Genomic DNA, 89,507 nt, shown 5'->3' with positions numbered 1-89,507 from the left:
CCCGAACCCGCAAGCTGAAAGTGCAAAACGCAGACCCTTTGCACTTTGCACTTTCGCACTTTCACAAGAATTTGCGTCAATAACTCAAAAAAGCACTTGACAAAACGCTTCATGGGGCAACGCCGAAGATATAAAGCCCTACATCGACCCGGATTTTCAGAACAACATCATTTTGACGCAGACCGAACGCCTTACCATGAACAGCCGCCCGAAGCAGCCGAAATATGCGAGAAATAAAAACGTCGTGGTGATCGGCGGCAGCGGCAGCGGCAAGACAAGGTTTTTCGTAAAGCCTAATTTAATGCAGCTTCATTCTTCCTACGTCTTGACCGACCCAAAAGGCACCGTCTTAATCGAGTGCGGAAAGCTCTTGCAGCGCGGCGGCTACAAGATAAAAGTGCTGAATACGATAAACTTCAAGAAATCCATGCGATATAACCCCTTTGTGTATATCCGCAGCGAAAAGGACGTGTTAAAGGTTGTCAATACCCTTATTGTCAATACCAAAGGCGAGGGAGAAAAAAGCGCGGAAGATTTTTGGGTGAAAGCCGAGAGATTATTATATTGCGCGTTGATCGGCTACATTTGGTATGAAGCCCCCGCCGAGGAAATGAACTTTACAACGCTGCTTGAACTTATCAATGCAAGCGAAGCACGCGAGGACGACGAGGAATACCAAAGCCCCGTTGATCTGCTCTTTGCCGATTTAGAAGAACGCAGCCCCGACCATTTCGCGGTGAAGCAATATAAAAAATACAAATTGGCGGCGGGCAAAACGGCAAAGTCAATCCTTATTTCTTGCGGTGCGCGTCTTGCCCCTTTTGATATAGAGGAACTCCGGGAACTCATGTCCTATGATGAATTGGAACTTGATACATTGGGCGACAGGAAAACCGCGCTTTTCCTCATAATGAGCGATACCGACGACACCTTTAATTTTGTTATCGCTATTCTGCAATCGCAGCTTTTCAATTTGCTTTGTGATAAAGCGGACGACGAATACAACGGCAAATTGCCTATTCATGTCCGGTTTTTGCTTGATGAATTTGCCAACATCGGGCAGATACCCCGCTTTGATAAGTTAATTGCGACCATTCGCAGCAGGGAAATGTCCGCTTCTATCATTCTGCAATCGCAGAGCCAACTAAAAGCCATTTACAAGGACGCGGCAGAAATCATACTTGATAATGCCGACAGCACCTTGTTTTTGGGAGGACGTGGGAAAAATGCAAAGGATATTTCGGATAACTTGGGACGGGAAACAATCGACAGTTTCAATACTTCCGAAAATCGCGGCACGCAGGTTTCTCATGGACTTACTTATCAAAAATTAGGAAAGGAGCTGATGACACAGGACGAAATAGCAGTTATGGACGGTGGGAAATGTATTTTGCAGCTACGCGGTGTGCGTCCCTTTTTAAGCGACAAATACGACATCACGAAACACCCGAACTACAAATACCTTTCCGACTTCGACAAAAGAAACGCTTTTGACGTGGAACGGTATATGTCTACCCGTCCGGCAATCGTAAAGCCCGATGAAGCCTTTGACATATACGAAATAGATTTGTCCGACGAGGACGCAGCCGCCGAGGAATAACGGCGGCATTTTCATTTTCAACAACTTTTTTTGAGCCGCACAGCGGCAGAAAGCGAGGTTTATATGGAGTTTTTCAACAGCGCAGTTGGTGTATTGCAGACTTTGGTTATCGCGCTTGGCGCAGGTCTTGGCATTTGGGGTGCCATTAACCTCATGGAGGGTTACGGCAACGACAATCCGGGCGCAAATGCTCATGTGCCATAAAGTAACACATAAGTTTGACAGACAGCAATCCTTGCTATTCCGTATGGCAGAGGGAACACCAATAGAAAATTTCATATCCGAATGATATAATAAGTCTTAATGAAGTGGCCAACCATAGCAAAAATTGGGATTTAGCTGTAAATAACATGTATGCAACCCAAAGTTGACAATGTGCATTTCAAAAAAGATAGAAAGTTACAATACGATTTGATAAGATTAAACCACAAAATTAAGGAGGCAGAACATATGACTTTTGGAGAAAAGCTATTTAAGTTAAGAAAGGAAAAAGGACTCTCACAGGAAGCACTTGCTGAACAAGTGGGAACAACCAGACAAGCAATTAGCAAGTGGGAAAACAATCAAGGATTTCCTGAAACAGAGAAATTGTTGCAACTATCTAATATTTTTGAAATATCTACAGATTATCTTTTGAAAGATGAAAAATCTTCCAGCAATGCAGATGAGCGAGGATATTATGTAAGCAAGGAAATGGCAACAGGATATATTGCAAATCAGAAAAAAGTAAGCAGATATATTGGTGTGGGATTTATGTCTTGGGCATTCGCAGGAATACCTTTTATTATGTTTATATCTAATTCAACATGGCGTTTTCTTGGAGTGGCAATTTTTGTTATTATAGGTATCGTTTCTTTTGTTTTAGGTGCATTTTCAGAACAAGAACAATATAAAGTCTTGAAAGAAGAACCGTTGATATTCGATTATGGGTATTTGAAAGAATTATCTAATGAATATCGCGCAAAAAAGAAAATTTATGCGGTAATTTACATTCCGAGCATTATTTTGTTTATAGTTGGAATTATAGCTGTTTCTTTAACAATAAAGGGGCAATTCGCTTGGTCTGAATATCACTCATTTGTATTTTTCGGATTTGCGATAGGACTTATGGGATTTTGCTATTGTGCCGGAGTAATCGACGCTTATGAACTGTTAATTAAAAATGAACAGTATTCTGCACGCTTACTATTTAAGATAAAACGAAAAATAAAAGATAAAATTGATAAGTTGTAATTACTGATTTTGATTTCAATTAAATAGCAAAGCCAGCCGAGCCAGTCAACGGTAAGATGAACGGACTGAACTGCGCCCGCCGTTGACAGCCCCGACTGTCCTTGCTGGTAGGCAATCAAGGGGCGACAGCAAGGAGTGCTGCCGCCCCGCACTATTATCAGAGAGGGGGAATTTCCATGACCGAAGATGAAGCCTACAAAGTGCATATCCAGTACACCTTTAACGCCTTTTGCAAGGTTGTCATTCGTCACGCCGCCATAGATAAGATTTTGAAGCTGCGCCGGAGGTGGGAACGGGAAGTTTCCCTTGACTATCTGATGAATGAGAAGTTTGTCCAGTTTGCCGAGCAGGAGCAGCTTGAAGAATATCTTTTTACCGCCTGCGGCCAGACCGCCGTTCTGTACCATGCGGAACTTGCCGCCGCCCTTGCCCTTTTGCCGGAGCAGGCACAGGAAGAAATTTTCCGTTATTATTTCCTGCGCCAGCCGCAGCGCGTGATCGGCGTACATATCGGACGGACACGCAGCACAGCGGGGCGGCATATTCAGCTTGCCTTGAAGCGGCTCCGGCGGCTTATGGAGGGAGGGAAAAGACTATGAGTAAACTTCTCCCCTATGAAACAATCGTCAAGGCGCATGAGGGCGACCCGGACGCAATCGACACTGTTCTTTCCCACTACGCCGGATATATCCGATACTGTTCCAAAGTACACGGGAAAGTCAATGCGGAGGTTGAGGAATATGTGAAGCAGAAGCTAATTGCCGCGCTGTTCAAGTTTCGTTTCGACCGTTGAGCTATATCCCATATCAAGCAAGAAAAATTCAAGCTGCTTTTCAAACCGTCTCATTGCATGGAATGGTTTGCTCCACTATAATTAAGGCAGGAGGTGTTGAGAGATGGCGAACGAAGATAAAAAGGATTTTAATGCTATGCTACACGATAGCAAGGATATGCCTAAATTTCAGACCATTACCGACCAGAAAAGCATTGAAAAATATGGTGGAAGCAGAATGTACTTTGCCCCACCAATCGACTATGACAAGGTGATGAAACTAATTCCTTATGGCAAAGTAATCACTGTCGGAAAAATCCGTGAATATTTTGCTGAACTGAATGGGGCGGATTTCACAGAGCCTATCACAGCCGGAATTTTTGTATCTATTGCAGCATGGGCGAGTTATCAGCGTTCCGAAGATAAAACCCCGTATTGGCGAACCTTAAAGGCAAACGGGGAATTGAACGCAAAATATCCCGGTGGTGTAGAAGCACAGAAGGAAAAGCTGGAAGCAGAAGGCCATACAATTATTCAGAAAGGCCGTACAAACATAAAGTATTTCGTAAAGGACTACGAAAGTGTTCTTTTTGATTTGAGATAGAAGTTTGTATTTACTAAATGAATTATTATTAAACCGGCCAGCCCTAAATATTCAAAACTGAATACCAGCCGTCACCGGCGGCCAGCGAAAGCAGTAAGTCTGAAAAAGATTTGCTGCTTTTTTTGTTGCCCGGCTCCGTTCCCGGCCATTTTGCCCTGTTCGGATTGTAGTAGTAAGTGAAAGGGAAATTTTTTTGCCCCGGCGTTTGGCATTTTTGATTTTTGTCCGTAGTAGAGAACAAAGCGAAAAATTCCAGTTTTCCCGTCCAACTGGGATATGCCGGTGTTGTAGGGAGTGAAAGGAAAAATTCTCTGCCCGCCGGTTGCCAAAATCCTGTTGCCCGGATTACTAAGGCAAAAGAAATTTTGAAAAATCCCCGTCCAGCGGGTAGCTGGCGGCCTTTGAAATGTATCTTTAGCGGAAAGGAAAAAAGACCGCCCACAGCGGGCCGCAAGTCCTGTTCTGTCCGTTCTATATACGGAAAAACCAGACAGGGGCAGTTTGCGGCTTACTAAGAGCAAGTTTCTACCACGGTGCCAAAATCCGCAATTCTGCGGTTTTGCCCCTCGCGGGAAACTTGTTGGGGAGTGCCTTCCCCAAACCCTGCTATGGCGGCTTACGCCGCAAAAATATTTCCGACCGGCGAAAAGTTTTTTCTCACTTTCGCCCCGGAAATGGCTAACAGATAAGAGAATTTTTTGTGATAAGTGAAAGGAGGTTTACAGCCCATGCCGAAGCAATACAACACACCCCACCGCAGCCGCGTTGTGAAAACCCGGCTGTCCGAAGATGAATACGCCGACTTCACAGCGCGGCTTGCGCCCTATGGTATCAGCCAGTCCGAATTTCTCCGGCAGGCGATACGGCGCACGACCATACGCCCCATTATCCATGTGTCGGCGGTCAATGACGAACTGCTCTCCGCTGTCGGGAAGCTGGCCGCCGAGTACGGCAGGATTGGCGGCAACCTCAACCAGATAGCCCGGTATCTGAACGAGTACGGCGCACCCTACAATGCACTGTCCGGCGAGGTACGCGCCGCCATAGCCGACCTTGCCGCCCTCAAGTATGAAGTCTTACAGAAAGTAGGTGACGCGGTTGGCAACACTCAAGCATATCAACTCTAAAAATGCCGACTACGGAGCCGCCGAACAATACCTGCTTTTTGAGCATGACGAGTTTACCATGAAGCCCGTCCTTGATGAAACCGGCAGGCTTATCCCCCGCGAGGACTACCGGCTGTCCACGCTGAACTGCGGCGGCGAGGATTTTGCCGTTGCCTGTATGCGGGCAAATCTCCGCTATGGGAAGAACCAGCGGCGGGAAGATGTGAAAAGCCACCACTATATCATTAGCTTTGACCCACGGGACGGCCCGGACAACGGTTTGACCGTAGACCGGGCGCAGGAGTTGGGCGAGAAGTTTTGCGCCGAGCATTTCCCCGGCCACCAAGCCCTTGTATGCACCCACCCGGACGGGCATAACCACAGCGGCAATATCCATGTGCATATCGTCATTAACAGCCTGCGGATAGAGGAAGTGCCGTTCCTGCCCTACATGGACAGGCCAGCCGACATAAAGGCCGGCTGCAAGCACCGCTGTACCGACGCGGCCTTACGCTACTTCAAGTCCGAAGTCATGGAGATGTGCCACCGGGAGGGGCTTTACCAAATCGACCTCTTGAACGGCAGCAAGAACCGCGTGACCGACCGGGAGTATTGGGCGCAGAAAAAGGGACAGGCTGCGCTGGACAAGCAGAACGCCCCCATGATTGCGGAGGGTATCACACCCCGGCAGACCAAGTTTGAAACGAACAAGGAGAAGTTGCGGCAGACCATACGCGCCGCGCTGTCTGCGGCGACCTCATTCGAGGACTTTTCCTCTCTGCTGCTGCAGGAGGGCGTGGCCGTCAAAGAGAGCCGGGGGCGGCTTTCCTACCTCACGCCGGACAGGACAAAGCCCATTACCGCCCGCAAGCTGGGCGACGATTTTAACCGCGCCGCTGTCCTTGCCGTTTTGGAGCAGAACGCCGCCAGAGCCGCAGAAAAGGCCGCAGCCATACCCGAATACCAGCGGCATGGGAAAACCGGCATACAGCCCACAAAAGCCCCTCAAACCGCTCCGAATGTGCAGCGGCTTGTGGACATTGAGCAGAAGAAAGCCGAGGGCAAAGTCCGGGGCTATGAGCGTTGGGCGACCATGCACAACCTCAAACAAATGGCCGCGACGCTGAATGTGTATCAGGAATACGGCTTCACTTCCCCGGAGCAGTTGGAAGCCGCCGTTGATACCGCCTATCAGGAAATGCGCCAGACCAGCGGAGAACTGAAAACGCTGGAAACGAAGCTGCAAGGGAAAAAGGAGTTGCAGCGGCAGGTGCTGGCCTACGCCAAGACCAAACCCGCCCGCGACGGGCTGAAAGCGCAGAAATCCGAGAAAGCCCGCGCCGCATACCGGCAGGCGCATGAGAGCGACTTTATCATAGCCGACGCAGCCGCCCGGTATTTCCGGGAGCATGGCATTACCAAGCTGCCCGCCCGGAAAGCGTTGCAGGACGAGATCGAGCAGCTTGTTTCCAAGAAATCCGGCCTGTATAACACCTACCACGAACAGAAACAGCGGTTCAAGGAGTTGCAGACCGTCAAGCGGAATATCGACCAGATTTTGCGCCGGAGCGAGCCACAGCGCAGAAAGGAGCAGAGCCATGAGCGATAAGCTGCCCCGCATGGACTACCGCCAGCACCGGCGGGCGCGGCGGCTGGTACATGAGTGCTGTAACTACGACGGGGGGAACTGCCTGCTGTTAGACGACGGGGAGCCTTGCGTGTGCGTCCAGAGCATTTCCCTTTCCCTCATGTGCCGCTGGTTCCGTGTGGCTGTCCTGCCTCTTGACGGGGAACTGGCCGCCGCCCTCTTGTACCGGGGGAGCCGGAAACGGTGCGTCGTCTGCGGCGCGGCCTTTGTCCCCAAGTCAAACCGGGGAAAATACTGCCCCGGCTGCGCCGGACGCATGAAGAAAATCAAAGCCGCCGAGAGAAAGCGGAAACAAAGGCAGAGATGTCACGCTTTAGAGCCTTTCAAACCCGCATAAATCAAGGCTTTTTTCGTGGGTGTCAAAGGGTGCTTGATACATTTATCCTTTTCCCCCGGAAACAGCGTTCTAAATGCGTACAAACGCCCCAAATCCACCCAAAGGAGGAACCATGTCAGACAACCGAAAATACTACTACCTCAAGCTGAAAGAGAATTACTTTGACGAGGACGCTATCGTGCTGCTGGAAAGTATGCAGGACGGTATCCTCTATTCCAACATTCTCTTGAAACTGTACCTGAAATCGCTGAAAAACGGCGGGAAGTTACAGCTTGATGAAAATATCCCCTACACCGCGCAGATGATTGCCACCATTACCCGCCAGCAAGTCGGCACCGTAGAGCGGGCTTTGCAGATTTTTATGAAGCTGGGGCTTGTGGAGCCGTTACAGAACGGCGCGCTGTATATGAGCAACATTGAACTGCTTATCGGCCAATCCTCTACCGAGGGGGAGCGGAAACGGCGGGCAAGGCTGGCTTTACAGGAGCAGAAAGCCTTGCCAAAGGCCGGGGCGGACAAATGTCCACCATATCAAGCGGACATTTGTCCACCAGAGATAGAGATAGAGATAGAGATAGAGATAGAAAAAGAGAGAGAGCGAGAGTTAGATACGGGACAGCCCGCCCGCGCCGCCTATGGCCGGTATGAAAATGTCTTTCTTTCGCAATCAGAACTGGACGGGCTGAAAGCAGACCTGCCTGACAAATGGAACTACTACATTGACCGGCTATCCTGCCATATCGCGTCCAGCGGCAAGCGATACCGCAGCCATGCCGCCACAATCTACAAATGGGCGCAGGAGGACGCAGCCAAGAAAGCCCCGAAAAAGGGCATACCAGACTACTCATGCAAGGAGGGTGAGAGTTTATGAAGAACGAAATCAACGCTGTTTTGGAGAATATGACCGCCACCACCCCGGAGCCGGAGGACTACACCGGCGAGGACGGTTTACTGTACTGCGGTAAGTGCCGCAAGCCGAAAGAAGCCTATTTTGCGCCGGATAAGGCCGCTATCTTTGGCCGTGACCGACACCCGGCAGAGTGCGACTGCCAGAGAGCCGCCCGCGAGGAACGGGAGGCCGCCGAGAAGCGGCGCAGGCACCTTGACACCGTGGAGGAACTGAAACGCCGGGGCTTTACCGACCCCACCATGCGGGACTGGACTTTTGAGAACGACAACGGCAGGAACCCACAGACCGGGATTGCCCGCCGGTATGTGGAGCATTGGGAGGATATGCGAGCCGACAATATCGGCTGCCTGTTCTGGGGCGGCGTGGGAACCGGGAAAAGCTACCTTGCGGGCTGTATCGCAAACGCCCTCATGGAGAAAGAAATCCCCGTCCTCATGACAAACTTTGCCCTTATCCTCAACGACCTTGCCGCCAGCTTCGAGGGCAGGAACGAATACATTTCCCGCCTTTGCCGCTATCCGCTGCTTATCCTTGACGACTTCGGCATGGAGCGCGGCACCGAGTACGGATTGGAACAGGTTTTCAATGTGATTGACAGCCGTTACCGCAGCGGCAAGCCGCTGATCGTCACGACCAACCTCACGCTGGACGACCTGCACAACCCGGAGGACACCGCCCATTCCCGGATTTATGACCGCCTGCTTTCCATGTGCGTCCCGGTACGCTTTACCGGCGACAACTTCCGGCAGGAAACCGCACAGCGGAAAATGGAGAGCATGAAGAAGCTGATTACCGACTGAAAGGAGTATTGCCTATGGCAGATAACAAGCAGCACGACACCCGCACCACCCGCCGCCCCGACTGCGTGACGGAAATCCGCATGGGCAATTCCGTCCTTGTCGTGTCCGGCTATTTCAAGAAAGACACCACGACCACCGCCGCCGACAAAATGGCGCGGGTACTGGAAGCGGAAGCCGCTGCTACACAAAAACCGGCGATTTGACAAGCTGTAAAGAAGCAGATTTGACACTTTTGCCGCTATACAACCAGCCCTGTTCCGTGGTACAATGAAACCACGGAATAGTGGGGCTGGCTGTCGGAAACGGAGGATTTTATGTTAAGACAAGCCACCCAAAACCTCATTACCGCCCTTTATCCGAGATTGTCCCATGAGGACGAATTGCAAGGCGAGAGTAATTCCATATCGAACCAAAAACGGATACTCGAAACCTTTGCAAAACAAAATGGCTTTACCAACCTGCGCTGGTACACCGACGACGGCTATTCCGGCGCGAACTTTCAAAGGCCCGGTTTTCAAGCCATGCTTGCAGACATTGAAGCCGGGAAAGTGGGTACGGTCATTGTCAAGGACATGAGCCGGTTAGGGCGAAACTACTTGCAGGTGGGATTTTACACGGAAATGCTGTTCCCCCAAAAGGGCGTGCGTTTTATCGCTGTCAACGACAATGTGGACAGCGCAAACGGCGGCATGGACAACGATTTTACCCCTCTGCGAAATCTGTTCAACGAATGGCTGGTGAGAGACACGAGCAAGAAAATCAAGGCAGTAAAACGAGCAAAAGGCATGAGCGGCAAGCCCGTTACCAGCAAGCCGGTGTATGGCTACCTCATGGACGAGGACGAGAACTATATCGTTGACGAGGAAACTGCGCCGGTAGTCAAGCAGATATACCAGCTTTGCCTTGCCGGGAATGGCCCGACCAAGATTGCCCGTATGCTTACGGAGCAGCAAATCCCCACGCCGGGGACGCTGGAATACCGCAGGACGGGCAGCACCCGCCGCTACCACCCCGGCTATGAGTGCAAATGGGCGACAAACACCGTTGTCCACCTGCTGGAAAACCGGGAGTACACCGGCTGTCTGGTGAACTTCAAGACGGAGAAGCCCTCTTACAAGACCAAGCACAGCGTAGAGAACCCCATCGAGAAGCAGGCCATTTTCCCGAACCACCATGAGCCGATTATCGACACGGAAACATGGGAGCGCGTGCAGGAGTTACGCAAGCAGCGCAAGCGCCCGAACCGCTATGACGAAGTGGGGCTGTTCTCCGGTATGCTGTTCTGCGCCGACTGCGGCCATGTGATGTACCAGCAGCGGTATCAGAACAAAAACCGCAAGCAGGACTGTTACATCTGCGGCAGCTACAAAAAGCGTACCCGTGACTGTACGGCGCACTTTATCCGTACCGACCTGTTGACTGCCGGTGTCCTTTCCAATCTCCGGCAAGTGACCGAGTATGCCGCCAAGCATGAAAGCCGCTTTGTGAAGCTGCTTATCCAGCAGAATGAGATCGGCGGCAAGAGAAAGACCGCCGCAGCCACCAAGCAGCTTGAACAGGCGCAGGAGCGCATTTCCGAAGTGAGCCGCATTATCAAGCGGCTGTATGAGGACAATGTGAACGGCAAAATCAGCGACGAGCGTTTCATGGAACTGTCGGCAGACTATGAGCAGGAGCAGCGGGAACTGAAAGACCACGCTGCCGCTTTGCAAGCCGAACTGGACAAGTCGCAGGCCGCTACCGTCAACGCGGAAAAGTTTATGGGTATCGTCCGAAAGCACCTTGCCTTTGAGGAATTGACCCCCACCCTCTTGCGGGAAATGATTGAGAAAATCGTCGTGCATGAGTGCAGCTATGACGAGAACGGCACCCGCAGGCAGGACATTGAGATTTATTACAGCTTTGTCGGCAAGATTGACTTGCCCGAAGCCTAACGCCCGACCTATCCGACACAATGGCCAAGTGCCGGATAGGAACGGCAAAATTTTTTACACTTCTATTACTTCTTTATCACACATAAGTAAAGAGCCAGGGCATGAAGCAGCTCATGGCTAACTAGATGTAATCAAGAGAAGAAAGGAAAAGCACAATCCAGACGGAACCGGCGGTTGTATCAAGAAATATTTGTGGAATAGCAAGAACTTTGATATAATGGGAACAGGAACCCCGGAACCGGGAGAAAGGCAGGAGGATAAATGCACATAAGCTATAAACCCCTCTGGCACACGCTGGTTGAGCGCAATATGAGGAAAGAGGACTTGCGGATTGCCGCCGGTCTTACCACAAATATGATTGCCAACATGGGTAAGGGCAAAAATATCAGCATGGAAACGCTGGTTCGTATTTGCGAAGCCCTGAATTGTGGCATTTTGGATGTAATAGAATTGGAGAAGGAAGACCATTCTGTTGATAAAGCAGAGTGATAAATTTGAACGTGGAGTATTTACAAAAATGCACCAAGGGGAGAAGAATACATGGCAAAACAAAATATTTATGATAATGATAGCTTTTTTGAAAATTTCAAGAATCTTCGCAACAACAAGATTAATTTCAATGATTGCATAGAAACCCCGATTCTACTTGCGATGATTCCAGAAGTAGATGGAAAAAGGGTACTGGACATAGGTTGTGGCATGGGACAACACGCAAAGCAGTATTCTGATATGGGGGCTGAATCTGTATTGGGTATTGATATTTCTGAGAAAATGCTTGAGTATGCAAAGGAACATTTCCATGCAAAAAATATTACTTACCGACAAATGGCATTGGAAGATATATGTCAAATTGATGAGCAGTTCGATTTGATTACAAGTTCCTTAGCATTTGATTATGCCGAAGATTTAGACAAACTAATGAAAAATATATATGGTCTATTAAAATATGGTGCCCATTTTGTATTTAGTATGTCTCATCCAATGGCAACCGCATGGGATGGTCAATATGATAGATATACCCGGACAGAATCGGGCGAAAGACTTTATGCGAATATCAGCAACTATATGGTTGAGGGAAAAAGGACAGTCAAATGGGTTGTCGAGGACTATGAAGTTTATCATCGAACATTTTCCAGTATTGTTAATACTATAGTAAATGCTGGATTTTTGATTGAAGAATGCGAGGAATCTCATGTATCCGATGAAATGAGAAAGCAGTATCCAGCCCAGTTTGGTGGAACACTTCACCGACCAGATTTTATATTTTTTAGATGTAAAAAACAATCGTAAAATGATGAATCCAGATTGAAATACTGAAGTAAAAATTCAATTCATTACACAAAGCTGCCGTTGCAGGAACACTCATTCCCACAACGGCAGTTTTCATTTTCTCTTGCGCCGGAAGTTGAAGGGGCTGTTCTTGATGTTCGGCGCTTTTGACAGTATCCTTTTCAATATCTTCTGTTCATCCGGCGGCAGCTTGTAAAAGTCAAGGCCGAGCGTATTGAAAATGACCGCCCACACCTTTCCGAGATAATCCCCGGAGGATTGAATGGCTTTCCGAATATCCATCGCCACTTTCTTTGCGGCAGAGTAATCCGGCGTGCTGTCAATGTCATGTTCATGGGCTTTCCGTATGTCATGGAGAATGGCGTCCCATGTTTTGTGCGTCACATGGCAGAAGAAATCTTCTTCCTTTACCTCTGCGGCAAGGATGGTCTTTGAATAGAAATCATTTTCCGCCTGCTTGTATTTCCGGATGATGGTCTGCCGCTGTTCTTCCAAAGTCTCATACAGGGTGCGGAAAGTGGAGGTTGCATGACCGTCTATGTATATCTCCGTGTCGGTCATAAGCTGCTCAAATTTATCGTTGGTAGCAATCTCACACAGGAGCCGGTTGTTGATACGGCCACTCTTTAGCAGCGCCACCATTTCATCATTCAGGTGCAGTTCCATCAGGGGCGTGTTTATCTGCTCCCGGTTTTCTGTCCGGCAGAACAGGTAATCAAGAGATACCTCATAGAAATCCGCCAGCGTGATAAGATTGCCGTGGTTGATTTCCTTATTGTCGTTGGCTTCATAGCTGGCGAGGGCTGATTTTGAAATGCCGGTTTGCTGCGCCAGTTCTTCCAGATTTAAGCCTTTATCTTTGCGTAACTCCCAAAGGCGTTCCTGTATGGTAGTTGCCCTCAGCATAGGGCGCTCACTCCTTTCCGGCGGCTGTTTTCCTGCCGCTAACTGGATTATACCATACTTTCCATAATCGTGGAAATTTCCGTTTTTCGCCCCGAAATCCTACTTTGTGGATATACGGCACAGGGAACAAAAATGGTCTATGATACAGGTAGTTCATCGATGGATTATTCCAATCGAATGACCGGCCTGTATGGGATATGCTCCCCGGCGATGTAGCGCAACGACTTGCGGCAGGGAAATGGAGGAACCCTGACCGCAACGAGCGTACCAAAGGGAGCGAAACGCCGTTGTGAGAGCCAGGGGCAGGAACGACATCAGGGAGAACCGGCGAAAATGAACACCGAATTGATACCAAAACACAACAATCTGATAGGGCATAGTCTACCCTATCCGTAATACTACGGGGGATTTCCGGACGGTTCTATGGCCGCTTTTTCCTTGAAAATCGCCCCGAAACACGACACTAAAATCTGCTATCCGTCTATTGCGGCTGTTACGGCTGAAATGGGCGGATTTTCGTTTAAGGAGGCACCATGCCGAGAATGCCGAAAAAGAGGAAGCTGGAACTATCCTTCTTCCTCAATGAACGGGGGCGGGTAACGTACAACGACCTTTGCCGGAAATGCCAGCGCACTTGTAAGCAGAGTTTCCGAGCGGTCATTGTGGACTGCCCCCATTATCTTTCCAAACGCTCAAAACGAAAAGTAAAGGAGGACACTGATTGAATGGAAGTTGAATTTATGACCACAGATACCACCCTGCCGCCCTGTATGCCGCTGCCAAGAGCCATGCTGCGGCTCCCGATCAGCAGCACCGCCAAGGTCATGTACGCCCGGATGTTGGATATTATTTTCCTGTCCGGCATAGAGGACGCCAACGGGATTTTATTTATCCATTTCCCCATCGTGGAACTGGCGGCGGCACTTGCCCGCAGCACCATGACCGTGAAGCGTTCCCTGAATGAATTGGAGGACGCCGGACTGATACTGCGGGTGCGTCAGGGCTTCGGGGAACCCAACAAGATATATGTACTCATTCCCAAGAAGGAGGACAGCCGCTTATGAATGAAAAGCTGGAAGCACTCAATCAGGAGATAGAGAAAACGGAAAAGAAGCTGCGCTGGGCGCAACAGGAGGAAAAGCGTCTGACCCATCAGGCCAAGGCGCTGACCCGGAAGGAACGGACGCACCGGCTTTGCACCAGAGCCGCCATGCTGGAAAGCTACCTTCCCCACCCGGAAGCCATCACGGATGAACAGGTCAGTCTATTCTTGAAGCTGCTGTTCCACAAAGACAGCACCCGTCAGCTTATGGAAAAAGTGTTTGCCGGAAACGGCACAGAGAAGGAGGGCGCAGAATGAAGATGAATTTTTCTAAAGACGAGTTGGCTATGGTCTATCAGTACGCCGCCGGTACAAAAGAGGACACCCTTGCGGGGCTGAAAGAAATCGTGCCGGTTATCCGTGACCGGCAGACAAGGGATATTGTGGAGAATACCATCCGAAAGCTGGACGCCATCCCGGAGCCGGAGTGCCGCCGCTTTATCGCTGATACGAAGCAGCGGTTTATCCAGAATCGGGACAATTCCATCCGGCGCAGGCTTGCCGAAGCCAAGGCACAGGCGAGGACGAAAAAGCCACATCCCAAGAGAAAAGAGCCAGACCGGGAACGGTCATAATCGCTTTCAGAGCCGCAACCCGTGGACTGCCCCTCTGAAAGAGGGCGCAACTATACACCACCTGAAAGGTAGTGTGTTGCGTCCTGCCGGAAGCCCCTTGCAGGGAGCAGATGATTTCCGCAGATTTCCAATCCGCTCCAATCATCACAGGGGAAGCTACACTTCCCCTGCGCTGGCTGCCGCCAGCTACCCCTTAGTGGACTTGCCGCCTGAAAACACCTTGCTTTGCAAGCTGCTTCCAGTCAACAAGTTTTCAGAAAAGCTATTCCCTTTTGGAAGTTGGTACAGTATAATGAAGTCAACGACAAATCGGAAGTTGTGGAGGTAATTATCAATGAGAAATATTTACGATAATAGTGAATTTTTTGCCGCATATGCGGAAATGGGAAGAAGCAAAGATGGTCTGAAAGCTGCTGGAGAGTGGCATCAGTTGCAACCGTTATTCCCTAAATTACAGGGAAAAAAAGTTTTGGATTTAGGATGTGGTTACGGTTGGCATTGCAAATATGCCGCACAAATGGGAGCTGCTGAAATTCTTGGTATTGATAGTAGTCAAAAAATGATTGCAAAAGCAGTAGCTGATAACTCTGATGACAAAATCAAGTATAAAGTTTGCGGTGTTGAAGAATACATTTATCCTGAAAATACTTATGACCTAGTTGTTTCTAACCTGGTACTGCACTATATCGAAAATTTAGCTAATGTTTATCAAAAGGTGTATTGCACATTAAAAGTAGGTGGGTATTTCCTATTCAATATTGAACATCCGACTTTCACCGCAGGTGTTAATGAGGATTGGATTTATGATGAAAATGGGAAACCGAAATATTGGCCAATCGACAATTACTATTACACAGGCGAAAGAGAAACCAATTTTCTTGGTCACCGAGTAATTAAACAGCACCACACATCAGGCTTTAAATTAAGTGTAGGCAAGAACTATAAGTTTATTGAAAGGTATATATCCGAGGATTTGTGGGAGAAACTTTTGTCCACCTACCGGATGGATTCCTATGAAAACATATGGGAAGCATTATTTCTATGCCATCAATTGTTCAGGGCGGTATCCGGTGAGGTGGCGGAAAGGCTTCATTATGCCTATCCGGAGTATGATAGGAATATAACAAAATATACCAGGGACATGTATAAAAAATACACTGGTAAAACCGGCTGCCTGGATAGCACATATGCCGCTGATATAGAAGAGAGGCGGGAACAGTGATTACAGAAATGAAAGCAGGGCACCTGAAAGATATCGATAAACCCAGCGAACCATTTGAGGTGATAGGTAAGATTATACCGAGGTATGAAAACGAGAATTGGACCTTTACAGAATTACTCTATGAAGCGCCATATTTAAAAAGCTACCAAGACGAAGAGGATGAAGAGGATGAGGAGGCAGATTGCCTTGAATATATTGACAATACTGATAAGATAATATATCTTTACTACCAAGACGATAAATGCGTCGGAAAAGTTAAACTGCGAAAAAATTGGAACCGGTACGCTTATATAGAAGATATCGCCGTATGTAAGGATTTCAGGGGGCAAGGCATAGGCAGCGCGCTTATCAATATATCTATAGAATGGGCAAAGCATAAAAACTTGCATGGACTAATGCTTGAAACCCAGGACAATAACCTTATAGCTTGTAAATTCTATCATAATTGTGGTTTCAAAATCGGCTCCGTCGATACTATGTTATACGCCAACTTTGAAAACAACTTTGAAAAAGCTGTTTTCTGGTATTTAAGGTTTTAGAATGCAAGGAACAGTGAATTGGAGTTCGTCTTGTTATAATTAGCTTCTTGGGGTATCTTTAAATACTGTAGAAAAGAGGAAGGAAATAATAAATGGCTAAAATGAGAATATCACCGGAATTGAAAAAACTGATCGAAAAATACCGCTGCGTAAAAGATACGGAAGGAATGTCTCCTGCTAAGGTATATAAGCTGGTGGGAGAAAATGAAAACCTATATTTAAAAATGACGGACAGCCGGTATAAAGGGACCACCTATGATGTGGAACGGGAAAAGGACATGATGCTATGGCTGGAAGGAAAGCTGCCTGTTCCAAAGGTCCTGCACTTTGAACGGCATGATGGCTGGAGCAATCTGCTCATGAGTGAGGCCGATGGCGTCCTTTGCTCGGAAGAGTATGAAGATGAACAAAGCCCTGAAAAGATTATCGAGCTGTATGCGGAGTGCATCAGGCTCTTTCACTCCATCGACATATCGGATTGTCCCTATACGAATAGCTTAGACAGCCGCTTAGCCGAATTGGATTACTTACTGAATAACGATCTGGCCGATGTGGATTGCGAAAACTGGGAAGAAGACACTCCATTTAAAGATCCGCGCGAGCTGTATGATTTTTTAAAGACGGAAAAGCCCGAAGAGGAACTTGTCTTTTCCCACGGCGACCTGGGAGACAGCAACATCTTTGTGAAAGATGGCAAAGTAAGTGGCTTTATTGATCTTGGGAGAAGCGGCAGGGCGGACAAGTGGTATGACATTGCCTTCTGCGTCCGGTCGATCAGGGAGGATATCGGGGAAGAACAGTATGTCGAGCTATTTTTTGACTTACTGGGGATCAAGCCTGATTGGGAGAAAATAAAATATTATATTTTACTGGATGAATTGTTTTAGTACCTAGATTTAGATGTCTAAAAAGCTTTAACTACAAGCTTTTTAGACATCTAATCTTTTCTGAAGTACATCCGCAACTGTCCATACTCTGATGTTTTATATCTTTTCTAAAAGTTCGCTAGATAGAGTTCTATATTAGAGATGTAAAGAGTTTTGGTGAAGAGGTTTGTGAGTATGGCTTTTATAACCAGGGTGCAATGAGAAGCACTAACAGCAGCTAGCTTAAGAACGCATAGGATATACTTTTTATGGAAGTCACAGAGGAGGAATAAAATTTGAACAGGATTAACAGAGTAACCTCTATTCTTATTCAGCTGCAATCAAAAAAAATAATTCCTGCCAAAGAAATTGCACAGCGATTTAATATAAGCTTAAGGACAGTTTACAGAGATATCCGGACACTTGAAGAAGCCGGAATACCAATTGGATCTGAGGCCGGAAAAGGATATTTTCTTGTAGAGGGCTTCCTACTTCTATGATGGGTATGCCGGGAATGTGTAATGAAATGCGTAGACCTATGATGTTGTTGGTTAAGGTTAAAAAGGTTTAATAAACAACTTCCCGTTTATTGGGAAGTCGCAGAGAACGAAAAATCGGAATTTGAAAACCATAAAATTATGAGTGATTATTGCTCTCCATAGGTTATCAATAAAATCCTCCAAAAGCCTTGAAAATAAAGGATTTATCGCAATGTGTTCACCTTATCCCTTTATATGATTTCACACAAGTTTACTCTTTCCCTGACTGCTTATAAGGGCAAATTCAAGGGCAAGAAAATCTGATAACAAGATATAACAGAGTGTGGCAATAGGAGAACTGTGACATATGTGCGAATATATTATAACGGAGGATTTTTTAATGGACAAGTATATTTATGATGAAAGCAACGGTCTTTGGTATGAACTGCAAGGAGATTATTATATCCCTTGCCTTACTTTACCAACCGAAAAAGAACACAAGTCTATCGGCTTATGGGGGCAGCGACACAAACGCTATTTACAGGAACATAACAGGACATTTTACACTACGCTGCTTACAAGTGGCAAGTTAAATGAATATCTTGCCGATGTCGATAAACAGGCGAAGGAATGCTTTGAAAGGCTTGTGGAACAGATGAAGCAGTCACAAGACATAACAGAACAGTTAAAGTCAGAAAACGCCTTAGAATGGGTACAAAAAATGAATAGCATACGGGCGTGTGCGATAGAGGTTGTAAATAACGAGATAATCTACGCATAACTATTTTGGAGGCAGGGCTTTATTTCCTGCCTCTTTTATTATCTATTGACACTATTATAGGGATTTGATATAATAGCAATATTACTAATAGTAATATATAGGAGAAGCGTATGGATAATATAATACTCGGTCTTTTACTGTTGAGCAGCAGAACAATTTATCAGTTGCGTGAAAGAATAGATAAAGGGCTTAATATGATGTATAGCAGCAGTATGGGAAGTATACAAGCTGCTATAAAGAAATTGCTTAATTGTGGATATATTCAGTATGAAGAAGCTGTTGAAAATGGGAAATATAAAAAAATTTATTCAATAACGGATAGTGGGAAACAGAATTTTATTGAGTGGGTATCCACACCAATGGAAATACAGAGTAGCAAAAATCCTGAATTGGCTAAATTATATTTTATGGGTTTTTCAACAAAAGAAAAGCGTGAGGCAGGATTACAAGAGTATATTTCAAAGTTAAAAGAACAGTATGATGTGTTGAATGCCATTTGTAAGGAAGCAGAAAATGTCAAGGTTCCTGATGAAGATAAGGACATTCTCCATTATCAGCTTACCGCAGCTCGATATGGCAAAGATTTTATGAAATTCAATATCGAGTGGTATCAAAAACTTCTTGATGAAATGAGAGTAACAAAGATATGAAATCAATAAAGTTAGCTAATTCGCCAATTACATATTTTATCAGTGGAACAGATCGTACTGAATGGGTACTTTTTATTCACGCCGCTTTTGTTAATCATAATATGTTCAAATCACAGTTTGAGTATTTTCATAACAAATATAATATTTTGACTATTGATATTATTGGTCATGGGCAGTCAAGGGATACCAAAAAAGGAGATGGCATAGATAAGATGTCAGAATGGATATTCGACATCTTAAAGGTAGAAAATATCGAAAAAGTACACATTGTCGGCGTTTCGTTAGGAGCAGTACTGGCACAGGATTTTGCTAATCATCATCCAAACTCAGTAAGCTCATTGGCATGCTTTGGAGGATATGACATCAATAATTTTGATATTAAAATGCAAAAGAAAAATGGTGTGAAACAGATGGCAATGATGTTGAAAGCCCTCTTTTCGGTCAAGTGGTTTGCAAAAGAAAACAAGAAAATTTCTGCGCATACTTTAGAGGCGCAAAATGAGTTTTTTGATATGAACATACTTTTTCCAAAAAAGTCATTTATGTTTCTGGCAACGCTCAATAGTATGATAAATAAGTATAAAACTGGAAAACGAAATTACCCTTTGTTGATTGGATGTGGAAGCTTTGATATTCCAATGGAATTAGAGGCAGTAAAACAATGGAAAATAAGTGAGCCAAATTGTAGGGTAGTTATTTTTGAAAATGCAGGGCACTGTGTCAATATGGATGTGCCACGGGAGTTTAATGAAACTATGGAGGATTTTTGGACAAGTGCAGAATAAAGAGACTGATTGTAAATTTGTATTATGCCCTGTCTGCGGCAATAAAACCCGAACAAAGATACAAGAAGATACCGAGATGAAAAACTTTCCTCTCTACTGTCCGAAGTGCAAGAAAGAAACACTTATCAATGTTCAAGATATGAAAATCACGCTTGCAGTCAGTAAATAACTATGTATGCCGCCGCTATGGGTAAACCATAACGGCGGTTTTTCAATGCCTATCGGCTATCTCTGTCAATGGATTTCTTACGCTGTTTTTGCGGTGGCTTCTGCTTGTTGCGTTCCTGTATCTCACGCAGATGTTTTAACACGCTTTGCTTTTCGGGCGGTCTGTGCTGTTCTTTAGCGGTGGCTGTCGGTTTCCTGCTGACTTGATATTTCCACTCGGCAAGGTCACGGTTGTACTGTTCTACAACGCTTTCCATTTCTCGGAAAGTCCTCATAAAAACTTGTACATCGGGATAACCGTCCTCTTTGAGTGTATCAGGGATTTTATCCAACCTGTCGGCAATTTCCGCTTCGGTTTCTTTGATTTTTACCTCCAATGCTTTTCGTTCTTTACCTTTGAAAAGCCCCTTTGTATCGGCAAGCTGCTGTTTCAACTGCGGCAGAACTTTATCCTGCAAGTTTTTGATTTTTACCGCCTTATCCTGTACCTTTATCATCAGGTTTCTCATATGGCGGAACTCTGCCATATCAATATCAAGTGTAGGCTTAGGTGGCATATCCTTTTCACGGATAAGGTTTTGCAGAAAATCTTTTGCTTTTGCCACAATCCCACGGAACAGATTGGGCAGCCAGCCTTTGCTTTTGATAGATTGGCTTGCTTTTTCGTGTATCTCGGTCTGCTTGACTTCTAAAATTTTTGCTTCGGAAATACCCGATATGAGTGCCATATCCGCTGTCCTGTTCCATTCCTGCCTTGCGGAGTTATCCGCTTCAATCTCGGCGGCTTTGGGATTGTTCTTACCGATTTTCTTTGTAGGGAGATAAACGCTGTTCTTATCAAATACCTTTAACTGCTGTTCGGGATCGGAGATATGCCGATTGATAAGGTCGGTGTAAATCTCTTTTACCTCCCGAAGAAAAGGCTCGCTTTTGAATTTATCATCTTTCACGGTAAAGAGGTGGCTTTCATAAATTTCTCCCTTTTTTATGACGGTGCAGCCTTTTCGTATCTGTCCGTCCTCCCCTGTGATTTCTTTCTTGGTGCGTACCCTTTTTCCCGTTTCATCATAGAACACGCTGCGTGTGGCTATCTTGATGTCAGGTTCAGGAAGCAGTTTCCTTTCGCTGAAGATAAGGTGGATATGATAGTTTGTCTTGCGTTTGTTGTGGTGGAGGGCTGACACGCACTCCACGCCATACCGCCTGCGGAACTCCTCCGTAAAATCTTCAAGAACTTCCTGCGGCTCATATCTTGTATAAATTTCGGGCAGTGCAATAATCAATTCCCTTGCTTCGATACATTTGCCCTCTGTGCCGCTTCGCTTAAATTCCTGCTGGCTTTCCCTTGCAAGGTTACTCCAAAATTCATTGTCGGCGGTGCGGTAGGTGGCATAGAGATTTTCCTGTCTTGCGTGGCTTGTGATATAGGATATTCTTCCCTTGACATTGTGTAGCTTCGACATCTGTATAAATGAATGTCTTGCCATATACTCCTTCCTCCCGTGACGGGCATACTCTTTTTGCAACCGAGAAATCGGTTGCCGCTGTTTCGGCGGCGTAAGCAGACGGACAGCGAAGAAAACAGCGGGCTGTTTTCTTCTGTATCATAGCGGCGGTGCTTTGTCCGAAGCTGTGATACAGTGCCCCCTGCAAGGGCGAAATACCCAGAGTACAAATCGAAGATTTGTGCGATGGGTGTATTTCGCTCTCAAACGCCGAGCGCTTAGAGAATGGTTATTCTACTTTGCGGACATCGTTTTCATTCAGCAGGTTTCTTCCCTGATTGACGCTCATAAATCGCTCTAAAGTATCCCTGCGGATAATCGCTTTTCTGCCGACTTTGAGGACGGGAAGTTTGCCCCAGTCTACCAACTTACGCATTGTATTTCTTCCGATACCCGTACATTCTGCGGCTTCTTCTATGGTTAAACCCATTTTGATGTTGCTCATTTTATCGACCTCCTTTCAAAATACGCATTTTGCAACTATGTATCTGTAATTATACTTATTTTGCTATCCCTTGTCAACTCGTTTTGCAACTTATTAAGAAATATTTTTGCCTATTATTAAATTTATGGTTGCAAAATAGGTTTTGTTGTGCTATACTATTAGCAATAGGAGGTGAAAACCTTGAAAAAAGAAATTACATTCACCGCAAAACAGGTCGGTGAACGAGTGAAAGAACGCCGAACAGAATTAAACTTAACAATGCCCGAACTTGGTAAGCGTGTCGGGGTAAACAAATCTACCATTCAGAGATATGAAGCGGACGGAGTAGACCCGAAGCGTACAATGATTATCAACGGGCTGGCAGAAGCACTCCTGACCACTCCCGAATGGCTGACAGGTCTTTCCGAAGATAAGGAATACGACAGCCGCACTTTATGTGCAAGGGATATGGAGGAACATATCAAAAAATATCTTGATACGGTTTCTTCTGTGGTAAAGGGAGAACCGCACCAACAGCTGCTCACGACATTCCTCGGAAAAATGATTGACCTCTATACGGTTATGACTTATCACTTTGCAGACGCTATGGCTGAGGGTGACCGTATAGCGGAGGACGAGGGCTTAAAGCAGTCCTTACGCCGCTATGCGATTGAGTCAGGGGCGATTATGGAAAGGGTTTACCGTAAAGAAATGGAACTTCCTATCGAGGATATGAAGCAGTTTTTAGATGGGATTTTACATATCTACGATGAGGGACGCACCGCTGTAAAGATGGGCGACCTGTTCGGGATAGTGACAGCAGCCGAAGAAAGGGTTGCTGAAAAAGAAAAATTCCGTGGCTCTTTGACAAGTGAAAACGATGGCTGACACTCATCGGCATAAGTAACATTATTACTTTACGCACACCATATGTCACAGTCCCGATTGCCACGGATAGAAAGGGGAAATTTATCTATGGCAAAAGGTTCTGTAAGAAAAAAAGGTAAAAAGTGGTACGCACGCTTCTATATCGAAGATGAAAGCGGCAGAAAAGTACAGAAAGAGTTTGTGGGAACAGAAAGCAAGTCTGAAACAGAAGCCCTGCTCAGAAAAGCAATCGCTGACTATGAGGAAAAGAAATTCGTTGCGAAGTCTGAAAACATCACAGTTGGTATGCTGCTCGATCTGTGGGTGGAGGAAGAACTGAAACCCGGCAATCTCAGCAATGGAACGGTAATGTCCTATCAGGGAACGGTCAACCGTATCAAACAGCACCCGATAGGAAACCGAAAGCTGAAAACCGTAACCGCCGACCATTTACAGGCATATATAGACTTTCTCAGCTTTGGCGGTACAAATCCTGACGGTACAACCGCAAAGGCACTCAGCAAAGGGTATCTCCGATTGTTTTCGGCTGTTTTACAAGGGGCGTTCCGTTTTGCAGTATTCCCGAAAAGGCTGATAACCTTTAACCCGATGCAGTATGTGGTATGGCGAGGAAAGAAAGAAGAATACGAACTGTTCTCGGACGAGGACGGAGAAACTGCTTCCACACCAACGCTCAGCTACGAACAGTATCAGAGATTAGAGGACTTCCTAAAAAAGAAAAATAATCCTGCACTTCTTCCTATACAGATAGCCTATTACACAGGCTTGCGTATTGGAGAGGTCTGCGGTCTGACTTGGCAGGACATCAATCTTGAAGAACAATATTTGACAGTACGCCGCAGTATGCGTTACAACGGGGCAAGGCACAAAACAGAAATAGGGGCAACAAAGCGTAAAAAAATCCGCACCGTGGACTTTTGCGATACGCTTGCCGCAATCCTGAAATCTGCGAAAACAGAACAGCACAAAAACCGTTTCCGATACGGGGAACTGTACAGCCTTAATTACTATTTGGAGGTCAAAGAAAAAGACCGCACCTACTATGAGGTTTACAGTCTGCCGAGGTCGGAGGAAGTCCCAGAGGGGTACAAGGAATTATCCTTTGTCTGCCTTAGACCTGACGGGGCATTTGAAGCACCGAGTACAGTGGGGATTATGTGCAGGACAGCAAGAAAAAAGGTGGAGGGATTGGAGGATTTCCACTTCCATATGCTCAGACACACTTATACAAGCAATCTGCTCTCAAACGGTGCAGCCCCTAAAGATGTGCAGGAACTTCTCGGACACGCTGATGTCAGTACCACAATGAACATTTACGCTCACGCTACAAGGGAAGCGAAGCGTACTTCCGCAAGACTGCTGGATAAGGTAATCGGCGGAGAATAAAAAATTTCCCTTGTTTCGGCTCATAAGGGCAAAAACAAGGGAAAATACATAAGGTTTGAACATTTAATAGGCGGTATGCCTTGAAAATACAGGGTTTATAGAGGATTGAATAGATAAATTGGAATTGGAGAGGCAAAAATGCAAGAATATACTTATGTTACTTTAAGACAAAAACCCGAATTAAAAGAAGAAGCAGCCACATGGTTTCATGATAAATGGGAAGTGCCACAAGAAGCTTATCTTGAATGTATGGAATCCTATCTTAATAATGAAACAGAATATGGCTGGTATCTTTGTTTAGACAACGGACGCATTGTAGGTGGTCTTGGCGTGATTGAAAATGATTTTCATGACAGAAAGGACCTTACGCCAAATGTATGTGCGGTATATACGGACAAGGAATATCGTTGTCAAGGAATTGCAGGACAATTACTTGATATTGTTGTGAAAGATATGAAGTCCAAAGGAATTACTCCTATCTATTTGATTACAGACCATACAAGTTTTTACGAAAGATATGGATGGGAATTTTTGTGTATGGTTCAAGGAGATAATGAGCCTCATATGACAAGAATGTATATCCATAGATAAATTCTTATTTATTGAGCCGGCAAGGAGGGAGCGCATGGAACTATCCATACAAGAACGATTGAAAGACCTGCGTGTGGAACGCGGTCTGACGCTGGAACAGCTTGCGGAGAAAACCCACCTCTCCAAGTCCGCTTTAGGGAGTTATGAGGGGGATAATCTCAAGGACATCAGCCATTACGCCCTTATTGAGTTGGCAAAGTTTTATGAAGTGACCGTTGATTATCTGCTGGGCCGCTCTCAAACAAAAAATCACCCAAACGCCGATCTTGCAGACCTGCGTTTGAGTGATGATATGATTGAACTATTGAAAAGCGGGCTGGTGGACAATTCCCTTTTGTGTGAACTGGCGACACACCCGGATTTTCCTCGGCTCATGGCTGACCTTGAAATCTATGTGAACGGCGTGGCGGTGAAGCAGGTGCAGACTGCAAACGCCATAGTGGACACCATGAGCGCAACCATTATGAAGCGGTACAATCCCGGCTTGACCGACCCGCAGTTAAAACAGCTTGTCGCCGCCCATATTGACGATGACAGCTTTTGCCGCTATGTGATACAGCAGGACATAAACAAGATAGCCTTTGACCTGCGGGAAGCGCATAAGAACGATTTTTTCAGCGTTCCGGAGGATAGCCCACTGGAAGATTTTTTGCAGGCAGCCGAGGAAACCGCCAGAGAGGACAGCGACCCGGAGCAAGCGGCTTTGGCGTTTATCTGTAAGCGGCTTAAACTGAATTACAAGAAGCTGTCTGAGGAAGAAAAGAAGTGGCTGAAAAAGATTGCACAGAAGTCGGACTTGCTGAAAAATCCAAACCCACAGCGGGGGAGAAAATAAGTGGGCGACAAAAACAAATTTTACAAAACGGAGGATACCATGAAGAAAGACGATAGAGAAAGATGTTCGTGGGCAACCACAGAACTCTATAAAGAATACCATGATGAGGAATGGGGAAAGCCCGTTCATGATGATAGAAAACTATTTGAAATGTTGGTTCTTGAAGGTATGCAAGCCGGATTATCATGGCTGACGATATTAAATAAAAGAGCTGCATTTAAGGAAGCCTTCAACGAGTTTGATTATCAAAAAATTGCTCTCTATGACGAAACTAAAATTGATGAGTTAATGCAAAATCCCAATATTGTTCGCAATAGATTAAAAATTAAGTCGACAATCACAAACGCACAGCAATTTATCAAAATCCAAGAAGAATACGGAAGTTTTGATAAGTTTATTTGGTCTTATGTTAAGAATAGAGCGATTCATAATCATTTCAAATCGGAAGCGGACATTCCTGCAACAACGCCACTTTCAGATAGAATCAGTAAAGACTTAAAAAAACGAGGCTTTAAGTTTGTAGGCAGCACGATTATATATGCGTATATGCAGGCAATCGGAATTGTAAATGACCATGTGAAAGGTTGCTATTTGTATGTACCAGAATAATTCAATATTTCGGTACAATTTATCGAGAGATAGCAAAGCCAGCCGAGCCAGTCAACGGTCAAGATGAACGGCGCATTTCATGCGCCGCCGTTGACAGTCCCGCCCGTCTTTGCTAAAGGGTAATCAAGGCGGGAAAGCCCTAAAATGGCTTCACACCTATTTCAATAATTGGAGGAGATAAAAATGAGATCAGAAAAGGAAGTTTATGATATTGTTTTGAATTTTGCAAAAACAGACAAACGCATTCGCATGGTTACTTTGGAAGGATCTAGAACAAATACAAATATTCCGCCTGATGATTTTCAGGATTTTGATATTACTTTTTTTGTTACGGATATGGACAGCTTCACAAGTGATGATAAATGGCTAGATATATTTGGTGAAAGGTTGATTCTGCAAAAGCCGGAAGATATGGAATTATTTCCAGCTGTAGAAAAGGGATTTTCATATTTAATGCTGTTTACTGATGATGTTAAGATAGATTTAACTTTGCTGCCGCTGGAACTGATAGACGAGTATTTTACATGGGATAAACTGGTAAAGTTACTGTTGGATAAAGACAACCGTATCGTAAAGCCGCCAATACCAACGGATATAGACTACCACTTGCAGAAGCCTACTCAAAGAATGTTTGACGATTGCTGTAATGAATTTTGGAATACTACAACATATGTAGTAAAGGGCTTATGCCGCAAAGAAATTCTTTTTGCTATTGACCATATGAATGATATAGTACGAAAAGAATTGCTTCGCATGATTTCCTGGCTGATTGGTATCAAACAGGGATTTCATTTCAGTTTGGGAAAAAACTATAAATTTATGAAGCAATATGTCCCAGAGGAATTGTGGGAACGACTTATGTCCACTTATAATATGGATTCCTATCCCCATATGTGGGAATCCTTTGAACAATGTATGGCATTGTTCCGGGAGGTTTCGTCAGAAGTGGCATGCCAGTTGGATTACCAGTATCCACTATATGATGAAAAAATCAGTAATTATGTGATTCGGCAAAAGAAAAAATATGGCATTGAAGATGATAACAAATAAAATTTTTTCAATCGAAAAAATTTATTTTGATTATTCAATTTTGAAAAACTGAATACCTCAAAATCAGAAAGAGCGCGGACAAGCACTTTGAGGGATTGGCCTCCTTGTCCACCCATTCAGTGGGACGGCGGGTGACGGTCAAGGTCGGGTGCAAACCCGTTCATTTCAGCCTTGACGGTTGCCCGCTGTCCTGCTACTTTTCCGGGAGTGTGGCCACAACTTCGGGACACTTTGTCCACAAGTCGGAGCGTAGGACGAGGGACGGGGGCTTTCATATACGCCCAGTCTGCTGTTGAAACCAGACCTGTGCTTACGGCTCTACGCCACGCAAGCACAGCCCTGTTTTCCTGCCGCTTCTAATGCCCTTGCCCTCCCCGGCGGCAATGGCATTTTCACGGCAACGCCGACAGAGCGTATAACACACTACACTTTGCTTCGCAAAGTCGTGTGCCAAATGGGGGCGTTGCCCCCTTTGGAAACCCCCACAAGAAAAGGCGGTACGCTACCCCTCCACGGGGCGCATACCGCCTTTTCTTGTTATCCAGCCCTCCGGCTGTATCGGTTGAGCAAAAGTCAGCGTGGGATTGATGTGGTATCTTTATCTAAGTGAACCCCCGGTTTCCCATTTGGAAACAGCTCCTTTTGAAACGCCGATATGGGCGGCCAGCTCATCCTGTGTGATTCCTCTTTTGTGGCGATTCTCAATCAGGATGCGGCCAAGATTCATTTCCTTCATAGTATTCACCTCATGTTGCAATTATAAGGGAAGACGACAGTAGATTCAATGGAGGCGTGTTTCACTTTTGTTGGAAAAGTCAACCGTCAGGAAACTTCTTGAAATGAAAAAGCTCCCTGCCTCAAAGCAGAGAGCCTTTGTGTTTAAAAAGGGAATCTCTTATCAAGTTTATAATCAGTCCGGCTCGGATTTTTCTCGGTACGGTAGATTTGATGCTCTTTTAGATCGTACAGGACGGACCAAACAGTATCTTTTCCGGTGGCTCTGTCATACTGACAAAGAAATCCGTGTTCTCCGCGCAGCAATTGTTTGGATTCTTCCAGAGTCATTTCTTTTGTGTGAGCTTCCAGGAAATTGACCAAAGTTTGGTATCGTGTTTCCGCTTGCCAGTCATCAATTCCTTGAGTGTTTACTAAAGAAAGTTCATCAGAATGAAATCGGTTTGTGGCACAGACATAAGGCTTTTCCTTGATTGGGCGCAGTACGGCCACCTTGTCACAATAGCATTCAAGGACGGCTAAGTTTCCAGAAGCGTCTGCAACCGTAAATGTTTGTGCAGAGCTGATGGGGAACTTATTCAGATAAAAAATCACTTCATCAACGCTCCTGCACTTTTCTAAAAAGAAACGGAGCAGAAGTCCGGCATTCATGCCGGGACGAATAGATGGAGGGTACACGGAGGTCAAACCAACAGCCAGCCCCTTTTCATTCACTCCATCTTCCATTTGAACAAAAGCGGTTGTATTCCCAGTAAAGGAAAAAGAGTCCGAGGGAAACCGGTAAATTACATTCAAGTTGTTTTTTTCAATGGCAGTCAGAAAATCGCTGTTGCGGCCAAAGAAAATGGAGTTTTCATTGGAAACCGCAAAACAGGAGCATTGACAGGCAGGTGGCATAGCATAGATACTGAATAAAAGGCCCTGAAGGAGTTTTACATCGCAGGATTGTCCGTCTGCAATCCCCTGTATTTCATCCAGGATTTCCGGGAAGTATTCCTGATAGATAGGAAGACATTCTTCCGCAAAGCCGATGCGTTCCTCGGTGATCGGAAATGGAATATTGTTCAAAATATAATTTGCGTGTTTTGCCAGCCGGGACCCCCATTGAAATCCAATTTCATAGTGATTCCCATAAAATCTTGCGTGATACATAATTTTGCTCTCCTTTATAAAAAATAGAGAGCTGCCGGCAACTCTGATTATAAGGGTAACTGAATAAAAATTTTATGTCAATAGGTATTTATAAAAGAGAACTTGTGAAGGGCAGGCTTAAAGGGAACTTCATTTATCGGGTTATCCTTCCGCTATCATTACATTTTAGAAAATCCTGTCACGAAAAAAGGGCTATATGAGATTTTACAGCAACAGCTTTCCAACGCAGATATAGAGAAATTCCCATGCTTTCAGACTATACGCCTGACTGATACTTTCCGGGGGGATGTGGAATTGGATGTGGAGTGCAACGAACCGTTTTTCTGGGCTTGCAAAGATACGGCAGCAAAGTTTGTTTACACGTTCCCAGATGGCCGGGAGGAAACATTAGTGATTGAATATTGAGAAAGCGCCGGACACGGAGCCTGCTGGCTCTGTGCCCGGCATTTCTCAACCGGGCCACACCCAGCTACCACAACAAAATTAAAATCTGAAAGCACAGGTGGAAACGCCTTTTCCATATCTTTTATGCTATGTCATCTCTTTTCCAGCCTGTGTTTTGCGTACTTCCGCAACGGCCTTGCGTGTATTACACGGAATTGCTTTTGGAATTTGTAGGACGCTCATTAACCAAAATGGCGCAGAACGGTGACATATTTTTTCTTGCAATGTCCTTAACTTATTGACATTGGTGGTTTTATGTCGGATATCTTTCCGCAGAGGACAACAAAACCTATCTCCCCAATATCGTCACATCCACACTGAAAAGTATTGTGGCAGAGAGCGATTACCGGCAGAACCGGATGATCTTCAAGCTGGCCGTGGAGCTGGCGGCCATGATGAACGTGGTTGTAGCGAATATCAACATCGATCCGGTGTCACTGGAACGCCTACGGGGAGAGTGCGTCAAAGAGGTAAAGCGTCTGAATGGTGCATTTTCCTTTGATGATGCGGTGAGCTGGCAGAAAGGCTGGGAAGAAAATGAGTGAAATAGATAAAGTAGATTACAATTAAATGTACAGTGTGATATAATAATTTTTATATCAAAGTAGTCAAGAAAAGAGAATGAGCATGATTGTTTGGTTAGATGGTACATTTGGAGTTGGCAAATCGACAGTTGCTAGTAAGATTGTGGAAAAACTTTCAGATAGGCAAGTAAAATATCTTGACTCAGATTTTTACTGGAGCGAGTTTTTGAAAAAACTTTTTGCAAAAACTACAAAATTTTATTTTCCCAAAATTGAAGGACTTGATCCACAAAATAATAAACAGTTTATTAACCGATTTAGATATCTGATAAAAGAAGAAGCAAAAGACACTGATAAACTTATAATTATTGCGATGGCGTTAACTCAGAAGGAATGCAAAGAAGGTCTTTTAGATTGTTTGACACAACAAGGAATGCATGTTCTGCATATTATTCTTTTAGCTGATATAAAAACCATCCAATTGCATGTTGCACATGATAGTGATGCAAGAAAGAGAAAAGCATTAGAAGATTTTGCAAGTAATATTTCTTTTTTTCAAAATAATTTTGAAAAAGCGTTACGTTTTCAAGTTGACAATAAAACAGCAGACGAGATTGCGGACAACATTATTGAAATGATAAATACAAGATAATATAGTTAGAAGGAGATGTGTATGGATAATAGAATTATTCTTTCCGATGAAGCAGAAAGTGTGTTGAAAGAGATAGTAGATCATGAAGAAACATCGTATTATTGGAAAAATAGATTTGAAAATTTAAGTAATCGAGATGATACGATTCTTAGAGGATGTTTTAAGGAATTAAGAGAGTCTGGTTTGATACATGTTCAATGGGGAGATAACTATCCTTATCATATACAAATTCTTAAAGATGGTTATTTGTATGAGGAAAAGAAAGAGCAAGAAAGAAGATTAGTTATGTCGCAGTTTGAAAAGGAACTACATGATTTATTAAAAAGAACAGAGAGTATTCAGCCTCCAGCTAATACAGTATCAGAAGATTTTGATTTACATAAGTATAATCAGCCAAGTGAAGATTGGATAAATGATGTTGAAATTTTTTACAACAAATATTTGAAAGAACATGCTCTTGGTTCAAGAATTAAATCTATTTTATTTCACCGTAGTTTAGGCGCATATAGGCAACTTGTATCGTGCCTTAAAAGTATTAGTAAGGATCAGGAATTTATTGATAAAATGAATGGTATCGAAAAAACAACGGTTCCAGTATACCAAGCCAATATGCTTCCAGAATATGATGTTTTTCTTTCCCATGCTAACAAAGACAAAGCTGATCTTGTAGATGAGTTGAACACTTCTCTTGAAAAACTTGGTGTGAAAATATTTTATGATAAAAAATCTCTTGAATGGGGCGATAAATGGAAAGAACGTATTTTAGAAGGAACGAAAAAAGCTGAATTTGCTATCATTGTAATCTCAGAAAATTTCTTTGATCGTGAATGGACAGAAAAGGAACTAAATGAATTCTTGAATAGGCAAAATAGAAATGGACAGAAATTGATATTACCGATTGTACATAATATTACTAACGAAGATTTACAAAAAAAGTATCCGTACGTTGCAGATATTCAAGCTATAGATTCTAAAGCATATTCTTGTGACGAAATCGCATTACTTTTTGCTCGACAACTGATTAGACGTTTGAAGGCGCAGCAGTAATATCAGACTATTTTTATAATGGAAGATAGTATCCCGGCAGGAAATCTCTTACGAGGTCTCCTGTTTTTTCTTTACTCTAAAACGAAAGGAGGTTTCTCATGGCTCGTTTGGTCACAAAGTTCAAATACCTGAAGCCGGATCAGGATTTTACGAAAGCATCTATGTGTGGCCGAGTTCACGCTTACCTTTGGGATACAAGCATTTTGGCTGGTGCAATCCGGTCAAAATCGCAAAACATGTGTATGTTTGCATTGCTTGCCAATCTGTATGGAGTTCAAAGAGGTTCTAAAATATAGACCAAACAATTGCTTTTTCAAATCCACAAGATTATAATAGAAGTGGTAAACTAACGGAGGTCATAAGGATAGAAATGAAGGTCTGTTATAATAAACTTTGGAAATTATTGATAGATAAGGAAATGAAAAAGAGTCAGTTACGAGTGGCTATTGGTGCAAGCAAAAGCACCTTTGCCAAACTCGGTAAAAACGAGAATGTCACCCTTCCAATATTGCTGGATATATGTGAATACCTTCAATGCGATTTTGGAGATATTATGGAAGCAGTACCTGAGCAGAAGGAGCAATAAAGATGAATGAGAAAATTCTTGTTGTAGATGATGAAAAAGAAATTGCTGATCTCCTGGAGATCTATTTGACGAATGACAATTATGCTGTCTACAAATTTTATAATGGCACCGATGCCCTTCGGTGTATTGAAAAAAACGATATAGATTTGGCTATACTGGATGTTATGCTGCCGGACACAGACGGCTTCCGGTTATGTCAAAAAATCAGAGAGAACTTCTATTTCCCTGTGATTATGCTTACCGCAAAAATTGAGGACAATGATAAGATTATGGGATTAACCATTGGAGCAGATGACTATATTACCAAACCATTCAATCCATTAGAGGTGGTTGCACGAGTGAAAACGCAGTTACGGCGTTGCTCAAAATACAACACATCAATTTCGTCAAAAGAATCTGTCTCTAAAACAGAATATAACATTAGGGGGCTCGTCATCAACAAAGATAGCCATAAGTGTTTTTTGTTCGGAAAGGAATTATCCTTAACTCCTATCGAATTTGAGATCCTTTGGTATCTATGTGAACATCAGGGAAAAGTCATTCCATCGGAAGAACTGTTTGAAGCTGTATGGAAGGAAAAGTACCTGAATAATAACAGTACGGTAATGGCTCACATTGGACGACTTCGAGAAAAATTGAATGAACCAGCAAAAAAGCCAAGATTTATCAAGACGGTTTGGGGTGTGGGTTATGAAATTGAATAAAGGAATAAAAAACAATCTGCTGACTGCTCTTTTTAGAAGTTATATTTTTCAGTGTGGGATTATATCTGTAATCATCATCGTTGCTTCTAATTTGCTGGGGATGTTGCTGCAGTGGTTGCTTAGTAAATATGTGCCAGACTATTATTTGTTTTACAGATCGCTCTATTTGGGTGTTGCGGCTGTCGTAATATGGGCCTTGTGCATAATCTTTCTTACATATCGGCTGCTTAAAAAAGTTGTCGCTTATGTAGATGAGTTGCAGGAGGCCACAGGTAAACTATTTGATTCAAATGTAGATTATATTGAATTGTCTCCAGAGCTAAGTGAAATAGCGGCCAAGATAAATCGACTAAAGCAAGAATCTGAGGCTAATGCAAGACTGGCAAAAGAAAATGAACAGCGAAAAAATGATTTGATCATGTACCTTGCGCACGATCTAAAGACGCCACTTTCTTCTGTAATGGGATATTTAATGTTGCTGCGTGATGAACCTCAGATTTCTGAAGAACTTCGAGAGAAATATCTTTCGATTTCTTTTAGTAAAGCAGAACGTCTTGAAGATTTAATCAATGAATTTTTTGAAATTACAAGGTTCAATTTATCGAATATTACATTACAGTATAAAGAGATTGACTTAACACGTTTGTTGGAACAGCTTATTTATGAATTTGCACCTATGCTTCGTGAAAAAGGACTGCAATGTGATCTCAACGCTCCCGAAACCCTTATGTTCCGTTGTGACGCAGATAAAATTCAACGGGTATTTGATAATCTTTTGCGTAATGCTGTTATTTATAGTTTCAATAATACAACGATTACCATTGCAGCAGAGCCACATGAAAAAGATGTAACGATTATATTCGAGAACTGTGGAAACACAATTCCGAGGGAAAAACTATCGCAGATATTTGAGCAGTTTTATCGCCTTGATGCGGCACGAAGCACAAGTAGCGGTGGAGCTGGTTTGGGCCTTGCCATAGCAAAACAAATTGTAGAACTTCATAAAGGAACGATTACCGCAGAAAGTACGGATGAAAAAATTCGGTTTACAGTTACGCTCCCTCTTTCGTAGGAAAATCGTTAGAATTTCCGAAGAAAAAAAGAGGATAGCTTTTCGGATAATCAAAGAAATATAAGCTCCTATTCTGATACAATATTATGTGTCAGAGCAGGAGCCTTTTTATTGCTGATTTTTCAAAAATATTAGGGGGGATACCGTTGAACAGATACAAAAAAGGAATTGCTTCACTATTGGTTATATGTGCCTTCGCTTTAACAGCGTGTTCATCCAATAATCAACCTCAACGAAATGATGTGAGTAACATTACTCAAAGTGTAGAAACTGTGATAGCCCAGCGTGGATCACTTACGCCAACGCTATCAATGCAGACTACTGTTATTCAGGCTTCACCCTTTGCCCTATCTTCCCCTATAAATGGAGCTTTTGAAACTCAACTGGATGTAGGTGATAAACTTATTGCTGGGGATGTAATTGGTAATATTGACGGTAATGAGATAAAAGTGCCGGTTGATGGGATAATTCTTTCCCTTACTCCTTCTGGCGAAAACGTGCCAAAAAATTATCCTGTTGCTATTGTGAGCTATACAGGCTTTGCTCTGAATGTAGAAGCGGAAAATTATTTGAAAACATTGCCTGAAAGTGTAGCATTACATGCAAAATTTCAAATCTCAAATGGCATTGGCCCAACGGAGTCTATTGCTGTTGTAACCCCTGTAACAGAAAACAGTGAAGATATGGTGCTGCAATCTTTCGTGCCGCAAACTACAACACTTCAATGTCTAATCGGGCAGGATGTTGATGTAAAACCGGGGCAAAGTGCAACTGTGGTCATATCTGCGGAAACGAGGAAGGATGTCCTTATACTTCCGCTTTCTGTTATTGCTGGAAAGCAGGATAAAGGTATGGTAACGGTCATAAAAGATGGAGAAGAAGTTCAGACAGAGGTGGTATTGGGAGCGTCTGATGGGGCTTATATAGAAATCCTATCAGGGATAGAAGAAGGAGATGTTATTTCTTCTCTGCCCCCAAACCTTGATCCAAGGAGAAATTCATAAATGGATGGAGTTATAGACGAAAGTTTAATTAAAATCAGAGCTCTAACAGCAACGGTAAAATTGAATAATGGCGAGATTTTAACCACTGTGAGTAATGCACATTTGGAATTAAAAAGAGGTCACAGCTATGCGATTGTCGGAAAATCTGGTTCGGGGAAAACAAGTTTAATATCCATTATAGGATTGCTAAATCGCTGCTACCAAGGTGAATATATTTATAACGGCACCCCTGTTTCTACTTTGTCAGACCGAAAACTATCCATGTTGCGGGCAAACAATATTGGCTTCGTTTTTCAGAATTATTCTCTGATAAAACATTTAAGGGTTTGGGAAAATATTGAGCTGCCATTGCTGTATGCAAAAAAGTCATTAGGCAAAAGACAACGGCAAGATCATATTCATAAGCTCTTAAAAAGCGTGGGGCTGGAGGGAAAAGAAAATGATTATCCAACCAATCTGTCCGGTGGTGAACAACAGCGAGTAGCGATTGCCCGCGCTCTGGTAGTATCACCAGAGGCTATTTTATGTGACGAACCCACGGGAGCTTTGGATAAAAAGACCGGCCAACAGATTATGAGTTTGTTACTTCGGGTTGTAAAAGAGAATAAAATTATGCTTTTATTAGTAACTCATGACCCGGATATTGCTCATACCTGCGACACAATTTTTAGAATGGACGAAGGGAGGATTTGCTATGTTGAAAATGATTCTTAAAGACTTGCGAATTTCACCTGTACGAAGTGTCTTGACAAGTATATCCATGTTGGTTGGGATCATAGCAATGATCGCCTCCTTTTTAGTTGGTACACTAGGCAGCGGATATTTAGTTGCTGTTAATGCACAGATATATGGATGGGCTCCGACCTACTCCTTTTCTGTTGCGGGCTCATGTTTTGAGGATTACAGCAAACTTGAAGATTTATTTTTATCTCTTGAAAGAGTTGAAGATCATACGGCTATTACATTTTCTATGCGGGAGGATGTGAGGTTTGCACCGGTTACGTCTATTTCTTCTCTACAAAATTCGAATATGGCTGTATATAAAGAACTTCTCCCTGTAGATGTTGTTTTTACGACCTCTCCTTACAACCAGATATATAATCTTCCAATGTCCTCTGGCGAATGGTTAAACGGCTCTGGTTCAAATTACTCTCTTGAAATTGTCATAAACAAGGAGGCCGAAAGCTATTTTAATACTCCTTATGCGGTTGGAAATGTAGGAAGCAGCCTTGCTTTGACGCCATTCCATATTATTGGCATTGTCAATGATGGACGAGATGTGGCGACGGTTTATATAGACGCTTATTCGGTAGCACAATATGTTCCTGCTATGTGGCAAGTCCAAAATGCAACTATTTATTGGAACTCAACGCATGGGCTAACAACAGAGCAGATTTATTCTGCTTTAAGTGATTGTATAGCAGATACAGTAGGTGGAGAACTGGAATATTCAGGAAGAAGTGATGTGGGAAATACGTATGACTCTGTTTTATCCATGCTTCAAATAGGGCTTCTTGTGACATCATTTTTATTGCTGTTTGTTTCAATATTAGGGCAGATCAATATTGGTTTATCCTCTTTGGAACAGCGGACGCATGAGCTTCTTATTCGTCGGGCAATCGGAGCTTCCCGTTCCAACATTGTTCTTTTAGTTTTAGGTTCGCAACTGATCCTTTCAGCCTTTGTATGTGTGGTGTCCATTTTGATTTCTATTCTTCTGGTTCAGGGTATAGGAATGTATCTTCCGGCTGACTCCCCTGTGCCTTCACCTGATTATCCAATCCTTGTAGCCATAATTGCGGTTGTTGCTTCTGTGGCAACGGCACTACTCGGCGGATTATTACCAGCTTTGAAAGCTGCTAAATTAGAGCCAGCGTTAGCACTTCGATAAGGAAAAATTAGGAGGATAATAAATATGAGAAAAATGAATCTGAAAACAAATATTACAAAACATATTTCCATGTGTGCTTCACTGCTTCTTTGTTTATTGATAGCAGGCTGTTCCAATTCTGACTCAGGTGAAAGAGGTTTTACGGATTTTGAACACATTGAGGCTGAATATTTGGAAACTATCGCTAATTTGAATTGGCCGGAGGGAGTTACTTTGCCCGAAAGTCTGGAAGGTGAAGATACTGGCGCATCGTTTCAAGTTGGCTATGGAGACACAAGAGCTTCCAATCTGTGGGAATATTGCTGGATGAAAGAATGGCTGGACACTTATAATACCGATCCAGAACGTGCCCAAAAAGCGTTGGATGAATTAGAAACAGCTTTCGATATGCCATATATGGGGGAAGATCGCTGCGATGATGCGACCCGCAATTATCTACGTGAGAATATTGACAAAGCAAAGCTGGGCGATCCCTCTGGATTTATGGAATGTATAGAAGTCAATTATGCTAATTAAATCACATGCCATATTCTGATTAGCGTACTGCCGGAGGTGTAATTTATGTCAAGACGATGCAAGAAAAGGAGGTTTCATTTCGGAATATTTTTTATTTTCCTAACCTTTGTAGTGATCGCAGGCGTATTTTTTATTCCATGGGTAATGAAACCTGAAAACTTTAGAAGTGAAAAAAATGCAATTTACTCGTTTTTATATGGAGAGTTTCAACAGGATTCCTACAATGCAAAATCATTGCTCTTGGTAGATCGCTCAAATAATGATATTTTCATTTCCAAAAAAGAAAATGAGCAACAACTTCCTGCCAGTTTAGCAAAACTGTTTGTTATTGAATACACTGCAACAATCGCAGACTTGGATAGTATCGTTCCAGCCAGCTATGAAGCAATTTCATTGACAAAGGCTGGTTCATCTGTTGCAGGTATAGAGGCAAAAGATTATTTCCTGCATAACTTATTTGCTGCAATGTTAGTCCCTTCAGGAAATGATGCAGCCTATGTGGTTGCTGATTATTGCGGTGGTATTCTTTCTCCGCAAGCCGCAACTGTGCAAGAGCGAATCAATATTTTTATGGACAGTTTGAATACTCATTTACAAGAAAAAGGATATACAAATACTGTTTTGTATGACCCCAGTGGCTATGATATGGATGCGCTCACCACGGTTTTAGACCTTAATTCAGTTGTTAATCAGCTTTTAGAATTTCAATGGTTTCGAGATATTATATCTCAAAGCTCTTATACTGCCACTTTACCGGATGGCAGCACCCAATCGTGGAAAAACACGAATACCTTTCTTGACCCAACATCCGATTATTACAACGAGAATGTGATTGGCGTTAAGACGGGTTCATTGTCTGATGATTATAATTTAGTTGTTCTTTATCAAAAATATGGAAAGGAATTTCTGATATGTAGCCTGGGCTCTCAATCCGATTCATCCAGATACGATGATGTAAGCAACATTATCAAAACAATAGATGAGTCTGACTACCTAACAAAATGATACCCATATAGTTAGCAAAATGCTAATTTTCTTTATTGTTACATTGGGAAATCTAAAAATATAATAGAAATTTGACCTTCTTGCTTTGCTTATGCAGAATCCAAAGCGGGTGTTCACCTATGAAATGCTGCTGGATCTGGTATGACATGAGGACTATACCTACCATTCCCAAAAGGCAATCAATAATCATGTAAGCAATCTGCGAAAGAAGATCAAGCTTGCCCCGAATCTACCGGACTATGTAAAAAGCGTTTATGGCGTAGGATATAAATTCGATATATGAAAAGGAAAGCTGCGGAGCAATTACCAACCCTGTAGCTTTCCTTTTGAAGATTTTTTTAGCGTCCGTAGGACGCATGGCCGTCACCGAGGGTGGTGATCTTGGGGGCTTGGGGGTTATCCCTCAACAAGCATTTTGGCTGGTGCAATCCGGTCAAAATCACAAAACATGTATATGTTTGCATTACTTGCCAGCCTGTATTATCTAAAATAAACAAAATAAAATCAAAAAACTTTCTGCTGTAACATTTCACGGACATTTGCATGTTATAATACATACAAAACCAGAAAGGAAGTTGTGAGATGAAGCACATATTGGTTGTTGAGGACGACAGCTTTTTGAATAAAATGCTATGCTATAATCTTGCAGCAGATGGTTACGGAATAACATCTGCTTTGAACGCAAGAACCGCTATCGAGGCTTTACGAACACGGGAGTTTGACTTAGTGTTACTTGACATTAATCTGCCGGACGGGAACGGTTTTGAACTGTGTAAGCTGATAAAGCCGGATCACCCTGATACCATTGTTATTTTTCTGACTGCTAACGATCAGGAGAGCGACCAAATACGCGGTTACGAAGTAGGCGCGGTAGATTATATCACCAAGCCTTTTGTCATAGGAGCCTTGCAGCGGAAAATTAAAGCCATGTTCTCTATGCTGGAACATCATAAACCTGCAAAAGATATTTACGATGACGGCAGGCTGTTTCTTGACTTTTCGGAGCAGACAGCTTCTTTAAATGGGAAAACGTTGACGCTCTCCCCGATGGAGTACAAGATGTTAAACCTGTTCCGTAAAAATTCCAAACAGGTACTTACCCGCCAGCAACTTTTAGAAAAGCTATGGGATGTAGAGGAAAAATTTGTTGACGAGCATACGCTGACAACGACAGTAAGCCGTATTCGCAGCAAAATTGAAGCAGATGGCGGCACGCCCTATATCAAGACGATTTATGGCATGGGTTATCAATGGATGGGAGGCGACGCAAAATGAAAAACCGCCATCTCTCTGTTCAACGACTGTTCCTATGGATTTGCATTGGGCTGCTGCTTTCCATGACAGCGATCACATTTATCTTATTTTCTTTAACGCTTGAAGTTGCGGTATTGATAGCGGGAGCTGCACTTATCGTTTGCGCCCTTGTATGGGTTTTGGTATTGACGCAGGTTTTCGGGAAACGACTTTCCCGATTTACTTCTGATCTATGTAAAACCCTTGACAATATGATGAATGGCGATGAAGAACCGGAACCGGCAGACAATAGCGAAACCCTTTTTGCCCGTATCAATCACCGTTTAACCCGTCTTTATCAAATTATGCGGGAAAACCGCCATAGAGTAGAGGAAGAACGACAAGAATTACAAGCACTCGTGTCGGATATTTCTCATCAGGTAAAAACGCCGGTTAGTAATTTGAAAATGGTAACAGATACTTTGCTAACAAGGCCGGTAACGGAAACCGAGCGAATTGATTTTATTCAGGGAGTCCGCAGCCAGACGGACAAGCTGGATTTTCTTTTTCAGGCTCTTGTGAAAACTTCCCGACTGGAAACAGGCGTGATACGTTTGGAAAAGAAACCGGGTCGTATTTATGATACTGTCGCCCAAGCCATGAGTGGGATTGTGTATGCTGCGGACAATAAGCAAATTGGCGTTTCCGTAGATTGCCCCGAAAATTTGACGGTTGCCCATGACAGCAAATGGACAGCCGAAGCCCTCTTTAACCTGCTGGACAATGCAGTAAAATACACGCCAGCGGGCGGTAAAATCACTGTAACCGTCGAAAAATGGGAAATGTATGCAGAGATTAAAGTTGCCGATACCGGCAAAGGAATTTCCGAGAGCAACCAAGCGGCGATCTTCCGTCGCTTCTATCGTGAAGAAGAAGTCCACGAACAGCCGGGGGTTGGTATCGGCTTATATTTGGCGCGTAAGATCGTTACAAAGCAAGGCGGCTACATTAAAGTGGTATCGGAATTGGGAAGCGGCTCTGCTTTTTCGATTATGCTTCCCTTACGATAAGTGAGTGGCGGACAGTACCTTGAAGCTGCCCGCCGCAATTTCTTTTTGAAATGTCTGTGCTTTGTAACATTTGGGCGCGTTTTTCAATGGAATTTCTCATTGGCGCGGACATTTCTGTGACATTTGGGTTTTATACTATTCTTATCAACAGGCAGGGAACCTTGAAAGGAGTTTTTATATATGAGCGTTTTGCAGACGATTCACCTTAAAAAATATTATGGCGAAGAACCGAACATTACCCGCGCCCTTGACGGAGTAAATTTTTCCGTAGACCATGGCGAGTATGTAGCTGTTGTTGGTACTTCCGGCAGCGGCAAATCCACTTTATTGCACATGATGGGTGGGCTGGACACGCCCACTTCCGGCAGCGTCTTTGTGCGGGATAAAGACTTGTCCAAGATGAACGATGAACAGCTTACGATTTTCCGCCGCCGTAATATCGGCTTTATCTTCCAGAACTATAACCTTGTCCCTATCCTGAATGTGTATGAAAATATCGTATTGCCGGTGGAACTGGACGGCGACACAGTAGATCAGCGATTTATGGATACCATTGTAAGTATGCTCGGACTGGATGACAAACTAAACAATATGCCAGACCAGCTTTCCGGCGGTCAACAGCAGCGAGTAGCGATTGCCCGCGCCTTGATTACCAAACCAGCGATTATTCTTGCCGATGAACCTACCGGAAACCTTGACAGCAAGACCAGCGCAGATGTTCTTGGGCTTATTAAACGAACCAGTGCGGAGTTCCGGCAAACCGTAGTTATGATTACCCACAATAACGATATTGCCCGCCTTGCAGATCGTATTGTCCGCATTGAGGACGGGAAAATCATAGGCTAAGGGGGTGAACACTATGACATGGCCGTTTGAGAATGATACCAGTGCCATTACAAAGAAGCTGGCAAAAAACAGCGTAAAGGCTGGAAAAATGAGAAATATTTTGATTGTCTTGACGATTTTACTTTCCGTTGCATTGATGTCCGGGTTGGCTCTGTATATTGCTTCAATGCAGACTGCAAATAGTCGGCAGTTGGAAAGTTTGCAGCAGGTATTTTTTTATGATATTACAGAGCAGCAATGTGACACACTCCGGCAGGACAGTCGGATTTCAGAAATGAGAGTAACAAAATACGGCAAGCGTTCTGAAATAAAAAACTATGTGATCTGGCCGATGTATATTGAACAATCCGAGGGAAACATTCAAAGTGCTGAAATTTCAGAGGGGCAATATCCTATGGCTGAAAATGAGGTTGCTGTTGATGTTTCTTACTTAGAACGGATTGGTGAAAATCTAAAAATTGGCGACACAATTTCTTTTTCTTTTTATGACGGAACGCAAGAATCTTTTGTGCTTTCCGGCCTTACAGATACCGGCTCCACTTCTGATGTGTACCCCATCTATTTCTCTGAACAGTACGCAGAACGGGGAAGTCAGTTGAAAGACACTTTATTTGTAGCTGCCGCCCAAATACGAGACGCCAGAAGTATGACAGCAGATGAATTTCTCGATACCATTCATGCAATCGGAGCCGATTGTAACATCGACCGTCCAAGCATCGGAGAAAACAGTGCTTTTGTCCAGTCCTTGACCTTTAATCCCCAAAATATGCTCATTGCCCTTTGCATCGGGCTTGTAGTGTTGTTTGCCGGTGTGATCGTGATATACAGTATTTTCTATATCTCTATTATTAACCGTATTAAATTCTTTGGACAGTTGAGAACAATAGGGACTACTGGCAAACAGATAAAACGGATTGTAAAACGAGAGGGAACTTTACTGTTTTGCATAGGCGCACCCTTGGGGTTAGCCGTTGGCTCCATTTTTGCAGGGATTCTCAATGCCGAGGGATGGTCATGGAGGAACCTTCTCATTTGGGGCGGTCTGATTATTTTGGTGGAGTACATCGCCGTTTTATATTCCATCAGTAAGCCCGCTAAAATTGCGGGCAAGGTATCTCCTATTGAGGCGTATAGGACAAACGGGTCATTACAGAACTGCAAGCCACCTATGCACTTGTCCAGAAAAATCACACCTTTTTTACTGGCAAAAATGAACACCTCACGCAATAGAAAAAAGTTTCTGATGACTACTTTCTCTCTGGAGATCAGTGGCATAATTTTTATGGTCGGTTCTACCTTTTTGACTTCTTTCAATCAGGAGGCATACGCCAGAAACGGGATCATGGAGTATGGAGAAATCCGTGTTTATTTATCCGAAAATGCAGCGCAGGTAAATGAACTGGGGTATGCAGGAGTACAAGTCAATAATCCGCTTAATGATACTTTTATGCGGGAGGTATTTCAAGTAAACGGAGTAAACGAGATAATACCATTTGAAAAACTATATTGCACATTTGAATATAATGGCCGCCGTGATGAAGATTTTATAGTTCCATTTACAGAAGAAGAATTTGCACATCTATCACAGTACATGGAAACAACGGACGCGAATTATTCAGACATTATAAAAAACAAAGAAATCTTTGTCTTAAAAAATGACGCAGTAGAAGAAATTTACGGTTGGAAATTTCAGCCCGGTGATACTATAAAATTTGAATGGTTTGACGGCACAGAATATCGTGAAGATGTATTTTCCATCGGCGGTGAAATTTCAAACGAGAAAGCATACAACGATCCAGAGTGTTTTACTGCGCTCGGCGCATCTGGATGGTTTTTAATGCCGGATGAGCTTATTCGTGCCATGCTGCCAGAGGGATATAATATCAATTCAGAGGTACTTCTTTCGACTGAATGGGATTCCAAAGAAGCAGAAATCACGCAACAGTTAAATTCCATAGTTTCCAGTTCACATGATTTACAAATGCGTACTTTGAGGGATTCTATCAACAACAACACAGGAATGTATAACACACTTTTAACCTCAATTATTGGCATCAGCATTTTTATTATGATGTTCAGCTTGATTAGTCTGATCAATACGCTGGTAACAAATATTATGACCCGAAAGCAGGAATTGTCTGTTTTACAGTCTATTGGTATGACAAAACGACAGCTTAATCGCATGGTACAATGTGAGGCCGGACTGATTGCTGCATGGAATATCATTATCACCTTCTTAGCAGGTGGATTTTTAGGGCTTATGTTGATTCGTGGTCTGAACAGCATAGGAATGAACTACCTTCATTGGGCTTATCCGATTGGGTTTGCTCTTTTCTATGCGGTTATCGTTCTTATCATGCCAGCAATTATAACAAAGGCGACAATTTATCTCCTTCAGAAAAAATCTATTGTGGAGAGATTGCGGGAAATCGAATAAAGCGTTTGAAATATCCAAGAAATATGTTTCTTTTTATCTATCTTCCGCTGTGGTTCCACCTTGCAGGAGACACAGCGGTATTTTTAATACAGGTAATTTTTGAAAATGTGTGATTTTGAATTTGCAAAAGGATTTTGACATATAAAAAACTTTGGTCATAAAGGGATTTGATAGATGAGAATGGTGCTACATATTATGATATAGATAGAAAAGGCGGTGAAAAAGGCTTTAACCTTGTGTTAGTCGCAACCCTTTTCGATGCGGAAAACCGTCTTGCAGAAGATACAGAAATAGAATTCTTCCCTTAAGAAGCAGACGAGATTGTCGCCATAAACGGAGGTTGCCTCCAGACTGATGACAACGTCTGTAAGGAATTCAGAAATGATAGCTGAAATAATGCGTTTCACAAGCTACCGGGAATTGGAAACTAAGAAGTTGCTGTGTTTGGAGCCATCGGGCTTCATCAGATATGCCACGTTGGATTTGCTGCTCACATCAATACCGACGCAAAGCGAGCTCATAGGATTACCTTTTTTCGTAAGAATATTCGTGGTCAACTGGCTTAGTAATACCCACAATCATGGAGCATCAACACCCTCGCGATATCAGAATTCGGTGGGAGATGGGCGGATGCGAACCCCACTGCAAAATGGTCACCCATGAACTCCAACAAACAGCCAGCTGGTTTGAAGTTAACATCCTTGTCAGGGGAACAGACTTTCTATGAAGTAGCCACAGGGGTTCAACAGGGTTGAAAGAACTATTGTCTGATTGACACAGAGATCAATTATATCATGGGTATAACCAAACTGACTGATCCTATCCCTTATTTATTCATTTATTAAAGAACTAAGTAATTACTAATATTAAAAACACCTCTTGTTATATATAAACTTTTTAATATGTATTGCTATCTCCTGTTGCGTGTGTTATACTGTTATGCATAAAAGCATAACAGTTAAAGCAGGAGGGGTGAGGATGGATTGAAACTAATTATTTCAAATGTATCAGGCGTACCTATTTACGAGCAAATTAAACAGCAGGTCAAAGCCGCTATCCTGTCGGGAGAACTAAAAGAGGAAGAAGCCTTGCCTTCTCTCCGCACTCTGGCAAAGGACTTAAAGATCAGTGTTTTGACAGTTACAAGGGCCTATACAGAACTGGAACAGGAAGGGTTTGTCAAAAATGTTCAGGGCCGCGGTTGTTTTGTACTTGGCAGCGTCTCCGAACTTATGAAGGAGCAGTTAATCCGCAAAGTGGAAAATAGCTTAACAGAAGCTATAAAAGCAGCAAAAATTGCTAACCTATCTAATGAGGAACTACATCATCTTTTAGATATTTTATTGGAGGCGAATACAGATGACTAATTATTTGGAAGTAAAAAATCTGTCAAAGTTTTTCGACAGTTTTCAGCTTCACAACATTACTTTCACGCTCCCTAAAGGCTATATCATGGGGCTGATCGGGCCCAATGGTTCCGGCAAAACAACTACAATCAAGCTCATTCTGAATATGCTGAAGCGTAACAGCGGCGAAATAAAGATCATGGGACTTGATAATATCGTTGACGAGCAGAAAGCAAAAGCGGAGCTCGGTGTTGTATTTGATGCCAATTATTTCAGCGATGATTGGAAAGTTACTGAGGTCGAGAAATCTATCTCTGTTTTCTATCCCAACTGGAATTCTGAGCGGTTTGGCGAAATGCTACGGAAATTCCATATTGCTCCGACAAAAAAGGTCAAAGAACTTTCAAAGGGGATGCAGATGAAATTGATGCTGGCTTGTGCATTTTCTTATGACGCAAAGCTGTTGATTTTGGATGAACCTACCAGTGGTCTTGATCCAGTGTCCAGAGATGAATTGCTTCAGATCCTCTCGGAATATATCGAGGACGGGGAACACAGCGTTTTGTTTTCCACCCATATTACTGGCGATTTGGAACGAGCCGCTGATTATATCACTTACATCAGCTATGGGGAACTTTTTTTCACCGGCAGCAAGGATGAATTTGTAGATATGTTCCGTATCATCAAGGGCGGTATAAATGAACTGTCCGCCGACTTGCAGGCGAAAGCTGTGGGTGTTCGTACTTTTCCGACTGGTTTTGAAGCTCTGGTCAAAGCTGAAGATGTTGGAGCATTTACTGGCTTGGACATTGAACCGGCTACCATTGATGAAATCGTTGTATTTACAAGCAAGAAAGGTGAAGATTATGAGTAATATATTGAAAGCCACAAAATTGGATTTTTCACTTGTAAAACCGTATGTCAAAGTGATTGGTTTTACCATGCTTCTCCCTATCGCTTTTGCGGCCATCAACCGTTCTATACTGACGGGTGTTTCTTTCGCTATGTGTTTTATAGCCATGACAACTGGCTACACATTCTCTGTCACAGAAAAAAATAGTATGGAGCGCCTATACGGTATTTTGCCTGTAAGGAAAAGTGAAATGGTGATAGGTCGGTATCTTTTTGTTTTTTCGCTAGGAGCTCTTGCTTTGGTGATTTCCCTTATTACACAACCGATTGTATTGCGGGCATTGGGAGAAAACGTTGAGCAGTTCGACATTATCAGCGCAGCCATTGGCGGCCTGTTTCTGTTTGCGCTTTATACGGTGTTTCAGATTCCTGGATATTACAAATTTGGTTCCATCAAAGGTAGGGTGTTTATGTATATTCCAGTGGTGGGTTTTTTGGTGACTTTGTTCCTTCTTCCTAAATTACCTGCTGACAATCCCATTATCAATACGATTGCCAATTCACCTATGTTGCTTATCGCCCTTGCCATTGTTTTGGTTGTGGTTATGTATGCTATGTCAATCTGGTTCTCTATCCAGATTATGAAAAATAAAGAAATGTGAGGTGGAGAGTATGGATTTCACGATTTTAGCAGTAGTGATTCTAATTGGTGTCGGTGTTCCTATTCGGAATAAACTCATCCATAAATATCGAGAAGAAAAAAAGAAAAGAGACGAGTCCAATAAGGATCGTTGAAGCCAATTTGACCGGGAGATAAAATGAAACAAAAAATATTTATAATCGAAGACGACCCGTTAATACGGAACGAACTGAATATCTTGCTGCAAAGCAACGGTTATGAAACAGCAGCACCGGAGTTTTTTTCGAATATGATTGGCCGGATCAAAGCCGAACAGCCACATTTGATTTTGCTGGATATTAAACTGCCGGGAATCAGCGGTTTTTCTCTCTGTACTCAAATCCGCACCTTTTCTGATGTACCGATCATTTTTGTGACAAGCTGCAATACCGATATGGATGAACTCAACAGCATTATGCTTGGCGGCGACGCTTTCATCACTAAACCTTATAACACGGCAATTCTGCTTGCTAAAATTGCATCACTGCTCAAGCGGGCTTATCCGTCACAGCAAAACGAACAGTTGACTTATGGTGGTGCGATTCTGCATCTGGAATCCAGCAGTTTGGAATACGGAGGACGGAGAGTGGATCTGACAAAAAATGAGTTGAAAATCCTTTACTACCTGTTCAAAAATGCGGGTAAAATTTGTTCTCGCGGCGACATTGTCGAATTTTTGTGGGATAACCAGCTGTATGTAGATGACAACGCTTTGAGCGTCAACATCAATCGTATCCGTGAGAAGCTGACAGGTATTGGCTTAAAAGATTTTATTAAAACGAAGCATCGGCAGGGGTACACACTATGAACAGAAAACTGTATTGGAAAAACAGATTGCCCTTTTTGCTGACGAATCTGGTTTGTATGATCGCGCTCACCGTGTTCCTATTTGTGATCGGTAATTCTCTGTCCGCTGTTCTGCTGATCCTTATTGCATGGATTGTGATTGTATCGGTAGGACTGGGTTTTACTTATTGGAAACGAAAACGACAGATGCAAAGGCTCCTGGACATGACTGGACAGCTCTCAGAACGCTATCTGATTTCCGAAGTGATGGAGTTACCAGAACAGGCAGAGGATCAGGTCTATTATCGGATTTTGAAAATGGCCGGGAAGTCTATGCTGGAGCAGATCAGTGAAGTTAAGCGGGAACGTCTGGAATACAGGGAGTACATCGAACAGTGGATTCATGAGATTAAAACGCCCATCACCGCTATGAAGCTGCTGTGTGAAAACCACAGGACAGACTGGACAAAAGAACTTCTGCTGGAATTGGAAAAGACCACCCGCTTCACCGAACAGGCTCTTTACTACGCCCGCAGCGAGCATACGGAAAAAGATTACTCTGTTCGGGAAATGGCACTGTCCAATGTGGTGCATCAGGCGATTGCGGATAACAAATACTTGCTGCTTCAAAATGGTATTCATCTGGAAGTGGAGGAAATGCAGGATACAGTTTATTCCGATGAAAAATGGGTGCGGTTCATTCTGAATCAGTTAATTGCCAATGCAGTCAAGTACCGTTCTGAGCAGCCGATTCTCCACTTTTCTGCCAGCAGGCAGCAGGATCAGGTGGTCCTTGTGGTGGAGGACAATGGGATTGGAATTCCCTCCGCTGACTTGCCGCGTATTTTCGAAAAGGGATTTACCGGGCAGAATGGGCGCACTGTTCAGCAATCAACTGGAATTGGCCTGTACCTGTGCAAACGGCTCTGTGAAAAGCTGGGTATCGGCATTATAGCGGATTCATCGGACCACGGCACAGCCATTTCCCTTTCATTTCACATTAACTGTCTGATCCAAGAAGTGCAGGGCTGAAGTTCTGCACTTCTTACATTTTTGTTAGAATTTCGTAAGAAAATTTGATACAAACAATGTTTGCACTATTTTATAATAGAAGTCAGAGGTGATGACATTATGAAAGAAGTTTTGAAGCTGGATCATATCAAGAAGTATTATGGGAATGGTGGAACTATCACAAAGGCGATAGAGGACATCAGCTTCTCCGTTCAGGCAGGGGAATTTGTGGGGATCATGGGCGCGTCCGGTTCCGGCAAGACTACCTTACTCAACTGCATTTCCACCATTGATACAGTCAGTGCGGGACATATTTATTTGGATGGAACCGATGTGACCGAGATCAATGAAAAGGAGATTGCCCGGTTTCGCCGGGAAAATCTCGGATTCGTGTTTCAGGACTTTAACCTGCTGGATACATTGACCATCAGTGAAAACATTGCCCTGGCACTGACCATCAACCAGGTTCCCGCGGGCGAGATTGACGGTCGGGTGAGGGAAATGGCCGTAAAACTGAACATCACGGATATTCTGGACAAATACCCCTATCAAGTGTCCGGCGGCCAGAAACAGCGGTGTGCCTGCGCCAGGGCAATCATCAACCAGCCCAAACTAATTTTGGCGGATGAGCCCACCGGCGCTTTGGACAGCCACTCGTCCCAAATGCTGCTTTCCACCATTCAGAGCATCAACGAAACGCTCGGGGCAACAATATTGATGGTGACGCACGACGCCTTTTCTGCAAGCTACGCCAACCGTATCCTCTTTTTGCGTGACGGTGCGATTTTTACAGAGATTCTCAAAGGTGGCGATTCTCGCAGGACTTTCTTTGAAAAGATTCTGGATGTCCTCACCATGATGGGAGGGGGAGTGAGCGATGTACGCTAAACTGGTTTTCCGAAATGCCAGACGTTCTGTCAAAGACTATCTGATCTATATTGTGACCATGACGATCTGTGTCATGCTCTTTTATTCGTTCCTGTCCATCTCCAGCAGTTACTATCAGCCGGATATTGGCAGCGAATACGATTTTACGATATTGAGTGATGGAATGAAGATAGCGATCTGCGTGATTACTCTATTTCTGTTGTTTCTGATACGGTTTGTCAACAACTATATGCTGCGGCGCAGGCAAAAAGAATTTGCAGTACAGGCCATCATGGGGATGGAGCAGAAAACCATTGCAGGGCTTTTCTTTGCAGAAACCTTTGTCATGGGAATGATTTCGATAGCCGCCGGAATCATTCTCGGTGTGTTCTGTTCACAGTTTATTACAGCAATGCTGCTGACCTCTTACGGGAAAAGCTACGAACTTGCATGGACACTGTTCCCGGATACAGTTGTTCTGACGGTTGGTTTCTTTGTTCTGAGCTTTCTTGCGGTAGGGCTGTTCAACACACGCACCATACGGAAAACCAAACTTATAGATATGCTTGCGGCAGACCGGAAAAATGATCCCGAACTGAAAAAGAGCCGCTGGATTATAGTTACAGCTCTTATATTTGAGCTGTTCACGATATGGATGCTTGTAACAGGAGTTCAGAAAGTCTGGTTTTATTATGACAGCCGTTTTGCTGCGCCGGTTCAGATCATGTTCTGGGGCAACATTATTATACCGGCAGTTGCTTTACTCTGGTCTGTATTATGGCTTATCAGGAAGAAAAAAACAGGTTTTCCCCAATTTATTTTTGGACTGATGATCTGCGCTGCCCTGAACGTCTGCACAGCAGCTGGAGTACCGTCTTTGGTCAATCAATATTATCTTCCGTTGGGGGCAGGTACAGTCAACCAATACATGTTATTCATTCTGGCTGATTTAGTTTTTTTCATTTGCTCATTGATTTATCTTGCCAGCAGCTTCATTGTTGCGTGGAAAGAAAAGTCGCCGGAGCATAGATACAAAGGCGAAAATTTGTTCTTTTTCGGACAGGTTGTATCGAAACTGAATACCACCAGTAAGACCATGACGCTTATAAGCATAACTTTAGTGCTTGCGATTTTTATGTTTATCGCTGCGCCTGTTTTGGTTGGCTGGGCCTCGGGGTATCTGGATATACGGTCAATGTATGATGTGCAGATTTCTTCCAGATACAATGATGTATACAGTGAAGAAGATCTTCCCCGTGATAATTATGAGATTGTCACAGACTATCTTGCGGAACACGGCATTAAGGCGGATTATGACTGTACATTCAACATTTATCTTCCGAAGAGAGAGGACTTTCACAATCGAATAAAATATGACTTCCCTGTTGCAGCGATTTCATTGAGTGATTATAACATGATCCGGGAAATGTTAGGGTATGAGCAAATTTCTCTGTCTGAAAACGAGTTCACGACGCAATGGCAGACAATCGCTTCTGAGGAAGAGCGGGAGAGTTTTTTGGCAAGTCATACCAGCGTAATGACAGACGCCGGAGAATTGACTCTTTCCGGGCAGCCGTATTATGAGGAAGCAATCGGAGAGACCGTTTATAATTCTTACACGAATATCCTCTATGTATTTCCGGACAGCGTTTGTGAAAAGCTACTTCCGGTTATGAGGAACCGCTATATCACTACGTCTGAAGATATTTCCTATGAAAACGCCCGTGAGTTGGAACAGGCTTTTGCAGACGAGTATCCGGAGATTACGGATACTGGCGTCAGCTACACAATCCGCTTAAGTACCCTGCAGATCAACAGCACAAAGGCAAATAACTTTGTCTTGCAGGCTTCTTTACTTTACGGAGCTGTCGTCCTGATGGTGATCTGCCTTACAATACTGTCCCTGCAGCAGCTTTTGGACGCAAGTAAGTACAAATACCGTTTTTCCGTACTGCGAAAGATTGGAGTTGACGAACAGAAGATAGGGAAACTTGTGCTGAAGCAATTAGGCGTCTGGTTTGGCATTCCGATCCTTGTGGCAGTCACTGTTTCCGCGATTGTACTTACTTACTTTATTCAAACTGTATCCGCAGAAATTTCAGCTTATATTGGCTTTGGCACATTGATGATACAAATCGGCATAACGGCAGGTATTCTTGCTTTGCTGCTGCTTTGCTATTTCATCAGCACATGGATTCTGTTCCAACGTTCCATTTGCGGCAGCTCCAGCATTTTAAAGTGAGGAGGGGATATGCGATGTACTGGAAATTGGCCGCCAAAAATATCCGCAGGAGCCTGCGGGATTATATCATCTACTTTGTGACGCTTACACTGACCGCGGCGTTGATGTATTCCTTCTTGACGCTGGGATTCTCACCAGACATTCTCGCCATGACAGAAAATATGTCAATGCTTACCACGGGCATTTTGATACTTTCGGTATTAATCGCCTTCATGTCCTCATTTGTCATCGGATATGCCATTCGGTTTATGCTGGGTCAACGAAAAAAAGAATTTGCCGCCTATGAACTGATGGGCATGGAGGTGAAAACCGTCCGCAATCTGTTTTTGGTGGAAAACGGCATAATTGGCGGAGTGGCTTTTTTGCTGGGGACTTTGGCCGGAACCGGGCTATCCGGGCTATTGAATCAGGTGGTCCAGAATATTTTTGAGATTCCGCACACCTACCGGGTCTTGTTTTCTTTACGCGCGTGGGGAATGACCTTGTTTTTCTTCATCTTGATGTATGGATTCGGAATGTTTCGCGCCGCAAAGGTCATCCGGCGACAGAAAGTGATTGATCTGCTTTATGATAATCAAAAAAACGAGGAAATCCGTTTTCAGTCTTTGCATCGAAGTATCCTGACCGGTTTGCTCTCCGTCGCCGCTATGGTTATTGGTGTGATTCTGCTGGAAAAAGGACTTCATATTCAGACCAATGAAGCATTGTTGTACGGTGGCGGTGCCTGTCTGCTGATTCTTGTAGGTGTTTATGAGCTGCACCGGAAGATCCCAATCTTGCTGTACCAATTCGCGAAACGGAGCCCGCACCGGAAATATCGAGAAGAAAACCTGTTTTTCCTGGGGCAGATCGGCAGGCGTATTCAATCTTCCGGGCGCACAATGGCTGTTGTGGCAATCTTGCTGACGATTTCCCTTGCAACAATGTTTGTGGGGTTGACGATGGGCGCAGGCTATAAAGCCAACATGGAGGCGTATTATCCCTATGACACCGGAGTCGCTATTGACGCGCCATTGACAAAAAATAGCATGGATTCCGTCCTCTCCTTTGTAGAGGCGCGCTGCAATGTGGAGGACAGCGTAACCTATTACTTGTATGCAGTCCCCGATGAAGCCATTGAAGCCTTGGCCTTGTCTGACTATAACCACTTGCGGGAGATTTTGGGGCTTTCTCCTGTTTCCATAGACAGCAGCGAATTTTTCGTTCACTGTGATACATGGAACTATATGGATGACATTCGGCAGAGATTGGAACAGCAGCCGGAAATTACATTGAACGGCCAGACTTTGACCGTAGCGGAAACGCCGATCCTGACTGAACCGATGGAACAGTATCAAATGGCTGGAACAAATGGGTATGTGCTTGTCCTGCCGGGTGAAGCAGTTTCCCAGCTATCAGGGGAGAAAATCCGTCTGGTAATGAAGCTGGAGGATGGCGGATACCCGGAGTTGAGAAGCGAACTAAGACAATTTTTGAACAGCGGTACATGGCTGCCAGACATCCAACCCGGACAGGAACTGCCGGAAAGGGTGACGATGGGGGTAACGGTAAAGGCGTGGGGTATTGCCAATTCACTGACTGGATTCACAACAATCTCTTTCTGCGGGCTGTATTTGAGCATCATCTTCATTATACTTTCCTGCTCGGTGCTGGCTTTTGAGCAGCTTTCCGCCATAGATAAAAATCAAAAAAATTATGCTGTAATTGACCGGATGGGCGTATCAGCCCAGAAGCAGGCTTCCCTGGTTCGCAAGGAATTATCCACTGTGTTCCTGATCCCACTTTTCTTTCCAATTGTTCTTACCAACCTGCTGATTGTAGGGACACAGTTCATCTTCGGGGAAGCAATTTTGCAGGAGGGACTTGTAATACTCTACGGTGTAATAACGATTCTGTTGTTCTGCACCATATACTTGACCTATTTTGGCGCAACGATGTTCCTATTCAAAAAAGTTATTCTTCGGCCTAGAATGAGATAAGAAAATAGATTATATTTTATACTGGAGATATTTATAAATTGCAAAATTATTTTAAGGCAGGCCTGTAACCTGCCGCAACGGAATGGGCTGGTCTGCCTTGTGCGGATTGGCCCATTTGGACTAAAAGGGAGGGGCTATATGTGTAGCTCCTAACTACCATTTAGACGAACATAGACATAAAAACAGTTCCCATTGTGAACTGATTTCAGGGAATAATCCAACTTAAATAAAGAGGCGTACCTGAACCTCAAGAGCAAAACAACCAGACGCATCTGGTATTGATGCCGGGAATGCCTTATAAAATCAAATTTATTGTAACACGAAAACGTAGAAGTATAAATCACTTTCATTACCTTTTTGTGCCGCCGATTGGAAGGCTGCGGAATGGAGATTTTTATGAACGGAAACAAGAATATAATCATACTTTCAGAAAAAATAGGATTATACCATGTGCTTACCAAGTGCTTCGCCCCGAAATACCGCATTTGCAGGTATGGGCATGATGAATGGGGCAGGAAAAGTAGAGAACTCCCAGTTTTACAAAAGGACACAATACTCTTTGTCATCGAAACGGAAAATGAGACTCTGGACACCCTGCATCAGATTAAGAAGATACGGTTAGGAGCGTTTGCTGGGCTGATCCTGGTCGTTTCAGACGCAGAGGACCGGGAACGGCAGATCCGCGAAAAGGTTTCCTTTATTCACGCGGGCGCGGACGAATATCTGGCATATCCTCAGACACAGGAGGAGATTTTGGTAAGTATAGAGGCCTTGGTAAGACGGTGCGAGAAAAAAGGCTTTTTTTCTGTCAAGGTAGGAGGCAGCTCCATTTCAATCATCCCGCAAAAGCGGGAGGTTCTGTTGGAGGGAAAAACGATAGCTTTTACAAAGCTGGAGTTTAAAATCCTGAAATATCTGATCCTGCATCTGAATCAGGTAGTCCCCCATAAAGAGCTTTATGAGGCGGTCTGGGGAAAAGAGTATCTCAAAGACGATGAGAATATCATGGCCCACATACACCGGATCCGTAAGAAGATGGGAGATGATTTGGGAAAACCAAAATATATTCAGAATATATATGGCATCGGGTATCTCATGGAAGGGGAATAGCCGTAAAAGCCGCTTCTATATAGAACAGGTGAAGCAGCTCAAGCATTTTACGGATAGAGATTTGTCTTTTTTGTATGACATAGATGCGGGCCGCAGGAAAAAAAGGATAACGAAAGGCAGACGGAATGAGGATATTTTTGAGGATATGCAGCAGAAAATAGGGTGTTCCTTTATTTCGGACCTAAAATTTATGAAAAATATGAAAGAGCAGGTTTTATGGGAGATGCACTGTCTTCGCCTGGAAGAATTTTCCCATTATGTTTTCGGGGTGGGTTTTGAAAAGGTAAAAGAGCTGCTAAAAAAGTAGCACCCTCCGACGGACGTTCCTTTATAGCTGGATAGCCAGATGTTATCTGGATCAGGGTACTGGTTCTGGAATGCTGGAAGAAACGATGCGAGAATTCAATGTAAAGAAACAACATATAGTTAGAATTGAGTTGACGAACACAATATCCTGTGCTAATATGAAAATGAAATTTGTATTTGTATTCATCAGCAGATGAGTAAAAAGGTTTCGTTCCGGTAGGGTCCGGAAGATAAGTATGAGGAATCTGATATTCCTGGCTGAGAGGGATCGTGTGCCATTTAGAATGACTTCTAAATGGCCTTTTTTTGTTCCCATAAAAGATACAGATACAAAAAGGATACGGTGAAGGGGGTGAAGGACAAAGTGGAAAGATAAAGCATGGGAATCATAGGGAACAGACAGGATCAGAAAGGGAAGTACGTTTGCAGGGCATTTAGAATGAGTGATTCTAAATGCTATTTTTTTGCAGAACACCTAAAACAGGAGGATGGCAAATGAACAAATCTATCTTTATGGGACGCTTGATAAGAGATCCGGAAATCCGGTATTCGCAGACGGATAACGGTGAAATGGCAGTAGCCATATTCCGCATCGCAGTAGACCGGAAGTTTGTCCGGCGGGACGGGGTGAAAGCGGATTTTATTACCTGTTCAGCGTTCGGGAGGCTTGCAGAGTTCGTGGAACAGTATCTTTTGCAGGGCCTGAAAGTAATCGTGACCGGAAGGATGGAGAATGATAATTACACGAACCGGAACGGGGAAAAAGTATATGGCATGCGGCTGATGGCAGAAGACATCGAATTTGCGGAGAGCAAAAAGGCGATGGAGGAACGGATGCAGGCAGAGCAAGACGCCCAGAATGGAAGAAACAGCGCGGGGCGGTCTAAAAGACCGGGTTCAGCGAGCAGGGATCAGAGCGGCGCAAACAGCCGGCCAGCAAGAAGCGGAGACCGCAGGGAACCGGCATACGAAGAAGACTATGAAAGAGAACATGAAGAAAGGACAGCATCGGCCAGGGGAGCAAACGCCAGGGCCGGGGCAAACAGCAGAACCGGAAATGGCAGAAGGAACGCTGGAGGCAGAGCGGCTGCATCCAGGAACAGTTCGAGGCAAAGCAGGGACATTGATGAAGAGTACATGGATATGAATGAGGTAGATGAGGAACTGGATTTCGATTAATCCGGACATTTATCGGGAAACAGAAAGGAAGACGGGATGAATGATTTCGAAGGATGGATGAAAAAGAATAAGGAGCTATGTGTGGCAACAGGGATATTCGGACTGCTGGTTTCGCCATTTTTATGGCCGTTTTTCATTGCGGTCCTGTTTCAGTCTTTATCTCTGGCCGGCCCCATTATACTGGCATGGTGGATCATCCAACAGCCGTGGAAAACAAAGGAGGAGAAAGGTGAAGAAACGCATAACCAAAAACAGTGCAGTGAAAACAAGGATGCCGCAAAACAAAATCCCAAGGCCGAGGATGCCAATGCTCCGTCAGAGAATGGGAAGGAACAGGCAGCGGAACCGGTAAGAACGAAACCGAAGGAATCGGAAAAGAAGATGCCGGACGAAGGGGACTGTCTTGCGGTCTCCTGGTATCAAAATGAGGGCAGGGAACGGTTCCTGCAAATGAAAAGCAGGCTTGACCTGGAAGGGATCAGGGAATTTTCAATCAGCCGGGAAGGGATCTGCTCTGTGCGAAGAGGGGAGCAGTTCCAGCGGATCGCGGTCCTTCGCGGTTATCCGGGAGAGAAGATTCTTGCGGCAAAGGCAGAACTAAAACAAGATGGTTTTTCCATCCGGCCAGGCAGGAAATATGTCTGGGTATCTTGGAATAAAGGGGGAATCAGGTATGCTTTGTAGGCCGGTACAGAGGATCTATTACAATTCCGGGAATGGATACACGGTCGCTGATTATCAAACCCAGGAAGAGCTTCCAAAGCAGGTTGTGACGAAGCAGAAAGGGTACTACGGCTTGTTCCGGGCGGTTGGAGTGGAACTGCCGAATGACGAAGGGCTTGAAGTGGAACTGACAGGAGAGTGGAAGGAAAGGAAATATGGATGGCAGTATGAGGTTTCCTGCTTTCATGTCCATATACCTACAACGGAGGAAGGGATCAAGGCATACCTTTCTTCGACTCTCATCAAAGGAATCGGCCCGGTTACCGCGGAGCATATTGTAGAAAAATTCGGAAAGAAAACCCTATACGTACTGGAAAACCAGCCGGAAGAGCTTCTGAAAATACGGGGGATTACAGAAAGCAAGCTGGAGGAGATTTTAAAAGGCTACCAGAGAAGTACCGGTATGCGTGACCTGATGGTACACTTGGCTCCGTTTGGGATCACTCCAAGGAAGATTGCGCTGATTCAGGAGCATTTCGGTTCCGCGGCGGTTAGTATTGTCAGGGAAAATCCCTTCCGGCTGTGTGAGGTGAAAGGGTTTGGGTTCCTGACCGTGGATCCGATTGCTGTGAAGGCCAAAAACTTTAAAGCCGATGATCCCCTGCGGATCAAAGCCGCGATCGAGCATGTCATGGCTGAGGCAGAGGGGGAAGGGCATCTGTTTTTGAATAAGCAGGAGATCCTAAACCGCGCAGGACAGCTTTTGAACCACAGGAAGGCGCCGGGAACCGTATCAGACCGGGCAATCAAGGACGCTGGAAATGAAATGATCCATAAGGACAGGAAGCTGGTCTGCTACGACGGAGCTTTCTATACAACGAGAGCTTTTAAGGCAGAGCTTGGCGCTGCAGCTATGCTGGTAAAGTTAAGCCTTCAGCAGAACATGTCCGTGAATATTGACCGGATTTTAAGAAGCGTGCAGCAAAGGGAGAAGCTGATCCTGAATGCAAAACAGCAGGAGGCCATCCAAATGGTGTTCCGGCATCCGGTTTCTATCATCACAGGCGGACCGGGGCGTGGAAAAACCACAATTATCCGGTTTATCATTGCCATCCAGGAAGAATTAAATAAGGAAGCGATGATTTTACTGTGCGCGCCAACCGGAAGGGCAAGGCAGAGGATGTATGAAACCACGGGATATCCCGCGCTGACCATCCATAAAGCGGTAGGCTTGACAGGAGAAACCGGGGAGGAAGAGTGGAACCATCTGGCAACTATGCCGGAAGACTTAATCATTGTAGATGAAACCAGTATGGTGGATATGTTCCTTGCGGATAAGCTGTTTTCCTGTGTGAAAACGGGGGCAAGGCTGGTGATGGTAGGGGATAAAGACCAGATCGAATCCGTGGGACCAGGAAACGTATTCAAAGAAATGATCGATTCAGGTGTGATCCCGGTTACGATACTGGATGAATGCTTCCGCCAGGAAGGGGATTCCACGATCATTTCCAATGCCGATAAGATCAACCGAAACCAGTTAAACTTAACGTTTGATGATACGTTCCGATTTTACCCAGCAGCAGATGCCAAGGATGCGGCTGCCAAAATCCGTGAGATCTACGAGAAGGAGCTGAAGGAGAATAAAGGCGGGACGGATGACGTGCAGGTGCTGTCTCCTCTGCGAAAGGACACGGAAGCTGGCTCAGATGCTTTGAACGCCATGCTCCGTGAAATTGTGAACCCGAAACGGCGGGGGTATCCGGAAGCCGCCAATGGGAAGGTCACTTTCCGGCAGAACGATAAAGTGATGCAGACAAAGAACAATGACGAGGTATCCAATGGGGACGTGGGAAGCGTGCTGAATATTTATCAGGAGGAAGGCACGACCAAGATGCGCGTGGATTTTGGAAATGGCCGGATCATGAAATATGAAGGGGAGGACTACTGGCCCCTTACCCATGCCTATGCCATGTCTGTCCATAAATCCCAGGGAAGCGAATACCCTGTGGTAATCCTGCCTATGCTGCCCTGTTTCAGGAGGATGCTGCGCCGGAACATTTTTTATACGGCGGTGACAAGAGCAAAGAAAAAGGTGCTGATCGTCGGCAGCAAACGTGCAATCGCCCAGGCCATCCGGACGGACTTCACAGCACGGAGGAATACCCGGTTTGCGCAGCAGATCCGCAGGATTATGCAGGAAGTGCAAAAGCAGGGAGAGAAGACGGCTTAAAGGAGAGAAAAGATGGGATTGATTTGGGAAAAGAAACTGAAGCAGATCACAAAGGAATTACAGGATAGCAAAAGGATGCTGAACCAGGAGCGTACGAAAAGAGAAGAAGAGGCAAGGGAGCATCAGGAGCTGGAAATCCGGGCTTGGGAAACGGAGCGGAGACTCCGCCAGTACCAGGAGCGTGAGAGACGCATCCGGGATATGTTCAAATATGAGTATTGGAAGAGAATCAGCCCTCTATATTCTATGGAGTTAACGGATTTAAGGAAAAGCGTCCGGCCGGATACGTTGTTCTATTCCCAAGAGGAAAAAAGCTGGGGCGTCGCAGTGTGCTATTGCTACCAGTGCAGGGAAGTGCTTGAAGCACAGTATTTTTCAAGCGAACTGGAAGCGCTCCGGTATATGGCAATCAAACAAATACTCGGAATATCCCCAGAATTTGATACCTGCATGGAATGCTACCAAAACCATATGAAAGCGTGCGCGTAAAAGAGTTTCCCCGGCCCTGTGCCGGGGAAGAGTTTTACAGGGTTGGGAAAGAAGGTGCGAAATTTTTGAATCCAAAAGCCTTGTATGCGTATTATGAAAGACATCCTGAGTTGGAAGACGTCTATTTAAAACAAGACCGTATGTTTCGCAAACGTGAGAAGGAATTATGGGACGCTGTATCAGGGTTGGAGCCTTTGATTAAGACGCTTGGAAAGGATGCCTGGCTGAAATTTGACCAGGTGCTCACAGCCCATAACCGCTGTGAAGAACGGGCCTTACGGGTCATGTATGTCAAAGGCGCCTTGGATATGGCAGATAAAATGACAGGACAAAGAAAAGGAGGAGGAAGATGCCGGAGGTTCGGTTCTATGACGCATGGACGATGCAGCTGCCTCTGCCGCAGCCTTTTGAAGAGCTGCTTACAAAGCAGAAAAAGAAGCGGATCAGCTGCCAGGAAAAGGATTGCTCTATCCATAATAAGAGGAGCCAGGGAAAGTCAGCAAAGCTTCATCCGCCGACACTCTCCGCGATCCTGGGCCTGATAGCCATTCAGGAAGGAGACGCTTTGGGGGCGTGCGGGATGCAGAAGCATGACCCGGTCTATTACTGCATGCTTGAATATGAAAAGCCGGAAGGGACCATCCTGCTGATCTACAACCGCGCAAACGGAAGGTTTCTGGGCCAGAGGATTCAGGCAGATACCAAACAGCGGCTTCTGGCGATTGGGAGCGGAAAGAGCACAGGGGAGGAATTCCTTGCGCTGCTTGTCTACGCAAGCACGGTCCCATCCGGCCTTTATGATGGGGAATTTGCGGAAAACTTTGAACTGCTGAAATGGCAGTATGAAAACGGATGGAAGGAACCAAAGGAGGCGCTTCACGCCGCCTATATTTGCTGTGACAATCTCTACCGGAGGCTGACTGCGCCGCCGGAAGAGGCGATTCCGCTGGAACGGACACAGCTGTGTGCGGAAACGGGCGTGGATTTCCTGTCAAATTTTAAGATCGGGATTGGGATGTATGCCCCGGATGATTATATTTGGGGGAATTTCCAGTACCTTACCGTGAGCAAGCCGGGAAAGAGGAACCGCACCATTGCGGATATGAGGAAACTCTATGACTGTGGATGGGAGGTTGCGGCAGGTTCCATGGATAAGATTCCGACACTTCCGGAAACGTACCAGGTGAGTGAGGATGTGGAGGAGATCCTTCAGCGGATCGTGGACACGCCGTCAAGGCTGTTCATGCTGACGGGGCCGGCCGGCGTCGGTAAGACCACGGACGTGAAGATCATCGCGCAGGTTTTGGGCCTCCCATACTATGTATTTACCTGTGGGCCGGATACAGATGAGCTTTCCCTGCTGGCAAGCACGGTGCCAAATATGCGTTCAGCTCCGGAAATGGACAGAACGATCACGTTCCCAACACTGAAAGAGCTGGTGGCTGACCCGGCGATGGCTTTAGCAAAGGCAGGAGAGCCTTTGCGGGAAGGAATCGGTGCAATGGAGGCTTATCGGCTGCTTTGGGAGACAGCATACCAAAAAGGGTACCATAAAGCGAAATCGGAAAAAGATTTTGTTTTAAAAGAATCCGAGATCGTAAAGGCCTGCCGGGAACCCTGTGTCCTGGAAATCCAGGAGCCGGCCACGATTGAAAAGCCGGGAACGCTGGTCCGTCTGAACTCCCTGTTTGACGAGGGCGCCTGCACGGACCTGATGAATGGGGAAACACTGATCCGCCATCCCAATGCGGTCATTATCATGACTACGAACCTGACCTATGCCGGCTGCCAGGAGTTCAATGCTTCTGTGGTTTCCAGAATGTCCCTGGTACAGCATCGGGAGGATTTGTCCGCAAGAGCAATGATGCAGCGTGTTGTAGAGCGGACCGGGTTTTCCGATGAGGAGATCCTGCCATTCATGGTCTCTACGGTGCAAAAAATCCGGGAATATTTGGAAAACGAGGATCTGCAGGGAGGCATTTGCGGGTACCGGGAACTGGAAAGCTGGGTGTGGAGCTATATGACGACGGGAGACCTTTTAAAATCCGTGAAAAACACCGTGATCAGTAAAGCAGCCTTGCTGGCCGAGGACCGGAAAATCTTGATGGATACCTTTGTCATGCCGCATTTTTGCGCCTACGAGGAGGAGAAAAATGACGGGATACAGAGAAAATAGCGGTTACCGGTTTAGGGTGTCGGCGAAACTGGATGAAATATGCCCAGAGGATGTGTTTCAGAAACCGTCCTATGAACATCTGCTGCGCTCCTTAGCCAGGGAATTAACCGGCGGCCAGCTCTCCATTGTCCGGCTGTACAAAAATCCAAAAGATAACCGGCTGGGCTGGTGCGACGGAAGGGCTGTCTGGATCAACCTTGGCAACCAGGTAACGAATAGCTTCCCGACCTTATCCTTGAAAAATGTAAGCCTGATTGGGATCCTGGGCCATGAATGCGGGCATAAACGGTATTCGGATTTTGACCTGCTGGGAAAATACCTGAAAGGCTTCAGGAAAGGGATCTGGTATCCCCATCCGCCCCGGGCAGAAACGGAAGCGGAGGCAGAGGACCTAAAGATAATGCGGGAATACTTTGAAAAGAAAGACAAAAATGCCTTAGGACTCATGATGCAGGTCGCATCCTACTTGAATAATCTGCTGGAGGACGTCTACGTGGAGGAGCGGATGTGCGCCAAGTTTCCTGGGAGCATCAAAAGGGGAATCCTGATGAACCGGAGCCGGAATGTGGAAGAGATCCCGACTTTGCGTGAACTGCTTCAGGAGAATGAGGACGCGGTCACCGTCTTGATGAACCTTTGCGGCCAGTATGCCTTGTCCGGGCGCATCAATAACTGGGATGGAGAGGAAAGTGAGCTTCTGGGTACCATAAAGGAGCTTGCCCCGATCATCCAGAAGGCGGTCCGGGAGGAAGCGCCCAGCGCAAGGTTTCTGGCAGCCAACCGGATCCTTCTGAAAATATGGAAATATCTCTATGACATCATCCAAAAGCTGGAAGAGGAACACGCGAAACGTTCAAAGGAGCCAGGGGAAGCAACGAAAGAAGCAGAAGAACCCGGAGAGGGGGAAGCTGCGGATGAACAGCCGGACGGCACCTCGGAAAACCAGGAAAGCGGCACAGGAGCACAGGATTCCGGAAATAAAAGCCGCGAAGGGGAAGGGACGAAAAAGGAAGAAAGCGAGCCGCAGATGAGTGGGGCAATGCGGAAGTATCTGATCCATTTGGTGACGCATATCCCGCAGTTTTCGGAGACGGACCCCAAAGAGCCAGTTTTTGAAAGAACACCGGAGAATGTGGAATGGACAGGCACATGGGAAACAGACGAAAAGGGAGACGCCGGATGGCAGCAATCCGAGGAACCTAATGGAGCGGTTCCAAAAGAGAAAAAGGAGGGTGCGTTCCCTGTTATGCTGCAGGTGGATGCGGAGACAACATTCCGTGAACTCCTATGGCAGATGGCAGAGGAGAAGGTCAGAGACGAGATGGACCAGGAACTGTCGCATCGCCTTTTGCAGGATCTGCTTTCCATAGAAACGTCAGAATTTGACCCTGGCCATAAGCGCATAAAAAAAGAAATATGCCGCAACAGCTGGATTTCAGAACCGGAAAAAAGGCAGCTTGCCAGCTATGAGGATAAGATAAGGGAGACGCAGAAGCGGTTAAGAGCAGCGCTGCTGCCAATTCTGCGAAATCAGAAGACAAGGACGGAACGCCGCCTCTTCATGGGGAAGAAACTGGATATGAGAAGTATTGCGGATCCACAGGGAGCGGTATTCAGAAAAGAACGCCGGGGAAAGAAGACAGACCTTGCCCTGGCTGTACTGCTGGATCTGTCGGAGTCTATGACAGGCAAGCGGATGGAACAGTCCAAGTTGGCAGCGCTCTGTCTGTATGAGTTCTGCCAAAAGGCAGGAATCCCCATTGCGGTGTATGGACACCACACGGATGGATACTTTCATAGGGCGCTGGAGGAGGAAACCGTTTACCTGCATTGTTGCGCGGAGTTTATACCGGATAAAAACGACCGGTACCGGATTGCCGCCCTGCGGCCGGATGGAGCGAACCGTGACGGCGTGGCCTTATGGTTTATGGGAAAACGGCTTTTGGGGCGTCCCGAAAAGCAAAAGCTCCTGGTCCTTATCAGCGATGGCCTGCCAAACTCCAACCAGTATCGGGGAGAGAAGGCAGTCGCGGATTTAAAGGATATAAAGAAGGAGCTGTCAAGGAAGGGGGTTTTATTTCTGGCAGGCGCGATCGGATCGGATAAAGAGAGAATCCGGGAAATCTATCAGGAAGCATTTCTGGATCTGTCCGACCTGGAAAAACTGCCGGTACTTTTGATGAAACAGGTTCTGAAGTATATCAGGAGGGATTAGGATGGAAGGCGAAAGAAGAGGGAACACAAAAGGACAGGAAACGTCAAAGCAGATTGGGGTTTATAAGACGAATACCAGTCTCCTGGAATTAAATAACTGTATGCGCCCGGCATCTCGTCTGATGCCCTGGCATATTCATGCGGAAGGGCGTAAGGATGAGGGCGGGTATTCCCTGATCCGGGCCGTTATGGTGGACTACAAGGAACGGGAAAACAGCGTCAGCGTTTACGCCAATCTGGCTCCGGAGCTTGTAAAGTATCTGTATGCGCAGATGCAGCTTGGCGTGAAAGAATTTTCTTTCTTCCAGCAAAAAATTTTCCGGGGAGAAAACAGGAGAAGTGGGGAAGGGATTGTGACCTGCTTTTCCATCAGCCGCCATGTCGCGGATAGCGCAGGACGGGCAAGGAGGATGCCCTGGAGCGTGGAGATCCAGAATGGGACCGGACGGATCGCCCACAACCGAAATGGCGGGCAGTTCTGTGAAAAGGATTCCTACCGAAAAGAAAAAGCGGTTTCGGTAAGCCTGAAGGACGAAGATGTTTTTATGCTCTTTGCCCGCGCCAACGCAGTGATCTGTGCCTTTGAGCAAGATTCTCTGTTTCGCAGAAGGAATGCCCAGAATTTTCAGAAGCTGTATCAGATGGTGGAAAAACTGATTTTAACCGGAGCAGGGGCAAAGGATGCCAAAAAGGACGCTGCCTGAGAAAGAAGGAGGAACTATGAGGAAGAGAAAATGCGGGAAGGAATGGCTCCTGAGGGGAAGAACGTTTCTCGGATGGCAGACCGGCTATGTGATCGGGATGGAATCCCACCGGTATTATGCCGGGGTGCAGGCAGGGAAAATTCGCTGCCGCCCTTTGTGGGGCGCCAGGTATTTTGCCACAAGAAAGCAGGCGGAACAGACCGTATACCGTACCCTTGGATATGCTGGTATGCAGGTACGGCTTTTCCATGTCTGCTATACCCTGGTGGAGGCAGAAACCCTGGAGCAGAGATGGAAGCTGTACCGGGAGGGCGGACGCCCGCTGAAGTTTTTGACCTATCGGGAAGCGCTAAGGTACCAGAAGGAGCGGGATTTGTATAAAGATTACACCGTTGAGCTTTATGCATTCCGGGAAAAGGAAATACGCCTGGCGGCATGAGTGCGTGAGCGGAAGGGGCTTTCCATGCCCCTTCCCAAAACAGGAGGAAACTTATGGAATGGAACTTGTTTGATGCGTGGATCGACGTGCCCCTTTACGGTCAGATGAAATATTTGATCTACGAAACGTGCAAAAAGGAAGACCGTTATACCTTGCTGACGGAGAATGACCGGTCAGATCTGTTTACAGATCAGCCGAAAAAGGGCATGGATGAAGCATACCATCTTTCTTACCCCGGCGAAGCGCTGGAACGGCTGGGAGAACGGATGGAGGTGACAGAGCGGCAGCAGCGGGCGCTCGCCCTTGCGCTGGCACGGACAAAAAGTCTGCAGGAAGAGCGTATGTTTGTAGGGAACCAGCTGCCTAACTTCCTTGGGAAATTAAAACGCCAGCTTCACGGGGACAAACTTTTTATGCTGGGGTTCCAATGCCTGATGGATGGAACCGAAAGGAAAGAAGCCTATGAGGGGCTCCTGGGGTATCCATATAGGGAACTGCGGGAGATCCTGTTTGCCCTGTCCATCCTTCCGGAGGATGACCAGCTGTGGCAGGCTGTGTGCCAAAAATTGAATGCCCTGCTCGGAAACGAACGGGATATATCTGTTTTTGAGAATGCAGGGGTTTATGTGTGGCTGGCAAGGCAGGTCTGCTTTCATCAGCGGATGAGGGTTTACCGGAAAAAGGATATGGATGTGCTGAAATATGTGCTGCGCCTGCCTTTTTTAAATGTCTTGGGGAAACAGGACACGGTACTGAAAAAGCTGACGGGGAATGGATATGCTGTAGAAGAACTGTCGTACTTAAACAGCCTGATGATCCGGGAGGTCCGGTTTCCGGACAGTATTTTTCCAGGGTCTATCACAGGTGAGAAGATTGCGGTGGAAACCTGCCGGCGCTTTCTGGGATCGGACAAAGTTTATCCGCGGCAGGCATATGAATTGTGCAGCTGTTTGTGTGAGGCTTATAAGGAATTTCGGATTAAGCTAAACGGAAACCAGGGAATCCTGGATGCCCTGATAGGGCAGGTAAAAGTAAAAACGCCGGAGGCTTTCCGAACCCTGTATCCGTATATTTCCGGAAAACCAAAGTTTGCCCAGTGGAAAATCTTTGATTTGACAGATCCGAAGTGGGATGGGCTGCATACCTGGCTTCCGGAAACGGAGTATGAGGAATGTGTGACCGAAAGCCTGCTGGCGGAGGAAGAGGCTGATAAGCTTGCCAGAGCGCTGAAGCGTTACCAGGAATTGACGGGGAAGGATTATACGGAACAGTTCTGGAAAACGAGTGTGTATAAGATAAGCCAGGTATTCCGGCATCTGGCAGACCTGGACGCGCTGCCGGCAGAAGCGCTGATGGAAGCGTTTTTGAAGGAATACCAGGAAAAAGACGGGGAATTTGAGAATAAATGGAAGAATATGGCCTGGTATTTACAGGAATATGCAAAGAAGATCCACTCCCACAAAGCGTTCCAGGTGCTGAAGCTTTACGTTGAGCGCCTTGGGGTGGTGGATATTCCCAAACTGTTTTCCTTCGGGGAGATAGTAAAGAGCTGCTTTATGATCCGGTACCGGAACTGCTATGCAGACGCTGAAAAGCTTGATATTGTCAGGCCGTTTTTGACAGAGCAGGAACATCAGCAGCTTTTTTACTGGATAGAGGAGTATCAATTCCGGCATAACACAGAGAAGTATCTGAAATTTCTGGGAGATACCCTTCTGAATGAGGAGACCCGCTCCTGGCTTCCATGGGAAGATGCCAGAGAAATCTACTTTGCGTTAAGAAAAAGTAAAATGGCTGCGGAGACGGAACACAGACTCAGGGAGCTTTATCTTACGGAACCGGAGCAGACCGCGCTTCGACAGAAAGAGGAGGAGGAAAACAGAAGAAAGAAAGGAAAAGAGAAATGGGAGAGAGTAAAAAAAATAAAAAAGGAATTTACAAAGGTTGTGGCAAAGAACCGCCTCAAACAAGGATTGTTCAAACGAATTTCCGATTTTCTTGCAGTGTCTTATTATTATAGGAAGGAAACGGCTGAAATCGCAGCCGGCTATTTAAAGGACGCAAAGACGGGAATCTGTCTATTCGATGACGAAGACCTGGCTGAGCTGATGAAGCTTCTTATACAGCTGCACAGGTATGGGGAAATGGATTTGGAAACATTAAAACAGTGCATAGGAAAGGCAGAGGTGAAAGAATGCGAGAAGGAATGCAGGGAAGAATCCGAGAAAGAGTCTGTGCATGCGTGAAGCAGCATATCCAGACGGTAAGCAGCCTGGAAGGATCGTTTCTGCCGTATCACTTTGTAGAGGAGTACGGGGAAGACCGGTGCCGGGAGCTCTGCGGCACCATCGAAGACTATGGGGTGGCAGGGAGCATCCAGAAGCTGTCAGAAGAGGGAAAAAGATACCTGATGGAGGATCCGGATTTTCTTGGCTCCCTGAAACAGATCCGGATGGAAGGAGGGAAAAACACGTATTGGCGCATGGACCGGCTGCTTTCCCGGGCACGGGGAGATTGTCTGTCTAAGCTGGACTATGGGGACATCCGGGAGGTTTTGGTGGATGAAACAATTTCGGCGGATCTTCAATATCCATACCTGAACTATTTCATGCCGGAGCATTTAGCGGGTGAAGAAAAAGAGCGGGTACTTGCCGGACTGGAAAAATTCCAAAGGGAAATCCGCATTAAGCTTTCCGAACTCTCCCAAAAGGAGCGTAAGCTGATCGGCCATCCCCTGTTTGTGACCGGGCTGCTGGATGGTCTGCTCAACCAGGAAAGCACATGGGAAATGCTGACGTGGCCGGGGGTATTGCCCCTGCTGGAAAAAATATACAGCATAGACCCCAGACAGAGGTTATGGGACACCCAGTTCCATCAGATCGTGGAAGCGGCGGAGGAAATCCAGGCGCTGCTGGAACAGGTACTTCCCTGCTTTGAGGAAGAACAGCAGGTGTTGCTGATCAGACGCTGGATGGAGAACGAGAGACTGCTCTATGACCTGAAATGCCTGGCAAGGATGCTTCCGGATATGGGAAAGAAGGAAAAAGAAGAGCTTTTGGGAAGCCGGGCTGCTTATGTGCTGACTCTGTATGAGATCAGGCTGGACAACATCCATTTAGAGGAATTGAGCACCGGACAGACACAGGTATTGATTTACGCAGTCCTTTCCGGTAAAAAGCATTTCTTAAATCTGATTAATGAGCACAGTGATGCGTTCCGGAAACTGGGATATTTTTCCTTGCTGCTTGACCCGTATGTATATCGGAGGTTCTTAAATTTAAACACGGTGAATGAAAAGAACCTGCGGGACGCGGCAGGACTGCCGACCATCCATGACAGGTGCAGGCAGTACTTGAAACGTCCCAGCTATACCTTTGAAGAACTCCGGACACTGACGACCAGGGATCCCGTTTATTTCCGCTTGTATGGCTTGCTTACGAACGAAAGGAGTGATGACCGTCTGCGGGTGCTGAAGGAGCTGCTGAAGCGGGAAGCGCTCCCATCCAGAATGGATGAGGAGAAGCTGGAAGCGCTGGCGGCACGCTTATCGGCAAAGCCACTGTCCGGATGGATGGGAAACGAGCTGGGGCATATCAGGGAACTGAAAACCGATACGGCCATAGAGCTGCTGACGGATTGGGAATTGTATAAAAGCTATATTCCGAATCTTGTCAATGGCAGACAGGCAGCTTACCTGATCCGAAACCAGGATCTGCTGCCAAAATACAAAACGTTTGGAGAACTGCAGGAGCACCTGATTGAAGAAGATCTGAACTGGGCATGGCTGAGGAAATATCTTGGGATCACCGATGCATTTGTAAAGCAGCATGAAAGGGCAGTGTATCAGTTCGTGTCCTGGGGAGATGCGCAGATCGTTTATGAATTCTGCCAGGGAATGGGACAAAAACTGGAAGAAGTGCGCCGGCTTTTGACAGCCCATCTGATGGGAGAATTTGAGAAGGTCAAATACTACAGGGGAGACTTGGAAAAAGAGATCTCTTACCCAGTCGGTCAGAGGACGGAAGAACTTTGGAAAAAGAACCGGTCAAGGAAGGAGGGAAGATACCGGGCGTGGGAGGAGGACCGTTTTATCCCATTGCTGCAGATCGGGGAGATACCGAGGGCAACCTGCCTCTCTTACCGGGATGGGGAGTATAAGGAATGCCTGCTGTCCTGCTTTGACGCAAATAAAAAGGTGATCTATCTGGAAGAGGATGGGAAAATTGTATTCCGGGCTATGCTCCGTTTAACCAAAGGGTCAAGCGATAGGAAACCAATGAAAAAGAAGAAGGTTGAGTTTGCTGATTTGACCCGGGAAGAGGAGCGGGAAGGCACGGCTCCTGCAAAAGAAGATCTGATCCTGTTTTTGGAACGTCCCTATATAAGCGGACTTAGCACAAGCAGGGAAGAAAACGCAGTATCCTGCGTATACCATCTGGTGCAGGAAAAAGCCGGGGAGCTTGGCGCACGTCTGATTATCAGCAAAGACTATGATAGATATGACGTGTTTGCAAGATACCAGTGCAAAAACTATTATGTGTATATCTCTGCTTCGAAAAACGGGGAGCAGTACCTGGACAGCTTGGGCGGTATGGCAGCGGTAAGCAGTTCCGGCTCTTATGAGAGCGGTGCTTTTCTCCTGCCTGGGAGAGCAGAGGCGGACGCTGCGTAGAAAATTCTCTGTGCAAAAGGAACGAGCCATTCGCGGGTGACAGAATGCGGATCCAGATTATAAGATGAAAAAAGAAAATGAAATGAAATAACTTGTATTGATTGATAATTAATCTAGTGCTAAGATAAAAATACTTAGACGCCTAGAAGAAAGAGAGGGTACAATGAATAGAGCGGACTTAATCAGTAAAAAGGGCAGCATGAAACAGAACGATTTTATCGGCAGAATGGGGAATCGGAGTCGAAGGGATTTGAGGGGAAGAGTTCTGACAGATGACGAGATTCACCAACTATTATCCGCAATCACAGATGAAAGGGAGAAAGCGCTGATCGCTGTCATTTTAGGGACAGGCATAGGCAATTTCGATTTGATAGAAGTGCGGTTGGCAGACATTGACCGTTTTTGGCGGCTTACTTTCCGGCGGCAAAAAACTGGAGAAGCGCGCGGGGTACAACTGAGCAGCCGGGTGATGGAGATCCTGGGTGCCTATTTAGAGCAGCGCAAAGACAAGAGCCCTTATCTGTTTCCGGCTAAAAAACCGGGCGTAGTCGGCCGTGACTGGTGGAAACATGCGGAAAATGTTGCGGAGGATACGCCGATGGATTCTAAGATAATGCTTTTTACGATAGACAGGGCTATACAGCGCTCCGGCATGGATATAAAACGTTGCGATTTACGGTTGACATTCCGTACGCGCGCAGCGGAAAAACGGGAGGAAGATGAAATGATCGAAAAACTTGTATGCCTGCTTCATGTGAATGTCGATACTGCAAAAGAAATCCTGTATAAATACGTGGGGAAAAGAAAAAATGTCGGGTTGTGATGAAAAGAAAAATGAACAGCGGTTTGACCGGTAAATTTTTTCAAATCGCAGCATAAGGATGTCAAGCCCTCCCGTGTGGGGAGGGCTGCTTCTTTACAGAAATTTCCGCTTTCTTTGGCGTACAGGATCTTGCTGCTAGGACACTGGGAGATGAAAGTTTTCCATAGATAAATCCATTGGAATGTAGATGCATTTCTGATATAATAAAGGCAGATGGAGGCAATGATGAGAATGAGTATTCAATCAGATGTAGAAATACTATCCGTGCAGGCCCTTGAACAATATGCTAGAAAGCACAATCTTTCCACGGCAGAAGCTGCCAAACTATTTTATAAGCACCAAGTATTTGAAAAAATCCTAATTCAACATGAATATCTTCATCAGCTTGACTTGGAAGAGACACTTAATTATGTAGAAGATATTATCGCTGAAAATGCGCCGGAGCTTGTGCTTTACCATGGTTCCAATATTGCATTTGAGAAGATTGATCTGACAAAATCCCATGATCGCCGTGATTTTGGTCGGGGATTTTACTGTACAGTCTTAGAAAGCCAGGCAGAAGAATGGGCCAGGCGGCTTTATCTTCGATCCCATAAAGGGGGTAGATACATTTACCGTTACTTGTTCCGACAGACAGATGACTTAAAGATTAAGCATTTTGCTGCTCTGAACCAGGAGTGGCTGGAGTTTATCAAAGAAAATCGCACAAAAGGCGGTATCCAGCACTCTTATGATGTGGTAGTGGGGCCAGTTGCAGATGACAATACAATGGAGACAATTCAGTTATATTTGTCAGGCATTTTAAAAGCCGGAGAAGCGGTGGAAAGACTTCGCTATAGTAAAGTCAACAATCAGGTGTCTTTCCATACACCCTTTGCCGTAGAGCATCTGATGTTGGAATCTCGAAGGGAGGTTAGAGAAATATGAAGGGCATCTATTATTTTAATGGAAAGGATATTACTATGAATATGTGTATCCAGATCCGGGATGTGATCGACATCATCAAGGAAAGGAGCAATCTTTCCTTTCCAGATGCAACCCTTGCCTTTTACCAGTCTCAGACCTATCAGGCTCTGCAGAATACCGAAAATACGCTTTGGGCAGAGTCGGCGGGATATATCGCGGACAGGTTCTATGAAGAACAGGAGCAAAAAGAATTGCAGCCAAACTAAATTTTTATACACTATGTTTCAAAGGGAACTTCCTTATAACAGAGGGAGTTCCTTTTTTTGAACCATATTCCTTATAATATAATGTATGGCAAAGGTCTATTATGAATCAGGAATAAGGAACCGGTATACTAACAATGGAAAGCAAGCCGCGTAAACGTTCTATTGTCATGAATAAAAAATCAGGGAACACCTCTGGGATTAGGATGGCGTTCCCTGATTTTCTTCATAAATTGCATTTAAAAGCTTCTGTATGATGCGTTTCTGCTCGGGGTGAAGGGCGTTCCACTTTTTCAATAAGTCTTTTTGCGCTGGAGTAAGTTCCACAAAATCGTCCTCCATAAAAAATTGGGCAAGTGTCATATCAAATGCCCTGCATATAGCCTCCAATGTAGGCAGCGTGGGAAGATTATTGCGTTTAAACAGATTTGTAATGGTGGTCTGAGAAAGTCCCGCTTCTTTTGCCAAACGGTATTCAGACCAGCCGCGTTCCTGAAGCAGATTACGCAAGCGTGCTACGACTTCCAAAAAGCATACCTCCTGTTGATCGGTCTGCAGCCAGTTACATGTGTTTCATAATGTATAAGATAAGCTCTTTATTTTTATCAGAGAGCGCCGCCCAAAGAGACAGCACTTCCTTCTCCTTATCGTTTAATGTTACGGCCTCATTCTCTTCTGCGAAGAATTGACATAAAGTAATATCGAACGCATCGCAGATCCGTTCTAAAGTATATATGGTCGGCAGTTGTCCGCGCTTAAACAGGTTACTGATGGTGGTCTCCGAGAGACCGGCCTGCTTTGCCAGCCGATAGGCACTCCAATTACGTTGCGTCATTAATTCCCGCAGTCGCTCTTGTACATCCATTCTTTCTTCCTTTCCATATTTTAATACTATGATACTGCTCATTTATGGAGTATAATAGTCAATATGAGTTTGCAATATACCACTAAAATTTGGAGTAAAGAGGGAAAAGATGGAGGAGGAACAGAAACAAATGGATCAAATAAGAATATCAAAGAAAGAAGGCAGATCGATCGCTTACTATGTATTTATGGGGTGCCTGATGGCAGCTTTCACGGCAATCATCACCGTCTGCATGTCGATTATAAAAAGCAGAAAAGAGGAGGCACAGGACATGGAGAAAATAATGAATACAATTTATGCTTATCTGGCGGAGTCCACAGAGGAAGAGTACAATGAAATAGCGGAAAAGATCCGGCAGGATCTGGTGCTGGGAAAGTACTATGCGAAAAATAAGCCGGAATATCTTGACTACATCCCAAACACAGCGAATGATTGTGTGGCAGAAGAGCATGGGTCTCCAATGCTCTTAGATCTGAATACAGGAGCAGCCTACCAGCTGGATTTTTCGGAAGAGGAGGAGCAGGATGGCCTTTCTGTAAGCTGGGGATACGATGAAATCAGCGAGACGGGGATCCAAATTGTGGCGGATTTTGCTCAAAAAAGCAAGCGCGCAGAGATTGACAGTAAAAGGGGGATCGTAAGCGTGCAGCGGATGAAGACGCTGTTTTGTGATGATTGTATCTGTGAAATACTGGAGATAAATGAAAATACGCCTTTGCCGGAGCTGATTTTATTTAGCGGAGAAATGGGAAAATTCTATCCGGTGGTCAATGGTGGGGACTACCGGTTTGGCGGTTGTCAGGTGGAGATCCTGTATCAAGAGAGCGGCTGCTATGAGTTAACGACAGTCAGCTGAGGAGGGACTTATGACACAAAAAGAAAGAACCAGAAAAGGTATACTGTGGATGCTTTGCTCACTGGGTTCCTATGGTTTCGCACTGTTGCAGCCGTCTATAGGAGCAAAACTTCATATTTCAGACGATTATATTGCTTTTGCGATTATGGTCTGGATCCTGGCTGGTGCCGTCAGTGCCTGCCTTTATGGGAGCCTCCCGGAACCGGATGTATCTGATGAAGTTTTAGACGAACTGCAGGAAATGATTAACGCCAGAAAAGATAACTGGAAGCTGGGAGCATGAAAGAATCAACCCCAATCTGCCTGTGGATGGACAGGTAAGAATTACCTCTTGAAAACAGAACAAATGTTCGATATAATAAAAACAAAAAACGCAGGAGGTGCTGCTGTGGGGCGCGTAATTTTTCACGTAGATGTAAATTCTGCCTTCCTTTCCTGGGAAGCTGTGTACCGTTTGTACCATCTTGGAGGAAAGGTAGATCTGCGTACACAGGTGGCAGCAGTTGGCGGGGATATGGCAATGCGCCATGGCATAATCCTTGCAAAATCGATTCCGGCGAAAAAATATCACATCCAGACGGGTGAAACCATCCTGGAAGCGAAGCAAAAATGCCCCGATCTGCTCCTGGTTCCGCCTAATTACAGCTTATACGAGCAGTGTTCCAAAGCATTTATGGAGGTGCTTTTACAGTATTCCCCGGACGTGGAACAATATTCTGTGGATGAAGCGTTCATAGATATGTCCGGAACCGATAAGCTATGGGGAGATCCGGTGACTGCGGCGAACCGGATCCGGTCGCAGATCAAAGAAGAACTGGGCTTTACTGTAAATATAGGAGTATCCGAAAATAAGCTGCTGGCAAAGATGGCAAGCGATTTCCAGAAGCCTGACCGGGTACATACCCTTTGGCGGGAAGAAATCCCCGCTAAAATGTGGCCGCTTCCGGTATCCAATCTCTTCTTTGTGGGGCGCTCTACAGCAAGAAAACTGCACACGCTGGGGATTGATACAATCGGGGAACTGGCTGCGGCCGACCCGTATATTTTAAAATCCCATTTAAAAAAGCATGGGGAAATCATCTGGGCATTTGCGAATGGGATTGATGTATCGGTCGTGCAGTCCCAGCCGCCTGCAAATAAAGGCTACGGAAACAGTACGACAATCGCATTTGATGTATGCGATTCTTCTACCGCCAAGCTTGTTTTGCTGGCTTTAGCAGAAACGGTAGGAGCAAGGCTGAGGGAAGCACATGTGCGTGCAGAAGTAATCGCGGTCGGTATCAAGGACTTCGAACTTCATTACGCAAGCCACCAGATGACTTTACCAAATGCCACAAATATCACTCTGGAGATACATCGCTGTGCCTGCCAGTTATTTGAGCAGTTATGGGACGGCACTCCCATCCGGCATCTTGGTATTCATACCAGCCGTATCCGAGATGGAATGGATGTGAGGCAGATGGATCTTTTTGATCTGACTGATTATGAGAAATGGGAATGCATGGATAACACGGTGGATGCTATACGAAAACGATACGGGAAAGACTCTTTGATAAGAGCATCCTTCCTTGGTAGTAAAATTGATCATATGTCAGGAGGAATCAGTCGGGAAAAGCGAAGCGTAGATTATGAAAAAATAGAAGTAGAGTAGGAGTGGTGATAAATGGGATTTACATTGGAAAAACAGACAGAACAGCTCCGGGAAGAAGCAATTCAGGGAAAATATCAAAAGGTTGCGGTTTCCTGTTGGTTTACCTCAAATGGCAGAAGTATGCCGCGGATGGTCAAATTTCAGGATGTGGAAGGAAATATACAATCTATCCGAAACATTCATCTTATTAAGACAGAAGAAAAATATTTTGCAGGAATTAAGATGAAGCGGTATGATTGTTGCGCTGTAGACTGTGGCATTATGAAATATTTCACATTGCTATACCATATAGAAGAAGGACGATGGGATATGGTAGTAAGGTAAAATACTATATATTGATTTGATGACATTGACAATAACTATATCTTGTGCTAAATTGTAATTGGATGATAATTTCGCATAAGGCCATTATGCAGAAGTTTTGTTCCGGCAAAAATGCCGGGAGTATATTTTCAGATCATATCTTATTATGCGCAGAAAGGCATCAAAAGTCTAGGAATGGATTTTTGGTGCTTTTTTTGTGCCCTGAAGAGTGGTACGAGAGGCTTCTGAGGTATTTATGCAAATAAAGGAAAAGGAGGGCAGGAAATCATCCGAATGGAGTAACAGAAAAATAATAAGCGGATAGCAGAATTTTTTATCGAGAAGGGGAAAATTTCCCTTCTTTTCTTATGGAAGGGCTGGTATCCGCAAAACGGGGATACCGGCATCTGTTATCAGAAAGGAGAGGCTATGGTAGATTTATTTGCCGATATCCCTGAAGAAGTGATTGAAAGCACGATTAAGGCTATACGGGAAAACCTGGACAAGGTAGAACTCTATGGCGGCCACACCTTGAGGAAGCATACCGATATCCAGGTCCAGGCTTTGAAATACCGGCTTACCCAGGAAGACATCCGGTACGCTACATCCTTTTGGGATATGGAAGTGGCTGTCGCTGTGGCGCAGGAAATGATGCGGCGCTTTTTTGACGAAGAAATCGCTTTCTGGTTAAGGGGGAGCTATAGTGACTGCCTGCCGCTGATCCAGCGTTTTAAGAGCACAGTCGGATATGGCTTCCGGAAAGGTGAGGATAAGCTGCAGGAAAACCTGAAAAAAGCCTGCCTTGTATTGGTAAAAGACAAAACGGCAGACTGGGGGTTCCGCATCCTTACCAGTTACCCGATGTTTTGAAAACGATGGATGGAGGATGCTATGAAGCTGGAGGTCTTAATGGCCAAAAATGAAGGGATCGTAAAAGGAAAAAGGATCGACTTTGAGTTAGACCAAAGGAGCCGACTTTATATTGCTTCCTGCGGCGGGACAGCCTTTGGGGTTGCAAAGAAATTGATGTATGGGAAAAAACAGCAGCTAAAGCAAATGGGACATTCCTTTAGCGGAATTGCAGTAAAGGTAATCCCGGAAAGAAGGCATATGGAAGTCAAAATACACCGGGAAAGGAGGAAGAGCTATCCGAAGCATATGAGGCGCACGGCAAGGAAAGGAATGGAGAGAAAGGCGGTGGAACATGAGAGCGGAAGAATATGAAGGGTATTGCTGCCTTGCTATCGCTATTTTATGTAATGTGAACGCAAGCGAAGCTCAGAAGATGTACCACTATGGACCGTACCATCCGCTATGTAAAAAGATTATGAAGAAAAAGGTACCTCAAAAGGGGTTGGCAAAACTAAGCCGGCAGGAATCCCGCAAAGTAATGAAAAAATTACTGGACCAGGGATACACGGTCGATGCGGTGGCTGATGCTTTCCTCTGCTTTCCGTCAACTGTGAGGAGGAGAGTAAAAGAGGTGAAAGAAGTGAAAGAAGAAGAGGAGGAGGATATGCATTTACACAAATTTGCGGAACTGGCTTCTTTTGAAGAGATTGCCTGCGGCGGAACCCTTGGGGCAACCGAAGAATACCGAAGTTTCTTTAAAAAGCTGCATCCCTCGCAATTTCTGAATTCTATGATCCGTATCCCGATCTACGAGGTGAAATATTCCTATTTTACAGCACGGCGGAATTATCGCGTGGGTTATAAGTATATGTTCCTGCGACTGGAGCATGAGGAAGTGGATATGGAAGTAGAAATGGCATTTCAGGATTGGGTAGACGATCTGAATAAAAGGAAACCATACCGGAAGATTTCCAATGTAAGGATTCTGGAGATCAAACCGATTGCTTATGCAAGTTTCCGGGTTGGTTTTTAAAAGCTCTGCATTTCTTCTAAGCCCGGGTGACAGCCAGGGTTGCTGCTTAGAAAGACTGTGATTGCGGACAGTTCTTTTGATACAAGTAATCGGCCAGGCAGCGTAAAAAGACACGCCGGGAAGCATGGCTTTTCCGTCCTGCAGCAAAATCTAATGCAAAGGACGGGGAAGGAATGGAGCAGATTTGTTTATTTCCAATAGAGGACAAAATAGAACGTGCGATCCAAAATCTGAAAATGTTTGAGGAAACCGCCCTCCGGATGAATCCAGACGGATACTATTTGGCGTTTAGCGGAGGAAAGGACAGCCAGGCTGTTTTTCACTTGGCACAGATGGCTGGGGTAAAGTTTACGGCGCATTACCATGTGACAACGGTGGATCCTCCGGAGCTGGTACATTTTATCCGGAAGGAATACCCGGAGGTTTCCATGGAAAAGCCAGAAGAATCCATGTGGAAGCTGATCATCAAAAAAGGATTTCCCCCAACCCGGAAAGTCCGGTATTGCTGTTCTGAACTGAAGGAACGGGGAGGGGAAGGCCGGTTTGTAATCACTGGCGTCCGCTGGGCAGAAAGCAGAAAACGCAAAAACCGCGGGCTGGCAGAAATAAGAGGCGCGGAAAGCGCGAAGGTTTTACTTTTAAATAATGACAATGATGAGAAACGGCGGCTGATCGAGAGCTGTGTAATGAAAGGGAAACGGGTATTAAATCCGATCATCGACTGGACGGATGAAGAAGTGTGGTCCTTTATTTATCACTATGTCCACAGATATTGCTGTCTTTATGATGAAGGATTTACAAGGATTGGGTGCATCGGCTGCCCATTGGCGTCGGTTCGAAAACGGGAAAAAGAGCTTGCGCGCTATCCAGGCTATAAGTCGGCTTATCTGAAGACCTTCGGGGAAATGCTGAAAAGCCGCAAGCAAAGACATTTGGAGGAAGACACGTGGGAGAGTGCGGAAGACGTCTACCTTTGGTGGATGTATGGAACAGAACCGGCTCCCAAACAGGTTCCTGGACAGCTTTCGCTTGCATTGGGAACAGAAAGGGAATGGATAAGTGAAACGGAAAAGATGAAAGGGAAAACGAAGAATGAATGGCTGACGCTATACCAGCAACGCTACAGCGAATGGCAGAACATCCACAAGTATGGAACCGAACAGATGTGGCCGGATGGGATCGCTCTGGCAGAGATCCGGAGAGAGCTGCTGGAGATCCAGCGAATCCTTATCAGCTATGGTGTTGAGGTCCCGCTTCCGGAGGAATTGCCTGCAGGGTATATGGCAAGGGCTGATGACATACGAAAGCAGGCCAGGGCATGTCTGGAAATTTATAAGAATTCGGAAGATTACCGGTATCTTCTTTGCCGGGAACCACTCCTTACGGACCGGCAGAAAAGGAAGACTCAGATTTTGTATGCACTCGGGGTAGTACAAAATTTGGAGACGGCCATCGAAGAGGAAAACCTGGTGGTCATGCGTGCGTTTGGAAACGAAGGCCAGTATGGGAAACTGCTCTCAGATACCGCTTCAAAGGTAAAAGAGATACCATTGGAGATGGCAAAAAGAGAAGCAGAAAAAACAGTGCCTTCAATGCCTTACGAAGAAGAACAGATCGAAGGGCAAATGAGCATTTTTGATCTGGCATCTTGAAGAAAAGGAGGAGACGAATGGTAGACCAGAAAATGATAGCTGGGATTTTTAATGATTTCCTGGGCGTATATATTGGGAAAGTGAATCTGGGAATTCGGCCTTTGCAGGAAAAATATGGAAAACATCCGGTGCTTATGAAGCTTTTATCCAATGTGGAGGCTGCTTCAGAAATCCCGGTGGCAAAAGCCATGAAAGAGATCTATGGATTTTACAAAGAATACCGCGGCAGGCCTTTGTCAGATAAAGACTGGGAGGAGATTGTAGAACGGGCCGGACAGCTGCATAAGGCCTGGAACGAAAATGTCTGGTGCCGCCAGGTAATTCTGGAAATGGTGAACCTGCTAGACGTGGATGACCGGGAGCAGCGGAAACTTGCGGCGGAAACCGAAAAAAGGTTGGAGAACCCACCGGAAGCTGCGGTAGAGGAAGCTGCCTGAATGTTAGGAAGGGCGGGAGGGAGGCTTCCCTCCTGCCGGAATGCAGAAAGGAAATAGAGTATGATTGAAAAAATGGTAGAAAATGTCGTGGAATTGAATGACGCGGCAGTGCATTTAAGAAACCAGGGAGATATGGAAGCGCTGCGGAGGCTGGCGAAAAAGTGGGCTGTCCCTTATGAACAGACGGAAGATTTCATCCAGGGACGCAGATACCGGCTGGCCGAAATACCCATTGGGCAGAAAATATTCCGCACAGCTTCCGAGAAGCTCCGGGAAGAGATACTGGTGTTAGATGACAAAGATTTCGCAGGGATTATCGGCTGGCATATCATCCGAAAGTGTGAGGAGGATCCGAAACTTGCCATATCGGTCATGAAAAGGCATAAATCCCTGCAAAGATGTCTGGATTTTGTGATGGAGAAAGCCTTTGAAACGGCCACGGAGCAGGCAAAAAAGAAAGGGCTTGGCCGGGTCAGGGAAAATACAGCGCTGACTTTGACGGAAAAAACAGTATTCCCCTGGGCGGAAGAGTATTACCGGAGAGAGGATGAGGCGGAAACCCTGGCAAAAGAAGCAGAAGAGAAAAAGAAAATTCTTTCTGAATGGGAGCAGGCTGAACGGAAAGCAGCTTCTGCCGTGAAAACAACAGTAAAAAAGAAGGACGCGGGAAGCGTAGAAAAACACAAAGAAAGCGCGCCTAAGAAAAAAGAAACGGACGGGCAGATGTCTTTGTTTGATCTGGCGTGATAGGAGTAACGAGGAGGATTATGATTGCATACAAAGGGTTAAAAAAAGATCTTACCTGCCTGGGCTACCAGTTTTTGCTGAACCAGGTGAACATAACAGACCAGGCAAACTGCGCGGAAAACGGGTTCCACTGCGCGGAGAATCCACTGGACTGCCTTTGCTATTACAGAGATTGGCGCAAATCCGTCTATTTTCTTGTAAAAGCGGAAGGGGACCTGGACGAGGATTCGGTTGACAGCAAAATTTCCTGTACCAGGATAACGCTGCTAAAGGAATTGTCTTTTCAGATGCTTTTACTCCATGGCCTTGCCTACATGGCTCGGCATCCAGGGCGCAAATGGTGCTCGATAGTGAAAAAAGAAGAGGGAAGATGCTGGGACGGATACGTCGTGGTCAGGGGAAAACATCCAAAGGCATCCGGAAGCATGGGAGATATCCTCGCACTCGCAAAGGAGGAGCCTGACAGCCAGCAAATCCAGGAAGTGGCTCTGTATGTAGTGGATGGGAAGAAATATAAGCCGCATACCTGGTATGGCGTGGACGGAAAAGCATAGAGTGAGGTGTTTCATGAAGCGAAAAGAATTATTGCAGTTTCCGGTTCAGATGTTAACGCCTCATATGGAAGAACTGCTGCAGCGCGGGCAAGACAGAAAACCAGACGCATTCTGCCGTGCCAAGATAGAAAAGGGCCTGCTGGTACTGGATATCTACTTAAATGACAGAAAGACTGGTTCCAGCCAGCTATCCTACCGTATCTTTGCTGATTGCACTTTTGGAGCTTCGGTATCTGTGCTTTTATTCCTGGGAGAAGATAGCCGTGGAAATGGATTATGACCTGCGGTATATGCACAAGCTGTACCGGAAGGCTTTGGAGCAGTATACGGCTTTTATACCGGCGGGGGAAGAATAAGGAAAAGGCGCATTTCCGGGGTGGAGATGCGCCTTGAATATTAGAGGCTGTCTATCTATTTGGAAGATAGACCTTGTATTTTAGCAGATTTTTTGGCAGCTTCTGCTCTGGATATGTCATAAGGCTTATCTGTGTATATTCTACGATATGTGATAGATTTTCCCATTAGTAAAGCATAATCTTTTTTTGCTGCCTGTATAATTTTTCTTGCTTGTTGGTAAAATTCAATATTAGATAAGTATAAGTGCTCAAAATATTCAAATGTAGCATAATTATGATGAATAATTATAACTGGATCAAAAGAAATATCAGCATTTTCTTGATTAATTAAATCCATTTCTGCCACTAATAGTGATTCGGGAACGTGATTTAACCAATTTCTTGTTCTGTTAAATTCAGCGATAAGAGAATTTACATCATCACTTAAATCATTTATAGGAATATCCGTTAGACCTTTCTTAATGCGCTTCTGTATCTGATTACGATATTTGAAATAAGATATTGACGATGTTTGGGCATCACCAAGGAGATTAAGGAGATAGCTCATAATATTATATGTTTTATTGCACACTTCTTGATATATTTTTGCTGGTATAAGACTTTGATTTTTATATTTATCTAGTATACGTTTGGTCTCTTTATTGTATTCCTTAAAGGTGTCCATACATAGTTCGCTGGATGTAATGATTTTGTATAAGTATACGATACAATTTTGTTTACTTGATAAAGGAAATTGTTTTAGCTCTTTACTTTTGGACATTTGTGTTCTCCTCTCCATATGAGTAATAATTGCGTATTTCTTCTAAAGACAATTCCTCAAATAAAAGACGTTTTAAGTTCTTTTCTTGGATTGACAGGTATTGTTCGCGTTCTTTTATGAAATCGTCTCTTAGTTTTCCTAATGTGGAAAGCATTACGGTTGCTTCTTGCTTGCCATTATAACTAATTCCCGATTCTCGTAAATTTGCAATACTTTCTTTGGCATATAGATATAAAGTGGCGTATGCTATATTTAAAGGATGCTTGTCATTATGTTTAAGTCCATTATCAATTCTTAATAATCTCGCTAATTCAAAATATGAGGTATCTATTCTCTTTTCAAGTTCAGTTAAATCTATAATAAAAGCAGGTGGGTTTTCTACGTTCTTCCCCATGATCAACCCAAATGTTTGAGGATCGCACGATGTGGTAAATACATCCATTGTTGTTTGAAGCTGAGATAGCCTATTGGATTCATACTCTATGATTTTGTTTACAATATTCAATTCGTTTGCCCGTAGACTGATTTTTTCTAATCGCTCCTGAGCAATATCATTTTCTTCTTTTTGCTTTTTGTTTTGCCACATTGCAAGAAATCCAAGAGTAACGGTACTTGCATAAGCAAGAAGATCTCCTGCGCCCCATTTTGCTGCTAAAAAAACATTTGGAGCTTGAATGGAAAATAAAAAGTGGATGATAAGGGCAAATAATACGCTTGCAGATACCCAACAACCGATCCAGTGTTTGGAAATAAAATTTTTTATGTTCTTCATAACCTACAATCTATCCTTTTGCTATATTTTATTTTTTATAATCAAAAGACCTTTTATAACTCGTTCTTATCATATCGCAAAATTTTTGTATTGTACATGCCATCTTATTGAAAAGAGGACACAAAAAGACATAGAAAGACACTATAGAAATCTGGTAGTATTACAATAGCAACAAAGAAAAATACAGAGACCTTCGTAAAACAAACTGCGGGGGCTTTCTTTTTGTCCGGAAGGAGGCAACAGCTATGCCTTATAAGCCGAAGTGCCCCTGTTCCTATCCTGGCTGTCCCCGTCTGGTATCGGGCCGGTATTGCGAGCTTTGAAAAAGCCAAAGGCATTTTTACCTCTCCGATTTATGTTGACGGCAAAAGAAATCTGTGTTACTGTTTAGTTGTAAGATATTTTACATGGATATTCCATGGAGTACAATGCTTTTGTTCCGGCAGGTGTCGGAAGATAACTTTGTTCAGATGAGCTGAATAATAAGAGAAGAATGGCATCAAAAATCATGTGCAGTGGTTTTTGGTGCCTTTTTTGCGTTGTACAGAAGCAGAAAATTGTAGGAGGAAGGAGGAAGAGGGATTGGATGATGAAGAGAGGCTCCAAAGCTGTCAAAGAGAAATTTTTCGTTTGAGAAATGTGATACGGTTTCTGGAAGAAGACGAGAGGCTCTATGAAAGCAGACTGCGGGAAGAGGCAGAAAAGGAATCCGCAGAACAACCGGGGTTAAAGCGTGCCATAGAGATATGGCAGGAAATTCAGAAGGAATCTTAAGAAGCAGGAAGGATCTGGGAGACCAGGTCCTTTCTTTTGCGGAAAGTGAGGTCAGAATGGGAAATATTAGGATGTCGGAAGAGGAATATCTCCTTTTTTTGCGGGCACACCGGGAAATGGTGCAAAGATGTTTTTTCAGTTGCTTTGATAAGAATGGAAGCGGTATCCGGTCTCAAAAGGAAATCATGGATGAAATGAGAGACAAAATACGGATTGCGATCCCCATGGAACCATCCTGCGACGCTATTTTAGAAGAAATCGTCCTAAGATTATTGGATCATTACGAAGTACAGGGAATATTGACACTAGTTCCGAGTGGAACGGGATACCAGTTATTAGGGATGCAGAAAGAACTTGGATAAGCCAGAAAATGCAAGGAGGGGAAACATCATTGAAAAAACAGCAATTATTAAGGCTAAAAGTACTGACCGCGACAGAGGAAATGATACGGATAGCCAAACAAGATATACCAGTGCCGAAGCTTAGGCCCTATTGCAAGAATGAGGTAGATTACGTTTATAAATATGGGCTGTATCTTCTGGCTGCTGTAGAACAGGGGATTTTAAAGGTAGCGTTGTTTCAGCCAAATACTTTAACGCTGGGAGGAACTAAGCCTGCATACTGCTTATTTATTGACAAGGCGGCCGATGATTTTATCGGATATAACTATATTTTGAAGAATTGGACGGCTGCTATGTTGGAACGGCTCCCCTGGACTCACAGGATCTGGCAGTCACAAATTTTCTGTGACAAGTCCTCAGAAAACTGTATCCAGGAATACTTGAATGAAGATTCGGAGGGCTATGATGCAGTTGCACTGTTTCAGAAAGCGGCACGCAGAAGACAGCTTCTTGCGAGACACAAAGTGATAACAGACCGATGGGATCTTGTTATGGACCAAGTGCCGAAGGAGCCTTCGGACTTTAAAAAGTGGCTGAGAAAAACCGGCCTTACAAAGCACTTTATTTTTTATGAATATAGCCGGAAGGGAGTCAAGAAAGGCTACTGTACCTGGTGTGAGCAGGAAGTTCCGGTAAAAGATCCGCGGCACAACAAAGAGGCAAGATGCAGCAGATGCCATCACAAAATCCAGTATAAAGCGGCAAAAAAGGCAAAAAAAGTCATAACGGATGAAGACACTGCTTATCTGGTTCAGAACTGCGGAGATGGGTTTGTTGTACGGGAGTTTATCATTTCTATGTTTATCAGGACGTCTGACTATAGGAACCCCTTATTCTTTCAGCAAGAACGGCGAAGGTTTGTATATAACAGCAGCCTTCACGGTACGGAATATTATTATGGATTAGACCGGACGACTGAAAGGAACCGTTGGCAAGAAGGGGAACTGAAAAAATCCTGGGGCATTGGATACCTGTATTATGTCCATAGCGTTCGCGGATCAGTCTACAAAAAGAATTTCAGGAGTCTGAAAACTGGTGTTTTAGGGCGGACGGGTCTTTTAGAATACGCAAGACAGGTTCCTTTTCTTGACCCCAGAGATTACATGGAACATTTGATAGAAAGACCCTGGATGGAACAGATCGTTAAGGCAGGCCTGCTTCGGCTTACGCAAGAGATTCTGCAGAAAGGCAGCAGCCTTTCGATCCCATATGAGCCAGCTAAAGACCTCGGTAAGGCATTATTCATAGATAAGTTCCGATTACAGCGGCTGAGGGAAAATGGCGGAGGAAGCTTGTACCTAAGCTGGCTTCGTTTTGAAAAAGGCCTGAATACGGTAATAAGCGATGAGGTAATATCCTGGATGGAAGCTAAAGGGATCCCGGCAGAAGACATTCTGTTTGTCAGTGGGTATATGAGCGCGGTTCAGATTAAAAATTATCTTGAAAGGCAGGCAAAAGAGAGCGGGGAAACACCAAAAGATCTGTTGGGTATTTGGGAGGATTACCTAATTATGGCCAAAAGAACAGGAGCTGACATTTCTGATCCGATTGTCTATCGAGCCAGGAATTTGGTGGAAAGGCACAATGAACTGATAAAAGTTGTGGGGAATAAGGACATTGTAAAACAGGCAGAAGAAACTGAGAAGAAATATCCCGTTTTACCCGAAATTTTCCAGGATCTGAAGCGATATGAGTATTCCGGAAAAGAATATAAAATCATAGCTCCAAAGAGAGCAGAAGATATTCTGATTGACAGCCAGAAGCTCCATCACTGCATAAATAGTAACGAGCGGTATTTTGAGCGTATGGCTGAGAAGGAATCTTATATTTTATTCCTCAGAAAAGCAGCTAAAGATCAAGAGCCCTACTATACGTTAGAGGTTGAGCCAAACGGCACCATTCGGCAGAAGCGGACGTTATACAACCGGCAGACGGCTGATATTGCGCAGGCAGAAAAATTTCTGGCACAGTGGCAGAAGCAGCTTCAGAAAAAGCTTAGGAAGGAGGATTTTGAACTGGCAAAAATAAGCTGTGAAAAGCGGGAGCAGGAGATGGAGGAACTGCGTGAAAAGAAAGTTCGAGTCCACGGAAATTTTAATGGAAAGCTTCTGGCGGATCTTTTACAGGAGGATCTTATGGAAATACCGGAAGACGAAAAGGCTGCATAGAAAGATTGGAAGAAAGGAGGGCAATGAATTGAAAGCAAAAATCTATGACTGGAAAAAACGAAGACAGTCCGACTGAGAATTTAAGAAATAGTTAGAAACAGGGGATGTAAGTTGTAAAAAGCCGGAAAGATAAGGAAAAATGTGAAAAAACATGATTAGATATACGGAAAACAAGAAAAATCCCGTTCTTCTTGGTATAAGGTAAAACAAAATTGCATGTGTCCGAGTACTTCAAGCTGACAGCATGGGAAAGGAGAGGATGTGATGGATTCTTGGGATATTATGGCGATGCTATTACTTATGATTGATTTCTTCTTGGCAATTTTGGTAACGCCTCTTGTTTTCTATTTGATATTTTTCTTGGGGTAAGGCTTTGAACAGAATACAGGACTGGTGCTGATTAAAAAAGGATAAGTAGGAGGTAGATATGGAAAATATGGAAAAAAAGTTGTTGAGCTTAAATGAAGTATGCAGCTATACGGGTTGGGGGAAGACAAAAGCCAGACAGGTTCTTAAACGGCCAGACAGTTCTTTCACGGTTCGTCTTGGAAACCGTTTGTACGTTAATAAGAAACTTTTTGATGATTATTTGGACAGGTGCGCAAAATATCAAATTCCAATCTGATACGGAAGAGTCCATTCATGCTAGTAAAGGAAGTCGTTTGTCAAAAGGCATAAAGGAGCGTTGCTTATGGGAAAAGATTTGAATGGCAAGGAACTTGGAAAATGCTTCAGCCAGAGAAAGGACGGAAGATATGAAGCGCGTGCGGTCATTAATGGTGTCAAAATTGATCTCTACGATGTTAGCTTGACTAAACTGAGAAAAAATTTTGAAGTAGAAAAGGCGAAAGTCCTTCGGGATGAAAAAAACTTTCGTCAGAATATCACGTTGGGAGAGTGGTACAGCGAATGGTTTGAAAAAAGCAAAGCACCGCAGCTCAAGTCAGATGTTAGCAGAAAAACTTATGACAGGAAAGCCAGAAATACATATGTACGGATCCTGAAAGAAAAACGTGTTTCTGATATAAGCCAGCTTAATATCCAGACAGCTACGAACGATTTGGCAGAAGAAGGATATACAGACCGTTCAATAAAAGAGGCCCTGGGTATTATGCGAGAGTGCCTTGATATTGCAATAGTTAATAAGATTATCAATTTTAATCCTTGTATAAGCATCAATGTAAAAGATGCAAACGTGCAGAGAGAGCGCAGGGTAATGGATCAGATAGAGCAAAAAATATTTCTGGAAGAAGTGAAAGACAGCTATTACTATGAGGCATACATGATTTTATTGCTGACCGGAATGAGAATTGGTGAGTTTTCCGGACTTCAGTGGGGGGATATTGATTTTCAAAGGAAAGTGATCAATATCAGGCGATCTATGCAGACCGCCTACCAGGACGGGAAGAAAATCGAAGAACTTACAACACCAAAGACAGCAAATTCGTATCGAGAGATCCCTTTTTTTGGGGAAACAGAAGCATGTTTAAAGAACTGGAAAAAGAAGCAAGATGAGTACAAACACAAGTTAGGGAACCGTTGGAGAGCAAAACCGGAATTTGGAGATCTGGTATTTACCAGCACCCTTGGCTCGCCGGTCACCAGATACGTGATCGTCCATGATCTGAATAAGGTCGTAAAAAACATCAATATGAAGGAATACAGCAGGGCAATGCGTGAAAATCGGGCACCGGTTGAGTTTAAGCATTTGCATCCGCATGCGTTCCGCCATACATTTGCGACAAGATGCTTTGAAAAGAATATGGATCCAGTGTTTATACAAAGTATCATGGGGCACGCAAATTATTCTACGACGTTATCCTATACGCATATCCTGGATAAGATCAAACAAAGAGAAGTTGAAAAAGCTGGGAATTTCTTGGAGGGCTGAGAAGTTGGTATGAATTTCTGAATGGCAACAGGTAGAATGGCGAAAGGGCGCAGGGGAAAACTCTGCGTCTTTTCTTATGGATCCCTCCTTATTGTATTATTGATGGATTTCATGTCCGAGTAATTTCATTCTAACGGAGTTTAGTAATTTCGTAAATACCAGCAGTACTCACATCTCCTCCTGGTAGCCATAAAAATTACCAAATTTCATTGCCTCGGAGGCTCCACCTGCACATGGTCCCGCGGAGAAAGATTTGTACCGTCTCCTCGGAGTCCTATACCAGACGGTGACTCCGCAAAGAGTGACAGCTTTTCTTTTTTCTAGTTCTAGAATATATCTTGATAGAAAAAAGTTCACTTCCTGTTTCATGATTTGAATGCAAAGATAATTCACATATAAATGACATTTGGCAATAAGACGACAATAAATGCCCAGATTGATAAATTCCATTTAATAGCTGGTATCTGACGAACTCAAAAGGAAGATTTCGCCTATGGAAATACAGTAATTGCTAGATCTAGACAAGAAAATGAGACAAAAAGAAGCTGCCGCTCTAACAAAATATAGAACGACAGCTTCTATAAAAATTACAAGATAGAACTATAAGTAAAATATTCTAACAGTCAAGTAAACGTTTACGATGCTTATTGTAGGTCGTAGTCGGATTACTCAGAGGAAGTTCAGGCTTAAACTTGCGGTAAAATTTAGAGTCGCGGTCAGGAGAGGAAGGCATTTTGGCGGATACAGTATTTACAAAATTAGTTTTATTTCTATTATTCCTATCCATTTATTCTACCTCTCTTTTGATATTAAAATCATTTTTATTATATGAGTCAGAAGAATAATTGTCAAGCCCCAAATTAAATTTTCAGTTTTGAAAGGTAAAAATATATCTGCCTGCTTTAGGATGGAGAGTTTTCTAAAAAAACGGGTTATCTACATTCTCCGGCTTTTCCATTGGTTTTATCCACTTCCATTGGAAAGAC

96 protein-coding genes and 4 pseudogenes are annotated in these 89,507 nt (G+C 44.7%); 90 read left to right on the top strand and 10 right to left on the bottom strand.

Annotation, left to right across the window (positions count from 1 at the left end; genetic code table 11):
• Positions 1–103: 103 nt before the first annotated feature.
• The 6 genes and pseudogenes from B5G33_RS13970 to B5G33_RS13945 all read left to right on the top strand — a co-directional run.
• Positions 104–1,600 (top strand): annotated as a pseudogene (locus B5G33_RS13970) (VirD4-like conjugal transfer protein, CD1115 family); the annotation flags it as partial.
• A 63-nt stretch (positions 1,601–1,663) separates the two neighbouring features.
• Positions 1,664–1,804, top strand: coding sequence for a Maff2 family mobile element protein (locus tag B5G33_RS13965; RefSeq protein WP_079697803.1), 141 nt, complete (start codon positions 1,664–1,666; stop codon positions 1,802–1,804).
• A gap of 246 nt (positions 1,805–2,050) precedes the next feature.
• Positions 2,051–2,833: a helix-turn-helix domain-containing protein gene (locus tag B5G33_RS13960; protein WP_087418081.1), complete on the top strand. Its 783-nt coding sequence runs from the start codon at positions 2,051–2,053 to the stop codon at positions 2,831–2,833.
• Positions 2,834–3,009: 176 nt separating this feature from the next.
• Positions 3,010–3,432 (top strand): sigma-70 family RNA polymerase sigma factor, encoded by a 423-nt coding sequence (locus tag B5G33_RS13955; protein ID WP_087418080.1) that lies wholly within the window; start codon positions 3,010–3,012, stop codon positions 3,430–3,432.
• Positions 3,429–3,626 carry a helix-turn-helix domain-containing protein gene (locus B5G33_RS13950; RefSeq protein WP_079699044.1) on the top strand — a complete coding sequence of 66 codons (198 nt, stop codon included), beginning with the start codon at positions 3,429–3,431 and terminating at the stop codon, positions 3,624–3,626. Before B5G33_RS13955 ends, B5G33_RS13950 begins: the two co-directional genes overlap by 4 nt.
• 103 nt (positions 3,627–3,729) lie before the next feature.
• Entirely contained in the window at positions 3,730–4,209 is a 480-nt protein-coding gene (locus tag B5G33_RS13945) for an MGMT family protein (protein WP_087418079.1), read from the top strand.
• A 43-nt stretch (positions 4,210–4,252) separates the two neighbouring features.
• On the opposite strand, the gene B5G33_RS22005 is transcribed toward B5G33_RS13945, so the two are convergent.
• Entirely contained in the window at positions 4,253–4,651 is a 399-nt protein-coding gene (locus tag B5G33_RS22005; protein WP_242974707.1) for a hypothetical protein, read from the bottom strand.
• 286 nt (positions 4,652–4,937) lie between these two features.
• On the opposite strand from B5G33_RS22005, the gene B5G33_RS13935 reads away from it, so the two are divergent.
• The 10 genes and pseudogenes from B5G33_RS13935 (at position 4,938) to B5G33_RS13895 (ending at position 12,234) form a co-directional block, all read left to right on the top strand.
• Complete coding sequence (locus B5G33_RS13935) at positions 4,938–5,336, top strand: plasmid mobilization protein (RefSeq protein ID WP_087418078.1); 399 nt, start codon at positions 4,938–4,940, stop codon at positions 5,334–5,336.
• Positions 5,308–6,924: a relaxase/mobilization nuclease domain-containing protein gene (locus B5G33_RS13930; RefSeq protein ID WP_087418077.1), complete on the top strand. Its 1,617-nt coding sequence runs from the start codon at positions 5,308–5,310 to the stop codon at positions 6,922–6,924. Before B5G33_RS13935 ends, B5G33_RS13930 begins: the two co-directional genes overlap by 29 nt.
• Positions 6,914–7,300, top strand: a complete 387-nt coding sequence (locus tag B5G33_RS13925) for a cysteine-rich VLP domain-containing protein (RefSeq protein WP_087418076.1) — start codon at positions 6,914–6,916, stop codon at positions 7,298–7,300. The genes B5G33_RS13930 and B5G33_RS13925 overlap by 11 nt, the downstream gene beginning before the upstream one ends.
• Positions 7,301–7,412: 112 nt before the next feature.
• The gene (locus B5G33_RS13920; RefSeq protein WP_087418075.1) at positions 7,413–8,171 is read left to right on the top strand and encodes a phage replisome organizer N-terminal domain-containing protein; all 759 of its coding nucleotides are present in this window, start codon (positions 7,413–7,415) and stop codon (positions 8,169–8,171) included.
• Positions 8,168–9,010: an ATP-binding protein gene (locus B5G33_RS13915; RefSeq protein WP_087418074.1), complete on the top strand. Its 843-nt coding sequence runs from the start codon at positions 8,168–8,170 to the stop codon at positions 9,008–9,010. The genes B5G33_RS13920 and B5G33_RS13915 overlap by 4 nt, the downstream gene beginning before the upstream one ends.
• A 14-nt stretch (positions 9,011–9,024) precedes the next feature.
• Positions 9,025–9,213: a transposon-encoded TnpW family protein gene (locus B5G33_RS13910; RefSeq protein ID WP_033509555.1), complete on the top strand. Its 189-nt coding sequence runs from the start codon at positions 9,025–9,027 to the stop codon at positions 9,211–9,213.
• Positions 9,214–9,324: 111 nt separating this feature from the next.
• Positions 9,325–10,944, top strand: a complete 1,620-nt coding sequence (locus B5G33_RS13905) for a recombinase family protein (protein WP_087418073.1) — start codon at positions 9,325–9,327, stop codon at positions 10,942–10,944.
• Between the two features lie 20 nt (positions 10,945–10,964).
• Positions 10,965–11,027, top strand: a pseudogene (locus B5G33_RS22760) (Maff2 family mobile element protein); the annotation flags it as partial.
• A 178-nt stretch (positions 11,028–11,205) separates the two neighbouring features.
• On the top strand, positions 11,206–11,433 hold the full coding sequence (locus B5G33_RS13900; RefSeq protein ID WP_087241460.1) for a helix-turn-helix domain-containing protein: 228 nt from the start codon (positions 11,206–11,208) through the stop codon (positions 11,431–11,433).
• A gap of 51 nt (positions 11,434–11,484) precedes the next feature.
• Positions 11,485–12,234, top strand: a complete 750-nt coding sequence (locus B5G33_RS13895; protein ID WP_087241462.1) for a class I SAM-dependent methyltransferase — start codon at positions 11,485–11,487, stop codon at positions 12,232–12,234.
• Positions 12,235–12,327: 93 nt separating this feature from the next.
• On the opposite strand, the gene B5G33_RS13890 is transcribed toward B5G33_RS13895, so the two are convergent.
• Positions 12,328–13,140: a helix-turn-helix domain-containing protein gene (locus B5G33_RS13890; protein WP_087418072.1), complete on the bottom strand. Its 813-nt coding sequence runs from the start codon at positions 13,138–13,140 to the stop codon at positions 12,328–12,330.
• Positions 13,141–13,673: 533 nt separating this feature from the next.
• Here B5G33_RS13890 and B5G33_RS21720 point away from each other — a divergent pair.
• The 12 genes and pseudogenes from B5G33_RS21720 (at position 13,674) to B5G33_RS13820 (ending at position 20,308) form a co-directional block, all read left to right on the top strand.
• A complete protein-coding gene (locus B5G33_RS21720; RefSeq protein WP_172455309.1) occupies positions 13,674–13,865 on the top strand; it encodes a hypothetical protein in 192 nt (63 codons plus the stop codon).
• Positions 13,866–14,204, top strand: a complete 339-nt coding sequence (locus tag B5G33_RS13875; RefSeq protein ID WP_087418071.1) for a DeoR family transcriptional regulator — start codon at positions 13,866–13,868, stop codon at positions 14,202–14,204. It abuts the gene before it with no gap.
• Positions 14,201–14,500 (top strand): DUF3847 domain-containing protein, encoded by a 300-nt coding sequence (locus tag B5G33_RS13870; RefSeq protein ID WP_087418070.1) that lies wholly within the window; start codon positions 14,201–14,203, stop codon positions 14,498–14,500. Before B5G33_RS13875 ends, B5G33_RS13870 begins: the two co-directional genes overlap by 4 nt.
• Before the next feature lie 2 nt (positions 14,501–14,502).
• Positions 14,503–14,766 (top strand): annotated as a pseudogene (locus tag B5G33_RS13865) (transposon-transfer assisting family protein); the annotation flags it as partial.
• Between the two features lie 385 nt (positions 14,767–15,151).
• Positions 15,152–16,039 (top strand): aminoglycoside 6-adenylyltransferase, encoded by an 888-nt coding sequence (locus B5G33_RS22000; protein WP_087418068.1) that lies wholly within the window; start codon positions 15,152–15,154, stop codon positions 16,037–16,039.
• The gene (gene sat4, locus B5G33_RS13855; RefSeq protein WP_000627290.1) at positions 16,036–16,578 is read left to right on the top strand and encodes a streptothricin N-acetyltransferase Sat4; all 543 of its coding nucleotides are present in this window, start codon (positions 16,036–16,038) and stop codon (positions 16,576–16,578) included. The genes B5G33_RS22000 and sat4 overlap by 4 nt, the downstream gene beginning before the upstream one ends.
• Before the next feature lie 92 nt (positions 16,579–16,670).
• Complete coding sequence (gene aph(3')-IIIa / locus B5G33_RS13850) at positions 16,671–17,465, top strand: aminoglycoside O-phosphotransferase APH(3')-IIIa (RefSeq protein WP_001096887.1); 795 nt, start codon at positions 16,671–16,673, stop codon at positions 17,463–17,465.
• A gap of 275 nt (positions 17,466–17,740) precedes the next feature.
• Complete coding sequence (locus B5G33_RS13840) at positions 17,741–17,944, top strand: helix-turn-helix transcriptional regulator (protein ID WP_442856608.1); 204 nt, start codon at positions 17,741–17,743, stop codon at positions 17,942–17,944.
• 379 nt (positions 17,945–18,323) lie between these two features.
• Positions 18,324–18,704, top strand: coding sequence for a TnpV protein (locus B5G33_RS13835; RefSeq protein ID WP_087418087.1), 381 nt, complete (start codon positions 18,324–18,326; stop codon positions 18,702–18,704).
• 110 nt (positions 18,705–18,814) lie between these two features.
• Entirely contained in the window at positions 18,815–19,354 is a 540-nt protein-coding gene (locus tag B5G33_RS13830; RefSeq protein ID WP_087418067.1) for a PadR family transcriptional regulator, read from the top strand.
• A complete protein-coding gene (locus B5G33_RS13825; protein WP_087418066.1) occupies positions 19,351–20,139 on the top strand; it encodes an alpha/beta fold hydrolase in 789 nt (262 codons plus the stop codon). Before B5G33_RS13830 ends, B5G33_RS13825 begins: the two co-directional genes overlap by 4 nt.
• Positions 20,060–20,308 (top strand): cysteine-rich KTR domain-containing protein, encoded by a 249-nt coding sequence (locus B5G33_RS13820; protein ID WP_442856609.1) that lies wholly within the window; start codon positions 20,060–20,062, stop codon positions 20,306–20,308. Before B5G33_RS13825 ends, B5G33_RS13820 begins: the two co-directional genes overlap by 80 nt.
• 49 nt (positions 20,309–20,357) lie before the next feature.
• Here B5G33_RS13820 and B5G33_RS13815 read toward each other — a convergent pair whose 3' ends face one another.
• Complete coding sequence (locus B5G33_RS13815; protein WP_087418065.1) at positions 20,358–21,794, bottom strand: MobA/MobL family protein; 1,437 nt, start codon at positions 21,792–21,794, stop codon at positions 20,358–20,360.
• Between the two features lie 247 nt (positions 21,795–22,041).
• On the bottom strand, positions 22,042–22,257 hold the full coding sequence (locus B5G33_RS13810) for a helix-turn-helix domain-containing protein (RefSeq protein WP_004612412.1): 216 nt from the start codon (positions 22,255–22,257) through the stop codon (positions 22,042–22,044).
• A gap of 171 nt (positions 22,258–22,428) precedes the next feature.
• Between B5G33_RS13810 and B5G33_RS13805 the strand changes: the two genes are divergently transcribed.
• From B5G33_RS13805 to B5G33_RS13780, 6 genes are all read left to right on the top strand, one after another.
• On the top strand, positions 22,429–23,124 hold the full coding sequence (locus B5G33_RS13805) for a helix-turn-helix transcriptional regulator (protein ID WP_330396700.1): 696 nt from the start codon (positions 22,429–22,431) through the stop codon (positions 23,122–23,124).
• A gap of 87 nt (positions 23,125–23,211) precedes the next feature.
• Entirely contained in the window at positions 23,212–24,510 is a 1,299-nt protein-coding gene (locus B5G33_RS13800; protein ID WP_005360896.1) for a tyrosine-type recombinase/integrase, read from the top strand.
• A 138-nt stretch (positions 24,511–24,648) separates the two neighbouring features.
• Positions 24,649–25,101: a GNAT family N-acetyltransferase gene (locus tag B5G33_RS13795; RefSeq protein WP_087418063.1), complete on the top strand. Its 453-nt coding sequence runs from the start codon at positions 24,649–24,651 to the stop codon at positions 25,099–25,101.
• A 34-nt stretch (positions 25,102–25,135) separates the two neighbouring features.
• On the top strand, positions 25,136–25,936 hold the full coding sequence (locus B5G33_RS13790) for a helix-turn-helix domain-containing protein (RefSeq protein ID WP_087418062.1): 801 nt from the start codon (positions 25,136–25,138) through the stop codon (positions 25,934–25,936).
• A 39-nt stretch (positions 25,937–25,975) separates the two neighbouring features.
• Positions 25,976–26,545: a DNA-3-methyladenine glycosylase I gene (locus B5G33_RS13785; protein ID WP_087418086.1), complete on the top strand. Its 570-nt coding sequence runs from the start codon at positions 25,976–25,978 to the stop codon at positions 26,543–26,545.
• 183 nt (positions 26,546–26,728) lie between these two features.
• Positions 26,729–27,595 carry an aminoglycoside 6-adenylyltransferase AadE gene (locus tag B5G33_RS13780; protein WP_001255868.1) on the top strand — a complete coding sequence of 289 codons (867 nt, stop codon included), beginning with the start codon at positions 26,729–26,731 and terminating at the stop codon, positions 27,593–27,595.
• A 598-nt stretch (positions 27,596–28,193) separates the two neighbouring features.
• Here B5G33_RS13780 and B5G33_RS13765 read toward each other — a convergent pair.
• Both B5G33_RS13765 and B5G33_RS13760 read right to left on the bottom strand, forming a co-directional pair.
• Positions 28,194–28,331, bottom strand: a complete 138-nt coding sequence (locus B5G33_RS13765) for a helix-turn-helix domain-containing protein (protein ID WP_330396699.1) — start codon at positions 28,329–28,331, stop codon at positions 28,194–28,196.
• A 143-nt stretch (positions 28,332–28,474) separates the two neighbouring features.
• Positions 28,475–29,482: a C45 family autoproteolytic acyltransferase/hydolase gene (locus B5G33_RS13760; protein WP_087418061.1), complete on the bottom strand. Its 1,008-nt coding sequence runs from the start codon at positions 29,480–29,482 to the stop codon at positions 28,475–28,477.
• A 773-nt stretch (positions 29,483–30,255) separates the two neighbouring features.
• Between B5G33_RS13760 and B5G33_RS13755 the strand changes: the two genes are divergently transcribed.
• The 39 genes and pseudogenes from B5G33_RS13755 (at position 30,256) to B5G33_RS13560 (ending at position 72,452) form a co-directional block, all read left to right on the top strand.
• Positions 30,256–30,471 carry a hypothetical protein gene (locus B5G33_RS13755; RefSeq protein WP_143276531.1) on the top strand — a complete coding sequence of 72 codons (216 nt, stop codon included), beginning with the start codon at positions 30,256–30,258 and terminating at the stop codon, positions 30,469–30,471.
• A gap of 76 nt (positions 30,472–30,547) precedes the next feature.
• Positions 30,548–31,102 (top strand): hypothetical protein, encoded by a 555-nt coding sequence (locus tag B5G33_RS13750; RefSeq protein WP_204247396.1) that lies wholly within the window; start codon positions 30,548–30,550, stop codon positions 31,100–31,102.
• A 21-nt stretch (positions 31,103–31,123) separates the two neighbouring features.
• Positions 31,124–32,149, top strand: coding sequence for a toll/interleukin-1 receptor domain-containing protein (locus B5G33_RS13745; RefSeq protein ID WP_087418058.1), 1,026 nt, complete (start codon positions 31,124–31,126; stop codon positions 32,147–32,149).
• A gap of 370 nt (positions 32,150–32,519) precedes the next feature.
• Positions 32,520–32,735, top strand: coding sequence for a helix-turn-helix domain-containing protein (locus B5G33_RS13735; RefSeq protein ID WP_087418056.1), 216 nt, complete (start codon positions 32,520–32,522; stop codon positions 32,733–32,735).
• Positions 32,736–32,737: 2 nt separating this feature from the next.
• Positions 32,738–33,439 (top strand): VanR-ABDEGLN family response regulator transcription factor, encoded by a 702-nt coding sequence (vanR, locus tag B5G33_RS13730; protein WP_087418055.1) that lies wholly within the window; start codon positions 32,738–32,740, stop codon positions 33,437–33,439.
• Positions 33,426–34,511, top strand: a complete 1,086-nt coding sequence (gene vanS / locus B5G33_RS13725) for a vancomycin resistance histidine kinase VanS (RefSeq protein WP_087418054.1) — start codon at positions 33,426–33,428, stop codon at positions 34,509–34,511. The genes vanR and vanS overlap by 14 nt, the downstream gene beginning before the upstream one ends.
• Before the next feature lie 146 nt (positions 34,512–34,657).
• Entirely contained in the window at positions 34,658–35,515 is an 858-nt protein-coding gene (locus B5G33_RS13720) for a hypothetical protein (RefSeq protein ID WP_242974706.1), read from the top strand.
• The gene (locus B5G33_RS13715) at positions 35,516–36,229 is read left to right on the top strand and encodes an ABC transporter ATP-binding protein (protein ID WP_087418053.1); all 714 of its coding nucleotides are present in this window, start codon (positions 35,516–35,518) and stop codon (positions 36,227–36,229) included.
• Complete coding sequence (locus B5G33_RS13710; protein WP_242974705.1) at positions 36,210–37,406, top strand: ABC transporter permease; 1,197 nt, start codon at positions 36,210–36,212, stop codon at positions 37,404–37,406. The genes B5G33_RS13715 and B5G33_RS13710 overlap by 20 nt, the downstream gene beginning before the upstream one ends.
• A gap of 24 nt (positions 37,407–37,430) precedes the next feature.
• A complete protein-coding gene (locus B5G33_RS13705) occupies positions 37,431–37,922 on the top strand; it encodes a hypothetical protein (RefSeq protein ID WP_087418052.1) in 492 nt (163 codons plus the stop codon).
• Between the two features lie 45 nt (positions 37,923–37,967).
• The gene (locus B5G33_RS13700) at positions 37,968–38,927 is read left to right on the top strand and encodes a D-alanyl-D-alanine carboxypeptidase family protein (RefSeq protein ID WP_087418051.1); all 960 of its coding nucleotides are present in this window, start codon (positions 37,968–37,970) and stop codon (positions 38,925–38,927) included.
• A 166-nt stretch (positions 38,928–39,093) separates the two neighbouring features.
• A pseudogene (locus B5G33_RS22390) lies at positions 39,094–39,210 on the top strand (winged helix-turn-helix domain-containing protein); the annotation flags it as partial.
• Positions 39,211–39,509: 299 nt separating this feature from the next.
• A complete protein-coding gene (locus tag B5G33_RS13690) occupies positions 39,510–40,202 on the top strand; it encodes a response regulator transcription factor (RefSeq protein WP_087418050.1) in 693 nt (230 codons plus the stop codon).
• Positions 40,199–41,230, top strand: coding sequence for a sensor histidine kinase (locus B5G33_RS13685; protein WP_087418049.1), 1,032 nt, complete (start codon positions 40,199–40,201; stop codon positions 41,228–41,230). The genes B5G33_RS13690 and B5G33_RS13685 overlap by 4 nt, the downstream gene beginning before the upstream one ends.
• Positions 41,231–41,410: 180 nt before the next feature.
• Positions 41,411–42,076, top strand: coding sequence for an ABC transporter ATP-binding protein (locus B5G33_RS13680; protein ID WP_087418048.1), 666 nt, complete (start codon positions 41,411–41,413; stop codon positions 42,074–42,076).
• A 13-nt stretch (positions 42,077–42,089) separates the two neighbouring features.
• Entirely contained in the window at positions 42,090–44,513 is a 2,424-nt protein-coding gene (locus B5G33_RS13675; RefSeq protein ID WP_087418047.1) for an ABC transporter permease, read from the top strand.
• 167 nt (positions 44,514–44,680) lie between these two features.
• Positions 44,681–44,821 carry a hypothetical protein gene (locus tag B5G33_RS21705; RefSeq protein WP_204247395.1) on the top strand — a complete coding sequence of 47 codons (141 nt, stop codon included), beginning with the start codon at positions 44,681–44,683 and terminating at the stop codon, positions 44,819–44,821.
• Between the two features lie 675 nt (positions 44,822–45,496).
• On the top strand, positions 45,497–45,880 hold the full coding sequence (locus tag B5G33_RS13670) for a GntR family transcriptional regulator (RefSeq protein ID WP_087418046.1): 384 nt from the start codon (positions 45,497–45,499) through the stop codon (positions 45,878–45,880).
• Entirely contained in the window at positions 45,873–46,733 is an 861-nt protein-coding gene (locus B5G33_RS13665; protein WP_087418045.1) for an ABC transporter ATP-binding protein, read from the top strand. Before B5G33_RS13670 ends, B5G33_RS13665 begins: the two co-directional genes overlap by 8 nt.
• A complete protein-coding gene (locus tag B5G33_RS13660) occupies positions 46,726–47,373 on the top strand; it encodes an ABC-2 transporter permease (RefSeq protein ID WP_087418044.1) in 648 nt (215 codons plus the stop codon). Before B5G33_RS13665 ends, B5G33_RS13660 begins: the two co-directional genes overlap by 8 nt.
• Before the next feature lie 156 nt (positions 47,374–47,529).
• Complete coding sequence (locus tag B5G33_RS13655) at positions 47,530–48,198, top strand: response regulator transcription factor (protein ID WP_087418043.1); 669 nt, start codon at positions 47,530–47,532, stop codon at positions 48,196–48,198.
• Positions 48,195–49,208: a sensor histidine kinase gene (locus B5G33_RS13650; protein ID WP_087418042.1), complete on the top strand. Its 1,014-nt coding sequence runs from the start codon at positions 48,195–48,197 to the stop codon at positions 49,206–49,208. Before B5G33_RS13655 ends, B5G33_RS13650 begins: the two co-directional genes overlap by 4 nt.
• A 99-nt stretch (positions 49,209–49,307) precedes the next feature.
• The gene (locus B5G33_RS13645) at positions 49,308–50,075 is read left to right on the top strand and encodes an ABC transporter ATP-binding protein (protein ID WP_087418041.1); all 768 of its coding nucleotides are present in this window, start codon (positions 49,308–49,310) and stop codon (positions 50,073–50,075) included.
• On the top strand, positions 50,065–52,296 hold the full coding sequence (locus B5G33_RS13640) for an FtsX-like permease family protein (RefSeq protein WP_087418040.1): 2,232 nt from the start codon (positions 50,065–50,067) through the stop codon (positions 52,294–52,296). Before B5G33_RS13645 ends, B5G33_RS13640 begins: the two co-directional genes overlap by 11 nt.
• Positions 52,297–52,310: 14 nt before the next feature.
• Positions 52,311–54,275 (top strand): ABC transporter permease, encoded by a 1,965-nt coding sequence (locus B5G33_RS13635; RefSeq protein WP_087418039.1) that lies wholly within the window; start codon positions 52,311–52,313, stop codon positions 54,273–54,275.
• A 396-nt stretch (positions 54,276–54,671) separates the two neighbouring features.
• Positions 54,672–55,385: a response regulator transcription factor gene (locus tag B5G33_RS13630; protein ID WP_158229625.1), complete on the top strand. Its 714-nt coding sequence runs from the start codon at positions 54,672–54,674 to the stop codon at positions 55,383–55,385.
• Positions 55,386–56,186: 801 nt separating this feature from the next.
• The gene (locus B5G33_RS13620; protein WP_087418036.1) at positions 56,187–56,870 is read left to right on the top strand and encodes a single-stranded DNA-binding protein; all 684 of its coding nucleotides are present in this window, start codon (positions 56,187–56,189) and stop codon (positions 56,868–56,870) included.
• 36 nt (positions 56,871–56,906) lie between these two features.
• On the top strand, positions 56,907–57,554 hold the full coding sequence (locus tag B5G33_RS13615; RefSeq protein WP_087418035.1) for a hypothetical protein: 648 nt from the start codon (positions 56,907–56,909) through the stop codon (positions 57,552–57,554).
• Entirely contained in the window at positions 57,544–59,763 is a 2,220-nt protein-coding gene (recD2, locus tag B5G33_RS13610; protein WP_087418034.1) for an SF1B family DNA helicase RecD2, read from the top strand. Before B5G33_RS13615 ends, recD2 begins: the two co-directional genes overlap by 11 nt.
• 12 nt (positions 59,764–59,775) lie before the next feature.
• Positions 59,776–60,252 (top strand): hypothetical protein, encoded by a 477-nt coding sequence (locus tag B5G33_RS13605; protein ID WP_087418033.1) that lies wholly within the window; start codon positions 59,776–59,778, stop codon positions 60,250–60,252.
• Positions 60,253–60,601: 349 nt separating this feature from the next.
• Entirely contained in the window at positions 60,602–62,428 is a 1,827-nt protein-coding gene (locus B5G33_RS13600) for a hypothetical protein (protein WP_087418032.1), read from the top strand.
• Positions 62,406–64,643: a cobaltochelatase CobT-related protein gene (locus B5G33_RS13595; RefSeq protein WP_087418031.1), complete on the top strand. Its 2,238-nt coding sequence runs from the start codon at positions 62,406–62,408 to the stop codon at positions 64,641–64,643. The genes B5G33_RS13600 and B5G33_RS13595 overlap by 23 nt, the downstream gene beginning before the upstream one ends.
• A gap of 1 nt (position 64,644) precedes the next feature.
• Entirely contained in the window at positions 64,645–65,346 is a 702-nt protein-coding gene (locus tag B5G33_RS13590) for a hypothetical protein (protein WP_087418030.1), read from the top strand.
• Positions 65,347–65,362: 16 nt separating this feature from the next.
• Positions 65,363–65,785, top strand: a complete 423-nt coding sequence (locus tag B5G33_RS13585; RefSeq protein ID WP_143276530.1) for a hypothetical protein — start codon at positions 65,363–65,365, stop codon at positions 65,783–65,785.
• Between the two features lie 53 nt (positions 65,786–65,838).
• Positions 65,839–68,031, top strand: coding sequence for a hypothetical protein (locus tag B5G33_RS13580; RefSeq protein WP_087418028.1), 2,193 nt, complete (start codon positions 65,839–65,841; stop codon positions 68,029–68,031).
• Positions 67,980–70,457, top strand: coding sequence for a hypothetical protein (locus B5G33_RS13575; RefSeq protein WP_087418027.1), 2,478 nt, complete (start codon positions 67,980–67,982; stop codon positions 70,455–70,457). The genes B5G33_RS13580 and B5G33_RS13575 overlap by 52 nt, the downstream gene beginning before the upstream one ends.
• 163 nt (positions 70,458–70,620) lie before the next feature.
• Complete coding sequence (locus tag B5G33_RS13570) at positions 70,621–71,280, top strand: tyrosine-type recombinase/integrase (RefSeq protein WP_087418026.1); 660 nt, start codon at positions 70,621–70,623, stop codon at positions 71,278–71,280.
• A 231-nt stretch (positions 71,281–71,511) separates the two neighbouring features.
• Complete coding sequence (locus tag B5G33_RS13565; protein ID WP_204247394.1) at positions 71,512–72,207, top strand: DUF3990 domain-containing protein; 696 nt, start codon at positions 71,512–71,514, stop codon at positions 72,205–72,207.
• Positions 72,204–72,452: a hypothetical protein gene (locus B5G33_RS13560; RefSeq protein WP_087418024.1), complete on the top strand. Its 249-nt coding sequence runs from the start codon at positions 72,204–72,206 to the stop codon at positions 72,450–72,452. Before B5G33_RS13565 ends, B5G33_RS13560 begins: the two co-directional genes overlap by 4 nt.
• A 198-nt stretch (positions 72,453–72,650) precedes the next feature.
• Here B5G33_RS13560 and B5G33_RS13555 read toward each other — a convergent pair whose 3' ends face one another.
• Positions 72,651–72,977, bottom strand: coding sequence for a helix-turn-helix domain-containing protein (locus B5G33_RS13555; protein WP_087418023.1), 327 nt, complete (start codon positions 72,975–72,977; stop codon positions 72,651–72,653).
• Positions 72,978–73,011: 34 nt separating this feature from the next.
• Complete coding sequence (locus tag B5G33_RS13550; protein WP_087418022.1) at positions 73,012–73,314, bottom strand: helix-turn-helix domain-containing protein; 303 nt, start codon at positions 73,312–73,314, stop codon at positions 73,012–73,014.
• Positions 73,315–73,444: 130 nt separating this feature from the next.
• Here B5G33_RS13550 and B5G33_RS13545 point away from each other — a divergent pair, with 130 nt between their 5' ends.
• The 12 genes from B5G33_RS13545 to B5G33_RS21500 all read left to right on the top strand — a co-directional run bounded on the left by B5G33_RS13545 (position 73,445) and on the right by B5G33_RS21500 (position 81,679).
• Entirely contained in the window at positions 73,445–74,170 is a 726-nt protein-coding gene (locus B5G33_RS13545; RefSeq protein WP_143276529.1) for a hypothetical protein, read from the top strand.
• 10 nt (positions 74,171–74,180) lie between these two features.
• A complete protein-coding gene (locus B5G33_RS13540; protein ID WP_087418020.1) occupies positions 74,181–74,453 on the top strand; it encodes a hypothetical protein in 273 nt (90 codons plus the stop codon).
• Between the two features lie 63 nt (positions 74,454–74,516).
• Entirely contained in the window at positions 74,517–75,821 is a 1,305-nt protein-coding gene (locus B5G33_RS13535; protein WP_087418019.1) for a DNA polymerase Y family protein, read from the top strand.
• A 12-nt stretch (positions 75,822–75,833) separates the two neighbouring features.
• Positions 75,834–76,145, top strand: a complete 312-nt coding sequence (locus B5G33_RS13530; protein ID WP_087418018.1) for a hypothetical protein — start codon at positions 75,834–75,836, stop codon at positions 76,143–76,145.
• Between the two features lie 408 nt (positions 76,146–76,553).
• Positions 76,554–76,994: an RNase A-like domain-containing protein gene (locus tag B5G33_RS13525; protein WP_087418017.1), complete on the top strand. Its 441-nt coding sequence runs from the start codon at positions 76,554–76,556 to the stop codon at positions 76,992–76,994.
• 21 nt (positions 76,995–77,015) lie between these two features.
• The gene (locus B5G33_RS13520) at positions 77,016–77,348 is read left to right on the top strand and encodes a hypothetical protein (protein ID WP_087418016.1); all 333 of its coding nucleotides are present in this window, start codon (positions 77,016–77,018) and stop codon (positions 77,346–77,348) included.
• Entirely contained in the window at positions 77,329–78,009 is a 681-nt protein-coding gene (locus B5G33_RS21995; protein ID WP_242974704.1) for a hypothetical protein, read from the top strand. The genes B5G33_RS13520 and B5G33_RS21995 overlap by 20 nt, the downstream gene beginning before the upstream one ends.
• Before the next feature lie 173 nt (positions 78,010–78,182).
• Positions 78,183–79,661, top strand: a complete 1,479-nt coding sequence (locus tag B5G33_RS13505) for a phosphoadenosine phosphosulfate reductase family protein (protein WP_087418015.1) — start codon at positions 78,183–78,185, stop codon at positions 79,659–79,661.
• A gap of 17 nt (positions 79,662–79,678) precedes the next feature.
• Entirely contained in the window at positions 79,679–80,098 is a 420-nt protein-coding gene (locus B5G33_RS13500; RefSeq protein ID WP_087418014.1) for a hypothetical protein, read from the top strand.
• A gap of 60 nt (positions 80,099–80,158) precedes the next feature.
• Positions 80,159–80,845, top strand: coding sequence for a Cas9 inhibitor AcrIIA9 family protein (locus B5G33_RS13495; RefSeq protein ID WP_087418013.1), 687 nt, complete (start codon positions 80,159–80,161; stop codon positions 80,843–80,845).
• A gap of 20 nt (positions 80,846–80,865) precedes the next feature.
• Positions 80,866–81,399 (top strand): DUF7666 domain-containing protein, encoded by a 534-nt coding sequence (locus tag B5G33_RS13490; RefSeq protein ID WP_087418012.1) that lies wholly within the window; start codon positions 80,866–80,868, stop codon positions 81,397–81,399.
• 13 nt (positions 81,400–81,412) lie between these two features.
• Positions 81,413–81,679, top strand: a complete 267-nt coding sequence (locus B5G33_RS21500; RefSeq protein ID WP_162614064.1) for a hypothetical protein — start codon at positions 81,413–81,415, stop codon at positions 81,677–81,679.
• A 131-nt stretch (positions 81,680–81,810) separates the two neighbouring features.
• On the opposite strand, the gene B5G33_RS13480 is transcribed toward B5G33_RS21500, so the two are convergent.
• Both B5G33_RS13480 and B5G33_RS13475 read right to left on the bottom strand, forming a co-directional pair.
• Positions 81,811–82,515: a hypothetical protein gene (locus tag B5G33_RS13480; protein WP_087418010.1), complete on the bottom strand. Its 705-nt coding sequence runs from the start codon at positions 82,513–82,515 to the stop codon at positions 81,811–81,813.
• Positions 82,502–83,287, bottom strand: a complete 786-nt coding sequence (locus B5G33_RS13475) for a hypothetical protein (protein ID WP_087418009.1) — start codon at positions 83,285–83,287, stop codon at positions 82,502–82,504. The genes B5G33_RS13480 and B5G33_RS13475 overlap by 14 nt, the downstream gene beginning before the upstream one ends.
• Before the next feature lie 582 nt (positions 83,288–83,869).
• Here B5G33_RS13475 and B5G33_RS13465 point away from each other — a divergent pair.
• The 5 genes from B5G33_RS13465 to B5G33_RS13445 all read left to right on the top strand — a co-directional run bounded on the left by B5G33_RS13465 (position 83,870) and on the right by B5G33_RS13445 (position 88,521).
• Positions 83,870–84,061, top strand: coding sequence for a hypothetical protein (locus tag B5G33_RS13465; RefSeq protein WP_087418008.1), 192 nt, complete (start codon positions 83,870–83,872; stop codon positions 84,059–84,061).
• Positions 84,034–84,423, top strand: coding sequence for a hypothetical protein (locus B5G33_RS13460; RefSeq protein ID WP_087418007.1), 390 nt, complete (start codon positions 84,034–84,036; stop codon positions 84,421–84,423). The genes B5G33_RS13465 and B5G33_RS13460 overlap by 28 nt, the downstream gene beginning before the upstream one ends.
• 29 nt (positions 84,424–84,452) lie before the next feature.
• Complete coding sequence (locus B5G33_RS13455) at positions 84,453–86,630, top strand: PcfJ domain-containing protein (protein WP_158229624.1); 2,178 nt, start codon at positions 84,453–84,455, stop codon at positions 86,628–86,630.
• A gap of 427 nt (positions 86,631–87,057) precedes the next feature.
• Positions 87,058–87,255 (top strand): excisionase, encoded by a 198-nt coding sequence (locus B5G33_RS13450; protein WP_242974703.1) that lies wholly within the window; start codon positions 87,058–87,060, stop codon positions 87,253–87,255.
• Positions 87,256–87,321: 66 nt separating this feature from the next.
• Positions 87,322–88,521 carry a tyrosine-type recombinase/integrase gene (locus tag B5G33_RS13445; protein WP_087418005.1) on the top strand — a complete coding sequence of 400 codons (1,200 nt, stop codon included), beginning with the start codon at positions 87,322–87,324 and terminating at the stop codon, positions 88,519–88,521.
• Positions 88,522–89,507: the final 986 nt, after the last annotated feature.

The sequence above is a fragment of the Blautia sp. An81 genome (genome assembly GCF_002161285.1).
In the GTDB taxonomy this organism is placed as follows: Bacteria; Bacillota; Clostridia; order Lachnospirales; family Lachnospiraceae; genus Blautia; species Blautia ornithocaccae.
This window is presented reverse-complemented; position numbering and strand designations above follow the sequence as displayed.

Coding starts and splice junctions, on each gene's coding strand:
- B5G33_RS13965 (WP_079697803.1), top strand. CDS start 1,664: ATGGAGTTTTTCAACAGCGCAGTTGGTGTATTGCAGACTTTGGTTATC.
- B5G33_RS13960 (WP_087418081.1), top strand. CDS start 2,051: ATGACTTTTGGAGAAAAGCTATTTAAGTTAAGAAAGGAAAAAGGACTC.
- B5G33_RS13955 (WP_087418080.1), top strand. CDS start 3,010: ATGACCGAAGATGAAGCCTACAAAGTGCATATCCAGTACACCTTTAAC.
- B5G33_RS13950 (WP_079699044.1), top strand. CDS start 3,429: ATGAGTAAACTTCTCCCCTATGAAACAATCGTCAAGGCGCATGAGGGC.
- B5G33_RS13945 (WP_087418079.1), top strand. CDS start 3,730: ATGGCGAACGAAGATAAAAAGGATTTTAATGCTATGCTACACGATAGC.
- B5G33_RS13935 (WP_087418078.1), top strand. CDS start 4,938: ATGCCGAAGCAATACAACACACCCCACCGCAGCCGCGTTGTGAAAACC.
- B5G33_RS13925 (WP_087418076.1), top strand. CDS start 6,914: ATGAGCGATAAGCTGCCCCGCATGGACTACCGCCAGCACCGGCGGGCG.
- B5G33_RS13920 (WP_087418075.1), top strand. CDS start 7,413: ATGTCAGACAACCGAAAATACTACTACCTCAAGCTGAAAGAGAATTAC.
- B5G33_RS13915 (WP_087418074.1), top strand. CDS start 8,168: ATGAAGAACGAAATCAACGCTGTTTTGGAGAATATGACCGCCACCACC.
- B5G33_RS13910 (WP_033509555.1), top strand. CDS start 9,025: ATGGCAGATAACAAGCAGCACGACACCCGCACCACCCGCCGCCCCGAC.
- B5G33_RS13905 (WP_087418073.1), top strand. CDS start 9,325: ATGTTAAGACAAGCCACCCAAAACCTCATTACCGCCCTTTATCCGAGA.
- B5G33_RS13900 (WP_087241460.1), top strand. CDS start 11,206: ATGCACATAAGCTATAAACCCCTCTGGCACACGCTGGTTGAGCGCAAT.
- B5G33_RS13895 (WP_087241462.1), top strand. CDS start 11,485: ATGGCAAAACAAAATATTTATGATAATGATAGCTTTTTTGAAAATTTC.
- B5G33_RS13890 (WP_087418072.1), bottom strand. CDS start 13,140: ATGCTGAGGGCAACTACCATACAGGAACGCCTTTGGGAGTTACGCAAA.
- B5G33_RS21720 (WP_172455309.1), top strand. CDS start 13,674: ATGCCGAGAATGCCGAAAAAGAGGAAGCTGGAACTATCCTTCTTCCTC.
- B5G33_RS13875 (WP_087418071.1), top strand. CDS start 13,866: ATGGAAGTTGAATTTATGACCACAGATACCACCCTGCCGCCCTGTATG.
- B5G33_RS13870 (WP_087418070.1), top strand. CDS start 14,201: ATGAATGAAAAGCTGGAAGCACTCAATCAGGAGATAGAGAAAACGGAA.
- B5G33_RS22000 (WP_087418068.1), top strand. CDS start 15,152: ATGAGAAATATTTACGATAATAGTGAATTTTTTGCCGCATATGCGGAA.
- B5G33_RS13835 (WP_087418087.1), top strand. CDS start 18,324: ATGGACAAGTATATTTATGATGAAAGCAACGGTCTTTGGTATGAACTG.
- B5G33_RS13830 (WP_087418067.1), top strand. CDS start 18,815: ATGGATAATATAATACTCGGTCTTTTACTGTTGAGCAGCAGAACAATT.
- B5G33_RS13825 (WP_087418066.1), top strand. CDS start 19,351: ATGAAATCAATAAAGTTAGCTAATTCGCCAATTACATATTTTATCAGT.
- B5G33_RS13820 (WP_442856609.1), top strand. CDS start 20,060: ATGCAGGGCACTGTGTCAATATGGATGTGCCACGGGAGTTTAATGAAA.
- B5G33_RS13815 (WP_087418065.1), bottom strand. CDS start 21,794: ATGGCAAGACATTCATTTATACAGATGTCGAAGCTACACAATGTCAAG.
- B5G33_RS13810 (WP_004612412.1), bottom strand. CDS start 22,257: ATGAGCAACATCAAAATGGGTTTAACCATAGAAGAAGCCGCAGAATGT.
- B5G33_RS13800 (WP_005360896.1), top strand. CDS start 23,212: ATGGCAAAAGGTTCTGTAAGAAAAAAAGGTAAAAAGTGGTACGCACGC.
- B5G33_RS13795 (WP_087418063.1), top strand. CDS start 24,649: ATGCAAGAATATACTTATGTTACTTTAAGACAAAAACCCGAATTAAAA.
- B5G33_RS13790 (WP_087418062.1), top strand. CDS start 25,136: ATGGAACTATCCATACAAGAACGATTGAAAGACCTGCGTGTGGAACGC.
- B5G33_RS13785 (WP_087418086.1), top strand. CDS start 25,976: ATGAAGAAAGACGATAGAGAAAGATGTTCGTGGGCAACCACAGAACTC.
- B5G33_RS13780 (WP_001255868.1), top strand. CDS start 26,729: ATGAGATCAGAAAAGGAAGTTTATGATATTGTTTTGAATTTTGCAAAA.
- B5G33_RS13765 (WP_330396699.1), bottom strand. CDS start 28,331: ATGAAGGAAATGAATCTTGGCCGCATCCTGATTGAGAATCGCCACAAA.
- B5G33_RS13760 (WP_087418061.1), bottom strand. CDS start 29,482: ATGTATCACGCAAGATTTTATGGGAATCACTATGAAATTGGATTTCAA.
- B5G33_RS13750 (WP_204247396.1), top strand. CDS start 30,548: ATGAGCATGATTGTTTGGTTAGATGGTACATTTGGAGTTGGCAAATCG.
- B5G33_RS13745 (WP_087418058.1), top strand. CDS start 31,124: ATGGATAATAGAATTATTCTTTCCGATGAAGCAGAAAGTGTGTTGAAA.
- B5G33_RS13735 (WP_087418056.1), top strand. CDS start 32,520: ATGAAGGTCTGTTATAATAAACTTTGGAAATTATTGATAGATAAGGAA.
- vanR (WP_087418055.1), top strand. CDS start 32,738: ATGAATGAGAAAATTCTTGTTGTAGATGATGAAAAAGAAATTGCTGAT.
- vanS (WP_087418054.1), top strand. CDS start 33,426: ATGAAATTGAATAAAGGAATAAAAAACAATCTGCTGACTGCTCTTTTT.
- B5G33_RS13715 (WP_087418053.1), top strand. CDS start 35,516: ATGGATGGAGTTATAGACGAAAGTTTAATTAAAATCAGAGCTCTAACA.
- B5G33_RS13710 (WP_242974705.1), top strand. CDS start 36,210: ATGTTGAAAATGATTCTTAAAGACTTGCGAATTTCACCTGTACGAAGT.
- B5G33_RS13705 (WP_087418052.1), top strand. CDS start 37,431: ATGAGAAAAATGAATCTGAAAACAAATATTACAAAACATATTTCCATG.
- B5G33_RS13700 (WP_087418051.1), top strand. CDS start 37,968: ATGTCAAGACGATGCAAGAAAAGGAGGTTTCATTTCGGAATATTTTTT.
- B5G33_RS13690 (WP_087418050.1), top strand. CDS start 39,510: ATGAAGCACATATTGGTTGTTGAGGACGACAGCTTTTTGAATAAAATG.
- B5G33_RS13685 (WP_087418049.1), top strand. CDS start 40,199: ATGAAAAACCGCCATCTCTCTGTTCAACGACTGTTCCTATGGATTTGC.
- B5G33_RS13680 (WP_087418048.1), top strand. CDS start 41,411: ATGAGCGTTTTGCAGACGATTCACCTTAAAAAATATTATGGCGAAGAA.
- B5G33_RS13675 (WP_087418047.1), top strand. CDS start 42,090: ATGACATGGCCGTTTGAGAATGATACCAGTGCCATTACAAAGAAGCTG.
- B5G33_RS13665 (WP_087418045.1), top strand. CDS start 45,873: ATGACTAATTATTTGGAAGTAAAAAATCTGTCAAAGTTTTTCGACAGT.
- B5G33_RS13660 (WP_087418044.1), top strand. CDS start 46,726: ATGAGTAATATATTGAAAGCCACAAAATTGGATTTTTCACTTGTAAAA.
- B5G33_RS13655 (WP_087418043.1), top strand. CDS start 47,530: ATGAAACAAAAAATATTTATAATCGAAGACGACCCGTTAATACGGAAC.
- B5G33_RS13650 (WP_087418042.1), top strand. CDS start 48,195: ATGAACAGAAAACTGTATTGGAAAAACAGATTGCCCTTTTTGCTGACG.
- B5G33_RS13645 (WP_087418041.1), top strand. CDS start 49,308: ATGAAAGAAGTTTTGAAGCTGGATCATATCAAGAAGTATTATGGGAAT.
- B5G33_RS13640 (WP_087418040.1), top strand. CDS start 50,065: ATGTACGCTAAACTGGTTTTCCGAAATGCCAGACGTTCTGTCAAAGAC.
- B5G33_RS13635 (WP_087418039.1), top strand. CDS start 52,311: ATGTACTGGAAATTGGCCGCCAAAAATATCCGCAGGAGCCTGCGGGAT.
- B5G33_RS13630 (WP_158229625.1), top strand. CDS start 54,672: ATGAACGGAAACAAGAATATAATCATACTTTCAGAAAAAATAGGATTA.
- B5G33_RS13620 (WP_087418036.1), top strand. CDS start 56,187: ATGAACAAATCTATCTTTATGGGACGCTTGATAAGAGATCCGGAAATC.
- B5G33_RS13615 (WP_087418035.1), top strand. CDS start 56,907: ATGAATGATTTCGAAGGATGGATGAAAAAGAATAAGGAGCTATGTGTG.
- recD2 (WP_087418034.1), top strand. CDS start 57,544: ATGCTTTGTAGGCCGGTACAGAGGATCTATTACAATTCCGGGAATGGA.
- B5G33_RS13605 (WP_087418033.1), top strand. CDS start 59,776: ATGGGATTGATTTGGGAAAAGAAACTGAAGCAGATCACAAAGGAATTA.
- B5G33_RS13600 (WP_087418032.1), top strand. CDS start 60,602: ATGCCGGAGGTTCGGTTCTATGACGCATGGACGATGCAGCTGCCTCTG.
- B5G33_RS13595 (WP_087418031.1), top strand. CDS start 62,406: ATGACGGGATACAGAGAAAATAGCGGTTACCGGTTTAGGGTGTCGGCG.
- B5G33_RS13590 (WP_087418030.1), top strand. CDS start 64,645: ATGGAAGGCGAAAGAAGAGGGAACACAAAAGGACAGGAAACGTCAAAG.
- B5G33_RS13585 (WP_143276530.1), top strand. CDS start 65,363: ATGAGGAAGAGAAAATGCGGGAAGGAATGGCTCCTGAGGGGAAGAACG.
- B5G33_RS13580 (WP_087418028.1), top strand. CDS start 65,839: ATGGAATGGAACTTGTTTGATGCGTGGATCGACGTGCCCCTTTACGGT.
- B5G33_RS13575 (WP_087418027.1), top strand. CDS start 67,980: ATGCGAGAAGGAATGCAGGGAAGAATCCGAGAAAGAGTCTGTGCATGC.
- B5G33_RS13570 (WP_087418026.1), top strand. CDS start 70,621: ATGAATAGAGCGGACTTAATCAGTAAAAAGGGCAGCATGAAACAGAAC.
- B5G33_RS13565 (WP_204247394.1), top strand. CDS start 71,512: ATGAGTATTCAATCAGATGTAGAAATACTATCCGTGCAGGCCCTTGAA.
- B5G33_RS13560 (WP_087418024.1), top strand. CDS start 72,204: ATGAAGGGCATCTATTATTTTAATGGAAAGGATATTACTATGAATATG.
- B5G33_RS13550 (WP_087418022.1), bottom strand. CDS start 73,314: ATGGATGTACAAGAGCGACTGCGGGAATTAATGACGCAACGTAATTGG.
- B5G33_RS13545 (WP_143276529.1), top strand. CDS start 73,445: ATGGATCAAATAAGAATATCAAAGAAAGAAGGCAGATCGATCGCTTAC.
- B5G33_RS13540 (WP_087418020.1), top strand. CDS start 74,181: ATGACACAAAAAGAAAGAACCAGAAAAGGTATACTGTGGATGCTTTGC.
- B5G33_RS13535 (WP_087418019.1), top strand. CDS start 74,517: ATGTTCGATATAATAAAAACAAAAAACGCAGGAGGTGCTGCTGTGGGG.
- B5G33_RS13530 (WP_087418018.1), top strand. CDS start 75,834: ATGGGATTTACATTGGAAAAACAGACAGAACAGCTCCGGGAAGAAGCA.
- B5G33_RS13525 (WP_087418017.1), top strand. CDS start 76,554: ATGGTAGATTTATTTGCCGATATCCCTGAAGAAGTGATTGAAAGCACG.
- B5G33_RS13520 (WP_087418016.1), top strand. CDS start 77,016: ATGAAGCTGGAGGTCTTAATGGCCAAAAATGAAGGGATCGTAAAAGGA.
- B5G33_RS21995 (WP_242974704.1), top strand. CDS start 77,329: ATGAGAGCGGAAGAATATGAAGGGTATTGCTGCCTTGCTATCGCTATT.
- B5G33_RS13505 (WP_087418015.1), top strand. CDS start 78,183: ATGGAGCAGATTTGTTTATTTCCAATAGAGGACAAAATAGAACGTGCG.
- B5G33_RS13500 (WP_087418014.1), top strand. CDS start 79,679: ATGGTAGACCAGAAAATGATAGCTGGGATTTTTAATGATTTCCTGGGC.
- B5G33_RS13495 (WP_087418013.1), top strand. CDS start 80,159: ATGATTGAAAAAATGGTAGAAAATGTCGTGGAATTGAATGACGCGGCA.
- B5G33_RS13490 (WP_087418012.1), top strand. CDS start 80,866: ATGATTGCATACAAAGGGTTAAAAAAAGATCTTACCTGCCTGGGCTAC.
- B5G33_RS21500 (WP_162614064.1), top strand. CDS start 81,413: ATGAAGCGAAAAGAATTATTGCAGTTTCCGGTTCAGATGTTAACGCCT.
- B5G33_RS13480 (WP_087418010.1), bottom strand. CDS start 82,515: ATGTCCAAAAGTAAAGAGCTAAAACAATTTCCTTTATCAAGTAAACAA.
- B5G33_RS13475 (WP_087418009.1), bottom strand. CDS start 83,287: ATGAAGAACATAAAAAATTTTATTTCCAAACACTGGATCGGTTGTTGG.
- B5G33_RS13460 (WP_087418007.1), top strand. CDS start 84,034: ATGGCAGGAAATTCAGAAGGAATCTTAAGAAGCAGGAAGGATCTGGGA.
- B5G33_RS13450 (WP_242974703.1), top strand. CDS start 87,058: ATGGAAAATATGGAAAAAAAGTTGTTGAGCTTAAATGAAGTATGCAGC.
- B5G33_RS13445 (WP_087418005.1), top strand. CDS start 87,322: ATGGGAAAAGATTTGAATGGCAAGGAACTTGGAAAATGCTTCAGCCAG.